At 43.1% G+C, this 114,593-nt stretch carries 116 protein-coding genes and 1 rRNA gene (1 of these 117 running past the window's edge); 69 read left to right on the forward strand and 48 right to left on the reverse strand.

Annotation, left to right across the window (positions count from 1 at the left end):
* A 5S ribosomal RNA gene (rrf, locus tag FTT75_RS00005) occupies window positions 1–108 on the forward strand; the annotation flags it as partial.
* A gap of 293 nt (window positions 109–401) precedes the next feature.
* Here rrf and FTT75_RS00010 read toward each other — a convergent pair.
* The 5 genes from FTT75_RS00010 to rplM form a co-directional block, all read right to left on the reverse strand.
* On the reverse strand, window positions 402–1,049 hold the full coding sequence (locus FTT75_RS00010) for a hypothetical protein (RefSeq protein WP_180185749.1): 648 nt from the start codon (window positions 1,047–1,049) through the stop codon (window positions 402–404).
* Between the two features lie 19 nt (window positions 1,050–1,068).
* Window positions 1,069–1,497 carry a ClpXP protease specificity-enhancing factor gene (locus tag FTT75_RS00015; protein ID WP_005098047.1) on the reverse strand — a complete coding sequence of 143 codons (429 nt, stop codon included), beginning with the start codon at window positions 1,495–1,497 and terminating at the stop codon, window positions 1,069–1,071.
* A 9-nt stretch (window positions 1,498–1,506) separates the two neighbouring features.
* The gene (locus tag FTT75_RS00020; RefSeq protein WP_180185750.1) at window positions 1,507–2,160 is read right to left on the reverse strand and encodes a glutathione S-transferase N-terminal domain-containing protein; all 654 of its coding nucleotides are present in this window, start codon (window positions 2,158–2,160) and stop codon (window positions 1,507–1,509) included.
* A gap of 336 nt (window positions 2,161–2,496) precedes the next feature.
* Window positions 2,497–2,883 (reverse strand): 30S ribosomal protein S9, encoded by a 387-nt coding sequence (gene rpsI / locus FTT75_RS00025; protein ID WP_005007735.1) that lies wholly within the window; start codon window positions 2,881–2,883, stop codon window positions 2,497–2,499.
* Window positions 2,884–2,896: 13 nt separating this feature from the next.
* Window positions 2,897–3,325, reverse strand: coding sequence for a 50S ribosomal protein L13 (rplM, locus tag FTT75_RS00030; protein WP_004281682.1), 429 nt, complete (start codon window positions 3,323–3,325; stop codon window positions 2,897–2,899).
* Between the two features lie 305 nt (window positions 3,326–3,630).
* Here rplM and pdxA point away from each other — a divergent pair, with 305 nt between their 5' ends.
* The 3 genes from pdxA to FTT75_RS00045 are packed head-to-tail and all read left to right on the forward strand — an operon-like array spanning window position 3,631 to window position 6,297.
* Window positions 3,631–4,599 (forward strand): 4-hydroxythreonine-4-phosphate dehydrogenase PdxA, encoded by a 969-nt coding sequence (pdxA, locus tag FTT75_RS00035; RefSeq protein WP_005098039.1) that lies wholly within the window; start codon window positions 3,631–3,633, stop codon window positions 4,597–4,599.
* Between the two features lie 33 nt (window positions 4,600–4,632).
* The gene (gene rsmA, locus FTT75_RS00040) at window positions 4,633–5,445 is read left to right on the forward strand and encodes a 16S rRNA (adenine(1518)-N(6)/adenine(1519)-N(6))-dimethyltransferase RsmA (protein WP_005169455.1); all 813 of its coding nucleotides are present in this window, start codon (window positions 4,633–4,635) and stop codon (window positions 5,443–5,445) included.
* Between the two features lie 6 nt (window positions 5,446–5,451).
* Entirely contained in the window at window positions 5,452–6,297 is an 846-nt protein-coding gene (locus tag FTT75_RS00045; protein ID WP_005169457.1) for a symmetrical bis(5'-nucleosyl)-tetraphosphatase, read from the forward strand.
* 52 nt (window positions 6,298–6,349) lie between these two features.
* Here FTT75_RS00045 and FTT75_RS00050 read toward each other — a convergent pair whose 3' ends face one another.
* The 8 genes from FTT75_RS00050 to FTT75_RS15755 all read right to left on the reverse strand — a co-directional run bounded on the left by FTT75_RS00050 (window position 6,350) and on the right by FTT75_RS15755 (window position 11,262).
* Window positions 6,350–6,796, reverse strand: a complete 447-nt coding sequence (locus FTT75_RS00050; RefSeq protein WP_005098035.1) for a DUF2147 domain-containing protein — start codon at window positions 6,794–6,796, stop codon at window positions 6,350–6,352.
* Between the two features lie 148 nt (window positions 6,797–6,944).
* The gene (locus FTT75_RS00055) at window positions 6,945–7,394 is read right to left on the reverse strand and encodes a DUF2147 domain-containing protein (protein WP_005098033.1); all 450 of its coding nucleotides are present in this window, start codon (window positions 7,392–7,394) and stop codon (window positions 6,945–6,947) included.
* 61 nt (window positions 7,395–7,455) lie between these two features.
* The gene (locus FTT75_RS00060) at window positions 7,456–7,905 is read right to left on the reverse strand and encodes a DUF2147 domain-containing protein (RefSeq protein ID WP_005098031.1); all 450 of its coding nucleotides are present in this window, start codon (window positions 7,903–7,905) and stop codon (window positions 7,456–7,458) included.
* Window positions 7,906–8,088: 183 nt separating this feature from the next.
* Window positions 8,089–8,535: a DUF2147 domain-containing protein gene (locus FTT75_RS00065; RefSeq protein WP_180185751.1), complete on the reverse strand. Its 447-nt coding sequence runs from the start codon at window positions 8,533–8,535 to the stop codon at window positions 8,089–8,091.
* An 86-nt stretch (window positions 8,536–8,621) separates the two neighbouring features.
* Window positions 8,622–9,296, reverse strand: coding sequence for an LrgB family protein (locus FTT75_RS00070; protein ID WP_005098028.1), 675 nt, complete (start codon window positions 9,294–9,296; stop codon window positions 8,622–8,624).
* A gap of 9 nt (window positions 9,297–9,305) precedes the next feature.
* Window positions 9,306–9,677, reverse strand: a complete 372-nt coding sequence (locus tag FTT75_RS00075; protein ID WP_005098027.1) for a hypothetical protein — start codon at window positions 9,675–9,677, stop codon at window positions 9,306–9,308.
* A gap of 35 nt (window positions 9,678–9,712) precedes the next feature.
* Window positions 9,713–11,053, reverse strand: coding sequence for a ribosome rescue GTPase HflX (gene hflX, locus FTT75_RS00080; protein ID WP_180185752.1), 1,341 nt, complete (start codon window positions 11,051–11,053; stop codon window positions 9,713–9,715).
* Between the two features lie 77 nt (window positions 11,054–11,130).
* Complete coding sequence (locus FTT75_RS15755; protein ID WP_005098021.1) at window positions 11,131–11,262, reverse strand: hypothetical protein; 132 nt, start codon at window positions 11,260–11,262, stop codon at window positions 11,131–11,133.
* A gap of 189 nt (window positions 11,263–11,451) precedes the next feature.
* Here FTT75_RS15755 and FTT75_RS00085 point away from each other — a divergent pair, with 189 nt between their 5' ends.
* Window positions 11,452–12,258, forward strand: coding sequence for a 1-acyl-sn-glycerol-3-phosphate acyltransferase (locus FTT75_RS00085; RefSeq protein WP_005169470.1), 807 nt, complete (start codon window positions 11,452–11,454; stop codon window positions 12,256–12,258).
* A gap of 295 nt (window positions 12,259–12,553) precedes the next feature.
* Here the strand turns inward: FTT75_RS00085 and FTT75_RS00090 are convergent, their stop codons facing one another.
* On the reverse strand, window positions 12,554–14,188 hold the full coding sequence (locus tag FTT75_RS00090) for a phospholipase D family protein (RefSeq protein WP_180185753.1): 1,635 nt from the start codon (window positions 14,186–14,188) through the stop codon (window positions 12,554–12,556).
* A gap of 101 nt (window positions 14,189–14,289) precedes the next feature.
* On the opposite strand from FTT75_RS00090, the gene FTT75_RS00095 reads away from it, so the two are divergent.
* Window positions 14,290–15,300 carry a metallophosphoesterase gene (locus FTT75_RS00095; protein ID WP_074383501.1) on the forward strand — a complete coding sequence of 337 codons (1,011 nt, stop codon included), beginning with the start codon at window positions 14,290–14,292 and terminating at the stop codon, window positions 15,298–15,300.
* Between the two features lie 24 nt (window positions 15,301–15,324).
* On the opposite strand, the gene FTT75_RS00100 is transcribed toward FTT75_RS00095, so the two are convergent.
* The 3 genes from FTT75_RS00100 to FTT75_RS00110 all read right to left on the reverse strand — a co-directional run bounded on the left by FTT75_RS00100 (window position 15,325) and on the right by FTT75_RS00110 (window position 17,951).
* Entirely contained in the window at window positions 15,325–15,726 is a 402-nt protein-coding gene (locus FTT75_RS00100; protein WP_180185754.1) for a hypothetical protein, read from the reverse strand.
* A 130-nt stretch (window positions 15,727–15,856) separates the two neighbouring features.
* Window positions 15,857–17,164, reverse strand: coding sequence for an MFS transporter (locus tag FTT75_RS00105; protein ID WP_074383499.1), 1,308 nt, complete (start codon window positions 17,162–17,164; stop codon window positions 15,857–15,859).
* 142 nt (window positions 17,165–17,306) lie between these two features.
* Complete coding sequence (locus FTT75_RS00110; protein ID WP_074383498.1) at window positions 17,307–17,951, reverse strand: hemolysin III family protein; 645 nt, start codon at window positions 17,949–17,951, stop codon at window positions 17,307–17,309.
* A 103-nt stretch (window positions 17,952–18,054) separates the two neighbouring features.
* Between FTT75_RS00110 and FTT75_RS00115 the strand changes: the two genes are divergently transcribed.
* Window positions 18,055–19,278, forward strand: coding sequence for an SAM-dependent methyltransferase (locus FTT75_RS00115; protein WP_180185755.1), 1,224 nt, complete (start codon window positions 18,055–18,057; stop codon window positions 19,276–19,278).
* Window positions 19,272–19,703: a GNAT family N-acetyltransferase gene (locus FTT75_RS00120; RefSeq protein ID WP_100354772.1), complete on the forward strand. Its 432-nt coding sequence runs from the start codon at window positions 19,272–19,274 to the stop codon at window positions 19,701–19,703. The genes FTT75_RS00115 and FTT75_RS00120 overlap by 7 nt, the downstream gene beginning before the upstream one ends.
* Before the next feature lie 70 nt (window positions 19,704–19,773).
* On the opposite strand, the gene FTT75_RS00125 is transcribed toward FTT75_RS00120, so the two are convergent.
* From FTT75_RS00125 to FTT75_RS00140, 4 genes are all read right to left on the reverse strand, one after another.
* Window positions 19,774–20,115, reverse strand: a complete 342-nt coding sequence (locus FTT75_RS00125; RefSeq protein ID WP_034608399.1) for a hypothetical protein — start codon at window positions 20,113–20,115, stop codon at window positions 19,774–19,776.
* Window positions 20,116–20,275: 160 nt separating this feature from the next.
* Window positions 20,276–22,411 carry a 3-hydroxyacyl-CoA dehydrogenase NAD-binding domain-containing protein gene (locus FTT75_RS00130; protein ID WP_180185756.1) on the reverse strand — a complete coding sequence of 712 codons (2,136 nt, stop codon included), beginning with the start codon at window positions 22,409–22,411 and terminating at the stop codon, window positions 20,276–20,278.
* A 296-nt stretch (window positions 22,412–22,707) separates the two neighbouring features.
* Window positions 22,708–23,913 carry an acetyl-CoA C-acetyltransferase gene (locus tag FTT75_RS00135; RefSeq protein WP_180185757.1) on the reverse strand — a complete coding sequence of 402 codons (1,206 nt, stop codon included), beginning with the start codon at window positions 23,911–23,913 and terminating at the stop codon, window positions 22,708–22,710.
* A 170-nt stretch (window positions 23,914–24,083) separates the two neighbouring features.
* Window positions 24,084–25,094, reverse strand: a complete 1,011-nt coding sequence (locus tag FTT75_RS00140; RefSeq protein WP_005098008.1) for an AraC family transcriptional regulator — start codon at window positions 25,092–25,094, stop codon at window positions 24,084–24,086.
* 213 nt (window positions 25,095–25,307) lie between these two features.
* Between FTT75_RS00140 and FTT75_RS00145 the strand changes: the two genes are divergently transcribed.
* The 4 genes from FTT75_RS00145 (at window position 25,308) to FTT75_RS00160 (ending at window position 30,082) form a co-directional block, all read left to right on the forward strand.
* Complete coding sequence (locus FTT75_RS00145) at window positions 25,308–26,429, forward strand: CaiB/BaiF CoA-transferase family protein (RefSeq protein WP_100354973.1); 1,122 nt, start codon at window positions 25,308–25,310, stop codon at window positions 26,427–26,429.
* 257 nt (window positions 26,430–26,686) lie between these two features.
* The gene (locus FTT75_RS00150; RefSeq protein ID WP_005098006.1) at window positions 26,687–28,330 is read left to right on the forward strand and encodes a nitrite/sulfite reductase; all 1,644 of its coding nucleotides are present in this window, start codon (window positions 26,687–26,689) and stop codon (window positions 28,328–28,330) included.
* Entirely contained in the window at window positions 28,323–28,808 is a 486-nt protein-coding gene (locus tag FTT75_RS00155) for a DUF934 domain-containing protein (RefSeq protein ID WP_180185758.1), read from the forward strand. Before FTT75_RS00150 ends, FTT75_RS00155 begins: the two co-directional genes overlap by 8 nt.
* A gap of 287 nt (window positions 28,809–29,095) precedes the next feature.
* Window positions 29,096–30,082 (forward strand): diaminopimelate dehydrogenase, encoded by a 987-nt coding sequence (locus tag FTT75_RS00160; protein WP_180185759.1) that lies wholly within the window; start codon window positions 29,096–29,098, stop codon window positions 30,080–30,082.
* 175 nt (window positions 30,083–30,257) lie between these two features.
* Here the strand turns inward: FTT75_RS00160 and FTT75_RS00165 are convergent, their stop codons facing one another.
* Window positions 30,258–31,433 (reverse strand): thiolase family protein, encoded by a 1,176-nt coding sequence (locus tag FTT75_RS00165; RefSeq protein WP_159516686.1) that lies wholly within the window; start codon window positions 31,431–31,433, stop codon window positions 30,258–30,260.
* Between the two features lie 110 nt (window positions 31,434–31,543).
* Window positions 31,544–32,065, reverse strand: a complete 522-nt coding sequence (locus FTT75_RS00170) for a GspH/FimT family pseudopilin (protein WP_159138650.1) — start codon at window positions 32,063–32,065, stop codon at window positions 31,544–31,546.
* A 375-nt stretch (window positions 32,066–32,440) separates the two neighbouring features.
* On the opposite strand from FTT75_RS00170, the gene omp38 reads away from it, so the two are divergent.
* Together omp38 and FTT75_RS00180 are read left to right on the forward strand one after the other, a co-directional pair.
* Window positions 32,441–33,499: an outer membrane protein Omp38 gene (gene omp38 / locus FTT75_RS00175; protein WP_180185760.1), complete on the forward strand. Its 1,059-nt coding sequence runs from the start codon at window positions 32,441–32,443 to the stop codon at window positions 33,497–33,499.
* A gap of 100 nt (window positions 33,500–33,599) precedes the next feature.
* Window positions 33,600–34,133 carry a peptidase C39 gene (locus tag FTT75_RS00180; protein ID WP_180185761.1) on the forward strand — a complete coding sequence of 178 codons (534 nt, stop codon included), beginning with the start codon at window positions 33,600–33,602 and terminating at the stop codon, window positions 34,131–34,133.
* A 51-nt stretch (window positions 34,134–34,184) separates the two neighbouring features.
* On the opposite strand, the gene FTT75_RS00185 is transcribed toward FTT75_RS00180, so the two are convergent.
* From FTT75_RS00185 to FTT75_RS00195, 3 genes are all read right to left on the reverse strand, one after another.
* A complete protein-coding gene (locus FTT75_RS00185) occupies window positions 34,185–35,648 on the reverse strand; it encodes an amino acid permease (RefSeq protein WP_005097999.1) in 1,464 nt (487 codons plus the stop codon).
* Window positions 35,648–36,682, reverse strand: a complete 1,035-nt coding sequence (locus tag FTT75_RS00190; RefSeq protein ID WP_180185762.1) for a methyltransferase — start codon at window positions 36,680–36,682, stop codon at window positions 35,648–35,650. The genes FTT75_RS00185 and FTT75_RS00190 overlap by 1 nt, the downstream gene beginning before the upstream one ends.
* A gap of 66 nt (window positions 36,683–36,748) precedes the next feature.
* On the reverse strand, window positions 36,749–38,119 hold the full coding sequence (locus FTT75_RS00195; protein WP_005097996.1) for a uracil-xanthine permease family protein: 1,371 nt from the start codon (window positions 38,117–38,119) through the stop codon (window positions 36,749–36,751).
* Window positions 38,120–38,293: 174 nt separating this feature from the next.
* Between FTT75_RS00195 and typA the strand changes: the two genes are divergently transcribed.
* Window positions 38,294–40,132 (forward strand): translational GTPase TypA, encoded by a 1,839-nt coding sequence (typA, locus tag FTT75_RS00200; RefSeq protein WP_005097994.1) that lies wholly within the window; start codon window positions 38,294–38,296, stop codon window positions 40,130–40,132.
* Window positions 40,133–40,314: 182 nt separating this feature from the next.
* Window positions 40,315–40,755, forward strand: a complete 441-nt coding sequence (mscL, locus tag FTT75_RS00205) for a large conductance mechanosensitive channel protein MscL (protein WP_074383487.1) — start codon at window positions 40,315–40,317, stop codon at window positions 40,753–40,755.
* A 100-nt stretch (window positions 40,756–40,855) separates the two neighbouring features.
* Here mscL and FTT75_RS00210 read toward each other — a convergent pair whose 3' ends face one another.
* Both FTT75_RS00210 and mutM read right to left on the reverse strand, forming a co-directional pair.
* Window positions 40,856–41,140 carry a peptidylprolyl isomerase gene (locus tag FTT75_RS00210; RefSeq protein ID WP_004281718.1) on the reverse strand — a complete coding sequence of 95 codons (285 nt, stop codon included), beginning with the start codon at window positions 41,138–41,140 and terminating at the stop codon, window positions 40,856–40,858.
* On the reverse strand, window positions 41,137–41,997 hold the full coding sequence (gene mutM, locus FTT75_RS00215; protein WP_159516689.1) for a bifunctional DNA-formamidopyrimidine glycosylase/DNA-(apurinic or apyrimidinic site) lyase: 861 nt from the start codon (window positions 41,995–41,997) through the stop codon (window positions 41,137–41,139). The genes FTT75_RS00210 and mutM overlap by 4 nt, the downstream gene beginning before the upstream one ends.
* 397 nt (window positions 41,998–42,394) lie before the next feature.
* Here mutM and FTT75_RS00220 point away from each other — a divergent pair, with 397 nt between their 5' ends.
* The 3 genes from FTT75_RS00220 to FTT75_RS00230 all read left to right on the forward strand — a co-directional run bounded on the left by FTT75_RS00220 (window position 42,395) and on the right by FTT75_RS00230 (window position 45,852).
* Entirely contained in the window at window positions 42,395–43,660 is a 1,266-nt protein-coding gene (locus tag FTT75_RS00220) for a carbohydrate porin (RefSeq protein WP_180185763.1), read from the forward strand.
* Between the two features lie 93 nt (window positions 43,661–43,753).
* Window positions 43,754–44,863: an NADH:flavin oxidoreductase/NADH oxidase gene (locus FTT75_RS00225; protein ID WP_180049530.1), complete on the forward strand. Its 1,110-nt coding sequence runs from the start codon at window positions 43,754–43,756 to the stop codon at window positions 44,861–44,863.
* A gap of 62 nt (window positions 44,864–44,925) precedes the next feature.
* Window positions 44,926–45,852 (forward strand): AEC family transporter, encoded by a 927-nt coding sequence (locus FTT75_RS00230; protein ID WP_005097988.1) that lies wholly within the window; start codon window positions 44,926–44,928, stop codon window positions 45,850–45,852.
* Window positions 45,853–46,111: 259 nt separating this feature from the next.
* Here the strand turns inward: FTT75_RS00230 and FTT75_RS00235 are convergent, their stop codons facing one another.
* A complete protein-coding gene (locus FTT75_RS00235) occupies window positions 46,112–46,909 on the reverse strand; it encodes a tetratricopeptide repeat protein (RefSeq protein WP_005097985.1) in 798 nt (265 codons plus the stop codon).
* Between the two features lie 427 nt (window positions 46,910–47,336).
* On the opposite strand from FTT75_RS00235, the gene FTT75_RS00240 reads away from it, so the two are divergent.
* The gene (locus FTT75_RS00240) at window positions 47,337–47,582 is read left to right on the forward strand and encodes a hypothetical protein (protein WP_005097984.1); all 246 of its coding nucleotides are present in this window, start codon (window positions 47,337–47,339) and stop codon (window positions 47,580–47,582) included.
* A 51-nt stretch (window positions 47,583–47,633) separates the two neighbouring features.
* Here the strand turns inward: FTT75_RS00240 and FTT75_RS00245 are convergent, their stop codons facing one another.
* Together FTT75_RS00245 and FTT75_RS00250 are read right to left on the reverse strand one after the other, a co-directional pair.
* Window positions 47,634–48,359, reverse strand: coding sequence for a folate-binding protein YgfZ (locus FTT75_RS00245; protein ID WP_100329167.1), 726 nt, complete (start codon window positions 48,357–48,359; stop codon window positions 47,634–47,636).
* A gap of 116 nt (window positions 48,360–48,475) precedes the next feature.
* Window positions 48,476–50,593, reverse strand: coding sequence for a multicopper oxidase family protein (locus FTT75_RS00250; RefSeq protein ID WP_180185764.1), 2,118 nt, complete (start codon window positions 50,591–50,593; stop codon window positions 48,476–48,478).
* Window positions 50,594–51,372: 779 nt separating this feature from the next.
* Here FTT75_RS00250 and acnD point away from each other — a divergent pair.
* From acnD to FTT75_RS00335, 17 genes are all read left to right on the forward strand, one after another.
* Entirely contained in the window at window positions 51,373–53,991 is a 2,619-nt protein-coding gene (acnD, locus tag FTT75_RS00255) for a Fe/S-dependent 2-methylisocitrate dehydratase AcnD (protein WP_180185765.1), read from the forward strand.
* A gap of 76 nt (window positions 53,992–54,067) precedes the next feature.
* Window positions 54,068–55,195: a hypothetical protein gene (locus FTT75_RS15760; RefSeq protein ID WP_252357266.1), complete on the forward strand. Its 1,128-nt coding sequence runs from the start codon at window positions 54,068–54,070 to the stop codon at window positions 55,193–55,195.
* A gap of 135 nt (window positions 55,196–55,330) precedes the next feature.
* Entirely contained in the window at window positions 55,331–55,474 is a 144-nt protein-coding gene (locus tag FTT75_RS00265; protein ID WP_004645925.1) for a zinc ribbon-containing protein, read from the forward strand.
* Between the two features lie 272 nt (window positions 55,475–55,746).
* Complete coding sequence (locus FTT75_RS00270; protein ID WP_005169548.1) at window positions 55,747–56,124, forward strand: hypothetical protein; 378 nt, start codon at window positions 55,747–55,749, stop codon at window positions 56,122–56,124.
* Window positions 56,125–56,273: 149 nt separating this feature from the next.
* The gene (locus tag FTT75_RS00275) at window positions 56,274–56,495 is read left to right on the forward strand and encodes a hypothetical protein (protein ID WP_005097977.1); all 222 of its coding nucleotides are present in this window, start codon (window positions 56,274–56,276) and stop codon (window positions 56,493–56,495) included.
* Between the two features lie 113 nt (window positions 56,496–56,608).
* Window positions 56,609–56,872 (forward strand): hypothetical protein, encoded by a 264-nt coding sequence (locus FTT75_RS00280; RefSeq protein ID WP_100357956.1) that lies wholly within the window; start codon window positions 56,609–56,611, stop codon window positions 56,870–56,872.
* Between the two features lie 531 nt (window positions 56,873–57,403).
* Window positions 57,404–57,652: a DUF6868 family protein gene (locus FTT75_RS00285; RefSeq protein ID WP_180185766.1), complete on the forward strand. Its 249-nt coding sequence runs from the start codon at window positions 57,404–57,406 to the stop codon at window positions 57,650–57,652.
* Between the two features lie 97 nt (window positions 57,653–57,749).
* Entirely contained in the window at window positions 57,750–58,463 is a 714-nt protein-coding gene (locus FTT75_RS00290) for an SIMPL domain-containing protein (RefSeq protein WP_005169559.1), read from the forward strand.
* An 83-nt stretch (window positions 58,464–58,546) separates the two neighbouring features.
* On the forward strand, window positions 58,547–59,212 hold the full coding sequence (locus FTT75_RS00295; protein WP_005169561.1) for a pseudouridine synthase: 666 nt from the start codon (window positions 58,547–58,549) through the stop codon (window positions 59,210–59,212).
* Window positions 59,213–59,797: 585 nt separating this feature from the next.
* A complete protein-coding gene (locus FTT75_RS00300; RefSeq protein WP_180185767.1) occupies window positions 59,798–60,730 on the forward strand; it encodes a DUF4041 domain-containing protein in 933 nt (310 codons plus the stop codon).
* 259 nt (window positions 60,731–60,989) lie between these two features.
* On the forward strand, window positions 60,990–61,379 hold the full coding sequence (locus tag FTT75_RS00305) for a ribonuclease E inhibitor RraB (protein ID WP_005097967.1): 390 nt from the start codon (window positions 60,990–60,992) through the stop codon (window positions 61,377–61,379).
* 234 nt (window positions 61,380–61,613) lie between these two features.
* A complete protein-coding gene (locus tag FTT75_RS00310) occupies window positions 61,614–62,060 on the forward strand; it encodes an SRPBCC domain-containing protein (protein ID WP_005169565.1) in 447 nt (148 codons plus the stop codon).
* 122 nt (window positions 62,061–62,182) lie between these two features.
* Entirely contained in the window at window positions 62,183–62,521 is a 339-nt protein-coding gene (locus tag FTT75_RS00315) for a zinc ribbon domain-containing protein YjdM (protein WP_005097964.1), read from the forward strand.
* 124 nt (window positions 62,522–62,645) lie between these two features.
* On the forward strand, window positions 62,646–63,011 hold the full coding sequence (locus tag FTT75_RS00320; protein WP_180185768.1) for a 5-carboxymethyl-2-hydroxymuconate Delta-isomerase: 366 nt from the start codon (window positions 62,646–62,648) through the stop codon (window positions 63,009–63,011).
* 486 nt (window positions 63,012–63,497) lie between these two features.
* A complete protein-coding gene (locus tag FTT75_RS00325; RefSeq protein WP_180185769.1) occupies window positions 63,498–63,938 on the forward strand; it encodes a nuclear transport factor 2 family protein in 441 nt (146 codons plus the stop codon).
* 50 nt (window positions 63,939–63,988) lie between these two features.
* The gene (locus FTT75_RS00330; RefSeq protein ID WP_257230311.1) at window positions 63,989–64,318 is read left to right on the forward strand and encodes a hypothetical protein; all 330 of its coding nucleotides are present in this window, start codon (window positions 63,989–63,991) and stop codon (window positions 64,316–64,318) included.
* A 3-nt stretch (window positions 64,319–64,321) separates the two neighbouring features.
* Window positions 64,322–65,377: a DUF1176 domain-containing protein gene (locus tag FTT75_RS00335; protein ID WP_180185770.1), complete on the forward strand. Its 1,056-nt coding sequence runs from the start codon at window positions 64,322–64,324 to the stop codon at window positions 65,375–65,377.
* Between the two features lie 74 nt (window positions 65,378–65,451).
* Here the strand turns inward: FTT75_RS00335 and FTT75_RS00340 are convergent, their stop codons facing one another.
* A complete protein-coding gene (locus FTT75_RS00340; RefSeq protein ID WP_100357951.1) occupies window positions 65,452–66,219 on the reverse strand; it encodes a hydroxymethylpyrimidine/phosphomethylpyrimidine kinase in 768 nt (255 codons plus the stop codon).
* 98 nt (window positions 66,220–66,317) lie between these two features.
* Between FTT75_RS00340 and FTT75_RS00345 the strand changes: the two genes are divergently transcribed.
* The 4 genes from FTT75_RS00345 (at window position 66,318) to FTT75_RS00360 (ending at window position 71,554) form a co-directional block, all read left to right on the forward strand.
* On the forward strand, window positions 66,318–66,965 hold the full coding sequence (locus FTT75_RS00345; protein ID WP_005169586.1) for an HAD family hydrolase: 648 nt from the start codon (window positions 66,318–66,320) through the stop codon (window positions 66,963–66,965).
* Window positions 66,966–67,926: 961 nt separating this feature from the next.
* Window positions 67,927–70,056 carry a TonB-dependent receptor gene (locus tag FTT75_RS00350; RefSeq protein WP_180185771.1) on the forward strand — a complete coding sequence of 710 codons (2,130 nt, stop codon included), beginning with the start codon at window positions 67,927–67,929 and terminating at the stop codon, window positions 70,054–70,056.
* Between the two features lie 304 nt (window positions 70,057–70,360).
* Window positions 70,361–70,951 (forward strand): DUF4142 domain-containing protein, encoded by a 591-nt coding sequence (locus FTT75_RS00355; RefSeq protein WP_180185772.1) that lies wholly within the window; start codon window positions 70,361–70,363, stop codon window positions 70,949–70,951.
* Window positions 70,952–71,140: 189 nt separating this feature from the next.
* Window positions 71,141–71,554, forward strand: a complete 414-nt coding sequence (locus FTT75_RS00360; protein WP_005169598.1) for a TM2 domain-containing protein — start codon at window positions 71,141–71,143, stop codon at window positions 71,552–71,554.
* 47 nt (window positions 71,555–71,601) lie between these two features.
* Here FTT75_RS00360 and FTT75_RS00365 read toward each other — a convergent pair whose 3' ends face one another.
* From FTT75_RS00365 to FTT75_RS00380, 5 genes are all read right to left on the reverse strand, one after another.
* On the reverse strand, window positions 71,602–72,210 hold the full coding sequence (locus FTT75_RS00365) for a DUF805 domain-containing protein (protein WP_005169600.1): 609 nt from the start codon (window positions 72,208–72,210) through the stop codon (window positions 71,602–71,604).
* 201 nt (window positions 72,211–72,411) lie between these two features.
* Window positions 72,412–73,695, reverse strand: coding sequence for a ribonucleotide-diphosphate reductase subunit beta (locus FTT75_RS00370; protein WP_004645882.1), 1,284 nt, complete (start codon window positions 73,693–73,695; stop codon window positions 72,412–72,414).
* Window positions 73,696–73,835: 140 nt separating this feature from the next.
* Window positions 73,836–73,964: a hypothetical protein gene (locus tag FTT75_RS15765; protein ID WP_257230312.1), complete on the reverse strand. Its 129-nt coding sequence runs from the start codon at window positions 73,962–73,964 to the stop codon at window positions 73,836–73,838.
* Window positions 73,965–73,993: 29 nt separating this feature from the next.
* Window positions 73,994–74,311: a hypothetical protein gene (locus tag FTT75_RS00375; protein WP_180185773.1), complete on the reverse strand. Its 318-nt coding sequence runs from the start codon at window positions 74,309–74,311 to the stop codon at window positions 73,994–73,996.
* Between the two features lie 107 nt (window positions 74,312–74,418).
* Entirely contained in the window at window positions 74,419–77,256 is a 2,838-nt protein-coding gene (locus tag FTT75_RS00380) for a ribonucleoside-diphosphate reductase subunit alpha (RefSeq protein ID WP_180185774.1), read from the reverse strand.
* Between the two features lie 566 nt (window positions 77,257–77,822).
* Here FTT75_RS00380 and bfmR point away from each other — a divergent pair.
* Window positions 77,823–78,539: a response regulator transcription factor BfmR gene (bfmR, locus tag FTT75_RS00385; RefSeq protein WP_005097931.1), complete on the forward strand. Its 717-nt coding sequence runs from the start codon at window positions 77,823–77,825 to the stop codon at window positions 78,537–78,539.
* A 42-nt stretch (window positions 78,540–78,581) separates the two neighbouring features.
* A complete protein-coding gene (bfmS, locus tag FTT75_RS00390; RefSeq protein WP_005097929.1) occupies window positions 78,582–80,249 on the forward strand; it encodes a sensor histidine kinase BfmS in 1,668 nt (555 codons plus the stop codon).
* A gap of 70 nt (window positions 80,250–80,319) precedes the next feature.
* On the opposite strand, the gene FTT75_RS00395 is transcribed toward bfmS, so the two are convergent.
* Complete coding sequence (locus FTT75_RS00395) at window positions 80,320–80,676, reverse strand: hypothetical protein (RefSeq protein WP_100329152.1); 357 nt, start codon at window positions 80,674–80,676, stop codon at window positions 80,320–80,322.
* A gap of 572 nt (window positions 80,677–81,248) precedes the next feature.
* On the opposite strand from FTT75_RS00395, the gene ndhC reads away from it, so the two are divergent.
* The 17 genes from ndhC (at window position 81,249) to FTT75_RS00480 (ending at window position 98,925) form a co-directional block, all read left to right on the forward strand.
* Window positions 81,249–81,794 carry an NADH-quinone oxidoreductase subunit A gene (gene ndhC, locus FTT75_RS00400; protein ID WP_005097926.1) on the forward strand — a complete coding sequence of 182 codons (546 nt, stop codon included), beginning with the start codon at window positions 81,249–81,251 and terminating at the stop codon, window positions 81,792–81,794.
* 6 nt (window positions 81,795–81,800) lie between these two features.
* Window positions 81,801–82,481 (forward strand): NADH-quinone oxidoreductase subunit B family protein, encoded by a 681-nt coding sequence (locus tag FTT75_RS00405; protein WP_005097925.1) that lies wholly within the window; start codon window positions 81,801–81,803, stop codon window positions 82,479–82,481.
* A gap of 90 nt (window positions 82,482–82,571) precedes the next feature.
* The gene (gene nuoC / locus FTT75_RS00410) at window positions 82,572–84,359 is read left to right on the forward strand and encodes an NADH-quinone oxidoreductase subunit C/D (protein WP_005097924.1); all 1,788 of its coding nucleotides are present in this window, start codon (window positions 82,572–82,574) and stop codon (window positions 84,357–84,359) included.
* A 14-nt stretch (window positions 84,360–84,373) separates the two neighbouring features.
* Entirely contained in the window at window positions 84,374–84,883 is a 510-nt protein-coding gene (gene nuoE, locus FTT75_RS00415) for an NADH-quinone oxidoreductase subunit NuoE (protein WP_100358017.1), read from the forward strand.
* A complete protein-coding gene (gene nuoF, locus FTT75_RS00420; RefSeq protein WP_005097923.1) occupies window positions 84,880–86,211 on the forward strand; it encodes an NADH-quinone oxidoreductase subunit NuoF in 1,332 nt (443 codons plus the stop codon). The genes nuoE and nuoF overlap by 4 nt, the downstream gene beginning before the upstream one ends.
* A gap of 11 nt (window positions 86,212–86,222) precedes the next feature.
* Entirely contained in the window at window positions 86,223–88,901 is a 2,679-nt protein-coding gene (gene nuoG / locus FTT75_RS00425; protein ID WP_159516143.1) for an NADH-quinone oxidoreductase subunit NuoG, read from the forward strand.
* 3 nt (window positions 88,902–88,904) lie between these two features.
* A complete protein-coding gene (gene nuoH / locus FTT75_RS00430; RefSeq protein ID WP_005097920.1) occupies window positions 88,905–89,912 on the forward strand; it encodes an NADH-quinone oxidoreductase subunit NuoH in 1,008 nt (335 codons plus the stop codon).
* Between the two features lie 16 nt (window positions 89,913–89,928).
* Complete coding sequence (nuoI, locus tag FTT75_RS00435) at window positions 89,929–90,471, forward strand: NADH-quinone oxidoreductase subunit NuoI (RefSeq protein ID WP_005097919.1); 543 nt, start codon at window positions 89,929–89,931, stop codon at window positions 90,469–90,471.
* Window positions 90,471–90,989 carry an NADH-quinone oxidoreductase subunit J gene (gene nuoJ / locus FTT75_RS00440; protein WP_171063341.1) on the forward strand — a complete coding sequence of 173 codons (519 nt, stop codon included), beginning with the start codon at window positions 90,471–90,473 and terminating at the stop codon, window positions 90,987–90,989. Before nuoI ends, nuoJ begins: the two co-directional genes overlap by 1 nt.
* Window positions 90,989–91,297 carry an NADH-quinone oxidoreductase subunit NuoK gene (gene nuoK / locus FTT75_RS00445; RefSeq protein ID WP_004280769.1) on the forward strand — a complete coding sequence of 103 codons (309 nt, stop codon included), beginning with the start codon at window positions 90,989–90,991 and terminating at the stop codon, window positions 91,295–91,297. The genes nuoJ and nuoK overlap by 1 nt, the downstream gene beginning before the upstream one ends.
* Window positions 91,294–93,189 (forward strand): NADH-quinone oxidoreductase subunit L, encoded by a 1,896-nt coding sequence (nuoL, locus tag FTT75_RS00450; protein WP_005097915.1) that lies wholly within the window; start codon window positions 91,294–91,296, stop codon window positions 93,187–93,189. The genes nuoK and nuoL overlap by 4 nt, the downstream gene beginning before the upstream one ends.
* Before the next feature lies 1 nt (window position 93,190).
* Window positions 93,191–94,804 carry an NADH-quinone oxidoreductase subunit M gene (nuoM, locus tag FTT75_RS00455; protein ID WP_100329150.1) on the forward strand — a complete coding sequence of 538 codons (1,614 nt, stop codon included), beginning with the start codon at window positions 93,191–93,193 and terminating at the stop codon, window positions 94,802–94,804.
* A 3-nt stretch (window positions 94,805–94,807) separates the two neighbouring features.
* Window positions 94,808–96,352 (forward strand): NADH-quinone oxidoreductase subunit NuoN, encoded by a 1,545-nt coding sequence (nuoN, locus tag FTT75_RS00460; protein ID WP_074383461.1) that lies wholly within the window; start codon window positions 94,808–94,810, stop codon window positions 96,350–96,352.
* A 123-nt stretch (window positions 96,353–96,475) separates the two neighbouring features.
* Complete coding sequence (gene upp / locus FTT75_RS00465) at window positions 96,476–97,111, forward strand: uracil phosphoribosyltransferase (protein WP_004280765.1); 636 nt, start codon at window positions 96,476–96,478, stop codon at window positions 97,109–97,111.
* Between the two features lie 84 nt (window positions 97,112–97,195).
* Entirely contained in the window at window positions 97,196–97,489 is a 294-nt protein-coding gene (locus FTT75_RS00470) for a cold shock domain-containing protein (protein ID WP_004732065.1), read from the forward strand.
* A gap of 192 nt (window positions 97,490–97,681) precedes the next feature.
* The gene (locus FTT75_RS00475; protein WP_180185775.1) at window positions 97,682–98,041 is read left to right on the forward strand and encodes a hypothetical protein; all 360 of its coding nucleotides are present in this window, start codon (window positions 97,682–97,684) and stop codon (window positions 98,039–98,041) included.
* Between the two features lie 161 nt (window positions 98,042–98,202).
* Window positions 98,203–98,925: a cold shock domain-containing protein gene (locus FTT75_RS00480; protein ID WP_180185776.1), complete on the forward strand. Its 723-nt coding sequence runs from the start codon at window positions 98,203–98,205 to the stop codon at window positions 98,923–98,925.
* Window positions 98,926–98,973: 48 nt separating this feature from the next.
* On the opposite strand, the gene gigC is transcribed toward FTT75_RS00480, so the two are convergent.
* Window positions 98,974–99,852 carry a LysR family transcriptional regulator GigC gene (gigC, locus tag FTT75_RS00485; RefSeq protein ID WP_005169640.1) on the reverse strand — a complete coding sequence of 293 codons (879 nt, stop codon included), beginning with the start codon at window positions 99,850–99,852 and terminating at the stop codon, window positions 98,974–98,976.
* A gap of 85 nt (window positions 99,853–99,937) precedes the next feature.
* On the opposite strand from gigC, the gene FTT75_RS00490 reads away from it, so the two are divergent.
* The gene (locus FTT75_RS00490) at window positions 99,938–100,699 is read left to right on the forward strand and encodes a ferredoxin--NADP reductase (RefSeq protein ID WP_180185777.1); all 762 of its coding nucleotides are present in this window, start codon (window positions 99,938–99,940) and stop codon (window positions 100,697–100,699) included.
* 69 nt (window positions 100,700–100,768) lie between these two features.
* On the opposite strand, the gene FTT75_RS00495 is transcribed toward FTT75_RS00490, so the two are convergent.
* From FTT75_RS00495 to FTT75_RS00515, 5 genes are all read right to left on the reverse strand, one after another.
* Entirely contained in the window at window positions 100,769–101,494 is a 726-nt protein-coding gene (locus FTT75_RS00495; protein WP_180185842.1) for an amino acid ABC transporter ATP-binding protein, read from the reverse strand.
* A gap of 14 nt (window positions 101,495–101,508) precedes the next feature.
* On the reverse strand, window positions 101,509–102,192 hold the full coding sequence (locus tag FTT75_RS00500) for an ABC transporter permease subunit (RefSeq protein ID WP_074383458.1): 684 nt from the start codon (window positions 102,190–102,192) through the stop codon (window positions 101,509–101,511).
* Window positions 102,192–102,935 (reverse strand): amino acid ABC transporter permease, encoded by a 744-nt coding sequence (locus FTT75_RS00505; RefSeq protein WP_074383457.1) that lies wholly within the window; start codon window positions 102,933–102,935, stop codon window positions 102,192–102,194. Before FTT75_RS00505 ends, FTT75_RS00500 begins: the two co-directional genes overlap by 1 nt.
* Before the next feature lie 59 nt (window positions 102,936–102,994).
* Window positions 102,995–103,927, reverse strand: a complete 933-nt coding sequence (locus tag FTT75_RS00510; protein WP_005169644.1) for a transporter substrate-binding domain-containing protein — start codon at window positions 103,925–103,927, stop codon at window positions 102,995–102,997.
* 293 nt (window positions 103,928–104,220) lie between these two features.
* The gene (locus FTT75_RS00515; protein ID WP_100534919.1) at window positions 104,221–104,643 is read right to left on the reverse strand and encodes a hypothetical protein; all 423 of its coding nucleotides are present in this window, start codon (window positions 104,641–104,643) and stop codon (window positions 104,221–104,223) included.
* A 567-nt stretch (window positions 104,644–105,210) separates the two neighbouring features.
* Here FTT75_RS00515 and FTT75_RS00520 point away from each other — a divergent pair.
* The 4 genes from FTT75_RS00520 to FTT75_RS00535 all read left to right on the forward strand — a co-directional run bounded on the left by FTT75_RS00520 (window position 105,211) and on the right by FTT75_RS00535 (window position 108,182).
* Window positions 105,211–105,516: a hypothetical protein gene (locus tag FTT75_RS00520; protein ID WP_005097890.1), complete on the forward strand. Its 306-nt coding sequence runs from the start codon at window positions 105,211–105,213 to the stop codon at window positions 105,514–105,516.
* Between the two features lie 203 nt (window positions 105,517–105,719).
* The gene (locus tag FTT75_RS00525; RefSeq protein WP_074383455.1) at window positions 105,720–107,669 is read left to right on the forward strand and encodes a mechanosensitive ion channel; all 1,950 of its coding nucleotides are present in this window, start codon (window positions 105,720–105,722) and stop codon (window positions 107,667–107,669) included.
* Window positions 107,670–107,737: 68 nt separating this feature from the next.
* Window positions 107,738–107,905, forward strand: a complete 168-nt coding sequence (locus tag FTT75_RS00530; RefSeq protein ID WP_005097883.1) for a hypothetical protein — start codon at window positions 107,738–107,740, stop codon at window positions 107,903–107,905.
* Between the two features lie 124 nt (window positions 107,906–108,029).
* Window positions 108,030–108,182 (forward strand): hypothetical protein, encoded by a 153-nt coding sequence (locus FTT75_RS00535; RefSeq protein ID WP_180001524.1) that lies wholly within the window; start codon window positions 108,030–108,032, stop codon window positions 108,180–108,182.
* 29 nt (window positions 108,183–108,211) lie between these two features.
* Here FTT75_RS00535 and FTT75_RS00540 read toward each other — a convergent pair whose 3' ends face one another.
* Window positions 108,212–109,411 carry an NAD(P)/FAD-dependent oxidoreductase gene (locus tag FTT75_RS00540; protein ID WP_180185778.1) on the reverse strand — a complete coding sequence of 400 codons (1,200 nt, stop codon included), beginning with the start codon at window positions 109,409–109,411 and terminating at the stop codon, window positions 108,212–108,214.
* Between the two features lie 191 nt (window positions 109,412–109,602).
* Here FTT75_RS00540 and FTT75_RS00545 point away from each other — a divergent pair, with 191 nt between their 5' ends.
* Window positions 109,603–109,926 (forward strand): hypothetical protein, encoded by a 324-nt coding sequence (locus FTT75_RS00545; RefSeq protein WP_005169649.1) that lies wholly within the window; start codon window positions 109,603–109,605, stop codon window positions 109,924–109,926.
* Here the strand turns inward: FTT75_RS00545 and FTT75_RS00550 are convergent.
* Window positions 109,923–110,804, reverse strand: a complete 882-nt coding sequence (locus tag FTT75_RS00550) for a 1-aminocyclopropane-1-carboxylate deaminase/D-cysteine desulfhydrase (protein WP_180185779.1) — start codon at window positions 110,802–110,804, stop codon at window positions 109,923–109,925. The two genes, FTT75_RS00545 and FTT75_RS00550, sit on opposite strands and share 4 nt — an antisense overlap.
* A gap of 178 nt (window positions 110,805–110,982) precedes the next feature.
* Here FTT75_RS00550 and FTT75_RS00555 point away from each other — a divergent pair, with 178 nt between their 5' ends.
* Together FTT75_RS00555 and FTT75_RS00560 are read left to right on the forward strand one after the other, a co-directional pair.
* Window positions 110,983–111,165 (forward strand): NF038215 family lipoprotein, encoded by a 183-nt coding sequence (locus tag FTT75_RS00555; RefSeq protein ID WP_005169654.1) that lies wholly within the window; start codon window positions 110,983–110,985, stop codon window positions 111,163–111,165.
* A gap of 103 nt (window positions 111,166–111,268) precedes the next feature.
* The gene (locus FTT75_RS00560) at window positions 111,269–111,892 is read left to right on the forward strand and encodes a LysE family translocator (protein WP_100329141.1); all 624 of its coding nucleotides are present in this window, start codon (window positions 111,269–111,271) and stop codon (window positions 111,890–111,892) included.
* 77 nt (window positions 111,893–111,969) lie between these two features.
* Here FTT75_RS00560 and FTT75_RS00565 read toward each other — a convergent pair whose 3' ends face one another.
* Window positions 111,970–112,950, reverse strand: coding sequence for an MBL fold metallo-hydrolase (locus FTT75_RS00565; protein ID WP_180185780.1), 981 nt, complete (start codon window positions 112,948–112,950; stop codon window positions 111,970–111,972).
* A gap of 269 nt (window positions 112,951–113,219) precedes the next feature.
* Between FTT75_RS00565 and FTT75_RS16005 the strand changes: the two genes are divergently transcribed.
* Window positions 113,220–113,336: a hypothetical protein gene (locus tag FTT75_RS16005; RefSeq protein ID WP_005169658.1), complete on the forward strand. Its 117-nt coding sequence runs from the start codon at window positions 113,220–113,222 to the stop codon at window positions 113,334–113,336.
* 632 nt (window positions 113,337–113,968) lie between these two features.
* On the opposite strand, the gene FTT75_RS00570 is transcribed toward FTT75_RS16005, so the two are convergent.
* Window positions 113,969–114,593: the 3' portion of an IS5 family transposase gene (locus tag FTT75_RS00570; protein WP_180185781.1), read on the reverse strand. 140 nt of this gene lie beyond the right edge of the window; only the last 625 of its 765 coding nucleotides appear in the window; its start codon lies off the right edge, out of view — the gene reads right to left on this strand; it ends in the stop codon at window positions 113,969–113,971.

Here is a 114,593-nt window from a genome sequence, read left to right on the forward strand (position 1 = left end):
ACAATAGCAAGAGTGAACCACCTGATCCCTTCCCGAACTCAGAAGTGAAACCTCTTTGCGCTGATGGTAGTGTGGGGTTACCCATGTGAGAGTAAGTCATCGCCAGCTCATTATTCGAAACACCCCCCTGCATAAGCAGGGGGGGTGTTTTTTTGTGTGCGGGATTTTTAAGAACTTTTAATAAGCAATATTGAAACTACTAGAGCTTCTCAAACTTATTGAAGTGCTTAAATATATTTATATTTCAAAGCTGATCAAAACTTTCTTAGGAGGGTTGTTCTTATAGGAGTGATAGGAGATCTTGAATCTTGGGTTTGCTCTAAAATAATTGATAGGCCGATCTTATAAATCTTGGCAAATAAAAAAACCAGCAAAATGCTGGTTTTTGATTGCAGTTCATTTTAACCAAATACGCGCATTACGGCTGCGATTAATACCCAAAGAATTGCAATGGCAATGATGGGTTCAACAATCTTTGCCCATGTTGGGGTTTCTACAAGAACGACGTCTTCAACATCTTGATGTTGATGATTCTGGCTTACCATTTGATTAAACTCCTTCATTGATGCCTCCAATGATAGCTCTTCTTGTACAATTGGTTTAGAGCCTTTGAGTTCTGTTAGGTTGTTTGTTGTCCAAACCCAATCATCTGCTTGACCGGATAAATGTTCAATCTGGCCGGTGAGTAGTTCTTGAATGCTGTTGATATTGTGATTGCCGGTATCATGTAGCTGTTTTAATTCAGTGAGCTGTAAATGGAAAATTTCCGAGGTGCTTTGTTCTAGTTGAGTTCGATCCAGAGCTGACTGGTTTTCCGAATGGGTGGCCAGATGACGCACGACTTCCAGTATATATAATTCATCAGGATGATTAATTTCGTTATAAATTTTTTGTGGATTGTTGCGCCACTCGGTAATCAGTTTGCCTAAAGTTAAGGCATTAATTTCAGTTATATATTTTCGTCTTTCTTCTTTCGTATGGTCTTTTAGAAGCTCAGGCTTTTGAGTTTCTATCTGTTCAACAAAATATTGTACTAAATCAAAAGCCATTCACTTGCTCCATTATTTTTTAATCTAATAACCTTAAAGTTGGTTTTTTCTTTGGCTGTTCAGGTTTTTCTTCAGTGCTTGATTTTAAAGCATCTTCATCGGTTTGTGTATGTTCATATTCACTTGGATCAAAGAATAAACCTTGGCCGTTTTCACGTGCGTAAATACCGAGTACGGCTGCCATAGGGACATAGATATCACGAGAGACACCACCAAAGCGAGCAGAGAAGCTAATTGCATCATTGCTCATATGTAGCGCATGTACCGCATGAGGCACAATATTCAGCACAATCTGCCCATCTTTAATAAACTGCTCAGGAACCATGGTATTTGGACGTGTCGCATCGACCAGCAAGTAGGGCGTCATATTGTTATCGCAAACCCACTCATAGATTGCGCGTGCCATATAGGGACGAGTAGGGCTAAGGTTGAATTCTTGTTCGGACATGATGTTTCTCTACAGGTTCTTGATTTGTGCTGAATAACGGTTTTTTTCCTGCAATGTCATAGATTTTACAAAGGCAGGACGACTGAAAATTCGCTGGCAATATAAATAAAATGGACGGCATTGCTGCTGCGGTAATTCTATGCCCATCTGTTTCAGGCGGATAAAAATTGGCGCCAACATGCAATCCAGAATACTGAATTGTTCAGACATAAAATAGGGAAAATGCTGGAATAGTGGCATCAATGAGGTCAGGATATCTTGTAACTGCTTCTGTGCCTGGTTTTTGGCTTTTTTATCTAGGGTGTCTGGATGACGTAACATGATATCGGCCAGTTGTAGCCAGTCATTTTCAAAGCGCCAGATGTATTGACGTTGCTCCGCGCGCGACATCGGCGCATCGGCATACAGTTTATTCTGACGATAGCGATCATCTACATATTCAGAAATAATTGAAGTATTGAATAATTTGAGTTCATTTTCGATCAGCATCGGCAACTGATTATAAGGATTGAGACTGGCCAGATCCTCGTCATCTGTATCTACCAGAATCAGGTTGTATTTAATTTGCTTCTCGGCAAGCACATAGCGAATCCAATGGGAACGGAAGTCATCGGCATGACTATATAAGGTAATTCCTTGAAGAGGCGCGCTTTCGACTGACATAAATCCTGATGAAGTTCTAATGAATAGACTAGGATACTAAAATTCAACCTAAAAAGCACCAAGCATCAAAGATCAATCGGCTTGAGCCAAGGTAGATTATAAGAAAAATATCTGGAGAAAAACAGCATGCTTATTAAACTGCTCATCATCCTGCTATTTATTGTTATTGGCGTAGCAAATTATTATCTGAGTAAATCATTTTGGTGCCATGACGGAGTCTGGGGTAAAGATATACATGAACAATAACCGCAGAAATATCCTTCAATATTGAAAATGAATACTTATAAAAAAAGCCTTGGAATAATCCAAGGCTTTTTGTCCGGTTCGGTAAACGAATTAACGTTTAGAGAACTGAGGACGTTTACGAGCTTTACGTAAACCAAGTTTCTTACGTTCAACTTCACGAGCATCACGAGTAACGAAACCAGCTTGACGAAGAGCAGGTTTTAAAGTCTCGTCAGAAGCGATCAATGCACGAGTAATACCGTGACGGATTGCGCCTGCTTGACCACCGATACCACCACCAGCAACAGTGATGTAAAGGTCATATTTCTCAGTTGCTTCAAGCAGCTCAAGAGGTTGGTTAACCACCATACGAGCAGTTTCACGACCGAAATACTGTTCAAGAGTACGGTTGTTAATTACGAGTTTACCAGTACCAGCTGATAGGAAAACACGTGCAGTTGCGGTCTTACGGCGACCTGTACCATAATTAGTAGCCATGTGCTGTTATCCCTTAGATGTCCAAAACTTGTGGCTGTTGAGCAGCGTGTGGATGCTCAGTACCTGCATACACTTTCATTTTCTTGATCATTGCATAACCAAGAGGACCTTTAGGTAACATACCTTTAACAGCTTTTTCTAGAACTGCTTCTGGTTTGTGAGCGATTAACTTTTCAAAGTTAGTCTCACGGATACCACCAGGGAAACCAGTGTGGCGATAGTATTTCTTATCTTGTGACTTTTTACCAGTCACAGTGATTTCTTCAGCATTGATTACAACGATATAATCGCCAGTGTCAACGTGAGGAGTATAAGAAGTCTTGTGCTTACCGCGTAAACGACGAGCGATTTCAGTCGCAAGGCGACCTAAAGTTTTGCCAGAAGCATCAACAACGTACCAGTCGTGTTGAACCTCAGCTGGCTTAGCGCTGAGAGTTTTCATTAAACCACTACCTATTATAGTTGGTTTGGACTATGGAATCTGTCCAAACTAAAGGAGACGCGATTCTAAACGAATACGTGAAGAATCACAAATGAAAATTGAAATTTCAAGCGCTGTATTTTATCTAATCTCCTGAAATAAGGAAAGGCATAAACCTGGATATCTCGCAAAAACGATGACTATATTTGTAACTATCCCTTCAATCGTATCAAAATATTGATTTATAAGGACGCTTTGCAATGATCGCTGCAGCCTGGATATGATCGGGTTATAATATTTCTCAGCTTTGCCAAATTGAGAAGATGATGCTGCCTTTATATGTCACCAGCGGGGAACCTGCCGGAATTGGTCCCGATATTTGCCTGAGTCTGGCAGAACGTGTGGATGAACGTCCGATTGTAGTATTAGCCGATCTGAATATGCTGAAAGCCCGTGCAGATCAATTGAAATTGTCTGTGGCGTTGATTGAATATACCGGACAGGACGCATCTTCAAAAAAAGGTCAGCTGTATGTTGAACATGTGCCACTCAATCAGCCTGTGGTATTAGGTGAATTGAACCCAAACAATGCCGCTTATGTATTAGAACAACTGCGACGATCTGCGGACTATGCCATGTCAGCTAAAAGTGTCGGCGTGGCAACTGCACCGGTGCAAAAGTCTGTGATGAATGAAGCTGGCATCCATTTCAGCGGTCATACCGAATATTATCAAGAATTTGCAGGCGTTGAGCGGGTGGTGATGATGCTGGCGACCAAGACTTTACGTGTGGCTTTAGCAACGACGCATCTTCCTTTACGTGCCGTTGCCGATGCGATTAGCAAAGAGCGTTTGCATCAAGTCATCGATATCCTGATTCACGATCTGAAATCCAAATTTAAGATTGAACATCCGCATATTTTGGTTTGCGGTCTCAATCCGCATGCAGGCGAGGGTGGCTATTTGGGCATGGAAGAAATTGAAGTGATTAATCCGGTACTCGAAAGCTACCGTGCTCAAGGCATCAATATGAGTTTAAGCTTGCCCGCAGATACGTTATTTACCCCGGAAAACTTAAAAGATGCCGATGCGGTTCTGGCGATGTATCACGATCAGGGTTTACCTGTGTTAAAATCACAGGGCTTTGGTGAAGCCATTAATATTACCCTCGGCTTACCCTTTATTCGTACATCTGTAGATCATGGCACAGCACTCTCCCTTGCGGGTACGGGACTTGCGAAAAGTTCCAGCCTGCACGTTGCTGTCGATTTAGCCCTCGATCTGGCGCGCCACTGATTATTGTTCATCACTCACGTTGGAAATGTTTTTATGTATCAAATTAATGCCTTAAACCCAAAAGAAGAAGGGCATCAGGCTCGAAAACGATTTGGTCAAAACTTCTTACATGACCAACGTGTCATTGCCAAAATTGTGCGCTCAGTCAATCCACGTCCAGGTCAGAACATTCTGGAAATTGGGCCGGGTCTGGCCGCATTGACCTCACCTTTGATTGGTGAATGTGATGCATTGACTGTGGTCGAACTTGACCGTGATTTGGCTGCGGGCCTGCCGGGTCGTGTACCACATCCAGAACGTTTAACCATTATTGAAGCCGATGCACTGCGCTTTGATTATTCAACATTATTTGAAGAAGGCCGTCCGCTGCGCGTGGTTGGTAACTTGCCCTATAATATTTCTACTCCCCTGCTTTTTCATCTTTTGGAATTTGGTGGCAAAGTGCAGGACATGCACTTCATGCTGCAAAAAGAAGTGGTTGATCGGATTACCGCATTACCAAATACTAAGGAATATGGCCGTTTGTCAGTCATGATCCAGTATTTCTGCAAACCGACTTTCCTGTTTGAAGTACCACCGGGATCTTTCAATCCGCCACCAAAAGTGACCTCGGCGGTATTTCGTTTAGAGCCTTATGCAGACAAGCCGATTGTGGCCAAAAATGAAAAAGCGCTGGCACGTCTGGTATCTCATGTCTTTACCCAGCGTCGTAAAACCTTGCGCAATAGCTTAAAAGGCATGCTGGTTGAAGATGGTTTTGAAAAAGCGGGTGTTGACCCGATGGCACGTCCAGAAACTCTGACCCTTGAACAGTTTGTTGCACTTTCAGATCAAATGGTGGCTTAAATAACGATGAACCGCACTGTTCGATATAATTATGTAATTGGCGATGTGCAAGGCTGTTTTGAGGCCTTGAAAGCTCTGCTCAAAGAAATCCGCTTCGATGCAGATCAGGACTTTATCTGGTTTGCTGGAGACTTGGTGGCACGAGGTGAAAACTCAATTGCTGCACTGCGGTTTATCAAGAAGCTGGCCGAACAGGGATCGGCTGCAACAGTCTTGGGTAATCATGATTTGACTTTATTGGCCTATGCCCGCGGCATCAAGCCGATTAAAGAAAAAGACAATGTTCGTGATGTGATTGATGCCATCGACAGCGATGACCTGATTGACTGGCTGCGTAAACAGCCGCTGTGTCTATTTCCAAATGAGCAGACTATTCTGACCCATGCAGGGATTCCGAATATCTGGAATGCAGAAAAAACTGCTCAATTGGCACAAGAAGTTGAAGCCATCATTTCTAATGATGACTTCGATGTGCTGGATGATTTTTTGAAAGAGATGTTTGGGAAAGAACCCGCACTGTGGTCAGACCAGCTAAAGGGCCATGAGCGTATTCGCTGTATCGTGAATTATTTGACCCGGATGCGTCTCACTGATGCAGAGGGGCGTCTGGAATACAGCTTTAAAGATGCGCTAGATGATCCAATGCCGGAAGGCTTTAAACCCTGGTTTGAATTTGAGTCATTAGCAGCGCAAAGCCATCAGATTCTGTTTGGTCACTGGGCTGCCTTAAATGGTAAAACTATTTCGGACCGAATTCAAAATGTCGATGGTGGCTGTGTCTGGGGCAATCAACTCATGGCATTCCGTCTGGAAGATCAGCAGATGTTCGCGGTTGATAATCCGGTGATCTAAGTAAATCCAATAAAAAAAGCCACGTGATCACGTGGCTTTTTTAAACTATCTATTAGTCTGCACGTATCCAGGTCTGGTTACGACCAAGTACTGAAACACCTACACTGGCGCGCAGGGTTAAACGTTTGCCAGTGTTGTTTAAACGCATTTTTGCGTCATAAATTTTACCTGCCAAAGGATCAATCACTTTACCTTTTTCATAGTTATTGGTGCCTTTAACATGTTTTAAGCCCTTGATAATTGTCATACCTAAAATGGGCTGATTGGTATAGGGAGCAGGGCAGGCATTACATTTTTCACGTGGTGTATAGCCCGGACGAGGGGTAACTTTCACAATTTTAGCAGAGTAAGTGTCGTTAGGCTCTTGGCTAATTACGATAATCGCTTTGGCAGCTCCCGTTTTATCATCAATTTGTTGCCAAGTTCCAGTAATATCTTCCGCCCAAAGGGTCATGCTAAACCCTGTGGTCAATGCGGCAAGTAATATTTTTTTTAACATAGAGAGTCATTCCAGAGAGTTTTTTGTCATCGCGCCCTCATGTTAGGAATTATGATTAAATAGTCAATAATTATCTGAATACTATAGAGTTAATGTACTAAAAAAAGCTGCCAAGTTGGCAGCTTTTATTAATATTGAGAATTGGATACTAATCCTGACGAATCCAGGTCTGGCTGCGGCCTAAAGCAGAAACGCCGACATAACCACGCAAGGTTAAACGTTTACCATTGGCATTCAGACGTACTCTGGCATCGTAAATTTTACCCGCCAACGGGTCGATCACACGGCCTTTTTCATAGTTATTGGTGCCTTCCACATGTTTTAAGCCAGTCAGTACATCCATGCCCAGAATAGGTTGATTGGTATAGGGAGCAGGACATTTATTACAGGTTTTCTGTGGGGTATAGCCCGGACGTGGCGTAACTTTGATAATTTTTCCGGCAAACGTACCGTTATCATTTTGGCGAATTTCAATCACTGCTTTTGGTGAACCGGTTTTGTCATCAATTTGTTGCCAGGTGCCTGTTAAGTCCTGTGCATACGCAGTGCCAGTCATCATGGCAGCGATGAATATTAATCCTAATTTAGATTGTTTCATTATATTTATCCCTTTTTTTATAGATGAAATAAAATATCTCCAACACAAATGTGCTGCTTTATTAATCCTGGCGAATCCAGGTTTGTGTACGGCCGATGGCAGATATCCCAATGTATCCACGTAGAGTCAGTCGTTTCCCATTGGCAGAAATCCGCCCTTTTAAATCATAAATTTTGCCAGTTAAAGGGTCGAGTATTTGACCATGTCCATAGTTATTCTTGCTGGTTGGTTTCAGCCCTTTAATGATCTCTAGTCCTAAAATCGGTTTGTCTGTATATGGGGGTGGGCACTTTATACATTTTTCCCGTGGCGTATAGCCTGGTCGCGGTGTAACTTTGTGAATGTTCCCAGTATAAGAACCATCTGCCTGAGTTTTCATTTCAATCAGTGCTTTAGGTGAGCCGGTTTTATCGTCAATCTGTTGCCAGAAACCCGATAACTCCTGCGCAAATGCCATGGAGCAGGTGACTATAGAGGCTGTAAATACACCTAAAATTGCAATTTTCTGCATACGATATCCTTATGACAACGCATCAAATTCCATTTGATACATATTATGTAAATTCTACTTATTATACTTTCATAATCCATGAGAAAAGCATATGTTCAATATTCATACAACTTAATGTATGAAAATGCAAGCTTCTCTCTGCTAAATTTTAAACTCATCACATTTTATTCAATAGAGTATGAATTAATCCTGTTTAATCCAGGTCTGGCTGCGACCCAGGGCCGAAACGCCTACATAGCCGCGTAAAGTCAGACGTTTACCATTACTGCTTAATTTTGCCTTGGTGCTATACACATTCCCGGATAATGGATCGAGTAGTTTGCCTTGAGCAAAGTTATTATTGCCGGTGTGCTTCAGGCCTGTCAGTACATCCAGTCCAAGAATCGGTTTATTGGTATAAGGTGCAGGACAAGAGACACAATTTTCTTTTGGGGTATAGTCCGGGCGCGGCGTGATTTTGGTAATTTTGGCCGCGTAAGTGCCTGTAGCTGTTTCGCGAATTTCCAGGAATGCTTTAGGTGAACCGGTTTTATCATCGATATTGCGCCATGTCCCTGACAGATCCGAAGCTAAGGCCAGATGGCTGAAAGAGGTTAAAAGTAAAGCCGAGAATAATTGAACCTTTTTCATATTTCTGTTCCTTGAATAAAATTGTTTTATGTTTGTATATTAGGAACGATTAAAGTACAAAACAAACAATTAAAATGATTCACTAGTCACATTTTTTGCAAATAAAGTATAAAAGTAGGCAGCCAGATGGCAGTAAACACCGCATTGACTGCCATACCGAAAGCGGCATAACGTCCTGCAACACTGCCACGCTGCCAGGCCTGAGCTGTACCAATCGCATGTGCTGCCAATCCTAAGGCCAGTCCGGAAGCACGTTCATCATTGATATGCCGCAGGATAAACGGTGAAAATGCTGCGCCAATCACTCCGGAAAGAATCACAATCAGAATCACCATACTGATTGGAGCATCCAGCAAGGTGGCGATATTAATCGCAATGGGTGTCGTCACCGCCCGAGTCGCGAAAGCCATAATATCTGCGGAAGACATATGCAGCAGATATGCCAGTCCCATTGGTAGGGCGACAGCACTGATACTGGCAAAAACCAAGATACCGATAATCGCTTTTAGTGGTAAGTCATCATAGCGCATTGCAGCCAGTGGAATGGCCAGGGCGACGGTCACATAGCCAAGTAAATGATTGAAGAGCGGATTCACTTGATCCATGTAATTTTGATAAGGAATCCCGAGCACAAATAAAATTGCAAGCACAAAGAACATGCTAAATACGATGACAGGAATTTGCGGGATGATCCGGTTACAGGGTTTGGCAATCAGATAGGCCATCAGCGTGACCGCAAAGCCATATAAAATAGATAACATGCGGTACTCCTATAACCAGCGCTTGGCCATTTTGGCGTAAATCCATAAAGGAATCAGGGTGCTGAAAAACATGATGAACAAAAATGCCGGAATTTTCTGGCCCATATGGACCAGCATCATCAGTGCACCTGCACTGACAGGCAGGAAAGCAAAGGCGCTTTCCTTCATCAGCTTGTTATTGGTGTCTACGAGACGAGCGGGAAGTTTACCGAAATAGCGCCAGGTAAAAAGGGCAATCAATAAGCTGAGTAACCCTACCAGATTGCCCAATTCAGGATGATCCAGCTGGGTCATGAGCCAGACGGATGCTTCCCGAAAGACAATAATAAGTAACAGGGTGCCGATCCATGCTGGCCAGTCTATTCGTTTTATCCAGTTCATTCGTATGATCAATTATTAAGTTTACTTATCAAGTTTTACTCGATCTTTGACCGGATTTCAAACGCTTCCAGTGGACGTTGAAACTGCTGTGCCTGTTTTCCCAAAATTTCATCTAAAGGTAAATGCGCCTGTTTAATCAGCTGCTCCAGTTTTTGTGCTGCAATCCGAATATGTAAATGCAGCTGACCTTCATCATCATAATGTTCTGACTGGATTACATTTAAACCATAAAGCTGGTTGCGCAGCTTGCCGTAGGCGGGTTTCAGAATCAGGTCAAAGGATTGCAATTGTCCCATCAGGGCTTCATGTACCGCTTTACGCAGCAGGTCGATCCCTTCGCCACTATGTGCTGAAACATAGACACGTTCTGGCTCGCCCGGGCGTCGATAAATAATTTTGGCCTCATCGCCGCTACAGTCAATTTTATTGTAAACCTGCAGGATCGGAACATTGGCACCAATTTCTTTCAGGACTTTTTCAACCGCTTCAATCTGCTCCAGCATTTCTGGACTACTTGAATCGATGACATGCAGCAACAGGGTAGCTTCTACGGTTTCTTCCAGGGTCGCCTTAAAGGATTCAACCAGCGAGTGGGAAAGATTGCGAACAAAACCCACCGTATCTGCCAGTACCAGATTACCGATGCCATCCCATTCCAGACGTCTTAAAGTCGGGTCCAAGGTGGCAAAAAGCTGATCGGCTGCATAGACATCACTCTTGGCCAGCAGGTTAAACAGGGTCGATTTGCCGGCATTGGTATAACCGACCAAAGACACAGTTGGGACAGCTGCTTTTTGACGGGCAATACGACCTTGCATTCGGGTCTGGCGGACTTTATCAATTTTGGCTTTCAGTTGTCCCATGCGAATACGCAGTAAACGACGGTCAGTTTCAAGCAGGGTTTCACCCGGGCCACGCAAGCCAATGCCGCCTTTTTGGCTGTCGAGATTGCCACGGCTGCGAATTAAGCGGGATGATAAATGTTGCAGTTGTGCCAGTTCGACTTGCAGCTTGCCTTCATAGGTACGGGCACGCTGGGCGAAAATATCTAAAATCAGTTCGGTACGATCGACCACACGGCACTTGATGACCTGTTCCAGATTACGGGCCTGGGCCGGTGTCAGGGCATGATCAACAATGACCAGATTGGCGTCCAGTTCTTCTACGCGTTCGGCGATTTCTTCTGCTTTGCCTGAACCGATAAAAAATTTGGCATCCGGTTTGACGCGTTGAGCATGAATATGTTCCAGAATTTCGGCATCTGCAGATTGCGCCAGCAGATTAAACTCTTCAGCATCAAGGTCATCCAGCATTTGTACGCTGACACTCACCAGAATGACGCGTTCTTTCCCCCGACGTTGTTCTAAATATTCCACTCAGGCCAATCTCCACTTGAAAACTTTAGTGTAGTTGAAAAAGAGCGAGGCAGATACTGAATTAGCGCGGCTTTGGTTTAAAGTGCGGTGACAAACAGTTGTGCAAGTGTTACCAGTACAGCGGCATAGATACAGGTACCACCCAAAATATATTTGAGCACTTGTAAAGGCTGAAGCTTTTCATTCGCAGGCTGGGTTTGATCTGGCATGGCAGCGATCCTTTTTGATCCAATATTCCGATGATTTTATTCTAAATTATTCATTAATCCAATTAAAATTGAAGATATAGATCTTATTGGTCGGTTTTTATTATCAATGCATGTTGCGAATGAACAGTATAGAATGAGTTTAATTCGTGGATATTCCCTGTATCTAGCTTAGGATTTAGTGACGTTTTTATGAACCCAACTGTACAAGATCAAACATCTCACCGACATGGCTTGGCAAAATTCTGGCTTTATATGCGAAAAGTAACAGCTTCACTGGCTGTTATCAGTGAAGGGTTCTATTTGGTTTTCCGTCACGGTTTATACAAAAATCCGAACAATCCAACCAATACTCGTTATGTGCAACATTTTTGTCGACAGTTGTGCAAAGTATTCAACATAGAAGTCCAGGTGCACGGTGAAATTCCGCGCGAACCCGCTTTATGGGTGAGTAACCATGTGTCCTGGCTCGATATTGCAGTTTTAGGTTCAGGGGCACGCGTATTTTTTCTGGCCAAAGCAGAAATTGAAAACTGGCCAATTCTGGGTAAATTGGCCAAAGGTGGCGGCACTTTATTTATCAAACGTGGTTCTGGTGATTCGGTGCGTATCCGCGAACAGATTACCGGATTTTTAAAACAGAATATTCCCGTATTATTTTTTCCTGAAGCCACCACTTCAGATGGGCGAGCCATTAAAAAAGTACACGGCCGGATTTTGGGTGCTGCGATTGAGGCACAGCGTCCTGTGCAAATTTGCCTGATTTGTTATGTGAATCAGCAGGGCGACCTCGATGTGGTTGCGCCGTTTATCAATGACATCAGTTTTGCAGCCCATGTCAAAAAAGTACTGGAAATGCCACAAGTGATTGCACATTTAGTGGCTTTACCTGCAATCGCGACTGAGGGGCACACTGTTGAAAGCCTGACCCGTGTGGTACAGCAAACCATGCAGGCTGGCTTGGTGGAGTTGCAATCGCGTGTACTAGAAAAGACTTAATAAAAAACAACTGGATGAGAAATTTAGGCATTTGATATCTATTCTTGGGAATAGACGTGTATAGCCTCATCTTTGCTTTAAACATTTAAATGGCTTTGTGTTGGCAAAACTCTACTTTTGACAGACCCAAAGTAGGCAAAAGTCTTTATTAGCCATACACGACGTCCTGTCGTGATGGATAATGTGTGGCATCCTTGCCACACTCATATCTCTGAAACTTGAGGTAAATCCACTAGAAGCAGGCAGCGTTAAAGAAGAGGCTATTTTAAATAGTTCAACTCAAGCTGTTTGTCACTTACATAAACCCTTCGATTGGTAACCATGACACCAGTTTGAGTCCAGCTTTTTGGTACCATTTTATTCCGGGTTCTTTGGTGAAGGTTTTAACCTCTCCATTGGCTTTCTTGATTTTCCAGTTAATATTCTGGTTGGCATCCAGCACCAGTTTATAGGCATATTTACTTAAGTTCTGATCCATGGTTTGGTGCACTGCCTGTGCTAAAGAGGGACTATTCAGTAAGACACCAATTTCAGTGTTGAGATAGGCAGAACGTGGATCAAAGTTAAAAGAACCAATAAACACCTGTTTTTGATCGATTGCCATTAGCTTGGCATGCAGGCTGGAGCGGCTTAAACCTTTCAGGCTGACTTTGGCTTTTTTGGAAATTTCCGCTGTATTGGCATTGAGATGATCGGCATCTGGCGCTGCAAGAAACTCATACAGCTGCACATCATTTTCTAATAAATCCTGACGATATTTGGCATAAAAGGCATGTACCACGGCAACATCATTGGCTTTAAACGAATTGGTCAAGACACGGACCTCGATATTTTCATCCGCCAGTTTTTTTAAACGATCTGCGCCAATTTTTTCCGGAACAAAATAGGCAGAGACAATATCAACACTTTGTTCAGGTTTTTCCAGATGTTGTAATAACTGGAAGTTGAGATGTTCTTCGGCTTTGGCCTTGGCCTTGATTTTGCTTGGAGGATCTTTGACCACTTCGGCTTCGACCCAATCCAGTTGAATGTTTTGTTCCAGCCATTGGTCAAATGCTCTGGAACGATTGGCCAGATCCAGATAATTCTGTGTGGCCTGATCCTGACTGTGCTTTTCCAGTTGTTGTTTCAGGCTTGGAAAGCGTAAGCCATGATGGCGCGGATTGACAATCTGTTGCACCGGATAGGCATAATCATCATTCCAGTATTCATCGAAGGAATGAATGATTTCATCCGATGCTGCACCGACCAGCATCACATCGACATCGGAAAACTGATAAATTTCACTGACATTATAATACTGGTTACTCATATTGCGTCCACCAATCAGGGCAATCTGGTTGTCGGCAATAAAACTTTTATTATGCATGCGGCGATTAATACGCTTTAAATCCAGCACCATGTCCATGGCACGATATTTTCGAAAACGGTAGGGATTATACAGTTTGACATCGATATTCTGATGCTGGTTTAAGGCCAGATAAATGCCTTCCATTTTCTTGGCATTATTGTCATCCATTAACAGACGCACTTTTACGCCACGATCTGCCGCCTGAATAATCGCATGCAGGGCAAGGGTGCCAATCCGGTCGTTGTCCCAAATATAATACTGTAGATCCAGACTACGCTCGGCCTTGTTAATCAGCTGGATACGCGCACCCAGTGCTTCGAGTGGGTCATAGAGCACACGATAACCGGTCAGGCCGATGTTCTGTTCACGTAAAGGTTCAACAATTTGCGCCAAACTGGTTTGTGAGGTATCTGTTTCAAATGCCATCTGGCTAGGCTGCTCAGTTTGCTTGGGCAAAGTACTGCATGCAGGAAGACCCAAGATCATGCTACAGCTCAGTAAAATTCCAGCTTTATAGCGGTAAATTGATGAAAAGCAGGAAAATTTTGAATGAGCTTGAGCGAGGGAAGCAGTGGCCATATAAGTCGAAGAATGAAAAATTAGAATTGAGTATAATTGCCAGCTATGAAAAGATAAATATAAAGCCAGTAATCAGCTTCTCGACTCGACAAGGCAAATCTATGTGGGATACCAGTTCCGTACTTTTTTATTTTTATTTAGGCATGGCCATTCTGGCCATCTGGGCTGTGTACCAGGCATGGTCGAGTCAATCTCGTACCGAGACTATTCATCCATTTAAAGCATTTTGTCATTTGTTGGCTTTTTACCTGTCCTATTTACTGGTTCCACTGGTGTTCTTCAGTATTTATGCCGGATGGAGCGGTTATTATTCCTTGCATGAAGCTGTTTTTGTATTTTTGATCAGCGCCGTCTTGAGTTATGCACGCTTTATCGAGCCGCATTTAATTCAAGTGAAAACGACACAATATCAGATCAATGCGGATAAACGCTTAAAGCAACCCGTCCGGATTGCCCTGATTGCAGATTTACATATCGGTCTGTTTTCTGGTCATGAACGGCAGTTGCGACAAATTGTGCATAAGTTAAATCATGTTCAACCCGATTTGGTGGTGGTGGCCGGAGACTGGACTTATGAGCCGGAAAATAAACTGGCACAAGAACTGGCAGTTTTAAAAGAAATTCATGCCCCAGTCTATTCCGTCAATGGCAATCATGACGAGCAATATCCGGGACCACCGATTCAGGAACTGCTGCGTTATGCACTGCAAGTCAATCAGGTCATGGATATTGAAGGGCAAATTGTCGAATTTGATGAATTTCGGCTCTTGGGTGTGGGCGATCTCTGGGCGGGTAAAGCCGATATGCGCAGTCTGCCAGATTTACCTCAGGACAAGCCTTGGGTCATTTTGTCGCATAATCCCGATACGGTGGATATGATTCCCAAATTGCCGACACGTCCTCTCATGCTGGCTGGACATACCCACGGCGGACAGGTGGAATTGCCTTGGCTGACCGATTATGTCATGAAAAAAGTGTCAATTTTGGGGCATAAGAAGGGCATGTACCGTCATGAACATGCAGATGTGTTTGTCACGGTTGGCACCGGTTTGGTCGGCGTACCTTTTCGTTTTAGAGTACCACCCACCATTGATATTATTGAACTGATCTAAATGGAGATATTGTCCTGTTCAGCTTTAACTGATGATCCAGATCAGGATCAATAACAGCACTGCAATGGCTGCCAGAATCCAGATTTTATTTTCAATTTTTCGGGTTGGGACGTCTTCGCGTAATTGTCGTGTGGTGATTTCAGCTTCTGTGGGGGTATTCAGGCTCGGATGGGTCGGAATTTCAAGGGGAGGCGTTACCAAGTCAATCTCACCCGCATCATCACTAAAGCGCGGTCCTGTGCTTTCAGTTTTCATGACCACATCGTGCTCACGGACAATCTCTTCAATCACTTGCAGCGCCTGGATTTCATTCAAAGTCGTATGCTCGGTGATATAGCGAACGGCCTCTATTTTTTTATCATCTTCCAGCAAAATGATAATATTGACCAACTGTTCCTGGGTTAGGGATTCAATAAGCTCCTGCATTGCCTTGTCTCATTGTCTGGTTGAGTCCATTTGATTGTTGAGCAAATTTAACGAGATAAGTAGCAGAGTTTTGTTGTGAAATCATAAAAAAGCCAGCATCGAATGCTGGCTTTTAAATCAAACTAAGACTTTAAATTTGATTATTTACATCATCATTCTTGGTTTCACGAATCAACAGAAATGCAATCAGTGACAGGATTGATGCTGCGGTCAGGTAATAACCGACTGCAGACAGACCGTAAGTTGTTGCCAGTTTGGTGGCAATCAGTGGAGCAAAGGATGCACCAAAGATGCCTGCCAGGTTAAAGGTCAATGCAGAACCGGTATAACGTACTGAAGTCGGGAAGATTTCAGACAATACAGTACCGATTGGCCCATAGGTTAAGCCCATGATCGCCAGACCAATACACAAGAACAAGAATACCACCAGCGTGCTGCCAGATTCCAGCATATCTGCAAAGAAAATCCCGAAGATGGCAGAGATAACACAGACTGCAATCGAGGTGGTTTTACGGCCAAATTTCTCGGCCAATACTGCAGAAAGTGGAATAAAGGCAGCAAAACATAGGGTTGCAACCAACTGCAATTGCAGGAATTCTTCACGAGAATAACCTAGCTGTTTAGTACCCCATTGCAATGCAAATACTGTGGTGAGGTAGAACACCACGAAGGTACAAATTGCAGCGATGGTGCCGAGTACCAGCATGCGAGAATGTTTTTTGAAGACTTGAACAAATGGAATGTTCACTTCTTTTTGTTTATCTAGCACCTTTTGGAATGCCGGGGTTTCATGCAGTTTTAAACGAATCCATAAACCGACAATCACCAGCAAGGCACTTGAGATAAATGGAATACGCCAGCCCCAAGCCATAAAGTCAGCCTCAGACATGAAAGCGCCCAACGTCAGGAAAGAACCTGTTGCCAGAATAAAGCCGATTGGAGCACCCAGTTGCGGGAACATGCCATACCAGGCACGTTTACCTTCAGGTGCATTCTCGGTGGCAAGAAGTACGGCACCTGACCATTCACCACCCAGCCCCAAGCCCTGACCTAAACGACAGAGTGCAAGCAAGAGTGGTGCAGCAATCCCGATTTGCGCATAAGTGGGCAAGAGGCCAATCGCAACGGTGGAAATACCCATGGTCAGCAAGGCAGCGACCAATGTGGCTTTTCGCCCGATCCGGTCACCCAAATGACCAAAGAGTGCCGCACCAATCGGGCGGGCAATAAAGGCAATGGCGAAAGTGGCAAGCGACTGAATGGTGGCAGTCATCGGATCTGTACTTGCAGGGAAGAACAGATATGGAAAAATAATGACAGCAGCAGTGGCATAGATATAAAAATCGAAGAACTCGATTGTAGTACCGACCAAGCTCGCGGTTAAAACGCGAAATTTTGAATTTTGTGCTGGCTGAGCAGCAGAATTAGACGACGCCATGGAGAACCTTACACTTACTAAAAATAAAAAAGCTTAGTTTTAAAAGCGTAATCTTTTTAAAAAAGGCGTAATTTTTTAAAAAAACAACTGCAATCTTCTCGCTTTAACTCGCTCAGGGTCACTGAAATGAAAAAGAAGATGATTAAATCACGTAAAGATAGATAGACAGAAAATGTGATCCTGCGCCTATCAATACAAATATGTGCCAGATAGCGTGGGTATATCTTACTCTTTTTAAAGCGTAAAACAATGCACCTACGGTATAAGCCAATCCGCCAATGATCAGAAAGGTCAAAGATTGAGCACTAAGATATTGTTGCATATCATCCATCACCAGCAGCGCCAGCCAGCCCATGACCAGATAAGCCGCCAAAGAAATTTTCTGGAAACGATGAATGAAAACGAACTTGAACAGTGTACCAATGAGGGCGATCACCCAGAGTGCAATCAATAAATACTGGGCTTTGGCTGTTGGAATGGCAATTGACAGGAAAGGCGTATAGGTTCCGGCGATTAAATAATAAATTGCAGTATGATCAACTTTTTTATAAAAATAACGACGGTCTGCTGCGGTGGCCATGTGATAGAGCATGGACGCAGAGAAGAGCAAGATCATGCTCAGCGCGTAGACCCAAAGTCCAATCCATTGTCCAGTACTGAGATAAGACCCTTTAATAATCAAAAGAATACCAGCAATTACCGATAGTCCAGCACCCACAGCATGACTGATATAATTAATTCGTTCCTCAGTGTGATCATAATCTGGAACCAGCGGCGCATTCTGCATGATTGTCATTCTTCTTTAAAATATACATTTGTATAGTAATTCAATTTTGCTTTTAGGTTAAGAAGATTTAAACTTGAGGGGCAATTCATTTCAGGTTTTATCTATGTCAACGTTGGCAACTCTCTCAGACCAAGAACAGCAGTTTTTAGATGTATTTCAGCAAGCTGTTGAAAGTGATCAATTTGATCGTCTGATCTTAAGCCAGTATAAAGGTGAACTGCAGGGTTTAGAGAAAATGACCTTGCGAGTCATTTCATTAAATGGGCAAAAAGTAATGAGCTGTCTGTATCGCCATAAAACTCAGGATGTCACCAAAAACTATCCTCTAGCGGATGCACTGGCGCAGGTGACGGCATTATTAGCATGTTGCAAGCAAGCCAATTTGCTGACGCTAGATGAAGAGTTACAGCTAAAAAAAAACAAGAAAAAAGCCATGTTGACCCGTACTAAAAACAAAAACTCGACGCTTCAGGCCAAGTCCGCTGAACAGGGTCATGACCGGATTAAACAACGTCATGTTGATCAGGACAGCATCTTTTTACAGCATCTCGGCATTAGCGATCATAATGCGCAGATCATTCCGAGCATGGCGCGTAAATGGAAACAGATTAATAAATTTGTCGAGATTTTTTCGGGTGCATTGGCGCAGCTCAAGCCACAAGTCGAAGGTCTGCGTGTGGTGGATTTTGGCTCCGGTAAAGGCTATCTGACCTGTGCTTTATATGACTATATGCAAAAACATGGTGAGACGCCGTGGGTTACAGGGGTGGAACTGAATCCGAAAATGGTCGAGTTCTGCCAAAAGGTCGCGCAACAATCTGGCTTTGATCAGCTCGACTTTTTTCAGGGCGATGTGCGTACTTATGCACCGAAACGCCTGGATGTAATGATCGCTTTGCATGCCTGTGATGTGGAAACGGATTTTGCGATTCACAGCGGTATTCGCCTGAATGCACAGATGATCATGTGTGCGCCATGTTGCCATAAGGAATTGCGCCCACAGTTACAGGCGCCAAAAGTGCTGAGTCCGATGCTGCAATTTGGTATTCATGCCGGTCAACAGGCAGAAATGCTGACCGATACCATTCGTGCGTTATTGCTGAAAGCCTATGGTTATGAAACCAAAGTTTTTGAGTTTGTGGCACTGGAACATACCAGTAAAAATAAAATGATTCTGGCGACGAAACGCAAAGATTACCAACAACCCGATCAGGAGGTCTTGAAACAGATTCAGGACTTGAAAGAAATGTACGCTATCCAAAAACATTCACTGGAATTGTTATTGAATAATCAGTGGAATCAGCAGGGGATTGGTTCTAAATGCTAAAGGATTCAGAGCTTAAAATTGTTTCGGGTGGTTGGGAGGATTTAGCGAAGCATGCCAAAACCATTCGCGAAGCCGTGTTTATTCAAGAACAGAATATTGCCGCTGAAGAGGAATGGGATGAGCAAGATGCCATTTCCATCCATTTTGTGGTCTATGAAAAGGGTCATGTGATAGCCACTGCAAGATTGCTGGCGAATAACAGTGTAGGTCGTGTTGCAGTATTAAAGTCACATCGTGGTTTGAAGATTGGGCAGCAATTGATGCAGGCCATTATCGATTATGCCAAAGCAGATCATCGAAAAGATTTAAAACTGTCTTCGCAAGTACATGCCATCGGTTTTTATCAGGCATTGGGTTTTAAGGTTCAGGGCGAAGACTATCTGGATTGCGGCATCCCGCATATTGATATGTATTTAAAGCTTTAATTTTTTAGTTATTGAGATACAAAAAAGCGAGGCATTGACCTCGCTTTTTTACGCCCTTACTGAATCAAGATCAGTGGCCATGCGCTGAGCTATGCTCGGCACTCTCCATGTTGGCATGTTCTTCAGTTGACATATTATGTTCATTCGCTGTTGTATCGGAATGAGCCGTATTGGCAGTCGCACGTGCCTCACGATCTGCTTGAGCCTTCGCAATTGCTTCAGGAGACATGGTCGGTGCATTTTTAAAAGCATGCTGCTGGGTCGTCTGTTTATTTTGCTGGCTTGGCATGTAATCCGGTTCATTCGTCACCGCAAGCCAAAAAATAAACATGAATAATCCACCTAAAATACAGAAGATAATAAGTGCTTTCCAACCCCAAGGGGATTTTTCAGGTGAACTGTGATCAGTCATAGGTCTTACCCACGTGGATATCAAACTTATGTAACTTTATAACATAAATTGATCAAAAAGCAGATCAAAATCTGTCATTAGACGAGTGTATCCACTGATTCAGCCAGATCCGGAAAATAAAAAGAGCAACTCAGTTCCTCTTTTTATTTAGAGCTCAAAATTATTGAATCGGCTGGCCTTCTGCTGCCCGGTCTTTCAGGAGTTGCGGTGCTTTGAAGCGTTCACCATACTTGTTTTCGAGTACCTTGGCACGGGTCAGCGCCTTGGCCAGACCATACTGATTTAAAAATTGCACCGCGCCACCCGTCCAGGCTGCAAAGCCAATGCCAAAAATGGAACCGACATTGGCATCGACCACAGACTCCAGCACGCCTTCTTCCAGACAGCGCACGGTATCCAGTGCCTGCACAAACAGGAAACGATCCATCATTTCCTGTTCAGAAAGATCAACCTCTTTTTTCCAGTGGTTGAGACCCGTCCAGAGCTGCTTTTTACCATTTTCTGGATAATCATAAAAACCTGCACCGGCAGCCTTACCTTTGCGGTTAAACTCATGAATCATGCTGTGAATGACTTCATCTGCGGGTGATTTGGAGATGGTCTGACCTTGTGCTTCTAAGGCTTTGTATCTTTCATTGGCCACATGTTCGGAGAGGGTCAAGGACACTTCATCCTGAATGGCCAAAGGCCCGACTGGCATACCGGCTTTGAGTGCGGCCATTTCAATCCGTGCCGGATGCACGCCTTCTGCCAGCAGGCGCAAACCTTCTTGAACGAACGTACCAAAGACACGACTGGTAAAGAAGCCACGGCTGTCATTTACCACAATCGGTAATTTGCCAATCTGCTGGACAAAGTCAAAGGCTTTGGCCAGTGTTTCTGCTGAAGTATTTTGCCCCTTGATGATTTCGACCAGCTGCATTTTATCGACCGGACTAAAGAAATGCAGACCGATAAAGTTCTGATCATTTTTTGAAGCCTGGGCTAACTCTATAATAGGCAGGGTCGAAGTATTCGATGCCATCACGCCATGACTGGCAAGATACTGTTCTGCTTCTTGTGTGACTTGAGCTTTCAGTGCGGGATTTTCAAACACCGCTTCAATGATCAGGTCACAACCGGCCAGATCTTGATTGGATGCAGTCGCTTGAATCAGGCTTAAAACCTGATCTCGTTGATCAGCAGATAAACGTCCTTGAGCTACTTTTTTATCCAGCAGTTTCTGGCTATAAGCTTTACCTTTTTCAGCCGCTTCAATCGAAATGTCTTTTAAAATAACCTGAATGCCTTTGCTGGCAGTCACATAAGCAATGCCTGCACCCATCATGCCTGCGCCCAGAATGCCAACTTTAGTGGCTTTCCATTTCGCAACCTTTTGGGGACGGCTGGCACCGGATTTGATCGCATTCAATCCATGCCAAAAAGTAGCGATCATATTTTTAGAAATCTGACCGGTGGCCAGATAAGTAAAGTAACGCGATTCAATGGTCAGCGCCGTATCGACATCGACCTGAGCACCTTCTACCGCTGCCGACATGATTGCTTCAGGTGCAGGATAGCAACCTTTGGTTTTATCACGCAGCATCGCTGGGGCAATCGCCAGCATCTGTGCAACTGCTGGCGTTGAAGGGCTACCACCCGGAATTTTGTAGCCTTTTACATCAAAAGGCTGTTGTGACTTCGGATTGGCTTTGATCCAGACAATGGCTTTGTCTAAGAGTTCATCGGTATTGTCTGCAATATCGTGAATCAGCCCTAAAGATCGGGCTTTCTCTATACCCAACTGTTTGCCTTCCATCAACAAGGGAAAAGCATTTTGCAGACCGAGCAGGCGCACGCTACGGACAATACCACCGCCACCGGGTAGTAAACCCAGTGTGACTTCAGGCAGGCCAAACTTGCTTTTAGGGTCATTCAAGGCAATACGATGATGGGCACACAGAGCAATCTCCCAGCCACCGCCCAGTGCTGTGCCATTTAGTGCAGCCACAACCGGAATGCCGCGGGTTTCGATATAACGTATCTGTGCTTTCATCTCTTCAATCATGTTGAAGAATTCAGTCGCATGTTCAGGTGTAGCTTGAATCAGTTCATCCAGATCGCCACCGGCAAAGAAGGTTTTTTTCGCAGACCGGAAAATGATGCCAGTAATATTTTCATCAGCTTTGAGTTTTTCTACGGTTTCAGCCAAAGCGCTACGAAAATCTGCATTCATGGTATTGGCAGACTGGTTTGGAGAATCAAAGATCAGAATGACGATATTATCTTCAGTTTTTTGATATTGAATTGCGCTCATAAATTTTTATCCAGATCATAATGGGATGAATTTGGAATTAATATCCTGATTAGATTTTAGAAATTTTCCTTATTCCGGAGCCTTTCCAAATTCATCTAAATTCTTGGTTTAAGCTTCAGTTCGACCTGCCTTACGAAATGTATTTCTCATTTAGCAAAAGTAGGCAAAACCATTGTCATACGCAAAATCTATTAATTTTGTAAAACAATGATCTTGCGCTAAAACCAAAGCAGTGCTTTGGTTTTGCTCAGGTTGCATATGACTAAAACGTGAATCAAACACTTTAAATATTTGAGTTAAACCAATTCAATAATGGTGGCGATGCCCATACCGCCACCGACACACAGTGTGGCTAGTCCACGTTTTTTGCCCTGGCGTTCTAACTCGTCCAGTAATGTCCCTAAAATCATCGCACCAGTCGCACCGAGTGGATGTCCCATGGCAATTGCACCGCCGTTGACATTCACCTTGGCAGGATCAATCTTCATTTCATTGATAAAGCGCATCACCACGGCAGCAAAAGCTTCATTGACTTCAAACAGGTCAATATCATCAATGGTTAAACCCGCCTTAGCCAAAGCTTTACGTGCTGCCGGGGCAGGGCCGGTCAGCATAATGGTAGGATCAGCCCCGACCAGCGCCGTGGCCAGTACTTTGGCACGCGGTTTTAAACCTTGTTCTTTGACCGCTTGTTCCGATGCGATGAGAACCACGGCAGCACCATCGACGATTCCGGAAGAATTCCCGGCATGATGCACATGATTCACCGTGCCAACTTCAGGATATTTTTGTAGGGCGATGGCATCAAAGCCCATCTGTCCCATGGTCGCGAAACTAGGATTGAGTTTGCCTAAGCCTTCAGCAGTTGTGGTCGGTTTGATAAATTCGTCTTTGTCCAGAATCACCACACCGGCCTTGTCTTTGACCGGGATAACAGAAGCGTTGAAATAACCATTGGCTTGTGCGGCAGCGGCTTTCTTCTGGGATTGCTCGGCAAACTGGTCTACGTCGGTGCGGCTATAACCGTCAATCGTGGCAATCAAGTCCGCGCCAATACCTTGCGGAATAAAATCACAGGCCATATTGGTTTCAGGATCCAGTGCCCAAGGACCGCCATCGGAACCCATCGCTACGCGGGACATGGATTCGACGCCGCCTGCAACGACCAGATCTTCCCAGCCAGAACGGATTTTTTGTGCAGCCAGATTGACAGCTTCCAGACCGGAAGCACAGAAACGGTTGATTTGTACACCGGCGACATCATTGTCCCAACCCGCTGCGATCGCCGCGGTTTTGGCAATATCGGCGCCTTGATCACCAATCGGAGTGACACAACCCAGCACAATATCATCGACTTTTGATGTATCAAATTGATGACGTGCCTGAAGTTCGTTAAGTAAGCCAGTCAGTAATGAAATGGGTTTGACTTGATGTAAAGATCCATCTTTTTTACCTTTTCCGCGTGGCGTGCGAATGGCGTCGATAATATATGCCTCGCTCATAGCATGTCCCTTTTATTAATTTGCTGAAAATTATTCTAATGACTCGAGTGTAATACTTAAATTTTGAAGTGCAATGACGAGAACGGACCAGATCATTTGACGATTTTTGCCAATAAAAAAAGCCCAGGTCTGGAAGCCTGGGCTGGAGAAGAGGATATCGAGAATTTTAATTAATGATAACCATGCAACTGGCGATATAGACCTGGGGTTACACCGGTCCATTTCTTGAAGGCACGATGGAAGGTACTGGTTTCACTGAAACCGACCTGCTGCGCGACATCTTCGAGGGTTAGATCTGGATTCAATAACAGATGAATCGCGGCATCACGGCGCAAGGCATCTTTCACACCTTGATAGCTTTTACCTTCGGCTGCCAGACGGCGGCGCAAGGTTTGAGGAGATAAATACAGCATTGACGCGACATCATTCAATGTCGGCATTTCTTCGCCAATCTGGCTCTTCAATACATCACGGATTCTTGAGGTCAGCGAGTTGGTATTTTTAAACTTCACTAGGAGCTGAGCAGGCGCAGCTTTTAAGAATTCCTCTAAGGTTTCTTCATTCTGACGGATCGGCAGGTCCAGATAGTCCGCAGCAAAGGTGATTTCGGTACGTGGCATGTCGAACTGCATTACCGGCGCAAAGAACAGGGCATCATATTCATCGGCATGGACTGGACGTGGATAGCTAAAATGCACACGTTCCAGCGGTAAACGACGTTCAATCAGCCAAGATGCCAGACCATGCCAGATCATCAGCATGCTTTCGGTAATAAAATGATCCGGATCCATCGCATTTGGAATGAGGGGCACCAGACGTGCTTCGTGTTTGTCACGTTCCAGGGTCACCGACCAGTCATCACCGAAGAGTTTATAGAACTGCGAGGAAAGTTCCAGTGCATCACCTAAGGTTTTGGCATGAATGATGAGCTGACACATGATGGCAAAAGTGCCTAACCGGCGTTGCTGTTTGTCAAAGCCGACATGCTCGTCCTGGGTCACCATCCATAACATTTTAATAAAGCGGGTATATTGTTCAGGTGAAATACGGGCTTTGGGTTGATGCAGCAGTTCTGCTTCAATTCCGACGTGAGACAATAAAGTATCGACATCCATGCCTAAGCGCTTGACGCCAGATAAGGCTGCATTGACGAAATGGATACTGATCGTATCACGACTCATGTTTAATCCTTCAGTCTCTTTAATGTTCACTAATATTTGACCTAAATGACGAAAAATAATAAAGCAATGGCAATTTACAAGAACACCTTTGCCATTTTCTTACATATTAGATTGCCGAAACTATCAAGGTAAATGGCTGAACATGACATTGTTTTTATGCATTTATGTTTCTATGATGCTGAAAAAAGCAATATAAGTAGAGTAAATACTCCAATGTCATATACCTTAAAAGGATTGAAAATTCTAGACTTTTCTACATTATTACCAGGCCCATTCGCGACATTATATCTGGCTGATCTCGGCGCCGAGGTTGTGCATATTGAATCACCGACCCGCCCGGACCTGTTGCGATTAATGCCCCCCTTTGCCAATGGACAGGCCACTTCACAGAGTTATCTGAACCGAAACAAGCAATCGGTAGCACTGGATTTGAAAGATCCGACCAATATCGAACTGGTCAAATCCAAGGTTGCAGATTATGACATTGTGATTGAGCAATTCCGTCCCGGCGTGATGCAAAGGCTTGGGCTGGACTACTCAACCTTAAGCGAAATTAACCCCAAATTAATTTACTGTTCCATCACTGGCTATGGCCAAACCGGTACTTACAAAGCGAAAGCAGGACATGATATTAACTATCTGGCCTTGTCCGGTATTGCTGGACACAGTGGCCGGATCGAAAGTGGGCCACCTGCTTTAGGCATTCAGGTTGCCGATGTAGCCGGTGGTTCTATGCATGCCGTGATTGCAATTCTGGCGGCAGTGATCGAACGCCAGCGCAGCGGTAAAGGTCAATATATTGATATTTCCATGACCGATTGTGTGGTCACCATGAATAATCTGGCCGCATCCGCCAGTCTGGCTGGCAATCAGCATCAACGACCTGAGTCGGGCTATCTGAATGGCGGGACTTTCTATGACTATTATGCAACACAGGATGGACGTTATCTGTCGATTGGCAGTCTGGAACCTCAATTTATGCAGGGATTGGCACAGGCTTTAGAACTGCCGATTATTCTAGAAAAAGGCAATTCTTTTGCTCCAGAAGATCGTGCTGCGGTGAAACAGGCAATTCAAAATAGAATAAAGTCAAAACCATTAGCGGAATGGCAAACACTATTCGCAGCGCTGGATGTCTGTGTCGAGCCGGTGCTAAAACTTGAAGAAGCTTTACATTCTGATTTAGCGCAACAGCGAGAATGGCTAGTACAGGTTCCATTAAAACCCGATAGTCAGCAGACCGAAGCACAACTGGCCTGTCCGATTAAATTTTCACGTTCAAAGATACGTTATGATTTTGTCGGTCAGTTTTTGGGTGAGAGTGAAAAATGGTAATATTTTTAATTATTTAAAAGACAAAAAAGGGTAAAAGATTGAAATATCACTATATGAAGATAACTGCTAACGATTGATGAATTAAAGCGTTATTGCTTTAAAACTACACTAAATGCGCTAAACCGTGATATCAGTGAAACTTTGGCAGGCTTATCAATAAAACAGCTATGAAATATGTATAAAAAGCATTTTATTGATAGGTTTAATCTCGCTATCCTTGCGATCGATATAATAGAAACTACTAGCAGCTGTACGCCATGTATTTATATACTGATTTCGATCAGCAACTGATTAATGAACGTGTTGCACAGTTCCGTGACCAAACGGAACGTTATTTAGCCGGCAAACTCACCGAAGATGAGTATCGTCCGCTTCGTCTGCAAAATGGTCTGTATGTGCAGCGTTATGCGCCGATGTTACGTATTGCAGTGCCTTATGGTTTGATGAACTCAAAGCAACTGCGTAAAGTGGCTGATTTGGCTAAAGAATATGACCGTGGTTACGCGCATATTTCGACCCGTCAAAACATTCAGTTTAACTGGCCGGCACTGGAAAACGTACCTGATATGCTGGCTGAACTGGCGACCGTGCAAATGCATGCGATTCAGACTTCAGGCAACTGTATCCGTAATACCACGACGGATCAGTATGCCGGTGTGGTGGCTGGTGAAATTGCCGATCCGCGTCCGACCTGTGAGTTGATCCGTCAATGGTCAACTTTCCATCCGGAATTTGCCTTCTTGCCACGTAAGTTCAAGATTGCAGTCTCTGCGCTTGAAGAAACCGACCGTGCAGCCACTGCATTTCACGATATCGGTGTATATATTGTGCGTAATGAAGCCGGCGAAATGGGCTATAAAATCAAAGTGGGTGGTGGTCTTGGCCGTACTCCAGTGATTGGCAGCTTTATCCGTGAGTTCCTGCCACGTGAAGACTTGATTGCTTATCTTGAAGCAGTGCTTCGTGTGTATAACTTGCATGGTCGTCGCGACAACAAATATAAAGCCCGTATCAAAATTTTGGTCAAAGCTTTAACGCCAGCGGTATTTGCTGAGAAAGTTGAAGCTGAATTTGCGCATACTGTTAAGACTTTGAAAATCGATGCAGACACCTTGGCAAAAATGGATGAAAACTTCACCCCATTTGATTATCAAGATTATGCAGATGAAGATTTTACTGAATTGTTTGCGCAATATCCAAAATTCAAACAGTGGTTCAATATCAATACCAATGCCCATAAAGTGAAAGGTTATCGTATTGTGACGATTTCACTGAAACGTGCCGGCATTGCACCGGGTGATGTCAGCACTGAAGAAATGAACCTGATTGCAGACCTTGCCGATCAGTACACTTTCGGTGAATTACGTACCACGCATGAACAAAATATCTCGCTGGTCGATGTGCCGCAAAAAGATTTGTTTGCTGTATGGCAAACCCTTGAACAAAACAATCTGGCACGCGCGCATATCGGTTTCTTGACCGACATCATCTGCTGCCCGGGCGGTGATTTCTGTTCATTGGCCAATGCAAAATCGATTCCGATTTCTGAAGCGATTTCACGCCGTTTTGATGATCTGGATACCATTTACAACTTGGGTAAACTGGACTTGAACATCTCAGGTTGTATGAATGCCTGTGGTCATCATCATGTCGGTAATATCGGGATCTTGGGTGTTGATAAAAAAGGCGCTGAATTCTACCAGATCACGCTTGGCGGTAATGCAGACCATGATGCCTCAATTGGCGATATTCTTGGGCCGTCATTTGCAGCAGATGTGGTGCCGGATATTGTAGAAGAAATTCTAAATACCTATCTTGATCTACGTCAGGACGCTGAAGAGTTTATCGATACTTATCGCCGTGTTGGCATCCAACCATTCAAGGAGCGTGCATATGCTTAATACCGCACTCGCAGTGCTCTCTAAAGATGGCACAGTGACAGAAAATACTTACCAGCTCATCGGTGAAGAGGGTGTTTTACCACAAGGTGATGTGGTTCTGACGGTAGATCAGTTAGATCAGCTTCGCCATGTTTCAGGTAAAAAAGCATTGTACTTAACCGTTGATGCTTCACCTGAAAGCAATGAATTTCCGCTAGCTCAATTAGATGCAATCTTTATTGAATTCGCCGGTTTTAATGATGGCCGTGGCTATTCATTTGCGGCACTTTTACGCCGTCAAGGTTTCCAAGGCGAACTTCGTGCCACTGGTGATGTATTCAAAGATGTGTTGAACTACATGAAGCGTTCTGGTTTCGATACTTTCGCGATTAAAGAAGGTAAAGACATTCAGGAGGCGGCTGCCGGTTTAAATGATTTTAAAAATCCGTACCAGGCATCGACCGCGGTGAATCAGGCAAATTATCAAACAGGTGCCTAACCTGAGAGTTAAAAAGCTTGTCTGTAAATAAGTCTGTTTTTCTTATAAACAAAAAGCCTGCAATGCAGGCTTTTTGTTTGCTTTGGACGATAGATATGATTGTTTCTATACTATCCTGAATGCTTTAAATTGCTGCGAATTGCTGTAGCATAAGTATCTTTATGCTGAGAGTAACGCGAGCAGAGCGCTAATTTTCGAGTATGCAAAATCAATCAAGAGGGCGATTTTAATGGGATCGTCATCTGATTTATTTTTTTAATTTTTTCATGATGAAGTGACTTGTCTTTATGCAAAATTCTATCCGTATTGGTATTGCTGGTTATGGCAACTTGGGTCGTGGCGTTGAAACCGCCATTCAAAAGAATCCAGATTTACAACTTGTGGGTATTTTTACCCGTCGTGCGCCTGAAACGGTATCTCCTTGCTTCGCAGCAACCCAAGTGTTCCATATGGACTCACTGACAGATTTCCAAGATAAAATTGATGTGCTGATTTTATGTGGCGGTTCAAAAGACGACTTACCGCAACAAGGTCCGATCTTGGCCAGCCAGTTTAATATTGTCGATAGTTTTGACACCCACGCACGTATTCCTGAATATTATGCAGCGGTCGATGCACCTGCAACAGCCAGCAAGAAAACTGCGATGATCTCTATTGGTTGGGATCCAGGCATGTTCTCGATCAATCGCTTATTTGGTGAAGCTTTACTGCCAGACGGTGAAACCTATACTTTCTGGGGCAAAGGCTTAAGCCAGGGTCATTCAGATGCCATTCGTCGTGTAGAAGGTGTGAAAGCAGGGGTGCAATATACCATTCCTTCAACAGAAGCAATTGAGAAAGTACGTAGTGGTGTTCGTCCAGTATTAACGACCAAAGAAAAACATACCCGTGAGTGTTATGTGGTGCTTGCAGAGGGTGCAGATGCCGAAGCAGTGAAGCAAGCGATTGTGACCATGCCGGATTATTTTGCCGACTATGACACGACTGTGAATTTCATTGATGAAACAACTTTAGCACAAGATCACCAGCGTATGCCGCATGGTGGTTTTGTGATTCGTAGTGGAAACACCAGTGATGCACATAAACAAGTGCTTGAGTTTTCATTAAAACTAGAAAGTAATCCAGAATTTACAGCCAGCGTTTTAGTTGCTTATGCACGTGCAACTTATCGTTTAAATCAAATGCAGCAGTATGGTGCAAAAACAGCATTTGATGTGGCACCGGGCTTGTTGTCAATGAAATCACCTGAGCAACTTCGTAAAGAAATTCTTTAAGTCTTATCATTTAAAGTACAGCTTTGAATATTTGACGATAAAAAGCCTCCAATCGGAGGCTTTTTGATTTCTAAAATTCCCCCCTCCTTTATTAAAGGATGAGGAACGATGTTCCGCAAGAGGGGAGGATTTCTAAAATCCCTCTAAATCTCTCTTTTAAAAGGGAGACTTTTAATTAAAGCAACTCAATCGCCACAGCAGTCGCTTCACCGCCACCGATACAAAGTGCAGCAATACCACGTTTACCACCGGTACGTTTCAGCGCATGAATCAAAGTCAGGATAATACGTGAACCGGTTGAACCGACAGGATGACCGAGGGCACAGGCACCGCCATTAATATTGACTTTTTCAGGATCAAGCTTGAATTCATCCATTGGACACATGGTCACCATGGCAAAGGCTTCATTGATTTCCCAGAGGTCGACATCTTGAGCATTCCAGCCTGCTTTATCGAGAACCTTTTGAATTGCACCCACTGGCGCTATGGTAAATTCAGAAGGATGCTGTGAATTTGAAGCATAGGCAACAATTTTGGCCAAAGGATTTAAACCTTTTGCTGCGGCATGATCCGCTGAGCTAATCACCAGAGCTGATGCACCATCAGAAATTGAGCTGGCATTGGCAGCGGTAATGGTGCCGTCTTTGGCAAAGGCTGGACGCAGGGTTGGAATTTTATCAATATTGGCATTGAAGGGTTGTTCATCTTTATCAACAACCACATCACCTTTACGTGTTTTTACCGTAACTGCTACGATTTCATCAGAAAAATAGCCTTCATTCACAGCAGTTTGTGCACGTTTCAATGAGCGAATGGCGAAATCATCCATCTGTTCGCGAGTATAGCCTTTGGTATTTGCCATATCTTGGGCAAATGAACCCATCAAACGACCAGTCTCGGCATCTTCAAGACCATCAAGGAACATATGGTCTTTGATTTCACCATGCCCCATACGGAACCCGCCACGTGCCTTAGGCAGCACATAAGGTGCATTGGTCATTGATTCCATACCCCCTGCCACAACAATATGTGCAGAGCCGGCTTTAATCATATCGGCTGCTTGCATCACTGCTTTCATGCCAGAACCACATAGCTTATTAATGGTGACAGCCCCAGTCGAATCCGGCAGACCTGCCTGACGCATTGCTTGACGTGCAGGCCCCTGTTTTAAACCTGCAGGAAGAACACAACCCATAATGACTTCTTCAATATCTGCGGGTTGTAAACCTGCACGAGCAATTGCTTCTTTAATTGAAGCGGCACCAAGTTCAGGAGCAGTTACACTGGCAAGGCTGCCTTGAAAGCCACCCATGGCTGTACGTGCACCATTGACAATCACGATGTCGGTCATTGTTATATCTCCGTATAAGTTTTAATTAATTTCTCAAACATAAGCAGTATATTGAAAAAAAACTAGGATTGAAGGGTTAATCGCAGTCAATCTTAAACTGGATAGTTCTGTTAGCATGAGGAGAGGCTTTCTACCCGGATATGCCCCATTTTACTCAGTACAATACGCTGCTGGCTGGAAAGTTGAGCAGAACAATAATAGAAACTACCATTCGAACCAATCGGAAGGGCGGTATGTGCCTGATAAGTGACACTTGGTGAACTTAATGCGCCTCGCCAACTCAGGTTGCCATATTTAAGATTTAGAGCATCAATGTGTAAAATTTGTTCGCCTGCATCGACTTGCCGGTTTTTATTTTTATCAATAAAGACCAGTATATTTTTATTCCATTGATTGGGGTGACAGCTGAGTGAATCCTGACTGGGACAGATCACAATATTTTGGTGAAACACGGCAGCCTGACTACGTGCATAACGGTTAACCGCAGATAATTTGATAGGAATCTGTTTGGCTTCCTGTCTGGACTGATATTCATGAAAGTAAGGCAGGGCAATACTGGCCAAAATTGCAAGCACTGCAACACAGATAATCAATTCAACAATAGTGAACGCTCTTGTTATTTTTCTATACATAGAGTTACCTGATTTATATATTATTTTTATAGGAAACATGTTATTAATTATGCGTTTTTTATGCTTTGTTGAGCGTGTAATTTAGCTGTTACTCAAAATTCAAGAAAGCGATTAAAAAATAATTGGCAATCACAATAGGTCATTCAGAATAAAAAATTGAGTAAAAAATTACTGAATTACAACGGAAATTGTAAGTAATTTTGTCAATAATTTACTTGATTAAATTAATCAAGCACTTGGAAAAATAATAAAGTGTTTGTATGATGCCATGTGAATAGCTTAAGAATAAAACTGGGGTAATAAAAAGCCTATCTCAGGATGGCCTATTACGGGCTTGAGCTTGAACAACAATTGTTATCTCTGGAGGATAAATCCATGAAAATGAGTCGTATTGCTTTAGCTATGCTTGTAGCTGCACCTTTTGCTGCTGCAAATGCAGGCGTAACTGTTACTCCGTTGATGTTAGGTTATACATTCCAAGACACCCAGCACAACAATGGCGGTAATGATGGTGAGTTATTAGTTTCTAATCAAGGTGAAATGCAAGACGATTTATTCGTTGGTGCTGCGATTGGTGTAGAACTTACTCCTTGGTTAGGTTTTGAAGCTGAATATAGCCAAGTAAAGGGCGATGTTGACGGTGCTGCTGAAGGTGCAGAATACAAAGGCCAAAATATTGCAGGTAACTTCTACGCAACTTCTGACGTATTTACTGGTAACTATGACAGCAAAGTGAAGCCATACATGCTTCTAGGTGCGGGTCACTACAAATACGAATTTGAAGGTGTGCCACGCGGTACTCGTGGTAATGAAGAAGAAGGTACTCTAGGTAACGCAGGTGTCGGTGCATTCTGGCACATCAACGATGCCTTGGCACTACGTACTGAAGCTCGTGGTACTTACCACTTTGACGAAAAATTCTGGAACTATACAGCACTTGCTGGCCTTAACGTAGTTCTAGGTGGCCGTCTGAAGCCAGCTGCTCCAGTAGTAGAAGTTGCTCCAGTTGAGCCTGTAACTCCGGTTGCTCCAGCTCCACAAGAGTTGACTGAAGACCTGAACATGGAACTTCGTGTGTTCTTTGATACCAACAAATCAAACATCAAAGATCAATACAAACCAGAAATCGCGAAAGTTGCTGAGAAGCTAGTTGAATATCCAAACGCTACTGCTCGCATCGAAGGTCACACTGACAACACTGGTCCACGTGCACTAAACGAACGTTTATCTCTGGCTCGTGCTAACTCTGTTAAATCTTCACTTGTGAATGAATACAACGTAGATGCATCTCGCTTGTCTACTCAAGGTTTCGCTTGGGATCAACCGATTGCTGACAACAACACTAAAGAAGGTCGTGCTATGAACCGTCGTGTATTCGCGACAATCACTGGTAGCCGTACTGTACTAGTTGAAGGTCAACAACAAGCTCAATAATTAATTATTGAATTGTTAAAAAAGCGGCTCCTATGAGCCGCTTTTTTTATATCTGAATTTTGACTACACTGAGTCATTAAAGATGTAATTGAGTGATAACATGGGTGTTGAAATTCCTGAAGATTTACAAAATCTGGAAGCCAATAGCGGAATTTTCTCGATCTGGATGATTTTCCATCATTATGGAATTGACCTGCATATTCCGGACTTGGTTCAGCTCTGTCGTCACAATCCGGAAATGGGAACTTCAACTATTGCCCTTGCAGTGGCTTTGCAGACGCTGGGACTGGATGTTGCTTTTTTTAGCAAATATGATGTAGATAAACAGCCAGTCGAGCTTGATTTTTATCAACAAGCACAGACACTTAAAATACCTGTTAAAGAGCGTGTGATCTCTTATGCAGAAATCCAGCAGCAGGTGGAAGCAGGCCGTTTCGTGATTGTTTTCTACGATACCTTAGAAGGGGTCGGTAATCATTCATTGATCTATGCAATAGATGAACATGAGATCAGTTTCTTTGACAGTTTTGATGCGATGCCGGCAGATGTATTCGAGCAGCAGCGTCAGGCAGAGGGGATCTGTCAGCAAGTGATTGTGATCGATGACCGTAATTTTGTCATGCGGCATAACTAATCTAAGAAATTAAAAATCAGCCCGTAGGCTGATTTTTTAATTTATGATGGTTTATTCCTGATCAAGTTTCATGGGTTGTACATCCATCTCTTGATAAGACACCAGTTTGGATTTTTTCTTCCATTTGTATCCGAACCAGATTGCCAAGAACAATGGAATACTGATATAGGTCGAGAGAACCCCCATCCATTGACCTGCCAGAACATCCTGATAGTTTTGACCAAGGACGACAATCGCACAGAGAATAAAAGCAAACCAAGGAGCAAAGGGGAAGAACTTGGCGCGATAAGCCAGATCTTCCAGTTTGTAGCCTTGAGCCAAGTAACCTTTGCGGAAGCGATAGTGTGAAATCGCAATCCCGAGCCAGACAATAAAGCCGCACATGCCCGACATATTGAGTAGCCAGTTAAAGACTTCCTGTTCACCGAAGAAGGTGGTCAGGAAACACAGTGCTGCGATTGCAGTGGTGGCATACAGGGCATTCATCGGTACACCACGTGGATCCAGACGGCCAAACAGTTTTGGCGCACTACCTTTACGTGCCATATCAAATAGCATGCGCGTAGAGGAATACATGCCTGAGTTACCCGCAGACAGAATGGCTGTCAAAATCACCGCATTCATAATGCTCGCAGCAAAGGCAAAGCCGGCCTTTTCATAGAGCAGGGTAAAAGGAGAAAGCGCAATATTGTCGGTCGCAGCCGCCTGTAATAAGCGTGGGTCATTGTAGGCAATCAATGTGCCGATAATGAAAATACACACGATATAAAACAACAGGATACGCCAGAAAATCTGCTTGATTGCCACCGGAATGGTTTTCTTTGGATCTTTCGATTCGCCCGCAGCCACCCCGACCATTTCGGTTCCCTGAAAGGAGAATCCTGCAATCATCGCCACGCCAATTAAGGCTTGGAAACCACCGACAAAAGGTGCGTCACCAATACTCCAGTTGGCAAATGCTTCTGCGCCTGGGGTCAGCATAATCTTCACGATCATCCAGATACCGATAATGATAAAGGCAATAATCGCGACAACTTTCACCAGAGAGAAGAAGAATTCAGATTCACCAAAGCCTTTAACTGTCAGGGCATTAATCCCAAAAATAATGGCCAGGAAAATTGCACTCCAATAAACACCAGGAATATCGGGAAACCAGAATTTCATGATGAACTGAACGGCAACCAGCTCAAAAGCTACGGTAATGGCCCAGTTGTACCAGTAGTTCCAGCCCAAAGCGAAACCAAAACCGCCCTCGACATATTTAGTGCCATAAGTGAAAAATGCACCCGAGGTAGGATTATGCGTAGCGAGTTCGCCCAAACTGGTCATCAAGAAATAAATCATGACACCAATCAGTGCATAAGCAAGTAGTGCTCCGCCTGGCCCGGCATTGGCAATGGTCGCACCCGAGGCCAGGAATAGACCTGTACCGATGGATCCGCCAATGGCGATCATATTCAGATGACGAGCACCCAGCTTACGCTGCAGCTGCATCGTATTTTGCGTTTCGCTCATCACGATTCCTTAACATTTTTTTGTGTGCTAGCGAACAGCACTTTAAAGCCTTGTTGATCCGCTTTCACTGTGCAGCGACCAAAGTTTTGTTCAATCAGGGTCGGGTAGTTTAAGAAACGGTTGGCCACGATCCAAAGCTCGCCACCTGATTTTAAATGACGACGCGAAGTTTTACACAAGGTTTCGCTGGCCGTGTAATCGGTCTCGATTCCCATATGAAAAGGCGGATTACTGACAATGGCATGCAAGAACAAGGGTGCATCAGCAATGCCAGTGACCGCTTTAATTTCAATCTGTTCAGGGCTAAGCTGGTTTTCATCAAAGGTCATTTGGGTGGAGGCCAGCGCAAAGGCATCCACATCCATGGCAAAAATCCGGTTTTTCGGATTCAACTTTGCCAGATACGCACTAATCACACCTGCGCCACAACCAAAGTCAGCGATTTTACCCGAGGTAACTTGTGACAAATAAGGTAATAAGGTGGCAGTCCCAATATCTAAACGGTTTTGACTAAACACGCCCGGCAGGGCACAAATATTCAGGTCACCATTCGGGGTCGGGACGCTATAACGCTGTGCCCAGTCTGCAAGTGATTTTTTCTCGACCGTGTGGTCTAGAACCAGTTGCCAAAGCTGGCAATGACGTGCGCTATCCAGTTTGAGGGTTTTACCATAAGGCTGCAACTGTTTGGCTGCACGTTCTATTCCGCCTTTCTTTTCACCGACCAGGAAAATACTGCTGCCCGGTTTAAGTTGTGCTGCCACATTATGCAGTAAATAATTGAGCAGTTCTTTAGACTTGGGTACAAAAATAACCGCCTGATCAAACTCAGCTTCAGGCATCTCTGCGCCAAAGTGGACATCTGCTTGTTGCGACTGGAAATAGTGAAAATCATTAAAATTCCATGTCCAGACAGCGGGATTGATAGAGGCATCGAATTCAGCGAGTAGATCATCTGTCGGTGCATTAATGAGTAAGATGCGACCCGACAAAAAATCATATTGTCTTAATAAAACTTCGCTTTTAGGATCCATAGGTATCTCTCCAATATAAAGAACACTGCCTAAGTCTGACCTAGACAGTGTTCTTTGGACATGAAATTACTTCTTTGTTTCAGGAAGTACAACATTCAGAATAAGGGCAGCAATACCGCCAGTGGCAACGCCTGAGCTAAAGATATTACGGAATAACTCAGGAAGATGCTCAAGAATTTGTGGAACTTGTGCAACACCTAAACCCAGTGCCAGTGAAATCGCAATAATCAGCAGGGCACGGCGGTCTAGATGTACGCCAGACAGAATATTAATGCCGGAAGCTGCTACTGCACCAAACATCACCATCACTGCACCACCCAGTACCGCTTGCGGAACCGCCTGGATAATCCCGGCAACCGCAGGCAGCAAACCCAGAATGATCAGTAAAGCAGCAATCCAGATGCCGACATAACGGCTCGCTACACCCGTCAACTGAATCACACCGTTATTTTGTGCAAATACCGAACTTGGGAAGGTGTTAAAAATACCGGCAAGGAATGAATTGGCGCCATTGACCAGTACACCGCCTTTAATGCGCTGCATCCATTTTGGCCCATCGACTGGCTGGTTAGAAAGCTTTGAGGTCGCCGTGATATCGCCAATCGCTTCTAAAGAGGTCACCAGATAAATGAATGCCATCGGAATAAACAGGCTCCAGGAGAAGCTTAAACCGAAATGCATTGGAGTTGGAATCTGTACCAGTGGGGCATCTTTTAAGCCGGAAAAATCCAGATGGCCCATAAAGCCGGCCAGGATATAACCACAAACCAAAGCAATCAAAATGGCAGAACTTTTTACCCAGGTAATCCGGATACGGTTCAGGATAATGATCAGCGCCAAGACTGTGCAGGACATGATTAGGTTGTCTGCATTGGCAAAAGTTTTATCGCTCATGGCCTGATAACCACCGCCCATACTGATTAGACCTTCTTTAATTAAGGTTAAACCAATCAGAAGGACGACAATCCCGGTCACCAAAGGGGTAATCAGTTTTTTTATCCAAGGCAGAATCTGGGACACGCCCATTTCAATAAATGCACCTGCAATCACCACACCAAAAATTGCTGCCATGACTGACTCAACTGGCGTACCGGCAGCAACCATGGCTGAACCAATACCAATAATTGGGCCGATAAAGTTAAAGCTGGTTCCCTGAACAATCAACAGACCGGCACCAAAAGGTCCGACTTTTTTAGACTGTAAAAAAGTCGCGATACCTGAGATCACCAGGGACATGGATAAAATCATGTTGGTGTCTTCTTTGGATACCCCAAGTGCCAGACAAATTAGCAAGCCAGGGGTCACGATCGGGACAATAATTGCCAATAAATGTTGGAATGCAGCTAAAAAAGCAATAAATGGTTTTGGACGATCATCCAGACCATATACCAGGTCGAGTTGATCTTTAGGAGGAGGAGATTGATTAAAATCAGACATGTGTCAATGCAAATTAAGGCAGGGTGGCGCTATTCTAATCGAGTTACACGCCTTTACAAAATCAAAAAAAGCCCATCTCCTTAAAAAAAGTTGAGGAGTGTGGTAACAGTGACTATAAAAGTTTTGTATTTTTCTGTATAATTTGCCCTCAAATTACATACGCATTGAATTTACATGTCAGATATTAAAACTCTCCGTAACATCGCCATTATTGCGCACGTCGATCATGGTAAAACCACTCTTGTAGACAAACTTTTGCAACAATCAGGTGCTCTCGGTGATCGCGCGGGTGAGATTGAGCGTGTCATGGATTCTGGCGCTATCGAAAGTGAACGTGGTATTACCATTCTTGCAAAAAACACTGCAATTAAATGGACGGATGCACGTACCAATACTGAATATCGCATTAACATCGTGGACACCCCGGGACACGCCGACTTCGGTGGTGAAGTTGAACGTGTAATGTCGATGGTTGACTGCGTACTTCTTCTTGTCGATTCACAAGAAGGCCCGATGCCACAAACACGTTTCGTAACGCAAAAAGCGTTCGCACGTGGTTTGAAGCCAATCGTAATTATTAACAAAGTTGATAAGCCAAGCGCACGTCCAGACTGGGTGATTGACCAGGTATTCGATTTGTTCGATAACTTGGGTGGTTCTGACGAACAGTTAGACTTCCCGGTCGTTTATGCATCTGGTCTTCGTGGTGTGGCGGGTCCTTCTCCAGAAGAACTTGCTGACGACATGACACCATTGTTCCAAACAATCGTAGACATCGTTGAACCGCCAGCAGTTGACGTTGATGGTCCATTCCAAATGCAAGTGTCTTCACTTGACTATAACAGCTTCGTAGGCGTTATCGGGGTTGGTCGTATTCAACGTGGTTCAGTTAAATTGAACACGCAAGTGACTGTAATCGACAAAGAAGGCAAAACACGTAACGGTCGTATCTTAAAAATCATGGGTTATCATGGTTTAGATCGTGTGGACATCGAAGAAGCCAACGCAGGTGATATCGTTTGCGTAACGGGTATCGATGCATTGAACATTTCTGACACGATTTGTGATCCGAAAGCTGTTGAAGCGCTTCCACCGCTTTCTGTAGATGAACCTACAGTCACAATGACATTCCAGGTAAACAACTCACCGTTTGCTGGTAAAGAAGGTAAATTCGTAACTTCACGTAACATTCGTGAGCGTCTAGATCGTGAATTGATCCACAACGTCGCATTACGTGTTGAAGACACTGACAGTCCTGACCGTTTCAAAGTGTCTGGCCGTGGTGAACTTCACCTTTCAGTTTTAATTGAGAACATGCGCCGTGAAGGCTTCGAGATGGGTGTATCTCGTCCGCAAGTCATCTTGAAAGAAATTGACGGTCAAATGCAAGAACCGTACGAAAACGTGACGTTTGACGTTGAAGAACAGCACCAAGGTTCTGTAATGGAGCAAATGGGCAGCCGTAAAGGCGAGATGACCAATATGGAAGTTGACGGTAAAGGCCGTATCCGTATTGAAGCAACTGTTCCTTCACGTGGCTTGATCGGTTTCCGTTCTGAATTCATGACGATGACTTCAGGTACGGGTATCATGACATCAAGCTTCTCGCATTATGGTCCAATGAAACAAGGCCAAGTTGCGAAACGTCAAAACGGTGTGTTGATCTCTATGGTTCAAGGTACTTGCCTGGGCTATGCATTGTTCACATTACAAGACCGTGGTCGTCTATTCGCTAAGCCTCAGTTAGAAGTTTACGAAGGTATGATTATTGGTATTAACTCACGTTCTGACGACATGACTGTGAACCCGACTAAGGCAAAACAGTTAACCAACGTACGTGCATCTGGTACTGATGAAGCATTAACACTTGTTCCTGCAGTTGAATATACGCTTGAACAAGCGCTTGAATTCATTGAAGATGACGAACTAGTTGAAGTAACACCGAAGTCAATCCGTATCCGTAAGCGTTATTTGACTGAAAACGAACGTAAACGTAACCGTTCAGGTAAATAATCTGTAGATTATTGATCTAAGATTCCTAAAGCCGCAATCTTTTCAAAGGTTGCGGTTTTTTGTATTAAAATTTTAACTAGAACCATAAAACTTATAAAAAACATCACCTTATATGAAAATGAAATCACTTATAATTAATGTATAATTCATCACAAACTTTAAAATGAATTATTGGAGAAAAAATGAGTATTATTCAAGAATTTAAAGAGTTTGCTGTCAAAGGCAATGTGATGGACCTCGCGGTCGGTGTCATTATTGGTGGAGCATTTGGTAAAATTATTGATTCTTTTGTAAAAGATATCATCATGCCAATCGTTAGCTGGATTTTAGGTGGTGATGTTGACTATTCTAACTGGTTCCTGGTACTGGGTGATAATCCTAATAATGTCACTTCTTTGACAAATGCACAGGCTGAAGGTCTGAATGTATTTGCTTATGGTAACTTCCTAACGATTCTGATTAATTTCCTGTTGTTGGCATGGGTGGTATTCTTACTGGTGAAAATGATGAATAAACTTCGTCGTAAACAGGCAGAAGAAGCACCTGCACCTGAAGCCACCCCTGAAGATATCGAATTATTGCGTGAAATTCGTGATGAATTGAAAAAACGTCCTGAAGCATAAGCGTTCTGACACAAATAAAAAACGGCGCCTCTTGTGCCGTTTTTTTAATCCTCCTAAATCCCCCCTTTTGTTAAAGGGAGGTGGGGAGAGATTTATAAGATTAAAAATCCATCCGGAACTTAATTTCTACCAAATGAAAACCAAACTGGCTTTTGACCGGACCATGTAAGACCCGTTCAGCAGCCGTAAACACCAGCTTATCAATGACAGGCACCAGTTGGCCTTTTTTTACTTCGCCCAGTTCTCCGCCACGCTTGGCAGAATTACAGGTTGAATATTGTTTGGCGATTTTATTAAAGTCAGCGCCACTCAAAATCTTCTTTTTAAGCTGCTCGGCAGTTTCTTTATCTTTAACCAGAATATGACGCACAATGGCTGTTTTCATGACTTTTCCCCTCGTACAGTTGCCAGTTTTTTGACAGGGAGTTGCATCTTTTTCAAAGGCTGACATTCTGGACAGAACACAGAAGCACGTTGTCCCAGTTTAATATTTTCAAGCGTGGTCTCACAGTTCACGCACATTTCCCCGGCACGACCATAGGCCAGCAGCGTTTGCTGAAAATAGCCATTTTCCCCCATGGCGTTGGTGTAATCCCGTAATGTCGACCCGCCTAAATCAATGGCCTGTTTTAATATGCGCTTGATTTCCAGCACTAATTTTTCGATCTGTGCCAAGCTTAAAGTCGAGGCGGGTTGTGCTGGATGAATGCCCATATTGAACAGACTTTCGGTTGCATAAATATTGCCGACACCTACCACCACATGGTTATCCATAATCGCAACTTTGGTGCCAACATTTTTATTTTTCAATTTTTCAAATAAATACTGAGAATTAAAATTTTCACTCAGGGGTTCTGGTCCCAGCGTATCAATCAGTTTGCTTTGTGACTGCGCATCCAGCCATAAAATACAGCCAAAACGACGCGGATCATGATAACGCAGTTCAATATCATCAAACTGAATAATCAGATGATCATGTTTGCGTAATTCTTCAGTTGTTTCACACAAACGAAAGCTGCCAGACATGCCTAAATGCCAGAGCATGGTGTCGTGCTCAAACTCAGCCAGAATATATTTGGAACGGCGCGACAGGTTGAGTAATTTCTGCCCGACCAGCTTTTGTATATTTTCGGGAATGGGCCAGCGCAAACTTGACTGACGGATTTCAACCCGTTTTACACGTTGTTCTAATAAGGGTAATAAACTGGTTTTGGTGGTTTCTACTTCTGGTAATTCAGGCATAACACATCAGAGGCGAGGGAGATGCAGCTAATATTGGGCGAATTTACGGAGATTACAAGTCTTAATGGGGATGCAACCATTAGAAAATGACTGGGGATTTCATGTTTATTGGAGGTGTAAGAGCTTAAAGAATAAGCTGTTTTTTTGCATGTTTAGACCAAAAATTAAAGAAATAAAAGGAATGCAAAAATAAATAAATCCTAAGTTTTTGAAAAACATATAAATAATTTAACTATTTTGAAATAAAATTATATTTTTTGTATTAAGGCATAACTAAAAGTTTAATCAATAATAAAAAAAATAATAAGAATTTATAGGAAAAGTTATGTAAATTCATGCACCTAATAGCAATTTTAAAAACCTTGCTTGTTTTTCTCTCCGAATGTTTAGGTTTTACATGAAATATTTAGGTTTCGCTTTATTGTCATTAATGGCTGCCATGACAACCGCGCAGGCAGAATCTGCATTTGATCCGCAAGGTCAATATTTACTGGGGGACTGGAATGGTCAACGTACAGAACTGGCTCAGCAAGGAATTAAATTTGAAGCCAATCTGCTAACTGATACAGCCTATCTTGCGGATGGTGGCCGGAATGCAGGCGCAGATCCATTAACTTCTGCCCAGTTATGGCTGGGTACTCAACTGGATATGGAAAAGCTGGCAGGATGGAATGGCGTCACCGTACGTGCCGCGATGACTGCACGTCAGGGTCAAAGTACCTCTGTCCGTGACTTGCAGGATCTTAATGCACCACAGCTGGCCAATGCACAAGGTACGTTTGGGCGTGGCAATCAGGATAGCCGTCTGAGTGAACTTTCGATTGAAAAGAATTATAAAGAACAAGGACTGAGTATTAAGGCTGGCCGTTTGGGGCTGGGCATGGACTTTAATGTGATGGCCTGTGATTTTGCCAGTACAGCATTTTGTGCTGCGCAGATGGGTAAATGGCAAGGCAATATCTGGATGAATACGCCTGTAGCACAATGGGGTGCGCGTATAAAGCAGCAGCTAAACCCTGAACTTGCAGTACAAGTCGGTGTTTATGAGTTTAATCCGGACAATGGCAATGGGGCTAAAGAAGATCAAGGCTGGAGTTTGGATACTGAGCATGCCGATGGCGTGACCATTCCAGCAGAAATTGTATGGACACCCAAATCACTCATCAATAACTTGCCGGGTAGCTACCGTGTGGGTGGAATGTACAATACTGCGGATGATCCAATCAATCAAAAAGATATTGTCACTGGTCAAGCTGAAGATCGTACCTTTGCAGGCTGGTTGGCCATCGAACAGCAATTAACTTCAACAGGTCAGGGGCGTCAGGGCCTGCATTCATTTGCCAATTTCACCTGGCATGACCGTGTAACCAATAAAGTCGATCATTCACAACAGCTTGGGGTGAAATATATTGGCCTGCTCGACAGTCAACCGAATGATATTTTGGGTCTGGCAGTTAACCGTGTGCACGTGAATAATCGCTTTGCAGATTCGCGTCCAGCATTCAATGCCGATGCAGAATACAATATCGAACTTAACTATAGCTATAATGCAACAAAGTGGCTGATGCTACGTCCAAACCTGCAATATGTAGTCAATCCAGGGGCAACCAACAACGTAGATAATGCACTGCTACTTGGTTTAACCAGCCGCATCATCTTCTAAAAAGTGATCGTTCACGTTATAACTAAACAGGCTTTTTAAAGCCTGTTTTTTATTGCCCGATCATACTTCACATGAATAAAGAGGGATTGCCACGTGACATTATTATTTCAACCGCTAAAGTTTGGTTCATTATCACTCAGCAATAAAATTATTATTGCACCCATGTGTCAATATTCAGCCACAGATGAGGGTGAAATCACGTATTGGCATGAGCAGCAATGGGCGAATTATGCGCTCTCTGGCGCCGGACTCTGTATTGTCGAGGCGACTGCTGTACAACCAGAAGGTCGTATCAGTTATGCAGACCTGGGATTGTGGAATGATCAGCAAGCTGCCCAGATCAAAGCATTATTGGCCAAAGTTAAATCTATATCGCCAATGCCATTTGCTATCCAGCTTGCACATGCCGGACGTAAAGCCTCTACAGATAAACCATGGGCAGGTAGAGGCCAGTTTAAACCGGATGAGGCACATGGCTGGCAAACTGTTTCTGCCAGTGATCTTCCTTTTCAGGCAGACGAACATCCTCCTAAAGCGCTGAATCAGGCAGAGATTGATCAGGTCATTGCAAACTTTGCAGAAAGTGCCAAACGCGCAGTTGATGCAGGCTTTGACCTGATTGAACTACATGCAGCACATGGTTATCTGTTACATCAGTTTATGTCGCCACTTTCCAATAAACGTGAGGATAAATATGGCGGTTCACTGGAAAACCGGATTCGCCTGACGCTGGAAGTATTGCAAGCCATGCAGGCAGCAGTTCCGGAAGATTATCCAATCGGAGTGCGTATTTCAGCGAGTGACTGGATGGAGCATGAGGATAGCTGGAATATTGATTCTTCGGTTGAACTCTCTAAAGCCCTCGAAGCGATGGGCGCAGCTTATATTCATATTTCCAGTGCCGGTTTACATGTCAAACAGAACATTGATGTGAAACCGAACTATCAAGTACCTTTTGCAGATATCATCAAAAAAGCCGTCAATATTCCGGTAATTGCTGTAGGTTTAATTACCGAAGCAGAACAGGCAGAACATATTCTGCAAAAAGGGCAGGCCGATGCTATCGCTATTGCACGGGCGATTCTCTACGATCCACATTGGCCTTGGCATGCAGCTGCGGCACTTGAAGAAAAACTAAAGATTTCACCCCAATATCTTCGCAGTGCCCCGCATGGTCTAAACCATCTGTTTGAGCCTTTTTAACAATCTTTTCTAAGCAGGAAGGTCGTATAATAGTCACTCATTGCAAATGAGGACGCTGCATTATGATTTTTGCGGTCATTGTGCCCATTTTTTTATTGTTGGCACTGGGTTATCTGACTGTAAAAAGTCAAGTGTTAGACAAAGAGCAAGTGGGTACAGTCGGTGCTTTTGTCATTAAAGTGGCGTTGCCTCTGCTGTTTTTCCAGTCTCTCGCCTCTAAAGACCTGCATGAAATCTGGTATTTTGAATACTTTGCGGTGTATAGCAGCGTAACTTTACTGCTCTATGGTAGCGGTTTCTGGATGATGCGCCGTTATTTTCAGAATACGCATTCGCAGAGTGCAGTATTGTCACTGGGCGCCGCGATGTCGAATACCGGACTTATTGGTACGGCCGTGCTTAGTCTGTTAATCGGGCAGCAGGCCATGACTTATACTTCTCTGGTGGTCATCATTGAAAGTATGTTGCTGATTCCTTTGGTACTGGTCATGGCTGCGCTGGGAACACAGCATCAGGCAAATCTTGGCTCCATTTTTAAAAGTGTGGTGCTGACTTTAGTAACAAACCCCTTATTTATGGGGGTCGTACTGGGTATGGCCTGTGCGATTTTCCAGATTAAAATTCCGCTCTATATCGATCAGGTTTTTGCCTTGATCGGACAGACAGCATCGCCATTGGCCTTGTTTGCAATTGGTGGCGGTATTGTGGGAATGAGCCTGAAATACGTTAATCTGCAAAGTTTCTATCTGGTGTTTTCTAACAACATTATGATGCCGCTGCTGATGTATCTTGGCCTCAGTCAATTGACCAGTTTAAGTCAGGAAATGGTTCATGCGGGTACTTTGATTGCTGCCTTACCGATGCCAACAATCTTCGGTATGTTGGGACAGGCCTATGGTTTAAATGATCGAGCCTTAACACCACTGCTGATGAGCACCATCGCTGGTTTTATCGTGACCAGCGGCCTAATTGCCTTGTGGTGGGGATAGCTCATTCCAGGATTGATTCTCTCCTTATAAAAAGCCCCATATTGGCATTTTCTTTTTTAAATTCATGATTATATTTTACAGGTAAAAAAGTCAGCCGCAACTGTTTGAGGCATACGGTGTATTGTACCGCAAGATTAAAAATGATTGTTTTTGCGACAAATTTACCAGTGGATGCTGGCTGACGAGTTTTGCGATGAGAGTATGGCTCCGCAAGATGCCTTTCTTGCGAAGCTCCGCTTCTCATTGGGGCGAAACCAAATTAACTCTTTTTGGCAGGTATTTTTTTCTGCTCCGCCATCATTTTGTCTACTGCTGCCAAAGACTCTTTAGCCTGCGGAATATTTTGCTGTGCCAATGCAGCAAAGATTTTTTTCGCTTCAGGCAAGTTTTGCTGCACGATACTGCCATTGGCAAACATATTGCCGACTGCCATCAGGGCAGGGATATAGCCTTTTTTAGCCAGATCCTGAATACTGCTTAAACCTTGCTGAATCGGTTTTTCATCTTTGTTTTTAAAACCAGAGCTGATGTCATATAAGGCTTTGGCGTGAATCGCTTGCATATTACCTTTTGTGATTAATGGTTGCAGCTTTTGTAGTCCGATTTTATTTGAGGCAGGGGTATTTTCAGCAAATAACAGCACAGCCAGATCTACACTGGCATCATCAAAGTTGGCTGCTGAGGCACGTTCCAGATACTGTTTGGCTTTGCTTAAATCCTGCTTTAGTCCTAATGTACCCGCCGCATAATTTTTGCCCAGTACATAATTGGCCACAGGGTAACCTTTGCTGGCTGCCTGTTCATAAAGCTGGATGGCTTTTTTCTCGTCTTTGGCAGTGCCCTGGCCGGTCTGGGTTAAATAGCCTAAGTTATATATGGCTTGGGCATTTCCCTGACTAGCCAATTGATTTAAAGCGTCATAGGCGCCTTTGAAATTATTGGCTTTCACCATGGCTTCAATTTTTACAAACTGGGGGTCAGCCTGATCTTTTACAGTATTTGCCAGAGTGAATTGCGCAGAAACTGCAAGAACAGTAGCGAGTATTAACTTTTTCATGGTTCCTATAACCTTATTATTGCTGGCACCTAAGTCCTTGGTGCGGTTTTAATCATTTTCACTTACATCATAAAAGGATTTTGTGCTTTGTAAATATACAATTTGTCATTAGAGTTCTTTCATAAATCATTTTTTAATTATTATAAATGAAATTCTATCTTCTTGTCGGAGACTTGCGCAGCATGCTCCTCCTCCCGAAGGGAGAAGGAGCGTTCAACCTCTATTTAAATATGAATAAAATTATCATTTCTTGAGTTATGAAAGGGATTTAATCAAAATAAATCATCAAAGCAGGATATACCGATTTAACCAGATCACTGATCTGGATAACTTTCCTATCAATCATTCAGATATTGAAAGGATTACTTTGCTTAAAGGAACTTCTCTGGTTAAATCTCGGTTTAAATCAGCCTCCCAGGATTGAGCCATGTTTGTCAAAACGATTAAACGCCACTATGACAGAATTAACGTAGATGAAACGATTGCGGATGAAGACAAGATTGACGCACTGCTGATGAAGCTCGGTGCAGAATTTTTGATTAGTCAGGAAGACCGGGTCTACACCTTTCAAAAAGGTGAATTAACCACAAAATTTGATGCCAAACATGCTCGTGCTTATCACTTCAAAGATTATGTGGTGAAAGACATGAATAAGCTGTTTCATGGTTTCTAAAACAAAAAAGCCAAGAGTTAAGTCTTGGCTTTTTTAGGGCCTAAACCGGAATTATTGCGGACGTGCTACATCACCGCTCAAAGCTTCAGGAAGTTCCAGAACCTCTAGACCCAACTCGGCCAATGCTTCAGGTTTGGCTACGACCAAGGCTTTATAGCCATCCTTCAGACTGATGCTATTCACGACTTCAACATTGTTGTTGAGCTGAGTGCCGACTACAGGTGCTTCACCCGTCGCTTGAATCAGATGCAGCCAATGTTTTGGCTTGGCTTTAAACCATAAGCGTGCAATGACTTCCTGACCTAAATAACAACCTTTGTCATAGTGAATGCTTTCACGTTGATGTAAGCGCAATTCCTGTGGTTGAAACAGGGTCGCAGTGGCCGCCTGAATCCAGGCCTGACCTGATTCAATGGCTTGCTGCTCCCAGGTCGCCACATCGGTTTCAGTTGCAACAAAGTCAGTATGAATATCATTGATCACAGGATAAACCGCACCGACCAGTTCCAGTTTCATTTTTGAAAAGGCACCAAATTTTTTAATATGATTCGCCAGTTCAGTGGCCTGATCGTCAGTACTTACAATTTCAAAGCTTTCCGGACTGAGCTTTTTAAGCCATAAGCCAAATTGAATACGGCCTTTCAAGCTACAGATCGCGGTATAACGTGTCTGGTTTTTAGCCAATGTTTCAGTATTCAAAGTCACCTGACCTTGAAGGAATTTTTGTGCATCAACACCATTCAGACTAAACAATGTAAAAGCAGGAGACGTTGCCATGATAAGCCCCAGTTTGAATACTATAAATCAATGCAGTTATTGTGCAGCAAGCATCAAATAGAGGCAAACAAAAAAGCCAACAATCTAAATCATCGGCTTTTATGGAATGATAATATTTAGTGGTGATGGCTAGCCGGTAATGGCGAATCACAAGGGAATTTACCGCCACAAATCCGAACATATTCCATCATGCCCTGATCTTCATGATCGAGAATATGACAATGCTGTACAAAATCACCTTCAAATTTCTTGTAATGGCTGCGGACAATTACCTGATACCCCTGTTTAACAAAGATTGTATCTTTAAACTGTCCTTTTAAGCCGCGGTATTGAATATCTTCCAGATTAGGATTTGGATCTACTGCCAGCGGAATATCGCTGACATCCTTACCCGTTGGATCCAGTACTTTTACAATCTGGAAGGGGTTCACATGGATATGATAAGGATGATTCAGGTTATTACTGCTAAGAATCCATTCATCAATTTGCCCAAATTCCAGTTTCCGTACATATGCACCTTCTACTGCATCCGCGCCGGTAAAGAGGTCACCAAAACTATAGATTCCCTCAATATCACTGTAACGGTAGCCAAACTTACCATTTGGACCAAAGCTGGCATCGAAGGTTGAGCGTTGTGGTGGACGGTTCTTTAAGCGATTTTCAATTTCAGTGGTCATCAGCGATGGATGGTCGATAAAGGCAGAAAGTTTTAACTGTGAGAGCTGGGTCTGGATTTCTTTGTTTAAGCCAATTTTCTGTGCCTGAGCTTGTAAAAACTGGGCTGGCGTTTGCACTTTTAATTTACTCGCTTTGACATTCACCCATCCCAGTAGTTGGGCATTTAACGTATTACCCGGAGCGAGTTGAGGGGTAATTTGTCCGGATGTAGGGATGGCATTGATTTCATCATCAATGTTCAAGTTGGTGTCAAAAATACAGTATCTATTCGTGCTTGGAAAGGCGACCATCGCATCGTGACGGTAACCGGGTTGAAATATCGAGATTCTACGTGTCTGCACATGATCCATGGTTAAACCATCCTGAGCAATGGTATAGACCGGCAAGCTGGTGAGCTGATCAAAATCTGCTTTTTTGTCTTCTTCCTGAAATTCAGAACAAGCTTTAATGGTTTGTTCAGCGGTAAATTTTTGTGATTTTGGCAGTTCCTTAATAATAAGACCAAGGGTGTCGCGAACACCACCATGAATCATACGCCAGCGCTTAAACTGGTTTTGCTCAACTTGAATCTCGCCATGTACTTTGCCATTAATCGAGGTGTAATAATGATTTGCTCCCCATGAATTAAAGGCATTCAGGCCTTGATAATCTTCCAGCATACCGACTTCACCAGCATCACAATTATTGAGATTGGTTGTACCTGCCGGGTGAGTGCATCGATACTGAATTTGCTGAAACAGGAGGATATTTTCATTAGAATAGCTGTTCTTGCCTTTATCTTTCCACAGAATATCCATGTCTCCCGTCGATGTGATTTTGCCATTCCTGACTTGAGGAATACGGTTGCCTTCTACGATTAATGGGCCAGCCATGCCACTAGAGACCTGAATAGCCGTTGAACCATGTAGATGAGCGTGATACCAGTAAGTACCCGCAGGATGATTTGGTTCCATTTTGAATTGATAGTCAAATTTTTCCTGTGGTTTGAACTTCAGGAAAACATTGTCGCTATTGCCTTGCGGGCTGACCCAGAGGCCATGAGTGTGCAGATTGGTGGTATTAAAACAATGTGGGTCATTCGCATCGAGAATATGTTCTGGGCAGGTTGCTGTGGACTCCGTGGGCAGTTGGTTATTCAAATGCACAGAAAAGGTTTCTCCCTGTTTGACCCGAATCTGGGGCCCGACCAGCCGGTCTTCGACATATTCACCTGCTTTTTTCTTATTAAATAAACTGGGCTTGGTCACATAGCCACGGAGCACCAGTTGATCCCATGTTCCTTTTCTGGGGTTATACAACTTATCCGTTTTATACGCGATGATCAGTTCGTATTTGCCTTTGGCATTTTTCTGTAGCAATGGCGGATTACTGATCAGAGAATCCGGTGCAGTTGGAGCAGGTGGTGGCTGAGTCGGGTTGTTTGGGTTACTTGGATTTGACGGATTATTTGGATTTGAAGGGTTATAGGGGTTAGGAGGATTTTTAGCTCCATTCCAGTTTGATGCCAGTACGGCTATGACCGCTGCTATGACACCGATAATCGCAAGCTGTAACATCGTAATCACCTTTATCTACTTTTGTGATGAGTATTGTTGTTGTGAAGTAATTACTGTTTAGATTTACTTAATTGAGAGAAAAACTGTTATCACCAAATTAGGGGGAGGCAGATAAACGGTATGTCTAAAGTATTTTTTCTTTGGTGTTGAATGTGCTAATTTTTATGTAAATCTTTAATTATTCGATAATATTTATACATATTAAAATAGTTGTAAAATTTGTAAGAAAGTCTTACGAAAATTATGGAATTGAATCAGGACACAGCTTTTAAATGGTTCTATCGCTGAAATACGATGATTTTCGGAATTATTGTATAAGGATGTTTTGAAGATATTCTTAATATCCAGTTTTTATCAACAAGCCGCTTGCATATAAAGACCTAAATGTAAGAGAAGAGACTTATTTGGCTTTTAATAGTTGGCTTTTAATCAGGGTCTATTCGCTGCTTAAAATACAGCTCATAAAAGTTGCATGAATATGAAATAAAGCCTGTTTATTGCGCCTATATGTTGATTGTTTTTTATGCTGTTGTGAGTGTCTCATACTAAAGAATGAGATGAATTTTCTACGATTTTTCAAAAAAATAGAAGTTTAGAGCCAAAATTCTAAAGGCCAGATAACAAATTTATTAAAATAAGCCGATTTATATAATTAAACTATTGAAAATTATAAGATTTGGGAAATGGACTTTCGGCAGCGTACAATGCCTTTATTAAAAAACAAGTCATCAATAAATTTTGATGTGCAAAAAAGAGTAATAAACGAGGGCAGGCAAGCTATGAACAACAACTACCGTAAACCGCTGCAATCCACCCAGCTGGAATATTATGACGTGCGTCAGGCCGTAGAAGATATTCAGCCAGGCGCATATGCCAAACTTCCTTATACCTCCAAAGTGCTTGCTGAGCAGCTGGTTCGTCGTTGTGATCCTGCCATTTTAGAACAGTCTTTGCGACAGCTGATTGAGCGTAAACAGGAACATGATTTTCCATGGTATCCGGCACGTGTGGTCTGTCACGACATCTTGGGACAAACGGCTTTGGTCGATCTTGCCGGCTTACGTGATGCAATTGCAGAACAGGGCGGTGACCCGGCTAAAGTCAATCCAGTGGTACCGACCCAGCTGATTGTCGATCATTCATTGGCAGTGGAATTTGGTGGTTTTGATCCGGATGCTTTTGAGAAAAACCGCGCGATTGAAGACCGTCGTAATGAAGACCGTTTTCATTTTATTGAATGGACCAAAACCGCGTTTGAAAATGTCGATGTGATTCCTGCCGGTAATGGCATCATGCACCAGATCAACCTGGAGAAAATGTCTCCGGTGATTCAAAACCGTGATGGCCTGGCATTCCCGGACACCTGTGTCGGTACAGATTCACATACCCCACATACTGATGCGCTTGGCGTGATCTCGATTGGTGTTGGCGGCTTGGAAGCGGAAAATGTGATGCTGGGCCGTGCGTCTTGGATGCGTCTGCCGGATATTATTGGGGTGGAATTCGTTGGTCAGCGTCAGCCGGGCATTACCGCAACCGATATTGTGTTGGCACTGACAGAATTCCTGCGTAAAGAACGTGTGGTCGGGGCATACTTAGAATTTTTCGGTGAAGGTGCCGACAGCATGTCAGTGGGTGATCGTGCCACGATTTCCAACATGACTCCGGAATACGGTGCAACCGCTGCGATGTTCTATATCGATCAGAACACCATTGATTATCTGACTTTGACTGGTCGTGAAGCAGAGCAAGTCAAACTGGTTGAAACTTATGCCAAAGAGATTGGTCTGTGGGCATCGGATATGACTCAGGCAGAATATCCACGTGTATTGCGTTTTGATCTTTCAACAGTAACCCGTAACATTGCTGGCCCATCCAATCCGCATGCTCGTGTCTCGACATCTGACTTAAAAGAAAAAGGCATTGCAGGTAATCTAGAGGCTGCACGTGCGCAAGAAGCTGAAGGTTTAATGCCAGATGGCGCGGTGATTATCGCGGCGATTACGTCTTGTACCAATACCTCAAACCCGCGAAATACCGTGGCGGCAGGTTTGCTGGCGCGTAAGGCCAATGAATTGGGCTTGATCCGTAAACCTTGGGTGAAATCATCTTTTGCACCAGGTTCTAAAGCAGCAGCGTTATATCTTGAAGAAGCTGGCGTACTCAAAGATTTAGAAAAACTGGGCTTTGGTATCGTGGCTTATGCCTGCACCACTTGTAACGGCATGTCGGGCGCACTAGATCCAAAAATTCAGCAAGAAATTATTGACCGTGACCTGTATGCCACAGCGGTATTGTCGGGCAACCGTAACTTCGATGGCCGTATCCATCCTTATGCGAAGCAGGCTTTTCTGGCATCTCCACCACTGGTGGTGGCGTATGCGATTGCCGGTACGATTCGTTTTGATATCGAAACGGATTCACTTGGTAATGACAAAGATGGCAACCCGATTTATCTAAAAGACATCTGGCCATCGGATGAAGAAATTGATGCACTGGTGAAAGAAGCAGTGAAGCCGGAACAGTTCCGTCAAATCTATATTCCGATGTTTGATTTGGGTGTGAATGAAAAGGCAGCAAGCCCGCTATATGACTGGCGTCCGCAAAGTACCTATATCCGCCGTCCGCCGTATTGGGAAGGTGCCCTCGCTGCACCACGTACCTTAGCCAATATGCGTCCACTGGCGATCTTGGGTGATAACATCACCACCGATCATTTGTCACCATCCAATGCGATTGTGCTCGACAGTGCTTCAGGCGAATACCTGAAAAAAATGGGCGTGCCTGAGGAAGACTTTAACTCTTATGCAACGCATCGTGGTGATCACCTGACCACACAACGTGCAACATTTGCCAACCCGAAACTGTTTAATGAAATGGTGGTGCGTTCAGACGGCAGCATCAAGCAGGGTTCGAAAGCACGTGTGGAGCCTGAAGGCGAAGTGATGCGGATGTGGGAAGCGATTGAAACCTACATGAACCGTAAACAGCCGTTGATCATTATTGCAGGTAAAGACTATGGTCAGGGTTCGAGTCGTGACTGGGCGGCGAAAGGTGTGCGTCTGGCGGGTGTAGAAGCGATTGTCGCAGAAGGTTTTGAGCGTATCCACCGTACCAACTTGGTCGGTATGGGGGTATTGCCGCTTGAGTTTAAGCCGGGTACGGATCGTAAGACTTTAGGTCTTGATGGTACTGAGCTGTATAGCGTGATTGGTAATATTGCGCCACGTTCGACGTTGACTTTAGTAATTGAGCGTTCAACCGATGATGGTAAGAACCAGATTATTGAAGTACCTGTGACTTGTCGTCTGGATACTGAAGAAGAAGTGTATGTGTATGAGGCGGGTGGGGTATTACAGCGCTTTGCACAGGATTTCTTGGAAGGGAATGTGGCTTGATGATTTCAATTGGTCTTATTTGATTTTAATATATAAAAAACCTACATTTATGTAGGTTTTTTATTTGTGAAATTTTATGTACGTTCAACCAGAAATACAGAATAGATTAGATATCTTGTTTAAAGATTTTACCTATGCAGATCCAATATCTGAAAATTTGATTGATGATAAATCTTATATTTCTATTTCTCGTGAGGACTTTCCTGTTGAAGCTATTTTACTGTTTACCTTACATAAAATATGTAAATTCAGTTCTATTTATAGATGGGATAAGATGCATTGGGGAATAGTTTTTAAATATAAAGGTATTGTGAATATGATAAGTTCACATAAATTTGGTTTGAGAATTTATAGTCAAAAAGTAGATGGAAGTACAAATCATAAAGAGGTCATAAATAAACTAAAGAAGAATATTAAGTTTATCGAGACAAAAATATTAGCTCAATATGCTGAAGAACAAATTAATTCAAGCAATTTTACGATTCAAAATAACTTTCATAAGTTAGATAATCAGTACATGTACTTTCGTTATGAAGCTCAAAAATTGTTCGCTAAAGAAATTACCAGGAAAGATAAAGATTTTACGAAAGTACTTTCAAATTATCTTAGGAAAAAAGATTTGGAAAGAGAAGCTGTATATAACGCACTTTCAATGATTGATTCATATTTTAGTAGATTAGAGCATGTATTGGTTTTAATACTTCCATTTGCAAAAAAAGATTCAAAATATGAAATTAAAAAAATCATTGGTCAATTTTGGTCTGAAAAATATATTGAAGTGTTAGGATGCAAAGGTTTATCCAAAAAGATTTATGACAATCTAATTCAAATAAAAGAAAAATATCGTAACACTTTTGCTCATGGTGGATTTGAAAAAAAGAGTCAATCATTTCACTTCCATTTAGAGGGATATGGAGCAGTTCCTGCAACAATGTCTGATTATAAAAATAGCGTCCACTTTACCTCAACTCCTTTAAATGAAGATAAGTTTATTGAAATTGTAAAGATTTTTGACGAGCTTGATAGGTATATCGAAGAAAACTTGGTAGCAGGGTGGAAGTTTTGTCAAAGCGGATTGGATTTGATAATGGATAGATCTTCGTTGAAGAATATGCTTGAAGTTTCTCAAGATCCAGATAATTTCGAGCATTGGCTACAAAATGAGAATGAGAGGTTATGTAATTATATCAATGCTGATTATTAGAACTAACTTAGTGACTAATAGCTAGTCTTCTAGTCTTCGCCCAAACGACACTATCATTTACAAAAATGGACAATAGACATTCATCACCAGAGGGTTATACTAGACGGACCATTTCTAAAACCATGGAGAACAAAGATGGTTACTGCTGGCGAAAAACCCGGAACAGGCTTCTATTTTTGTGTTCAATGCGGACACCGCACCTACTTAGAAATTGGTACTGATCGTTTACCACCGTGTACCAAATGCCAAGGCAATCAATTTAACAATAAGAATGCCTAAGCAAAACAACTCAAACAGTTACCCTCTGTTTTGAACGAAAGCCCTATTACTCGATAGGGCTTTTTGCTGTTTATTAGCTAACCTTTTAGGTAGCAATCAAAAGATCAGGGTGAAAAAGCCAATCATATATGTATAGAAACTTATTAATTTAAAGTAAAACCTAATAAATTCAAAAAATTATTTGAAATTTAAATATAAACGGTATAGCTTGTCTGCTTTAAAAATTAGCTAACCACTTTTAAATTAAGGTTAGATATTTCCGGGGTGAAACAATGAAAAAATTTGCAGCTTTAGTACTAGGCAGTGCAATCTTATTTACTTCAGGCTGTGCCACGATGTTTAATGGTTCAACTCAAACTGTGAATATCCGTAGTAATGATGAATTGGCTAAGTTATATGTCAATGAAGAATATATGGGACAGCGTAATACTGTCTATACTTTCAAAAAGAAAGAAAACTATGTGATTAAGGCAGAGAAGCAAGGCTGTCAAACCAACACCGTTATTCCACAGAAAACATTTGATCCAACAACTTTATTAGGTATTTTCCTGGATTGGGGACTTATTTCTATTCTGGTTGTAGATGGCGCTGCTACTGGAGCATGGCAAAAATTTAGCCAGACAAGTTATGTCGTTGATCCTAATTGCTAATTAATTCAATTAGATTGAAAAAAATATCCCATCATTGAGTGGGATATTTTTTTGTAAATTTACATCTTTTTGAACCTTGATTTTGATTGAAAATTAACCAAATCATCTCCATCTAAAAGCCTAGATTCACCGTATTTAAGGCTGCCGAATTGCAACATTATCTTGATCTTAATCACGACTCAGGTGTTGCCAATTATGAGATTGGTAACGAATTTATTCGGGTGCAATTTAAGAAAACCTCGAAAGTCTATACTTATAGTTATAGCAGTGCCGGTGATCAGCATGTCGAAAACATGAAACAGCTCGCCCGATATGGCGATGGCCTGAACGCCTATATCAACCAACATACCCGTCAGCTTTTTGTACACTAAAACTGGTCTGCTTCTTGCTTCAATCAAAGTCCTAATCGGCAAATATTTAATAACAGCGAAATATCTGCCTTGAAATAGTGCATGTGCACATATTGGAAAGAGGGCAAACACATATGGAAATCAGAGAGTACGCACCAGAATCAGGAAAATTAAGCAAGAAAGCCCACTTTTATTCCGCATGGCCATTAATTCTGATCCTGTTTGGGGGCGCAATTGGCTTGCTCTACGGCGTGATGGCATATTTACTGAATCTAAAAGTCTATAGCTCTGAACTGACGAGACTCAATAAAGTTCTGGCCAATCTGCTGTGCGGGATGTCGGCGATCAGTATCTGGTGGTTTAGCGCACAATGGATTCAGGCTGCTTTGTTTCAATAAATAGTCATCATGTCTTGAAGATAAATTGCAATAAAGGCCATTTTTACAGAATAAAAAAGCGTAAAAAATGAAGAATAGAATTTATTTCCCTAAATTTGGTTTAATAATGAAATAAATTTTCAAAAAATCTAAAAATTAAAAAAACATAGGAAATTAATCCCGTCCATCTTTGCCTAATATAGCTCTCAAGGGTGTGATGGGATCGGAAAGAGTAGCATGCTGTGAGCGGCGCAAAACGCGAGTGCAGTACGAACCCAAAAGGTCTCGATCCGGCTTAGGACGCTATAGACCACAAGTTTATAGGCTATAAGATCAAGTCTTACAAAGATTGATAGTTGAAGTAAACCATTAGACGTTTTCCCAACACCCTAAAAAATTCTCCAGCAGTGCAAATATGATAAATCATTAAAATAACAATAAATCAAAAGCTTAAAATAAATATTCATTCAAGCATGATACAAATCAGTTCTCATTCTCCCAGATCAAATTTGTTATTTTTAAAGCATCAGCTGCGCCCAGTGGGGAATTATGATGAATCTCGATATTTGGTGTCGTTTTCTACTATTTTCCTTAGTCATCAATTACACTATTCTCATGCTCTGGTTCACGGTTTTTGTATTTGCCCGAAACTGGATGAAACAATTGCATGGAAAATGGTTCCGGCTATCTGAAGCCAGCTTCGATGTGATTCATTATTCAGGTATGGTGTTGTATAAAATTGGGATTTTGCTGTTTAACTTGGCGCCTTTAATTGCAATCTATTTAATCAAGCAAAGTTAAGCGCTATGCTGAACTGAATATTTCAATGACAGAAAAATAGCTTCGGATCAGTAGGGTATATAAAAACTAAAACAGGATTTTAAAGGAGTTGAAACAGATGAATCAATTTAAACCGGCACTGATCTTGGGTGTCCTGATTGCTTTGGGGATGATAATTTCAGGATGGATTCTGGGCAATAGCGCCTTAAAAATCAAACAGTATGAACGTATTGTGTCGGTCAAAGGTTTGTCGGAACGCGAAGTCAAAGCTGATGTAGCAGTCTGGCCGATCCGTTTTAACGCAGGCAGTCAGGATCTGGCCCAGTTGTACGATACTATGCAAAACAATACCCAGGAAATTCAGACCTTTCTAAAAAATGAAGGTTTTAGTGCCGAAGAGATCACCAGTGCTTCACCGAGTATTACCGATAAATACGCCCAGCAATACGGCGGTGATGCCAATGTCGCACTGCGCTATACTGCCAGTCAGACCATTACCGTCTATACCCACAACATCGATGCAGTACGCAAGGCACAAAGCCGTCTGGTGGCTTTGGGTAGAAAAGGCATTGCCTTTGCTGGAGATGATTCCGGACAAAGAACCGAATATTTATTTACCAAGTTGAATGACATTAAGCCGGCGATGATTGAACAAGCCACCGAAAATGCCCGCAGTGTGGCAGAAAAATTTGCCGCAGATTCAAAAAGCAGTCTGGGGAAAATCAAGTCCGCCAATCAGGGCATGTTTAGTATCGAAGATCGCGACAGCAATACCCCCTATTTGAAGAAAGTCCGTGTAGTTTCGACGGTGGATTATTATCTGGCAGATTAATTTATCTGGCTATGCGCGGTGATTGACAGGTTAAATACAGCTTGTTATTTTGCGCGCATTGTTCCAGATGCTGTATTCCTAAAATGCCCATCAACCCCGACTTTGTCTATTGCCCACCGCAAGAACCGTTGCATATTGTTTATGAAGATGATGATCTGGTGGTGATTGAAAAGCCGGCCGGATTATTGTCGGTTCCCGGGCGTTTAGCTGAACATCATGACAGTGCTTATTTGCGGGTTCTGGACCAGTATCCGCAGGCTAAAATCACCCATCGTCTGGATATGGCCACTTCAGGTATTTTGATGTTTGCCAAACACCGTGATGCAGAAGTGGCGGTGAGTAAAATGTTTCAGGCACGTACCGTGCATAAAAATTATGTCGCACTGGTACAAGGCAAACTTGAAGGTCAGGGCAGCGTCGAAGTGCCTTTGATGACCGACTGGGAAAACCGTCCGCGTCAGATGGTGCATTATGAACTGGGCAAAACTGCCAAAACCTTATATCAGGCAATAGAATATTTGCCCCAGCAAGACATTAGTCGGGTTTTACTCACGCCCATCACAGGCCGTTCTCATCAGTTGCGAGTACATATGCTGTATCTGGGTCATCCCATTACTGGCGATAAAATCTATCATCCAGAACCACAGCGCAGTCCTTTAAATCGTATGGCTTTGCATGCCAATTATCTGGCTTTTAGCCAGCCGCTGAGTGGTGTTCCGGTTGAGATTGAAGTCGTAGTCCCGTTTTGATTTGGATTATGAAAACGATGGTATCCGGTCAAATTAGTTCTATTTTGTGTAATCATTCAAAATGGTATTTGCCATTTAAAATCGGCTACCTGAATTAAAAATTGTGAGAATTTATTTCAGTCAATGCTCTGAAAATTAATGGTTTTTCATGTTTTTTATTTGAAATCTAATACTTATGCATTGCCCAATCTTCTGTCGATGTAGAACATACCGGTGAATGCTGGCTGCATATCTTGATGATGAGTTTAGGAATTTTTATTGTCTTTATCTGCTGTTATAAGCTTGATATCTTTATTTCTATTGGTTTTTTAATTTTACTGTCATTAATTTTAAACTTTTAAATTATATCCTTTGATATAAAAAATACTGTTAGCTGTTTCAGGATCGTTTTGATTTAAGCTGCAAATCAATTCATGATGTATGACTTGCACATAAAAAATTATAGAAAAATAAAATGAATGAACGACTTAGTGGCGATTAATGGCTTTGATTATCTGGTCAAAGTGATGCAAAATTAACCAGTACTTTATAATAAATTTTTAATTTGATGTTTTAGGGCAATGCCCGGGGTTAAAGGACAGAACAATGCTCAGTATGGCTTTTTTCGTTCTCGCGAGTATTTTATTATGTGCCTTGCTCTGGAGCTTGAAGATCCAGGCTTCATTACGCAGCAATATCCGGTTTTTACAGGAAAATCTGGATCATTCACGCAGCAGACTGGCAGATTATGACGCTCAAGTCGATGAACTGAATTATGACGTGACCCAACTGCGGGTACAGCATGGCAGTTTAACGACTGCGCTGAATAAATATAAAAAATATCAGGATATCTGTGATATCGAACAATATATTATCAACCGGACTTTGCAGGCCGAAAATTTTGTTGAAGTGACCAAACTGGATGCTTCGATCATGATTGATGATCTCAAGGCTTATATTGAAAGCGTGAAAGATTATATCGCCCAGTTTCAGGCAAAAGCCTTGGTCGAAGTTGAACAGCAGGCCAGAAAAACTTTGCAGGGTTATTATGAACAGGCCAGGCAACAGCAGCACTTAGAGGACGTAGTGAATGCCCTGGAACATAAAATCCAGGCCAAGCATTACGGTTTATGTCTGCCAGTACCGCAACTTTTACAACAGCTGATCGCAGGATATAGTGAAACGGATGCGGCTCGGCATCTGCTCGATGTACGTGAAAAAATTCAGCAGGCCATAGCAACACAGCAGATCGCCAGTTGTAATTATATCGATGACAGCCGCCGTAGAAGTATCATTGAAATCTTTAGTTTGGCCTTTAATAGCAAGGCAGATTTATATCTTGCTCAATTAAACAGAGAAAATTTGGGACAGATGTTGCAAGCCTTAAGGGATGATTATGTCCTGCTGAATTATACCGGACAGCAACTGAGTCAGGCCACGATTCAGTCATCCTATCTGGATTTACGTTTAGAGGAATTAAAGTTTGCTGCGCTGGTTGTGCACATGAAGCAAGAAGGCCGGCATCCAGAGACCGTATAGTTTTGATAGGCATCAAGCGCACTAAGTCTTGATGGTAGCTGATAACGAATAGGGTTTTAGCGAAAGATCGATATTCCCGGACGTGATAGGCTGTAAATATTTAAGAAATACCCATTTGACAGATAATTTTTATATTTATAAAAATCATATGTTTATTTATGGTTAAAAGATAATATTTTTTGTCCGGATCTCGATAATTGTCTAAAAATCAGCTAATCTTAGATGCAGAATAAAACAGCATCATAATAAGGATACTTCTATGTCACGTGATTACAATCAATTCCCTGACGATGAAAATGGCAATGTACTGTGGCAAATGCATCAGGATGGCGACGACCTGCAAGAAGCACATGAAATCGAATTTTCGCTGGTGTTTAGTGATGAAGAGCAGGCAGATCGTTGTGCCTTGTATCTCTTAAAGGAAGAACAAAAAATCAGCCTGTTTCAGGATGAAGAAAGCGCGACCCTGGAATGGATTATCACGATTTATGTCTATATGGAACCAACCTACGAGGATATTGTGGATCTGGAACAGTGGTTCAGCAAAATCGCTGCAGAATTTCAGGGTGAATATGATGGTTGGGGCTGCATGGCCTATGTCTATGATGATGAGCTGGATGAAGAAGAAAGCAGTCTACGTAATAGCTGATTGTGCCTGTATTTAAATAAAAAAACCCCGGTGCTGCCGGGTTTTTTTATCCTTTATATTTAGTTATATCGGAATGTCAGGGCTTTAATACAGATACATAGTCATTATATATACCAAATTGAGGATTGCGTAAAATCAGTTCTATGGACGCTCAGCTTGGTCTGGTCAGTCTATACAAGAGAAGGGCAATATCCCTCAATAAAAATATATAATAACAATAAGGGACAAGACAAAATGAGTTACACCCTAAAAATGCATCGAGTGTTTAGTGCACCTCCGGAGCGGGTGTATCGTGCTTTTGTTCATCCGGATGCACTGGCAAAATGGTTGGCACCACATGGTTTTATTGCCAAGGTAGAACATGCGGAAGTCAAACCCGGCGGCAGCTATAAAACCACCTTTACCAATTTTTCCACCGGTACCCAGCACCATTTTCATGGGATTTATCATGAGGTGATTCCCAATCAGTTACTGCGTTATACCGATCAGTTTTCGACGCCAGATCTGCAAGGTGAAATAGAAGTCACTGTGATCTTTGAAAAGGTTTCAGTCGGTACAGGCCTGCATATTATTCAGGTCGGCTATCCCGATTTAGTGCCGCCTGCGGTATGTCACTTAAGTTGGCAGGAATCATTCCAGCTACTTTCCTTGCTGGTGAATCCGCATATCCCGGATAATTAATGCTTGATGATTATGAGCTGGCCTTCAACGAAACTCCTGTTCAAAAGCGCATCTCTGCAAAGATGCTATACTGTGATCTTATTTGTTTCATTTATTTAATTTTTCTCTTTTTCGAGGTTCTTATGGGTCTGCCAAACTGTCCAAAATGCCAATCTGAATATACCTATGCAGATGGCGATCTACTGATCTGCCCTGAATGTGCACATGAGTGGAAAGAAGGCGAAATTACTGAAGAACAAGTGATCATTAAGGATGCTCATGGCAATGTGCTGGCGGACGGCGATAGCGTGACGGTGATTAAAGACCTGAAAATCAAAGGTTCATCTTCAGTGGTGAAAGTGGGTACCAAAGTCAAAAGTATTCGCCTATTGCCGGATGCTGCCGATGGGCATGATATCGATTGTAAAATCGAGGGAATGGGCCCGATGAAGTTAAAATCTGAATATGTCAAGAAAGCTTAAATCTGGCATCAGACTAGAATTTTAACTGGATATGAGACGGTGAATAAATCGTCTCATTGCTAAAATTCAGCGTTTATTTTTTATGTAGTCCCAATCCTCACGTTTTTGATCCGAGATCACTCGTATGCCACATCTGCATCTGGAATATTCTGACAATCTTCAACATCTGATTCAAACTCAGCCGCTCTTGCTGGCCATGCATCAGGCATTGTTCAATGCCGGCTATGTCACCGATCCCGATGATTTAAAAAGTCGTGCAATTATGCAGCAGGATTATGTCATTGGACTGAGTCCACGGACAGATCAGGCCTATGCACATGCCAAAGTCTCACTATTGAGTGGACGTAGTGTCGAAGTGCGTCAGGCGATTTCTGCATTGGTGCTTGAGGTGATGCAGCAATCTATTGCTCCACAGCCCGAATTAAAAATTCAGCTCTGTGTCGAAATTATTGAAATGCCAAAGCAGACCTATAGCAAAGCCACGATTTAAATCCTAGCTTTTAGCTGTGTGGCATCGCGACAGCTTAAGAGTTGTACTTAAACTCTTTACAATTGCTCAGTCTAAAATAAATCAGACGACCGAACATGAATACTATTCCTAAATTCATTTCATCTTATTAAAATATAAACATATTTTTTTATAAATGACATTTTTGGTCATTTACAAAAATACCGCAGAAGTCTTAAAGTGGGTTCAGATAACTCTCTATTCCTGATTTAAATAAAAATAAAGATTGATAGGGCTGTAATGTGGCATGTCTATGCAGATTGCATGAAGTTTTGGACTTAACTTAAAGATTGAAATCAAAATAATATTTTAAATAATATTCAGATGAATTGCAGTGAATAACACAAAGGGGATAGCCAAGCAATTATAGTGCTTGAGCATAATCAAAATAAGAAAAGCAAAAGACCAGAAATTTGGGACAATTTTAATTCCGATTTTAGGTCTGAATACCTGATTGAGGGGGACTTTATGCAGGTTTTTGGGGATGAACAACTGAGTCAGGAAGTCGTGGCATTTCTTCAGCAATGGGACCATGCCATATGTAGTCTGGAGATCCAGGATATTATTCAATTATGCCGGCCAGATATCCGTCTGGTCGATGTCAGTACTGAAATAAAAGGCATAGATGCCTATCAGGCGCTCTGGCTGCAATATCGGCCTTTTATACCTGAAGGAATCCGGATAGAGCGTCAAGAGGTCAATATTCATGTGAGCACTGATTTAGCCTTGGTCGATGGCTATGTTCGGGTGAATTATGCGGTAATTGAGCCGATTTTTCAGTTGGGTTGGTGCCGGGTCAGTATGTGTCTCAGCAAGCAGCAGGGACGATGGCAATTGTTGCATCAACATACCTCAGTACCGGTACAGCTAGAAACCCGTAAGATGCGCAGGATCAAAAGCGTCAGTTAAGTCATAAGCTTAAAAAATTAAGTGCAATATCTTGATAAATGATTACAGGCATGCTTTATCAGGACACCATTCAGCAAAAACTGAATATACTCAAAGACTATCGTCAGGGAGCCGGGATGTGGGACGGTGCAATTCAGACCTTTGACAGGCTAGAAAATTCGATCGATACCCCGAAGCAGGAAGCGAGGAATCCAAATGTGCAGAATGTCAAAGTGGTCGGCCTGGAACCTTCGAGTGAAGAAGCCGCACTGGATTGGCTGAATACAATTCTGAATCCACTGGCCATGATCGGGATTGTGTTTTTGTTCATGGTGCTGATTTTACTGAATGGTAAAGAGATGCAGCCAGCCACCTCGGCAAGCATTTTAAATAAGGACTAAATGATGAAACAACAATGGAAATACAGCATCAAAACCATGAGTGTCGCATTTGGTCTGGCCAGTATCAGCTCATTAAGTCTTGCTGCCATTCAGGGGCTGCATTTTTCACATAAAGATTGGGAAATGGCCTGCGACAATACCGGCACCTGCCGCGCTTCAGGTTATCAGTCGGATCAGGAGATTGATCGACCAGTTTCGGTTTTATTAACACGCGCAGCAGGAACGACCAGTGCGGTACAAGCAAAAGTCCAAATTTTACCCCTGCAAGCTGCAACATCGACAGCTCAGCTTCAGTTACAAATCGCGGGCAAGCCCTATGGTGTTATTCGTTTAGATCAGCAAGGGATAGGTCAATTGAGTCGTACACAAACACAAGCCTTATTAAAAGCAGTTCAAGGCACGGATCCAGTGATATTTAAGAATGCACAATCACGCTGGACTTTGTCAACAGCCGGAGCCAGTGCCGTTTTGCTGAAGATGGATGAATTTCAGCGCCGCCTCTCTACGCCCTCAGCCTTGATCAAGCCTGGGAAAAAATCCAGTCAAGCGGTACTCAAAGCCGCAGCGATACCGCAAATTGTGATACCCAAATATCAGTCAGGCAAGATTACTCAAGCGAAACTGAATACGGCAGCGAGTCAGCAGATGATTCGGAAACTGCAAGCGAGCACTAACGAAGATCAATGCGATTTGCTGTTTAGCCAACATTTTATGCCGGATGATGTCATGATGATTTATCCCATCAATGCTCAAAATCAGCTGATTCAGATCCCTTGCTGGCGTGGAGCCTATAATATGGGCAGCGGTTTTTGGCTGATAGATCAAAACAAGCAACCGAGACAACTGGTGACCACCTCCGGAGAAACCTTTAGCCAAGGCCAGATATTTTCCGGGCATAAAGTACGTGGTTTGGGTGATTGTCTGAGTCAGGACGAATGGGCATGGGATGGTAAAACATTTGTCAAAAGTTTCAGTAGCCTGACCGTACAATGCAAGGGCTTTGCTGGCGGTGCCTGGGATTTGCCGACCTATGTAAGCACAGTCATTCAGGGTAAATAGAAATACCCTCGAAAAATAGAAGTGATAAAAAAAGCCTGAATCATTCAGGCTTTTGAATTTAAAAAAATATTATCTTAGAAGCGCTTTGGAATTCTCTGACCATTCGGAACAGGGATGTCGGCAATTTTTAATACCCCAAACAACCAGGTTTCTGCATGCTGTACCGCCGTTTTGAGTTGATCGCCCATGGCCAGACGCCCGGCGATAAAGCTGGCCAGTGAACAACCCGAACCATGATATTCACCCTCCAGACGTGGACAGCGGGTCTCATTAATCAACTTGCCCGCGATATACAGACTGTTCTGAATATAATCCGGCGTATCTTCATGACCGCCTTTAACCAGAACTGCTTGTGCACCCATATCAAATAGTTTTTGAGTGGCCAGCTGTAGGTCTTCTTCACCTGTTAAAGCACGCAGTTCAACCGTATTCGGAGTTAGAAGGGTAGCCAATGGAATTAGTTGGGTAAATGCTTTGACCAGTGTCGCCTGATTGCCCAATGAACCGCCACTATTTGCCACCAGAACCGGATCGAGTACATACAGATAGTCCGAATGTGCAGTCAAAAACTCCGCCAGTGCTGCGATATTCTCTGTGGTGCCTAACATGCCAGATTTAATACAGCGAATTGGCAGGTCATTCACCACGGCATTGGCCTGAGCCAGCAGCAGCTCTTTAGATGTCGCTTCAAAACCAAAAACCTGCTGTGAATTTTGAATGGTGAGGGCTGTGCAGGCAATTGCTGCATGTGCACCACTTTGACCAATGGCTTCAATATCTGCCTGAAGACCGGCTCCACCTGAAGGGTCTAAACCGGAAAAGCAAAGTACGGTAGGGCGCAAAATGATGTCCTTCATTCACTAAAATTACATTAGTATAGGCAAATTTGAATGAACTCTCGATATTAATTTATATCGGTGCTGATGAGAGGGGATGGGCTGTGATTAAGAATATTTTAATTGATCTGGATGGGACATTAACTGATCCTAAAGTGGGGATCACCACGTCTGCGCGTTACGGTCTGGAAAAGGTGGGTCATCCGATTAGCGATGAGATCAATATCGACTGGATTATCGGTCCTCCCTTAAAAGCCTCGCTGGCCAAACTTTTAAATATCGAGACCGATCATATTCTGGCTGAGCAGGCGTTGATGGCTTATCGCGAACGTTTTGCAGTGAAAGGCCTATATGAAAATCACGTTTTCGAGGGTGTGGCAGAAACGTTGGCAGAACTGAAACGCCGTGGTTATCGTTTGTTTGTCGCTACGGCAAAACCGACGGTTTATGCCAAACAGATTTTAGAGCATTTTGATCTGGCTCAGTATTTTACTGAAATTTATGGCAGCGAACTCAATGGTGACAGAACCAATAAAGGTGAGCTGATTCAGTATATTTTAGAACAGCAACATTTAAAGGCCGAAGGCTGCATCATGGTCGGTGACCGTGAATACGATATTTTGGGTGCACGCCGCAATGGAATCAAATCTATTGCAGTTACATATGGCTATGGCAGTGCAAATGAATTACAACGTGCACAACCTGAATATAAAATAGAAAACTTTGATGACTTGTTAGATTATTTAAAATAAATATTTATTTTTGTGGTTAAATTTATTTTAAACCCCTTAAAAAATTATTTTTTGAGGGGTTTTTTAATTGAATTTGTTAATAACTAGATCGCTTTCATAAACCAGAAAACGACTACTTTTTTGATTGATATTTGTACTCTAATTTTCTTGGCATTCATGCATTATCTGCGGATGAAGTACCTCGACTCCAAGAAGCTTTCGGAACCAAAGTGTAAATGCTAGCGAGATTTCATCGAGTGGTTAAGCAGCAAGGAACGCATTCTAACTCGATGTAGACTACTCAGATAAAGTCATTTTTTGTCTGACTATTGGCGCGAATACCAAACTTTATTTCACGTTGCTACGAATGATAGGATTTTAGAGCCCAGAGCCTCAGGAATTGTACGTTATGCTGAAGACTGTCTGATTCAGTCCTGTCTTTTTCATTTACCGAAGAATTTGCCCGAGGGTGCAGACATAAACTGATCTAATATATAAATCTGATATTTTTCTTCTTTGGTAAGATGAGTGTAATTCATGATGCAATTTTGACTTTGGTCAGTCGGAAACAGCATGCTAGCTCATCTTGCATCTTTCAATGATTTAATCTCTGTTGCACTTCATTTGAGATTCTAAGTTGTTTATGTTTGTTCAGAAAATACAGCAGAACAAGGTTCTGTAGAAATGCTGTTGATTTGTTTCCTAAGCTTATAAATATCTTTATAACTCTCTAGAATGCTAGAGAAATATGTATACAGCACAATATTGAAAAATTCAAAGAAAGACTTTTATAAATTGCTTTGATGTCAAAAAACACCTGATCACGCGGCTTAAGAAGAAAATTTCTATTCATATTCTGATAAAGAAAATTTGAATTTACGGGTCATTAAAGATCAATCCGGTTTAAAGAATAAATAACCTGATTTGCTCCAGCAGTATATAGATTTTTCTGAGTCATATCGAAAAACAGGAACCAAAAATTATGCAGCATCGACTTCAATATTTTCCTATAAAAATCGCATTATCCTGTCTAATCGCTTGTCTGACTCAGATGCTTTATGCCGAAAATGCGGTAACAGAAGTACAAAAACTTGCACCGATTATTGTGCAGGCGACCCGTACTGACCGGGAGCGTTTAAGCACACCCGCTTCAGTGTATTATCTCAATCAGGAACAACAGAACAGCCTGAATGTGAATCTTTCGGAAACCTTAAAGGGTGTTCCAGGGCTACAGCTCAATAATCGTGAAAACTATGCCCAAGATTTGCAAATTTCAATGCGTGGCTTTGGTGCCCGTTCCAGTTTTGGGGTACGCGGCGTGCGTTTATATGTCGATGGAATTCCGGCGACCATGCCGGATGGGCAGGGGCAAACCTCGAATATTGATTTGAACAGTCTGGAGCATATTGAAGTTTTAGGCGGTGCATTTTCATCGCTATATGGTAATTCTTCCGGAGGGACAATTTTAACCACCACACGGGAAGGGCAAGGTGCTGATTCGATCGAACTGGGTCATTCTGCCGGCAGTCAACATAAAGGTCAGACCAAGCTGGTTTTGCAGGGCGGTTCAGAAAATGCCAATGAGCCGAGCTATATGATCAGTTCATCCTATTTTGATACTGACGGTTTTCGGGATCATAGCGGTGCGCATAAAGTTCTGAGTAATGCCAAGCTGACTTGGGATCTGGAGGACGGCTCTAAAATTAACTGGATTAATAATTACGTTAAAATTGCTGCGGATGATCCCGGTGGTTTAACTCGCGAACAGTGGCAAGCCAATCCTAAACAGGTCGCTGAGAATGTCCTTTTATATAATGCACGTAAGGAAACTGAACAGCTGCAAACCGGGATAACCTGGAATAAACCGATCAATGATCAGCATGAACTCTACGGGATGGCCTATTGGGGACAACGGGCAGTGACCCAGTACCAGTCGATTCCTCGTACAGCGCAAGGTGGAGTCAATCATGCCGGTGGCGTGATTGATTTTGACCGTCATTTCTACGGCACTGACCTGCGCTGGACAGGTAAAGATATTTTTCCAAATACTAAACTGATTTCTGGTATTGCCGTGGATGCCATGAGCGAAGAGCGCAAAGGCTACCAAAACTTTGTCGGTGATACCTTGGGGGTAAAAGGTGAACTACGCCGGGATGAAGACAATCGCTTGTGGAATCTTGATCCTTATTTACAAGCATCCTATGCATTCTTGCCAAACGGGACATTCGATGCTGGTTTGCGTTATAGCAATGTGCATTTTAAATCTAAAGATAAATTCCTGTCCAATGGCGATAATTCCGGTAAAACCGATTATCAAAAGTTATTGCCCTCTTTAGCTTTAAGCTGGCAGCCCTTACCCGAATTGATGGCTTATGCCAGTTATGCCCAAGGTTTTGAAACCCCCACATTTACCGAAATGTCTTATCCGGCAAATACTGCTGAAAACCGCAGCTTGAGTTTAAAAGCAGCAGAAAGTGAAAGCTATGAAGTGGGTTTGAAATCTGCTAATGCTTGGGGGGATTTCACCGTAGCCGCCTTTCGGACCAGAACCGAAAATGATATTGTTTCTGCGGGAAATGAGGGTGGGCGCGCTACCTTCCGTAATGCAGATAAAACCTTAAGAGAAGGTGTAGAACTTTCCTGGAACAAAAACCTGTGGCGAGATCTGACAGCACAAGCCAGCTATAGCTATATTGATGCCACTTTTGATGCAGATATTCCTGAACTTCGGAATGATGAAGGAGAGGTTGTAGTATCTAGAGTAGCATCGGGGAACTATATTCCGGGGATTGCCAAAAATCAGGCATTTTTCAGTCTGGGCTGGAAGCCTGAAAAAGGCTTACATGCAGGACTCGATGTGCGTTACTCCGACAAGATTTATGTGAATGACTTAAATTCTGATACTGCACCAAGCTACACAGTCGCTGGTACAAATATTGGCTATCACTGGAAAATGCAGGATTGGGCAGTGAATACTTTTGCGCGTGTCGATAACCTGTTTGATAAAGATTATTCCGGTTCGGTGATTGTCAATGAAAGTAATGGTCGTTTCTATGAACCGGCAGAAGGGCGTCATTGGAGTGCGGGGGTGAGTATGACAAAAGTATTTTAATTCAAAGCATTAAAAGTTACTTTATTTTTATGTGTCTAGAAAATAAAAAAACGACAGGTGATTGGTATATTTTGAAATCTGGGTCAAAATATATAAAACTTGCCATTCGCATATTGATTATTTTAATAAGTCCATTTTTTACTGACCTGAAATAAATAAACTAATCACTAACAGTCTTTGCTTAACTTAATAAACGCTTTATATATTGCTTAAAAAAACAACTCAAACATTACACTGTTTTTAATCTAATTCACCTATTTTATAAAGGCAAAATTAATCAATAAAACCTTAAAAGGATGCCATTATGAAAGCTATTTTAATGAAGAAGATGATTCAGTGTGCTGCAGTCAGTGGTGTATTGGTTTTTGCTGCAGGCCAAACTATGGCAATGAATCAACAATCTAAGAATACTGCTCAACAGCATTCCCAAGTGTCGAATGACAGTCGTGTGACTTTAACTGACAGTCAGGTGATTAAGGTATTAAGTACAGCGAACAACGGTGAGATTAAGCAGGCAAAAACAGCCCTGCCTAAACTGAAGACAGATGAAGCCCGCAAGTATGCCCAAATGATGATTAATGATCATTCAGCAAATGAGAAAAAAGCTCAAGCCTTGGCAAATCGTTTAAATTTAACGCCACAAACCAGCACTCTCAGTACTGGATTGCAAAATGATAGTGATAAGGTGGTGGCCAAACTGAGTCAGTCATCCGTAATAGATAAGGACTATATGATGAGTCAAGTTGAAGTCCATCGTAAAGTGGTGACAATGCTCGACAAGCAGTTGATTTCAAATGCTAAAAATATAGAGTTAAAGAATATGCTGACGCAAACCCGTACTGCGGTTGCTGCACATTTGAAGAAAGCTGAACAAATCGTTGAAAAGATGAAATAATTTAATAATCATTCAATAAAAAAACCGCCATTAATGGCGGTTTTTTTATTCATAATATTTAATTAAAGTAGAGAAGAAGTAAGTAAATAGAAAATCTTTTTATTTCAATAGTAATTTGAAATATAGTATTTTTTCTATAGTGGAATGCTTATAATTTAACATGTAAATAACACGTAAAAAGAGATAATAATGCAAGGATCTATTTTAGATTATTCAGTGCAGCATAATACCGGTATTATTAGTGGGGATGATCAGAATCGTTATCAATTTACTGGTAGTGAATGGAGAGGCCAAGCGCTACCAGCACGTGGACAACGTGTAGATTTTGAGGTGTTAGGGCAGGGACAAGCCAAAGACGTTTATTTAGTATCGGCTCCTAATCCCTTTACCAATCAAGTCGGGCAAAAAAATCGAATTGTTGCGGCATTGCTCGCATTTTTCTTGGGTGGATTTGGTATACATAAGTTTTATCTAGGTCGTATCGGTTGGGGAATTGTCTATCTAATTTTCTTCTGGACATTTATTCCGGCAATCATTGCATTTATTGAGTTTATTATGTACCTATGTACTTCCGATGAAGATTTTGCACGAAAGTATGGTTAAGTTTTCATTGAGAGAAAGGGCGATATCGCCCTTTCTTTTTGGTCAAGTTATTTGGCAGGCTGCCCCCATTCATTGGTTTCTTGTTTGGTCTCTGTTGCTAGCCAGATAATTAATAAAATACTGCCAATAAGCGGGATAAGTGCAATTAAAAGCCACCAACCGGATTTATTAATATCATGTAAACGACGTATCGTTACTGCTAAGCCTGGAATAAATAACGCTAAAACTACTAAGGCATAAAGTACAAACTCAGTTCCAATGACTGCATCAATAATTTGAGCAATAATTAATAAAATAAATTGGACTAAGGTAAAAAACCAGAATTCTTTACGACGAGCACGCCCTATAAACGTCGCATAATTTTTTAAACACTTTACAAACCAATCAATCATATTGAATTGTTCTTCAGCTTTATTCTGATCAGAAATTTTGTCTAATTGCTTGGAAATATTTTGTACAGGATTGCTGTGACCTAATGCTGTAAAAATTTGAATGGCATTCCCTGTAGGATCGATATCGAAATCCACTTGATCTCCACGAGCAGGCGGGTGCTGTCCACGCCATTCTGCACCGGTGAAATTGTACCGATTTTGGTCGTCGCCACTAATCACACCAGCATTATGCTGCACTGAATAATCTAAAATAACCCCTTTCATTTTCACCCTCTTTCTTTGTGTTTAAATTTATAAATTGTTTTTAAATTCATGTGGATAATATCATAATAGTATATTTAGGCACTTATTTTTTATAATATTTTTAATGTAGATGGTCGGTTTTTTTATGCATTGAATAGGCTATATTTCATATAAAAAATCCCGCTACTGGGGCGGGATTTCACTAAACTTTTTCTTTTTGACTTACCAGCTTAAAGCACCGCCGGTCTGATAATCCGTAACACGCGTCTCAAAGAAATTCTTCTCTTTACGCAAGTCCATCATCTCCGACATCCACTGGAACGGGTTATTCACACCAGCGAACTGTTCAGGCAAACCCAACTGCGCTAGACGACGGTTGGCAATAAACTTCAGATATTCTTCCATCATGCCCGCATTCATACCCAATACACCACGTGGCATCGTGTCACGTGCATATTCGATTTCCAGCATTGTGCCTTCAAGAATCATCTGAATGATTTCTTCCTGGAACTCGGTTGTCCATAGACCCGGGTTTTCGATCTTGATCTGGTTAATCATATCAATACCGAAGTTCAGGTGCATGGATTCATCACGCAAAATGTACTGGAATTGCTCGGCAACACCATTCATCTTGTTACGACGGCCCATCGACAGGATCTGGCTGAAACCGCAGTAGAAGAAAATCCCTTCAAGTACACAGTAGAACGCGATCAGGTTGCGCAGCAGGATCTGGTCATTTTCAGGTGTGCCGGTTTTAAAAGTAGGATCACTTAAAGACTGGGTATATTTCAGACCCCACGCTGCTTTACGTGCCACTGACGGAACTTCGCGGTACATGTTGAAGACTTCGCCTTCATCCATACCGAGCGATTCGATACAATACTGGTAAGCATGTGTATGAATCGCTTCTTCAAATGCCTGACGCAAGATGTATTGACGGCATTCAGGGTTGGTAATGTGACGGTAAATCGCCAATACCAAGTTGTTTGCAACCAGTGAATCGGCAGTCGAGAAGAAACCGAGTGAACGCATGACAATGGTACGTTCATCTTCAGTCAGGCCGTTTTCAGATTTCCAAAGTGCGATGTCATGGTTCATGTTGACTTCTTGCGGCATCCAGTGGTTGGCACAACCGTCTAGATATTTTTGCCAAGCCCATTCGTATTTGAATGGTACCAGCTGGTTCAAGTCGGCACGACAGTTGATCATCGCCTTGTCATCAACCTGTACACGCTGCGCACCCATTTCAAGCTCTTCCAGACCTGGAGCAACATCAAGTTGTTCTAGGGAAGCAGATGCTCTTGCCAGCGAATCGGTTGGATTTGATCCTCGGTTTTGAGTGGCTCTAAGGGGTTGTGCAGCTGCCACATCCGGCGATGCGTTGCCTGCATCAGATACCATCTGTGAATTAGTCGCTTTTTGCGGCTCGACGGGCGCAGGCTGCTGTTCAGGAGCAGCCGGTTTTTGCGAATCATCTTCGAAATCGTCCCAACTTAGGATAGACATATCAATTCTCTCTACGTTGCTTTATATCTTTTATGAGACATTCAGCTTGGCTGAGATGTCTTACTATACGCTCAATTTGTTTAAGCAAAATTAAGTTTTGTCGATGAGTGTTGTGAATTTAGACACAAGCACAATCCCCACTACTTATTTTGCTTACGCTGCTGGCGAACTTTGAACCAGAAATAAGCAATCGGTGCGTAAAAGGTAATACCAAAGGAAATCAGCAATGCCGCAAGTCCTAACATGTAGTTGTGGGTCATATGGGGCATTGATGTTTCCTTTTTTAATAAATGGCTTCTTAGTAAAAGAAGCCATTTGGTAAAGCATGAAAACTGAATTGATAACTTATTAATTGATAAACAATGGGGGTTAACATAAACCACCAAAATTTGGTTATCAATCTAGAAGCAAATTCAAACAGCTTTTGCCTAGTTTGCTGTGTAGGGAATACTATGTTTCCCAATACAGCTAAAAATCTATCGAAACCACTGAGAAGTCTTAGGAATTGAGTCCAATATAGAGAAACTGTTTCAAACTTCTCCATGCGACTTTTGTGATCCCTTTTTTCCTGTTTGGTTAGCTTAAGCTTTTTACCAAAGACATCTTTCTTCTTCATAAATCCTCTTTCAAGAAAATCTATGCTACATGTAGCCCATGTTTTGAAGATTTATCAGTTAGGGCTACAGAGGTAGCCTTTATTCTGATGTAGATACCTTTAGTTAATTACTGACAAGCCTCACAATCAGGATTGTCAATTGAACATGCCATTGGCACTGGCGCTGCTTGCGCAAAACCTTCTTCCTCTGCAGGAGCTTCAGGTTTTTTCGCTTCAACCACCGGAGCGGTTGCTGCAACAGGTGCTGCAGTTGCAGTCGCTTTAACCGCATTTAGTGCGCCAGTGTTAATGGTCGATTTCTCAGCAGAAGTCGCACCCAATGCACGTAGGTAATAAGTCGTCTTAAGACCACGTAACCAAGCCATCTTGTAAGTGATGTCCAGTTTTTTACCATTTGCACCAGCGATGTAAAGGTTCAGAGACTGAGCCTGATCAATCCATTTTTGACGGCGTGATGCAGCATCTACGATCCAACGTGTATCTACTTCAAATGCAGTCGCGAAGATGGCTTTAAGCTCTTCAGGAATACGGGAAATCTTCTGTACAGAGCCTTCGAAATGTTTCAGGTCGTTGACCATTACTGCATCCCAAAGGTCACGTTCTTTCAACGCACGTACCAGGTACGGGTTAATCACGGTGAACTCGCCAGACAGATTCGATTTCACATACAAGTTCTGGAAAGTAGGCTCAATCGATTGAGACACGCCACAAATGTTAGAAATCGTTGCAGTTGGCGCAATCGCCATCACGTTTGAGTTACGCATACCGTCTTTTTGAACTTTGGCACGTAAAGTGTCCCAATCCAAACGTTGAGTGCGGTCAACTTCGAACATACGTTCAGGACGTGTTTTTGCAACCAGATCCAGTGAGTCGATTGGTAAAATACCTTGATCCCACAATGAACCTTTAAATGTCTCATAGGTACCACGTTCAACAGCCAAATCACTTGAAGTTGAAATCGCGTAGTACGAAATCACTTCCATTGATTCATCAGCAAACTCAACAGCAGCATCAGAACCATACGCCAGGTTCATTTCGTATAAAGCATCCTGGAAGCCCATGATACCCATACCGACTGGACGATGTTTCAGGTTTGAATTACGTGCTTGTGGAACAGCGTAGTAGTTGATGTCAATCACGTTATCGAGCATACGCACAGCAGTTTTTACTGTACGTGCCAGTTTTTCGCGATCCAGTACACCGCCTTGCACGTGTTGAACCAGGTTGATCGAACCTAAGTTACATACCGCGATTTCTTCTTTGCTGGTGTTCAACGTAATTTCGGTACACAGGTTAGAAGAGTGCACTACACCAACGTGTTGCTGTGGTGAACGTAAGTTACATACGTCTTTGAAGGTGATCCACGGGTGACCAGTTTCAAATAACATCGACAGCATTTTGCGCCACAAATCTTTTGCACGGATTTTCTTGTGCAGCATGTTTGTTTCTTTGGCAATACCTTCGTAGTAAGCATAACGCTCAGCGAATTCTGCACCGGTCAAATCATGTAGATCTGGGGTTTCAGAAGGTGTGAACAATGTCCATTCCGCATCTTCGAATACACGTTGCATGAACAGGTCAGGAACCCAGTTCGCTGTGTTCATGTCGTGGGTACGACGACGGTCATCACCGGTGTTTTTACGAAGTTCCAGGAATTCTTCAATGTCCAGGTGCCAGGTTTCAAGATATGCACAAACTGCACCTTTACGCTTGCCACCTTGGTTGACCGCAACAGCCGTATCGTTCGCGACTTTCAGGAACGGAACTACACCTTGCGACTTACCATTGGTGCCTTTGATGTAAGAGTTTAAAGCACGCACTGGTGTCCAGTCGTTACCCAAACCGCCTGCCCATTTAGACAGCATGGCGTTATCACGCATTGCGCCATAAATATCATACAGGTCATCATCAATGGTGGTTAAGTAGCAGCTCGACAATTGTGGACGAAGCGTACCTGAGTTAAACAGGGTAGGCGTCGATGCCATATAGTCGAAGCTAGACAACAAGTTATAGAACTCGATGGCACGTTCTTCACGGTTTTCTTCATTGAGCGACAAGCCCATAGAAACACGCATAAAGAACAATTGCGGCAATTCGAAACGTACGCCATCGGAATGGATGAAGTAGCGGTCAAATAAAGTCTGTAGACCTAGGTAGGTAAACTGGTTTGAGCGTTCTGGTTGAATCGCCGCTGCCAGTTTCGCCAGATCAAAGTTAAGCAGTTCTGGTGAAATAAGCTCAAGCTCAATCCCTTTTTTCAGGAAAGTTTCAAGTGCTTCACCTTCATGCGTATCCGTAGGCAGACCCAGGAATTTCAAACCAGTCGCCACCAGATCATCACGCAACAAACGTGCAGTCACATAGGTGTAGTTCGGCTCTTGCTCGATCCGGGTACGGGTGGCCATCATCATGGTGGTGGAGATGTCAGATTCTTTTACACCGTTGTACAGGTTTTTCACGGTCTCATCGACAATGGCTTGTACATCAATTCCTTCAAGGCCTTCTGCTGCTTTAGTAACATGCGCAGTTAAAGCACTTAAATCAAGTGGCTTAAGTTGGCCTTCAGCATCGGTAATTTGCAGGGTCGGGTGATGGTGTGCACCTAACTGTTTACGTGCTTCAGAACGTTGTTCACGGTAAATGACATAAGAGCGTGCAACTTTCTGTTCGCCCGTACGCATTAGCGCAAGTTCAACTTGGTCTTGAATTTCTTCGATATGAATCGTTCCGCCAGAAGGTAAACGGCGTTTAAAGGTATTCAGTACCATTTCCGTCAGTTGCTCGATACGATCATGGATCCGGCTCGAGTCAGCGCTTTGCTGGCCTTCAACCGCCAAAAACGCTTTACCAATTGCGACAGAAATTTTTTCTGCATCAAAAGCGGCAACATCACCGGTGCGTTTAATCACCTGAAGTTGACCAGGAGTTGAAGTGATTACGCTCATGTTAGCATAGCTCCATTGTCATCTATTTTTATGTTTATGGACCGTTTGAACTGGGCAAGTTTCATGCACAGTGTTTGAGGAATAAACACAAGACCTAGTGGTTTTAAAATTAATTGAACACAAGATACGGGAAAATTTAGGGTAGATCAATATTGACATTTAGCTAAATATTTTTCTTAAGTTTTGCTTTAATCCTTGTAAAAATATCGCTATTTTTATTGATTTTTGTATAAGCCTTATCAGGCAAGGCATAGCATAACAAAGTCCCGAGAAAGTGCTTATAGATAACATTGTGGATAACTAAAAAGTGCTGAATCAAGCAGTCATATTTTGTTCATGTAATAGTTGTGTAAATCACAAATCAGATCTAAATCACTGTTTCAAGCATAGTTGCCCAAAAAATGCACGATAAAATATTACAAAATGCTATCTTGATGTATCAGTTTGGTGAACGCTATCTTGTTTACAATGTAAACGTGTGTATATTGCAAGCATATTAAAAACGTATCTATTGGATTTCAAAAGGATACGCCTATAGCGTAGATCCACCAAATAAGGGGCAATACATGAGCCAAGAAGAAAAGTTACCCAAGATTTTAATTGTTGAAGATGATGAGCGTCTTGCTCGTTTAACGCAAGAATACCTCATTCGTAATGGACTTGAGGTTGGGGTGGAGCCGGATGGTAACCGTGCCATTCGCCGGATTATCGCTGAGCAGCCAGATATGGTGGTGCTGGATGTGATGTTACCAGGAGCGGATGGTTTGACCATTTGTCGTGAAGTGCGCCCGCATTATCATCAACCGATCTTGATGTTGACTGCGCGTACTGAGGACATGGATCAGGTCTTGGGTCTGGAAATGGGTGCCGATGACTATGTCGCTAAACCGGTACAACCACGTGTATTGCTGGCACGTATTCGTGCATTACTGCGTCGTACGGACAAGGTGCCTGAAGATGAAGTGGCACAGCGTATCGAATTTGATGATCTGGTCATCGACAATGGTGGTCGTTCAGTTACTTTAAATGGTGATCTGGTTGATTTTACCAGTGCGGAATATGACCTGTTGTGGTTGCTTGCATCAAATGCTGGCCGTATTCTTTCCCGCGAAGATATTTTCGAGCGTTTACGTGGCATCGAATATGATGGTCAGGATCGTTCAATCGATGTGCGTATTTCGCGTATCCGTCCAAAAATTGGTGACGATCCAGAGAATCCGAAGCGTATTAAAACCGTGCGTAGTAAAGGTTATCTATTCGTTAAAGAAACTAATGGTATTTAAGCAAATGTACGTTGTTGCTTGAACGAGCGGGATAAACTATAGGTGTTTAAACACAGTATATTTTTGCGTATATACGCAGGACTCGTCATCCTTGTCGTGTTGGTGGCTGTGTTCGGCTATCTGTTGGTACAGATTATCAACTATCAGCGTGCGCAAGAATATCGTGAGTCTCTGACTGATGGTATGGCCTATATCATCAGTGAGGGTGTCGCGCGCCAGCCAAATCTTCAGCAAAAGATGGATTGGGTTTCCGATGCTTCTGATTTGCTGGAATTGCCAATTCACTATGTAGAAGCCAGTAAGGTGGATATCACCCGTGCTGAAGGTCGCCGTATTGCAGATCGTAAAGCCGTGGTGCGCTGGGATGCCAAAACCGGCATTGCCTATATTGTGGTGGGGCTGCGCGATGACCCGAATCATTACCTGTATATAAAGGCCGACAGTATTACCGAGCGCCAGATGAAGGCGCTGCCGGTCTTTATTCTGGATTATCTGGTCTATTATCCGGGTCAGGAAAAAGAATATCTGTCCGCTATTCAGGATCATTTTTCTTATCCGGTATCGATTGAAAACGTACAGAGCTTACCTTTAGATTCCGAGCAGATCGGGCGCTTGCGTCTTGATCACAGTATTATCCTGTATCGGGATAGTGCCTCAATCCGTGGCACCACCATTTCAATTATTTCGCCAATTCCAGGTTCGACCTCACAAGTCTTGGTGATGGGGCCGGTGCCATTGTTTAACTGGATGCCATTCCAGTTGGCCACCGGTATTACTTTATTGAGCCTGTTTGTGCTAAGTCTGGGGGTGTATGGTTTGCTGGTGCCGATGCAGCGCAAGTTGCGTGAAGTCAGCTATGCCTTAAACAAAATGAAAACCGGTAATATGTCATTGCGTCTTCCTGTAGAAGGAAGTGACGAAATGGCAACGCTGGCCTCTAGCTTTAACAATATGTCTGATCATATTCAGCGACTGATTGAAGCCCAGCGTGAATTGATGCGTGCGGTGTCGCATGAACTTCGTACACCAGTGGCGCGGATTCGTTTTGGTGTGGAAATGATGGCAGATGAAGATGATTACGATTATCGTCTGCAACAGGTCGAACAGATTGATAAAGATATTGAGGCGCTGAATACCCTGATTGACGAGATCATGACCTATGCCAAGCTAGAACAGGGCATGCCTTCGATCGAGTTTGAAAAGGTCAATTTGTTTGAAGTGCTGAATCAGGTAGCTCTGGAAACTGAAGCATTAAAAACCCAGAAAATCATTGAGCTACATTCAATGCCTGATGTGGTGGTTGAGGCAGAGCGCCGTTATCTGCATCGCGTAATTCAGAATCTGGTCGGCAATGCGGTGCGTTATTGCGACAATAAGGTGCTGATCAGTGGTGGTCTGGATCAGGATGGTCAGGCTTATGTCTCTGTTGAAGATGATGGCCCGGGAATTCCGGAAGTGGATCGTGCCCGGGTCTTTGAAGCCTTTGCCCGACTGGATGACAGCCGTACCCGTGCTTCGGGTGGTTATGGTTTGGGTTTATCCATTGTTAGCCGGATTGCGTACTGGTTTGGTGGCAAGATTCATGTGGATCAAAGTCCGAGCTTGGGGGGTGCGCGCTTTATCATGAGCTGGCCTGCACAGCGTTATGTAAAGAAGAGCAAGCGCAAGTTGGCAGAAAAGACTGAGGAAATCAGTGATCATTCAGCTTGATGTTATATAAATGCTTTTGAGTTATAAAAAAACGATGCCTGAGCATCGTTTTTTTTATTGGGGAAGAATTTTATTCCTGAATGGTGGCATCCGGCTCAATCAATGGTTTGCCTTCTTTTAGGCCATGCAGGGCTTCAGGATTGAAGTCGATCATTAGCTTGGTATTTTTTCCATCAATGCTATAGCGCTGGATCAGCCTCTGATCACCAGATAAAGTTTCGACTTTGTATTCATCGGCAATATTCATGATGCCATCCAGATTAATGCTGGAAGAGGCATGATCCTCTTGAAACAGTGCATGGATATCGCGCAAGTCAAAAGCGACCTGACTTATATTGGGGTGTTTCTGAACATAATCTTGGATATGTCGCACCAGTAACTGGGCAAATAAAAAATAATTTGGCTTATGCGAGAAGCGTAGAGACATGCAAGGACTCCTTATTGTTACTTTATTAATGTCATTATGTGGCTTAGAAATACAAATAACATATTCTGAATCAGTCTGTTGGGTGTGTTGCAAAAAGATACAATTGCTTGCCTTGAGTGAGGCTGGGCTTAAAGTGCTTTAATCCAAGTTAAAATGTGAAAATCATGTTAAATATCAAATTAAATCAAAAGCTTTATCCGCTGAAAGTTATGGATAGAATAAGTTTTTGTCTGATTTTTCTTTGCTTTGGTCGTGAAAGGGGCTATATCTAAGCCAGAGGCCAAGCAAGAATGATCTGAAATGGATTTATTTTTCAGGAATACTGTTTATAGAAAAATTAATAGAAAATTAAAACTTAATCCAATAAAACGATTAAATCGGATGTTGAGAGATCAAACGCAAATTAAATGCTGAAATACCTAAAAAATCATCCCAAAGACTAAGGCTTATAAACTAGCAAGTGAAATCCAAAATCAGGTACAATTGGCGGGATTAATTTTGTGTTTGGTGTATTTGAAGGCCAATACATACATTCTTTGTTAACAAATAGGCCTGCCAGGAGTTATCCCCGCATGAGTGCTATTACTCCATACGAATGGGCAATTATTGCCTTCGTGATCGGCGTTACATTTTTATGCGTCTTTATGCTGACCGTCCCATTACTCCTCGGGGGTAAATCATGGGGCCGTGCCAAGCAGGAGCAGTTTGAGTCAGGTGTTGTTGGTGCAGGTGGGGCTCGTATCCGCTTGTCTGCAAAGTTCTATTTAGTTGCAATTTTCTTCGTGGTGTTTGATTTAGAAGCACTTTATCTATATGCATGGGCGGTTTCTGTTCGTGAAGTAGGTTGGATTGGTTTTGCAACTGCAGCTATCTTTATTTTAGTTTTACTTGTTGGTTTGGTTTACGAATTATCCACAGGCGCACTCAACTGGGCACCTTCAGACAAACGTAAAGCCGCAGGAATTAAAGCTAAGATTGGTTCGCCAAATATGGATCTAGCAGAAATTACGCGCTTTAACTCAATTGAAGAATTGGTAATCGACCCTACAGGTCAAATCCCAGCTCAATCCTCTGGTCGTGTGAAAAGCTCACCGGCTAAATCATCTGATAAGGAGTAAGACGGGATGAAATATACATTAACCCGTGCGAATCCGGATGCTGATCAATATCCACTTCAAGAGCGTATCCTTGTAGAAGATCCGTTACTTGAAGAAGAAGTGAATAAGAATGTATTCATGACTCGTTTAGAGGATGTGGTACATACAGCAGTCAACTGGGGTCGTAAAAACTCAGTTTGGCCGTTTAACTTTGGTACATCATGCTGCTATGTAGAGTATGCGACGACCTTAACCGGTGTGCATGACTTGTCACGTTTTGGTGCCGAGGTGATTCGTGCTTCACCGCGTCAGGCGGATTTAATGATTGTGGCGGGTACCTGCTTTGTGAAAATGGCGCCTGTCATTCAACGTTTGTATGAACAGATGCTTGAACCGAAATGGGTCATTTCAATGGGTGCATGTGCCAACTCAGGTGGGATGTACGACATTTATTCAGTGGTACAAGGTGTGGATAAAATCATCCCGGTCGATGTTTATGTTCCCGGCTGCCCACCACGTCCTGAAGCTTTGATTCAGGCATTAATGCTGTTGCAAGACCAGATTCAACTCGAGCGTCGTCCGCTTTCTGCGGTGATCGGTGATGATCTTAAGCCAGTGTATAAGCCAAAGATGATGCCGGAACGTGACCGTAAGAAAGATCAGCGTGTTGCTGTGAAGAACTTGCGCTCTATGGATGAAATTAAATAATTTAAACGACTGGTCTTTTTTGCTGCACCCGCTATGGGTGTAATTGTCGTTTAGGTTGACTGAATTTGTATTAAATAGGAAGCCAAGCCAATGGCTGAAACTGACATTGCTATGCCAGAATCAACACCAGTTGATTCACGCCCAGCATTTGCCATCATTGAAGAACTCAAAACCAAATTTGGTGAGAACTTCTATGTGCAAACGACTTTCGAGGATTTCCCGACAGTCTGGGTTGAGCGCGCACGTGTACAAGAAGTTTTAATGTTCTTGCGTACAGTATCACGTCCTTACGTGATGTTGTTCGACTTGTCTGCGGTAGATGAGCGTCTGCGTACGCACCGCGACGGTTTACCTGCGTCTGACTTCACAGTGTTCTACCACTTGTTGTCGCTCGAGCGTAATACTGACATTCGTATTAAGGTTGCCTTAGCTGAAAGTGATCTGAATCTTCCGACGGCAACCAACATCTGGCCAAATGCCAACTGGTACGAACGTGAAGCTTACGATATGTTTGGGATCAATTTCGAAGGGCATCCAATGCTCCGTCGTATCTTGTTGCCAACCTATTGGGAAGGTCATCCGCTACGTAAAGAATATTCTGCACGTGCGACTGAATATACCCCGTATTTGCAAGACAAGGCCAAGCAGGACTACGAACAGGAACATCTGCGTTTCGTGCCTGAAGATTGGGGTATGAAGCGCGGTAATGCCGATGAAGACTTCATGTTCCTGAACTTGGGGCCTAACCATCCATCTGCGCACGGTGCATTCCGTGTGATTTTGCAGCTGGACGGCGAAGAAGTGAAAGACTGTGTGCCTGATATCGGTTATCACCACCGTGGTGTGGAAAAGATGGCTGAACGTCAAACCTGGCATTCATTCATTCCGTATACAGACCGTGTCGACTACTTGGGTGGTTGTGCACAAAACATGCCTTATGTGATGGGCGTGGAGCAAATGGCGGGCATTACTGTACCGGACCGTGCGCAATGTATCCGTGTGATGATGTCGGAATTGTTCCGTATCAATAACCACTTGTTGTTTATTGGTACTGCAATTCAGGATGCCGGCGGTATGACCCCAGTATTCTATATGTTCGCTGACCGTCAAAAGATTTATGACGCGATTGAAGCGATCACGGGTTACCGTATGCACCCAGCTTGGTTCCGTATTGGCGGTACTGCGCACGACCTTCCAAACAACTGGCAGCACCTCATTCGCGAAATCCTCGACTGGATGCCGAAGCGTATGAATGAATACTACACAGCTGCATTACGCAACTCTGTATTCATGGGTCGTACCCAAGGTGTAGCGCAATATGACGCTAAATCTGCATTGGCTTGGGGTGTAACCGGTACTGGTCTTCGTGCAACAGGTATTGACTTTGACGTTCGTAAATATCGTCCGTATAGCGGCTACGAAAATTACGATTTCGAGGTTCCTTTAGAGTACGAAGGCGATGCTTATGCACGTGTCATGGTTCACTTCCGTGAAATCGAAGAATCACTGAAAATCGTCAAGCAATGTCTAGACAACATGCCGTCTGGTGCGTACAAAGCAGACCATCCACTGGCTGTTCCACCACCAAAAGACAAGACATTACAAGATATTGAAACCTTGATTACGCACTTCTTAAGCGTATCTTGGGGTCCTGTAATGCCGGCGGGTGAAGCATCTGTGATGGCGGAAGTGGTGAAAGGTGCGTCGAACTACTACTTGACTTCAGACAAGTCAACCATGAGTTACCGTACCCGTATTCGTACACCAACCTTCACGCATTTACAGCAAATGCCTTCTGTGATTAACGGCAGCCTCATGTCTGACTTAATCATTTATTTAGCGACCATTGACGTCGTAATGGCTGACGTGGATCGCTAAGGGGTAAACGCATTATGATGATTTTGACTGATAAAAAGCCACGTGTGAACGTTGAAGGAATTTTGACTGCGGACGAAATTCACGATATCGAACATCACATGGGGCACTATCCATACCCACGTGCGGCGTGTCTGGACGCGCTAAAGTGTGTACAACGCCGTAATGGCTGGGTAGATGATGCGCAAATGAATGCCATCGCGCAAATGCTGAACATGAGCGTTGCAGATCTGGAAGGTGTGGCAACCTTCTATAACCGTATTTACCGTCAGCCAGTCGGGCGTCACGTAATTTTGTTATGTGATTCGATTGCGTGCTTCTTGATGGGTGCGGAAACTTTGGCAGAAGCATTCCAGCGCGAATTAGGCATTCAGTTTGGTCAAACGACTGCAGATGGTCGCTTTACCTTGCTGCCAATTTGCTGCCTGGGCAACTGTGACAAAGGCCCAACCTTAATGATTGATGAAGACACGCACGGTCTGGTTGAAGTGACTTCGGTGAAACAGCTGTTGGAGAAGTATGTATGAATACTGAACCAAAACCAATTTATGGCGACGGTAACCCGGAAACGCATCCACTCACATGGCGTTTAAGCAAACAAGCGAACGTACGTAATGCAGATGATTACGAAGCGCTCGAAGGTTATGCAGGCTTTAAAAAAGCCCTGTCGATGTCGCCTAAAGATGTATTGGACGTGGTGAAAGCGGCGACTGTTAAAGGTCGTGGTGGTGCAGGCTTCCCGGCAGGCATCAAATGGTCACTAATGGCGCCAAATGACAATTCAGGTCCACGTTACCTGATTTGTAATGCCGATGAGATGGAACCAGGTACCTTCAAAGACCGTTTGTTGATGGAAGATCTTCCACATCAACTGATCGAAGGGATGCTGATCGCGGGTTATACGCTTGAAGCAACCCATGGTTATATCTTTATCCGTGGCGAGTACATCGAAGCGGCTCAGTACTTAAATGAAGCGCTTGAGCAAGTTCGTGCCAAAGGTTACTTAGGGGATAACATCCTGGGTACCGGCTGGAACTTCGAGTTACACGTGCATACCGGTGCAGGTCGTTATATCTGTGGTGAAGAAACTGCATTGATTAACTCGCTTGAAGGCCGTCGTGCCAACCCGCGTACCAAACCGCCATTCCCGCAAGTTGCAGGTGCTTGGGGTCGTCCTACGATTGTCAACAACGTAGAGACCTACAACAACTTACCCGCCATCATGCTGCGTGGCCCTGAATGGTATATCGGCTTGTCTGCGGGCAAATCGAAAGATCCAGGTACGAAAATCTATGGTGCATCAGGTAAAGTGAAATTCCCGGGTCTATGGGAATTGCCTTTTGGTACGACTGCGCGTGAAGTGATTGAAGATCACGCGGGTGGTATGCGCGATGGTTTAACGCTGAAAGCATGGTTACCGGGTGGTGCATCAACGGACTTCCTGGCGGCCGAGCATATCGATCTTCCGATGGATGCGGAAAGCATCATGAAAGCAGGTTCTCGTTTGGGAACATGTCTGCTCATGGTGGTTGATGAAACCCAATGTATGGTTTCAGCAACACGTAACCTAGAAGAATTCTTTGCACGCGAATCATGTGGTTTCTGTACCCCTTGCCGTGATGGCTTGCCTTGGGCAGTGAAAGCGTTAAAAGCGCTGGAAAATGGCACAGGTAAACAGGAAGATATCGATCACTTACAAGAGTTAACGCGTAAGCTTTGGATCGGTAAAACTTTCTGTGCCCACGCACCGGGTGCAATGGAACCGCTCATGGGCGCACTCAAACATTTCCGTGGCGAATTTGAAGCGAAGGTGGTGAATGCCGCTGCTCAAGTTAGCTCCGTAGAACAAGCTTAAGGAATTCGACTATGGCTACAATTCATGTCGATGGCAAATCGTATGAAGTCAACGGCTCGGAAAACTTGCTACAAGCATGTTTGAGTCTTGGCATTGATATCCCATACTTTTGTTGGCATCCGTCCTTAGGTTCTGTCGGTTCTTGCCGTCAATGTGCCGTGACTCAATACGCGAATCCGGAAGATACCCGTGGTCGTTTGGTCATGTCATGTATGACGCCTGCATCTGACAATACCTACATTTCGATTGAAGACAAAGAAGCAAAAGATTTCCGTGCTTCGATTGTTGAATTCTTGATGACCAACCACCCGCACGACTGTCCGGTCTGTGAAGAGGGTGGTCACTGTCATTTACAAGATATGACCGTAATGACGCAGCATGACCGTCGTCGCTACCGTTTCACCAAACGTACCCATTACAACCAAGAGCTTGGCTCATTCATTTCTCACGAAATGAACCGTTGTATCGCCTGTTACCGTTGTGTGCGTTATTACAAAGACTATGCAGGTGGTACGGACTTCGGCGTGTATGCCAACGCATCACGTGTGTATTTCGGTCGTCCGGAATCAGGCACTTTAGAATCTGAATTCTCGGGTAACCTGACTGAAGTTTGTCCAACAGGTGTATTTACCGATAAAACTCATTCGGCACGTTATAACCGTAAATGGGACATGCAATATGCGCCAAGCGTATGCCAAGGCTGTTCTTCAGGTTGTAACATCTCTCCGGGTGAGCGTTATGGTGAACTTCGCCGTGTCGAAAACCGTTTCAATGGTGAAGTTAACCAATACTTCCTATGCGATAAAGGCCGTTTCGGTACAGGTTATGTGAACCGCGAAGACCGTCCGCGTCAGCCACAATTCCGTAAAGGTGCGACTGTAGAAACTGTTTCAGTAGATGCAGCACTTGATACGGTCATTGCAAATATCCAGGACAAAAAAGTTTTGGGGATTGGTTCACCGCGTGCATCACTTGAATCAAACTTCGCGCTGCGTGAGTTGGTGGGTCAAGAGAACTTCTCAACAGGTTTATCTCAAAAAGAGCAAAATCTGGTTGAACTTGCAGCTTCAATCATGCAAACCGAGGGTGTTTACAACCCGAATATGCGTGAAATTGAAAGCTATGATGCAGTTCTGATCTTAGGTGAAGATTTAACCCAAACTGCGCCTCGTATGGCTTTATCTGTTCGCCAAGCTGCGAAAAATAAAGGCAAAGAGATGGCAGCGGAACGTCGTACCCAGGAATGGCTGGCTGAGCCGGTACAACGTATTGCTCAAGATGCGAAATCTCCGATTTACATCCTGGCTGCGACACAAACCCGTTTGTCTGACGTAGCGGAAGGCGAAGTGGTTGCTTCTCCAAACGACATCGCGCGTTTAGGTTTTGCTGTTGCTGCGGGCGTGAAGGGTGAAGCAATTCTCGGTTTAGATGACGATGCGAAAGCATTTGCACAAACGATTGCCGACACCTTAAAAGCTGCGAAAAAACCATTGATCATCTCGGGTACCAGCTTACAAGATGCATCAATCATGGAAGCTGCTGCACAAGTTGCACAAAATCTGGGTAATGCAGGCTTGACCTTGACAGTTCCTGAAGTGAACTCGATGGGTATGGCAATCTTCGGTGGTCAAAGCTTAGAGCAAGCCTTTGCACAAGATTATGATGCAGTGATCGTGGTTGAAAACGATCTGTATCGTCGTCTACCTGCTGCACAAGTGGATGCTGCACTTTCAGGCAAAGACGTGATTGTTTTAGATCACTCTGAAACTGAAACAGTGAAAAAAGCCGACATCGTGCTTTCTGCTGCAAGCTTTGCTGAAGGTGATGGTACGGTGGTATCGCAAGAAGGCCGTGCACAACGTTTCTACCAAGTGTATGACCCGAGCTACTACAATCCTGAATTGGCAATCAAAGAATCTTGGCGCTGGTTACACGCTCTGGAAACAGGCGTGAAAGGCAAAGCGATTTCTTGGACGTTGCTGGATGATGTGATCGAGTCAGTTGCGAAAAATGTACCTGCTTTAGACGGTATTTTGGATGTAGCACCAGATGCGGGCTTCCGTGTCCATGGTCTTAAAGTAGCACGTGAACCACGTCGTTACTCAGGTCGTACTTCGATGCGCGCGCCATTGTCTGTCCATGAGCCAAAACAGCCAGTGGACAAAGACTCTGCATTAACCTTCTCGATGGAAGGTTATGTCGGAACTCAAACACCTTCAGCACTGGTACCATTTGCATGGTCTGCCGGCTGGAACTCGCCGCAAGCCTGGAACAAATTCCAGGACAATGTCGGTGGTCATTTGAAAGGTGGTGATTCAGGCGTTCGTTTATTCGACCGTTTGGCAAAACTTCCGGCACGTACCTTTGTTGCACCGGCACCTGTTTTGGTTAATGCTGAAAGCTTCCGCCTAGTTCCAATGCACCATATTTTTGGTTCAGGTGAATTCACCGTAAAAACACCAGCAATGGAAACACGTATTCCTGAAGCGGTATTTGCAGTGGGTGAGCAGGATGCAGCACGCTTAAATGTTCAAGATGGTCAGACAATCACGGTGAAAGCAGGTGAGACGTCAATCGTTCTTCCAGTTCAAGTGATTGAATATTTACCGACAGGTTATATTGGCTACCCAATCGGTCTGGCACCGACGGTATCTCTTGCAGAGCCTGTTTCAGTCGCGGTAGGAGTGTAATTCATGGAACAAGAATTAATCCGTCAAACGCCGCTGTGGGCTGAAAACTGGCCAATTGCCTATTCAGTCATTCAAGCGATTGTGATCTTGCTGGTTGTAGTACTGATCGCTGCGTTGATGTCTTTTATTGAACGTCGTTTACTCGGCTTGTGGCAAGACCGTTACGGTCCGAACCGTGTCGGTCCGGGCGGTATGTTCCAGATTGTTGCCGACATGCTGAAAATCATGTTCAAGGAAGACTGGACACCAAAATTTGCTGACAAACTGACTTTCCGTATGGCGCCAGCAGTTGCGATGGCAACTGCTGTGCTGTCGTTCATGGTTATTCCTGTTTCACCTTATCTAGGTGTGGCAGACATGAGCATCGGCCTGTTGTTCTTTATGGCAATGGCAGGTATTGCAGTCTATGCAGTACTGTTCGGTGGCTGGTCATCCAACAACAAATACGCCTTACTCGGTGGTTTACGTTCTGCGGCTCAGACCATTTCTTATGAAGTGTTCCTGGGGATCTCGCTGATGGGTGTGGTGGCAATTGCCGGCTCATTCAACATGCGTGAAATCGTTGAAGCACAACGTGATGTCTGGTTCGTGGTGCCTCAGTTCCTTGGCTTCCTGATCTTCGTGGTTGCGGGTGTTGCGGTGACGCATCGTCATCCATTTGACCAACCAGAAGCAGAACAAGAACTGGCTGAAGGTTATCATGTCGAATACGGCGGCATGAAGTGGGGGATGTTCTTCGTTGCGGAATACGTCAACGTAGTACTGATCTCTGCTTTAATCGTGACGTTATTCTTCGGTGGCTGGCTCGCGCCATTCAACCTTGAAATTCCGTTCCTTCCAGCAGCATTCTGGTTCATTATCAAAACAGCATTCTTTGTAATGATGTTCGTGTTGGCACGTGGTTCATTAATGCGTCCACGTTATGACCAGGTAATGAACTTTGGTTGGAAAATTTGCTTGCCATTAGCTCTAGTCAACCTGTTGGTGACTGGTGCCGTGATCTTGTGGTAAGGGCAGGGAGAACAAAATGTTTAAATTTCTAGCTGGATTTGGATCGATTGTTCGTTCGCTTTGGATGGTGTTTAGCCATGTAACGCGTAAACGTGACACGATTTTATATCCAGAAGTGCCGGCCGAAGAAATCGTGCCACCACGTTTCCGTGGTCGTATTGTATTAACGCGTGACCCTGATGGCGAAGAGCGTTGTGTTGCATGTAACCTGTGTGCGGTTGCCTGTCCGGTAGGCTGTATCTCATTACAAAAAGCAGAACGTGAAGATGGTCGCTGGTATCCGGAGTTTTTCCGTATCAACTTCTCACGTTGTATTTTCTGCGGTATGTGTGAAGAAGCCTGTCCAACCACAGCCATTCAAATGACCCCGGATTTCGAACTCGGTGAATATGTTCGTCAAGACCTGGTCTATGAAAAAGAACACTTGCTGATTTCTGGTCCTGGTAAATATCCTGACTATAACTTCTACCGTGTCACCGGTATGGCAGTTGCAGGCAAGGACAAAGGTCAAGCACAGCGTGAAAGTGCACCTGTTGATGTACGGAGTCTATTACCATGATGTGGCCATTTTATTTAATGGCCCTTGTGGCCATTGTCTCTACGGTTCGCGTGGTGACTAACGCGAATCCGGTACATGCTTTATTAAGCCTGATCGTATCCTTGCTTGCTGTTGCAGGCATGTTCATGATCGTTGGTGCGCCGTTCGCGGCTGCCCTCGAAATTATTGTCTATGCTGGCGCGATCATGGTGTTGTTCGTGTTCGTGGTGATGATGCTGAATCTGGGTGAACAAACCGTTGAACAAGAACGTAAATGGTTAACTTCATCGGCTTGGGCTTATCCGGCGCTGATGAGCTTCCTGATCGGTCTGGTACTGGTATGGGTATTAAACTCTGATTACGCACAGCCTTCACTGGTAATGGGTGTGGAAATGGTGGGCCCGAAAGCCGTGGGTCAAGCACTCTTTACGCAGTACTTGTTGTTGGTTGAAGTTGCCGCGATGTTATTGCTTGCTGCATTAGTAGCTGCATTCCATTTGGGTAAACGTGAGCCAGATGCAGAAGAGGAAAAAGAATAATGGGCAACATCCCTTTAGAGCATGGTTTGATCGTTGCATCTATTCTCTTTGCACTGGGTTTTTACGGTGTAATGGTGCGACGCAACCTACTATTTATTTTAATGAGCCTTGAAATCATGATGAACGCTGCTGCTTTGGCGTTCGTCCTGGCGGGCAGTGCATGGGCACAGCCAGATGGTCAGATCATGTTTATCCTGATCCTGACGCTTGCTGCGGCAGAGGCTTGTATTGGTCTTGCGATCGTCCTTCAGTTCTATCATCGCTTCCATCACCTGGATGTGGATGCTGCTAGTGAGATGCGCGGATGAGTTATTTATATCTAACAATTTTATTTCCGCTCATTGGTTTTGTCCTGTTAGCGGCGGGGCGCAACAAGCTTCCTGAAAATGTTGCAGCGATAATTGGTGTCGGTGCTGTTGGTTTATCGGCACTGTTTGCACTGATTGCAGGTCTGGACTTTGTTAACAATGGTAAAGAACTCTATGTTCAGCACCTGTGGACCTGGTTCAATGTCGGTGGTTTTGCACCGGGCATCAGCTTGCAGCTCGACGGTTTGTCTTTACTAATGCTGGGCATGGTGACAGGTGTGGGTTTCTTAATTCACATCTTTGCATCATGGTACATGCGCGGTGAAGAAGACTTTGCACGTTTCTTCTCTTACTTCAACCTGTTCGTTGCAAGCATGTTGCTTCTCGTGCTTGGCGATAACTTGGCGTTATTGTTCTTAGGTTGGGAAGGTGTAGGTCTGTGTTCATACCTGCTGATTGGTTATTACTACCAGAACCCTGCAAATGGTCTGGCGGCAATCAAGGCGTTTACTGTTACCCGTATCGGTGACGTATTCCTGCTGATTGCCATGTTCCTGATCTTCCAGCAATTCGGTACTTTGAACATTCAGTACATCGTTGAAAATGCAGCGACTGTAATGACGCAAAGTTCTTCGCTGACCATCTGGACAGCATTGTTATTGTTCTTGGGTGCGGCAGGTAAATCTGCACAGATCCCATTACAAACATGGTTGGCCGATGCAATGGCAGGTCCAACACCTGTTTCTGCATTGATCCATGCTGCAACCATGGTAACGGCGGGTGTTTACCTGTGCTGCCGTCTGTTTGCAGTCTTTGAACTTGCGCCAGAAGTGATGGTGTTTATTTCGATCACAGGTGCGGTGACCTTGCTTGTAGCTGGTTTTGCTGCATTGGTTCAGACCGACATTAAACGTATTCTGGCTTACTCAACCATGAGTCAGCTCGGTTATATGTTTATGGCAGTAGGTGCTGAAGCATACCAGGCGGGTCTATTCCACATGCTGACTCACGCATTCTTCAAGGCACTCTTGTTCTTGTCGTCTGGTGCGGTGATTTTGGCTTACCATCACGAACAAAACATCTTCAAGATGGGCGGTTTGTTCTACAAGAACAAATTCCTGTTTGCATGTTTCGCGATTGGTGGCGGTGCCTTGGCAGCGATTCCATTCCTGACCATTGGTTTCTTCTCAAAAGACGCAATTCTTGCTGCAGTCTGGACGCAAAGTCATATTGCTGGTTTACCAGTGTATAACACGCTGTACTGGGTCGGTGTTGCAGGTGCTTTCTTAACCTCGATTTATACATTCCGTCTAATCTGGGTGGTATTCTTCGGCAAAGAAAACACGCCTTATCATGAAATCAAAGGTGCAACTTACTGGGCGCCACTGGCGATTCTTGCTGTCCTTTCGACAGGTCTGGCAATCGTACTGAAAGCACCCGTGATGAGCATTCTAGATGCAGCCCAAATTCCAGCCTTCATTATTCCTGAAGCGCTTGAAGCAGGTGCACATGGTGCTGAATACATCGCCATTGCTGTTGCATTGACGGGTCTTGTGGTCGGTGTGGTGCTGTTCGCTTTTGCTTACAATGCAGTCAAACGTTTTGCTGCCACTTCTGTGGGTGCGGGTCTGGTCAATATCTGCCGTAATGCATTAGGTTTCGACAAGCTTTATGACCTGATTTTCGTCAAGCCATATTTGCTGTTCGCTAAATTGTTCGGTCGTGATCCAATTGATGGCTTATGGCTAGTACTTCCTGCACTGGTCAAAAGTGGTCACAGCTTTACAAGTTCACGTCAAACCGGTTCACTGCGTGAATATGCATCTAGTATGGGGCTCGGTGTCGTTGTCCTACTGATGATCTTGATCGTGATTCAGGTCGTGGGGAAATAAAATGGAAGCTCCAAACAATATTATTTTGCCGGCTCTGATCCTCATTCCGTTCATTGCAGGTTTCATATGCTGGTTGGTCGATAAACTCGACCAACACTTGCCGCGTTATATCGCGCTAATCGGTATGCTGGTGACTTTGGTTTTGACCATCGTCCTTTGGCAGACTGGTACCTATAACTATGAATTAGGCGCTGCGACACCTTCGTGGGCTGCCGAATTCAAACTGCCTTGGATTCAGACCCTTGGCATTAACATTCACTTAGCCGTGGATGGTTTATCACTTCTTATGGTTGGTTTGACTGCACTCCTGGGTGTGCTGGCAGTCGGCTGTTCATGGGGTGAGATTCAAAAGAACGTTGGTTTCTTCCACTTGAACCTTTTATGGTCTTTGGGTGGTGTGATCGGTGTATTCCTGGCGATTGACCTGTTCCTGTTCTTCTTCTTCTGGGAGATGATGCTGGTGCCGATCTACTTCCTGATTGCCCTTTGGGGTCATAAAGGGGCAGAAGGCAAGTCACGTGTTTATGCAGCAAACAAGTTCTTCATTTACACGCAGGTTGCCGGTTTGGTGATGCTGATTGGTATCCTGGGTCTGGTGACTGTAGGCTATACCATGACTGGCGAAATCCGTTTCGACTACAACTATTTATTAGGTGTGGCGAATACGCTTGACGCTCAGGTTCCAGCGCTTGCTTATGCATTCATGATCTGTTTATTCATCGGTTTTGCGGTAAAACTTCCAGTTTTCCCATTACACGGCTGGTTACCAGATGCGCATGCGCAAGCACCAACCGCGGGTTCTGTTGACCTTGCAGGTATCTTGATTAAAACTGCGGCGTACGGTTTATTGCGTTTCGTGATTCCGTTCTTCCCGGCAGCTTCGGCTCAGTTTGCAGATATCGCGATCATTCTGGGTTTAATCGGTATCTTCTACGGTGCCTGGTGTGCTTTCCAGCAAACCGACATGAAACGCTTACTGGCGTACACATCTATTTCCCACATGGGCTTTGTTTTACTTGCGATTTACGCAGGTAACATCCTGACCTTCCAGGGTCTGATGATCATGATGTTGGCACATGGTATTTCCTCTGCTGCACTGTTCATTATGTGTGGTCAGGTATATGAGCGTGTGCATACGCGTGACATGCGTTTGATGGGGGGGATGCGTGGTCAGTTCCCGTATCTTGCATTCTTCCTGATGTTCTTTGTTGCGGCGCTTGTCGGTATTCCAGGTCTGGGTAACTTCATTGGTGAGTTCCTGATCTTGATGGGTGCTTATGCACAATTCCCGGCGTTCACTATTCTTGCGGCAATCAGTCTGGTCTTTGCAGGTCTGTATGGTCTGATCCTGATTCACAAAGCCCTGTTTGGTGTGCCAAACGAAGCGCAAAAACAGCACTATACACATCCGTTAAAAGATCTGAATGCACGTGAAATCGCGTTATTGTTGATCTGCGCGTTTGGTCTACTTTGGCTTGGTCTATACCCACAAAGCTTCCTTGATGTGTCTAACTCAAGCATGGCGTGGTTAGCGAATAGCTACATTCCAGTTCAAGAAGTGGTTGAAGTTGCTGATCAGGTAACGACTCAACTTGAAAATGTGGAGATCCAATAAGCCATGAACTTCACAATGTCTTTTTCTGAGCTTATGCCGCTCGCACCTGTGATGATCGTGTCGTTAACTGCGATCGTCGTGATGTTGCTGACGGCAATCAAGCGTAACCATAATCTTGTTGCGACGACGACTGTTGTTGGTCTGAACTTAGCAGCGTTCTATATCATTTTCGTTCTGTTGGCAGGCACATTTGCACCTGCCAATGTGATGAATCTGTTCATCGTAGATCCATTTACGATGTTGTACCAGTTTGTGATTCTGATTGCTGCACTTGCCTGTAGTACCTTGTCACACGCGTATATCGAAACTTATAAAGATAATCGTGAAGAGCTGTATATCTTGATGTTGATATCCGTCGCGGGTGCAATGTTAATGGTGGCAAGCTCGCACTATGCATCATTCTTTATTAGCCTTGAGTTGATGTCGATTCCTGTATACGGCCTGTTGGCATATACACATCAACGTTCTCAATCGCTTGAAGCAGGTGTGAAATATCTGGTGCTTTCAGCAACTGCGTCTGCAATGCTGCTGATGGGTATGGCATATATTTATGCCTATACCGGTACTTTAAGTTTCGTTGCTGAACCGGGCAAACTGTTTACTGTATTCAGTCAGCCAGCTGTGATAATTGGTCTGGCCTTAATTGTATTTGCTGTGGCATTTAAATTATCGCTGGCACCATTCCACAAATGGACACCAGACGTCTACGCAGGTGCACCAGCACCAATCGCGACTTTCCTTGCGACTGTGGCAAAAGTGGCGATGATTGGTCTGTTTGTTCGTTATGTTTTGTCTTCAGGTTTGATCCTGGCAGACAGCTTCGTAACGATCATTTCGATTATTGCAGTATTGTCGATTCTTGCAGGTAACTTGCTGGCTGTTCGCCAAGTGAACCTGAAACGTATTCTGGCATACTCTTCAATTGCGCACTTTGGTTATTTGCTGGTTGCCATCGTCAGTTCACGTAATACCGATTTCTTACAGGTTCAAGGTTTTGCGACTTTTGAAAGTGTAAACGTGTATGTGATTACTTATGTATTAACCACGATTGGTGCTTTCGGTGTTGTGACGCTGATGTCGAGTCCGTATAACAATACGGATGAAGCGGGTAGTCTGGCTGAATACCGTGGTCTGTTCTGGCGCCGTCCAGTCCTGACTGCTGTATTAACCGTAATGATGCTGTCTCTTGCAGGTATTCCTTTAACTGCCGGCTTTATCGGTAAGTTCCTGGTGATTAAAACCGCAGTTGCAGGCGAAGCCTGGTTCCTGACTGCAATGGTTATTCTGGGTTCAGGTATTGGTTTGTATTACTACCTGCGCGTGATGGTCGTGCTGTACATGACACCACCTGAAACACCACGTCTAGATGCGGTGAATCATTGGGGTCAAAAAGTCGGCGGTATCATGGTATTACTTGCTGCACTTGCGGTACTTGTGATTGGTGTTTATCCAGATCCAGTGATTGCGATTTCTAAATATGCGTTCTTCGCAATATCACCTGAATTACAGCAATTCATTTTCACTTTGGTTCAAAGTGGTTTTAACTAATATCTGCGAAGATTGACGTTATTACAAAAAAGCCTCCATGATTGGGGGCTTTTTTATTTATACAAATCAATAAAAGCCTTTATAATAGCGGAAATTTATCTTTAACCTTTTAGGTGTTCTCCTGTGGCAATCCATGAAATCCGTCATCCGCTCATTCGACATAAGCTTGGTTTACTCCGTCGTGCAGATATCAGTACCAAGAATTTTCGTGAGTTAGCTCAAGAAGTGACCATGCTTCTAACTTATGAAGCAACCAAAGACCTGCCAATGGTTGAACATGATATTGATGGCTGGAATGGTGCTGTTACAGTTGACCGTATTGCGGGTAAAAAAATCACTGTTGTACCAATTCTACGTGCCGGTATTGGCATGCTTGACGGTTTCCTGAACCTGATTCCAAGTGCAAAAGTATCGGTACTTGGTTTAGAGCGTGATGAAGAAACTCTGGAAGCACGTACCTATTATAAAAAACTGGTTCCAGACGTACAAAACCGTATCGCGATGATCATTGATCCAATGTTGGCGACAGGTTCTTCTTTAGTGGCTGCAATTGATGTATTGAAAGCCAGCGGCTGTAAAGACATTCGTGTGATGGTTCTGGTTGCTGCACCAGAAGGCATTAAGCGTGTAGAAGCTACGCATCCGGATGTTGTGATTTTTACTGCTTCTATCGATAATGGCTTAAATGAAAATGGTTATATCGTTCCAGGTCTTGGCGATGCTGGCGATAAAATCTTTGGTTCAGTTCAAAAAGACTAATTTTTGAATATGATGAAAAAAGGGGCTACTACAGCCTCTTTTTTATATAATGTAGACAGGGCATTTTCAGGATAGGACAATAGCATGAAAGATGAATTGTATCAGGGCAAAATTAAACAGTATGACCCTGCCAAAGGTTTCGGTTTTATTGGCTGCGCTGAGGGAGATGTATTCTTCCATATTTCAGACTTCCCTGCGGCAGAAGGCGAGCCAAAACGCAATGAACGCGTGAAATTTAATGTTGTTGAAAATGGCGATAAGTATAAAGCGATTAAGATTGAACGTGTCGAAGACAACTCAAAGAAAGCTAAAAAAACCAAAGTGGCAACACACAATAAATCAATTACATCGGCATTGTTAAACAACTTCCGTGGTTAATGGATTATTCTCATACTTAATAGTGTTTGGTTACATTCTAAAAGAGGCTTTCAAGCCTCTTTTTTTATAGCACCACCGCTTATATATTTAAAGAGACAGACAACACATAAAAAATCCACCAAACAGCAACAATGCTGAACATTTCCTTTGGCTTAGAATACAAATTAAATGAATTCTATAGAGATAAATGTCATGTTTACGGATGGAAAAATTAAAACTTACGATTCCGAACGTGGTATGGGTACTTTGGAGTTGATAGGGGAAGCTCAAGAGTTAAGTTTCAAGCTACAGGATTTACCTTCGCCTGAAATTGAGCCACAAATTGGAGAGCGGCTTAAATTTAGAATCATTTCCCAACAAGAAAGCATGACCTTAGACAACTTGGTACGCTTGGATATTAAAGTGCAGGATGAATTTGTGCCAGAAGTCGTCGCCTTGCAATCCTTGGCACCCACAGTCCCTGTTCCGGTACGTAATTCACTTTTCTTTAGTCCGACCCTATGGCTGGCATTGGTATCAGCTGTTGGGTTTATGATTTTTGGCGAAGTATAAATAAAAAAGAAATTTTAATTTTTTACTTTTAACTTGGGATCTCTTCTTTTTCTATAAGAGGCACTTCTAGTTTTTGTGTTTCTGCTTTAGAGAATTTTACAAAAGCTTTTCAGTCTCTTTTTGATTACAATCATAAAAAATATTAAAGATAAGAGCGAATTATGTTTCAAGAGGGGAAAATCAAAACCTATAACGAAGATCGTGGTTTTGGTTTTATTCAAATCGAAGGGGAATCTAAAGACTTATTTTTTCACATTAAAGACTTTCCCAATCAAAATATTCCACTAAAAATTGGGGAAAAATTAAAGTTTTTAATGGTTGAAGATAATGGAAAGTTTAAGGCAGACCATATTGTCCGGCTGGATATTAAATCAAAATTGGTTATTAAGCAGAATAATGATTTATATGAAGATCCTGAAGTACATGTTTCTTCACGTTATGAAAAGACAAAATCATCAACTCGATCCAAACTAATCACAATATCGGGACTAATTATTATTGCGATTCTTGTTGGGCTTGTTTATAACAAATACCAAAGCTACCAAGTTCAAAAACAGCAGAAGCTTGAACAACTGATGGTAGAGCAGCAACGAATCGTAGTTGAGCAGCGAGCGGCACAAGGTGATTTAGCTATGGAGGGATTATCTGAGCAGGGTAGGCAGAATCTAGAAAATCGTGGTGCTGAGTTACCAAGCCAAAGTTACTCTATTAATCCGAAAACTTCAGAGACGGCTTCGCAATCTATATCTCAATTTAAATGCGATGGTCGAGAACACTGTAGTCAGATGGGTTCTTACGAAGAGGCTTTATTTTTTATCCGGAACTGTCCAAATACTAAAATGGATGGTGACGGCGATGGCATCCCGTGTGAAAGCCAATTTTAAGATAGAATCAAAAAGCACCTTAAGGTGCTTTTTGATTGAAAAACAAATTTAAGCTTCACAGAAATTCATAAAGGCTCTCAGGCCTGGCCCCTGATATTTCTGGCGATGTACCAGCATAAACAATGGACGCGTTAGAGACCAGAACGGAGTATTGAGAATCACCAGTTGACCTTTCTCGCGTAAAGGCTCAATCGCAAGTTTGGAAATACAGGACATGCCGATTCCGCCTGCTACGATTTTCAAAATTGCTTCATTATGGCCAAGTGTCAGACGGATATTGGCATCCGGCACATCTTTCAAAATGGCATTATCAAAGACTTCGCGAGTACCTGAACCTTCTTCGCGCAGAATCCACTCTACAGATTTGAAATCTTCCGCGGTCAGCTCACGGTTCAATTGCGCTAGGGGATGATCCGGTGCACAGCACACCGCCAGCTCATCATCGCGCCAATGGATACATTGCAGTTGTGGCAGATGACAGGAGCCTTCGATCAAGGCCAGATCCAGCTGGAACTGATTCACCGCTTCAATCATTTGACGGGTATTACCAACTTGCAGCTGTAAATGCGCTTGAGGCTGAATTTTTAGAAAATCGGCCATCAGGTCAGGAATCAGGTAATCTGAAATGGTCAGGGTTGCACCTAAACGTAAATCGATACTTTGAAGCTCACCTTTCGCAACCTGTTCAAAAGATTCGCATCGACCTAAAATTTCCAGCGCTTGAGGGAGAAGAAAGCGCCCCAAGTCATTGAGCTGTAAACGTTTGCCTAGACGGTCAAATAATGGAGCACCCAGACCATCTTCCAGATCTGCTAAAGCCATACTAGCCGCACTTTGAGTAAGTTTGACGGCATCGCTAGCCTTCGTTACGGTACCCTCTTGTGCCACTGCTACAAAAACAGCCAATTGGCGTAAAGTCATGCGCATGAGTAGAGCCTTAACATTTAAAAAATATTAATAAATTATATTGCCATGCTACCATGAGCACAGTCTTTCATGCCACGTTGAAATCATGTCAATTGAAAAATTTAGCCTAGAAAAAGTTTTATCTGTACACCGCTGGACCAATACATTATTCAGTTTCACCATGACACGCCCGGCACACTTCAAATTCACTGCGGGGCAATTTGCGCGTATTGGCCTGCAGGTGGGAGATGAACTGGTGGTTCGTGCCTATTCGGTGGTGTCATCTCCTTTTGATGAAACTCTGGAGTTTTTTTCGATTGTGGTTCCAGAAGGTAAATTTACCTCCAATTTACAGCACCTTAAAGTAGGGGATGAGCTGTTTCTGGAAAAAATTCCCTATGGTTATCTGACGCTGGCCCGTTATCAGTTGCCCTTACCCAAAGACTTGTGGTTATTGGGCACTGGAACTGGTCTGGCACCGTTTCTGTGCATGTTGCAAGACTTTGAAACCTGGAGCAAATACGAAAAAATCAATCTGGTTTATAGTGTGCGCACCCGGGCTGAACTTGCTTATGTGGAACGGATTCAGGAAATTGCCGAAACCTTTGGCGAAGGACATAGCGGATTTAAATTTATTCCGATTATTACCCGTGAGCCTGATGCACCTTTGCACGATCGTTTACCGGTGCTGATTGCCAATGGTGAACTGGAAAAAGCCGCAGGTATGCAGCTCAATCCGCAAACCACCCATGTCATGCTTTGCGGTAACCCGGAAATGGTCGATGATACCAAAGAAGCCTTAAAAGCCCGTGGCCTGATCATGAACCGGCGTGGCGAAGGCAATATTGCAGTCGAGAATTATTGGTAAGTCTGAATTGCAGATAAAAAAGCTCATCCTTGGATGAGCTTTTTTATCTGCAAGGTGAATAATGACAGCTTAGTGCAGAATCTTGTTCAGGAATTGCTGGGCACGCTCACCACGCGCTGTATTAAAGAAATCATCTTTACTGCAATCTTCCACAATTTTTCCCTGATCCATAAAGATGACCCGGTTGGCAACCTGTCGGGCAAAGCCCATTTCGTGGGTGACACACATCATGGTCATGCCTTCTTTGGCCAGACCGACCATGACATCGAGCACCTCATTAATCATTTCAGGGTCAAGCGCAGAAGTTGGTTCATCAAACAACATGGCAATCGGATCCATGCTCAGCGCACGAGCAATCGCGACACGTTGCTGTTGTCCGCCAGAAAGTTGTGCCGGGAATTTATTGGCCTGTGCACTTAAGCCGACACGATCCAGATAAGCAAGTCCTTTCTGTTTGGCTTCGGCTTCAGAACGACCCAATACCTTGATCTGGGCAATGCTCAGATTTTCAGTAATACTGAGATGCGGGAACAATTCAAAATGCTGAAACACCATGCCCACGCGGCTTCTTAGTTTATTTAAATTGGTTTTCGGATCATTGATTTTAATTCCATCGACCAGAATACTGCCTTGCTGAACAGGTTCCAGACCGTTGACGGTTTTAATCAGGGTGGATTTTCCTGAACCGGAAGGACCACAAACCACAACCACTTCACCTTGCCGAATCTGGGTGGTGCAGTCGGTCAGTACCTGAAAATCTTTATACCATTTACTGATATGCTGGAGGTCAATCATGACTTTGGCTTCGTTCATACAGTTAACCTCTGCTGTAATTTTTTAACAATATAGGTGGCGATCATACTGATGGTGAAATAGACCAAACCGGCAAAAAGAATATATTGGGTGAGTAAGCCCATCAGGTCACCACGTACATAATTGCTGCGGAAAAAGTCCAACAGGCCAATTGCATACACCATGGTGGAATCCTGAAACAAAATAATGGTCTGTTGTAATAATAGCGGTGTCATTTTGCGAAAGGCCTGAGGCAGTACAATCAGGCGCATGGACTGGCCATAGCTCATGCCGAGGGCAGAGGCCGCATCTGTTTGTCCCTTAGGAATAGACTGGATTCCGGCACGGACAATTTCGGAAAAATAGGCGGCTTCAAACAGCATAAAAGCCACAATACTGGACACCAGTGCCGTATCCATGGTCAGATATTTTCCAGTCACCCCAGTATAGATAAAAGGCACAGCGAAGTAGAACCACATCAGTACCAGCAGAAGGGGAATCGAACGGAACAGATTGACATAACCCTTGGCAATCCAGTTCAACACCTTGATTGAAGACAGCCGCATCAATGCCAGTAAGGTGCCAATAAAGACCCCGCCAATGGTGGCAAAAAATAAGACTTTTAAAGTAATACTCAGACCATGCCATAGGGCAGGTGCGGATAATTGTAAATCCTGAAAAAATGCAGTGAACCATTCCATTATTTAGTCCCCGCAATCAGACCGGGCACCTGAAGGCGCTTTTCCAGAAAGTTCATCAAGCCAATCAGGCAGACATTGATCAGGATAAAAATCAGGGTGACATAGGTGTAAATCTCAATGGTATTTTGCGTATATTCGCTGATGGTTTTCATCTGGGAAATGAGTTCCGCAACCCCGACCAGTGAGGCCACCGAGGTGTTCTTGACACAGTTGGTCAGTTCAGAACTTAAGGGGGGTAAGATCATGCGAAAAGACTGCGGTAAAATCACATAGCGATATAATTGTGTGGTGCTAAACCCCATAGCATAGCCGGCATTGATCTGCCCGGGTGGAATGGCTTCAATCCCGGTACGCACCTGCTCACAAACCCGCGCTGCGGTAAACAGTCCCAAACCAATACTGGCTGAAATCAGCGCCGTGGTATTGGCTCCCAGATCATTGATCCACCAGCTTTGAATGCTGTTCGGCAGAAAATTCGGAACCACATAGAACCAGATAAATAACTGGATCAGTAAAGGCACATTCCGAAAAATGGTGACATAAGCGCTACCAATCGCCCGGGCCGTTGGGCTGGGCAAGGTGCGCATGATGCCCAGCAGGCTACCCAAGAGCATGGCAATCGACCAGGCTACAATCGCAATGACCGCTAACCAGCCGAGGCCAGTCATGATCCAGTTGAGATAGGTGCTATCACCAATCCCGGTCGGTTGTAATAAGACACCCCAATTCCAGCTGTAATTCATGATCACTCCAAAATGGGCTTAAACAGGTGATGCTTAAGCAGATGAATAAGATTCAGAATCTATTGATCGCGATCATGCGGGGTGCTGATCAGGGCCTTCAAGTCATCAGACATGGCAAAGTTCAGGTTGATATTTTTCGGTGGAATTGGCGACTGGAACCATTTCTGGTACATGCTATTGATTTCACCGGAGCTATATGTGGCTTTAATCGCGTCATCTACCACCTGCTTAAATTCGGGGTCTCCCTTACGTAACATACAGCCATAGATTTCATTGATGGGAGCTGTACCTACAATGTGCCATTGTTGCGGATTTTTAGCCTTGGATTTTTCTCCCGCCAGTAAAATGTCATCCATCATAAAGGCAGCAGCACGGCCACTTTGCAGCATTAAAAAGGATTCTGCATGGTCTTTGGTCGAAATAATTTCACCAATGCCCAATTCTTTTTCATGCTGACGAATATAGCGTTCCGATGTGGTGCCGGCAGTGGTCACCAGTTTTTTGCCTTTCAGATCGCTAAAATCTTGAATACCAGAATTGGTTGCGGTTAATAGACGGGAACCTACTTGAAAAAAGCCGACAGAGAAATCGACCTGTTGCTGGCGTTCCTTATTATTCGTCGTCGAGCCACATTCCAGATCAACCGTACCGTTGGAGACCAGTGGAATCCGGTTCTGGCTGGTCACCAGGTTGTAGCGGATTTTTAAATCAGGAAGATTCAGCTTTTGTTTGACGGCTTCGACCACTTTTAATTGCAGGTCATGGGCATAGCCGACTGGCTGATTCGGATTGTCAGCGATATAAGAAAATGGAATCGAGGAGTCACGATAACCTAATACAATCGTGCCGGACTGTTTGATCTTATTGAGCGTGCCAGAAGTATTCTCGCTGCCTTGCTGATTGCTTGGTGCCTGATTATCACTACAGGCACTCAGTCCCAAGGTCAGGGCACTGGCACACAGCAGCGTAGCGAATTGAGTCTTTGTTTTCATCGTGAAACTCCATTTTTCATTTTCAATTATTATGAGTACGCCCGTTTTCAGGCGCTGCTAAGACAATATTCTGATTATTGCTATAAAGTCTAAGTATTCGTTTATATTCATCTTAGTTGATGATTCAAGCATGACTCAAGCTGAATTTATTGCTGAAATGTTACTGAATCAGAAAAGGAAATCTGTGGGATGCTCAAAGGAATGCAAATAAATAAAGAGATTGAACTACAAGTATAAGAAAGAAAAAGTCACAAAAAAACCTCCAAACTGGAGGTTTTTTTATCGGTTCAAGCTTAATGCACAAACATATCCATCGATTCACGAATTTCTTGAATGGCCGTTTCGACATCGGCGCTGAGCCAGGTCGGTTCAAAGAATCCAGCGTAGTGCTCAAGACGATCCGCAGGGACGACTAAGCGTACCGGACAATCCTCTTCCAATAAACGCCATGGAATAATTGGCACTTCATTGTCGAGCCATGCTGTTACATCTCGGATATCGATAATCATTGCGTTGACACAGTCCGGGAAAGGCATCACGGAAAACTCTTCAGTACGACGACGGAAATACTCCAGGTCTTGCCAGCGCAGTGCAAAACTCGGTTTACTGAATTCGATAATCCCGATCAGATGCTGATCGCGAGTATGATGCAAAGTGCATTGGTGGGTGACATCAGTGTCAAGATCCAACGATACACTTTGTTGACGATACGCCATAGAGCTCGATGAAATAAAAAAATGAGGGACACATTATAGCCCATTTTATAGAAACTGAGCAGTGCTATTGTTTAGCGCAAATTTTAGTGTTGGTTCTGCCCTGAGGTCGCGTACTGAAGCTCTTGAATTTCAAAGGACTGCATACCACTCAGGCAACTCAAGCAAACTGGGATTGGAAAAGAATGGAGAAGCTAAACCTCATTATCAGATTGATTATAAAGCCTTTTTCTTTTCTGATACGCTTTATATCGCTCTATAAGAAGGTTTAAGCGAATAGTGTTGCAATTATTCAAGCGATTAGATGTGTTGATCTGCCAGTAATTTTCTATGTCATTCACATGAGGGGAAAATGAATAGCAGGATAATACTGAGTTAAACCCATTCACCATCAACCAGTAGCGATCAGTGAATTAAAAATGAGCACGATTGCTTAAAGATTATTCTAAATATTATTCATACATATAACTTACATCCCGTCACCATCTCACCATGTTTTGTCACAGAAGCTGTTTTAACTGCTTGTTATGCTAAAAATCTACTTATGAATAACAAAGAGTGAGGATGGTTATGGTCGATGATTTCAATAAAAAACCACCTTTAGATCATCAGACAGCAGTGACGCAAAAAAAGCGTATTCCTGTTTATATCTTGATTTTGGTAGGTATCTTTTTACTGGCATTACTGTTCTATATGTTTGCTGACATGAATCCAGACGCAAATGATGCACCTGCTGGACATCCGAACCCTAATGTGCAACCTGCGACACCAAACAATACGACTCCAGTCGGTGAACCTACAGAAGCTACTGCAACGCTAGGTGATGGAACAGAAGCAACAGCAACTGCGACAGATGATGCACAGGCGGCTCGATAACTCAGACATATATCAAAAGCTCTAGTGAAACCACTGGGGCTTTTTTGCAATATATTGTGATGTTTAAGCTAATGATAGCTAGCTGGCTCAAGTCTAAAAACATCAAATCTGAAGGTGAATCCGAAAGAAGAAGGGGCTGAATGTTTCAAGGATAGGCTCCCGATTTCAGATAAATAGCTTAATAACAAAGAGGGTAAAACAACATGAATGATTATATGAGAAGTCCGCGTGGCGGCTTCGACGCCATGTATTATTGGGATCAGTTTCATCCCATTCTGAGTGCAATTGCCATATTAGTCATTGGTTGGATCATTGCATTACTGGTTTCGGCAGCAGTCAAGAAAGTCTTGCAAAAACTTGGAACCAATACACACTTAAATACGGCGACAGGCCATCGCTCTAATATCGAAAGTATTATTGCCCGGGTGGTGTTCTGGATTATTCTGATTATTGCCGTAATTGGTTCACTGAATGTACTCAACCTGACCAGTATCAGTGGTCCTTTCAGTAATATGATTCAGCAATTCCTGTTATTTATCCCGCAGTTACTAGGTGCAATTGCAGTCGGATTCATAGGGTGGATTGTCGCCAACCTGGTGAAAATAGGGCTACAAAAGCTACTTGACCGAACCCAACTAGACGAAAAACTCAGTGCTGAAGTGGGTGTCAGTCCCATTAGTCAGAACATCAGTGAAATTGCTTACTGGTTAATTTTATTACTGTTCTTGCCAATCGTACTGTCTATTCTGGGACTCAACGGTCTGTTGTTACCAGTTCAGAATATGCTGACTGATGTCGTAAGCTACTTACCAAATATCTTTATTGCTGCAGTGATCATTTTTGTCGGTTATATTCTGGCAAAAATTGTTCGCGGTATTGTTGAAGGCCTATTAAACAGTCTGAATGTACAACAACAAGCTGAAAAAGTAGGTATTTTCAAAAATTCCAATGTGGCACAGGTGATTGGTTCATTCATCTTCGCTGTCGTGATCATTACTGCATTGATTATTGCTTTTGAAGCATTGGGTGTCGAAGCGATTTCTCAGCCTGCCACGGCGATGCTGTATGAAATCATGAATGCCATTCCGAATATTATTGCTGCTGCCTTAATTCTGATTCTGGCTTATGTGGTCTCTAAACTGGTCGCACGTCTGGTGGTTGAAGTGGTATCGGGTACAGGTGTTGATGAAATTCCTGCCAAACTGGATGTACAGCGTTTTTTAGGCACCACTAAACTTTCGAGTGTGGTCGGTTATCTGATCGTATTGTTCACCATGTTATTTGCAGTGTCCGAAGCAGCAGACCGTCTCGGCTTTGAACAGGTGAGCGGCCTGATTGCGATGTTTATTTACTTCGGCGCCAACATCTTGCTCGGTGCCGTGATTCTGGTGATCGGTTTCTGGCTGGCAAATATTGTCGCGAACATCGTACAACGCGGTGAATATAACAGCTCACGCTGGTTAGCGAATCTGGTGCGTGTCCTGATTATGGGCTTGGTCGTTGCCATGGGTCTACGTGCCATGGGTATTGCCGACTCGATTGTGAACCTGGCATTTGGTTTAACGCTGGGTGCTGTCGCAGTAGCATTTGCTCTGGCTTTTGGTCTGGGTGGTCGTCAGCCTGCGGAGCGAGTTTTAACAGATCTGATTGATAAAGCAAAACGCGAAGCCAAAGAACCGAATCCAGTCAAAGATCAAGCTGAAAACAGCATATTTTCAGGATTAGGTACTCAGAGTACTTCAAGTACAACGGACATGGCAGGCACGACAGGTGCAGCGATGGGGATGGGTTCTACAGATACATCAATGGGACAATACTCCGACCGTTCACAAAACATGACCGGTACTACTGATTCTTCAACCACTACGCCAGGAGCAGGTATTGTGCCAAATCAAGATTCAGACGCAGAGGGTACTACGCCAATGAGTACGGACTTATCGCATACCACACCGGCAATCCTCACCACTGCACCGCAGGATGATGAATCATTGGGTATTGATCCGGTCAATCCGGATGCGGATCAAGCCGTACCTGATTCAGTAAAAGTCGATCCGACTCATCCGCCAGTCAATAATCCATTTGGTTCAACCGGAGAAAAAGAACCAAATGTCGATATTGATCGTTCCACTCAGAAAAAAGATGACCTGAAATAACCTGTCATTTTTAACCAAAATCGGCCACGCTCATGTGGTCGATTTTTTTCAGTCACGAGGAAAAATAAATGAATAGCAAGAAACCCAACAAAGTTCTGGCTCCTTTGGTTATCGCGGGAATTACCATTGGCTTTTTTACCGCGGCCTATCGATTTATTTTTGTGAAGAGCAAACAGGACGAGCAGTCAGAGCGAGCGCTGGATAGGAAAATACCTGATACAGACGAATTTAACTGAAAGAATTCTGCTGAATAACAAACAATAGAATTTGGCCTTTAAGAAATATATAATATTCAGGTGAATACTAAAATGATTTTGGTATTCTTCTTGCATTAAAAATATAAAAAAGGAGATCAACATCATGTGGCAAACACTATCATATACATTCAAGAACACTTCAACAGATGAAGCACCGCCATATTTGCGAGAAGCCACTCGAAAAATGCAGCTGACGATTGACCGTTTAGGAAATACGGCCAATCTCAAGCTGTTTAAGACAGATTATCTGGAATGAACTAAATATCAGTCTTGATGATCTATTGATTAAATATATTCCGATGCGGCATGCGCGGATGACCATGCCCATTGGAAATTATAGCCGCCCAAATGTCCGGTAACATCCAGCACCTCACCAATAAAATATAGGCCTTTCTGCTTTTGACTTTCCATGGTTTTTGAAGAGACTTCGCTGGTATCCACACCACCCAAAGTCACTTCCGCAGTACGGTAGCCTTCTGTTCCGGATGGTTTCACTTCAAAACCATGCAGCCGTGTCGCAATCTGCTCCAGTTGATTATCACTGATATTGCCAATTGGGTTTTCTGCGACGTCAGTCCAGATTAGACCCTGTAATTCAGCCACGACACTTTTCGGTAAAAATTCATTGAGTAAAGTGCGCAATAACACTTTGGGCTGGCTTTGTTTTTTGGTTTTAAAGAAATCCAGCAAATCTACACTTGGTAAGAAATCGACTTGAAAGCTTTGACCGACATTCCAGTAATTGGACAATTGCAGGGAGCTTGGGCCACTTAAACCGCGATGGGTAAATAGCAGCGCTTCGGTAAAACTGTTGAGCTCATTGGAAAGGGTCGCTTCTACGGCATTCCCGCTTAAACGAGTGGTCACTTCCTTAAATCCATCAGAGAAAGTGAAGGGCACCAAACCGGCACGGGTCGGATAAACATGATGTCCAAACTGTTTTGCGATTTCATAGCCAATGCCCGAACCGCCCAGCGTCGGAATGGACAAGCCGCCGGATGCCACTACTACAGATTCAACCTCAAAATATCCAAGTGATGTAGCGACTTGAAAGCCTTGATCATCGACCGGATTGACTGCCTTTACTTCGCAGCTGGTTTTAAGATCGACCAGACCGGTCTTGTCACATTCTGCCAATAGCATTGACAGAATATCTTTTGCACCATTGAGGGTAAACAGTTGTCCATGTTTGCGCTCTTCATAAGCAATACCATATTCACAGACCAGGCCAATAAAGTCCCAATTGCTATAACGCGTTAATGCTGAAATCACGAAATGTGGATTATGCGAAATATAATGGCTTGGTTCGACCTCCAGATTGGTAAAATTACATTTACCGCCGCCAGACATCAGGATTTTTTTGCCAACTTTATTGGCTTTTTCCACCACTACGACTTTACGCCCACGTTGTGCAGCCATATACGCCGTCATTAAACCTGAAGCACCGGCACCTATGACGAGAACATCGTATTGCTTGGAAGACATAAAACACTCGAGGGAGAACAAAAGGAAAGCATTATAGACAATTTTATTTCCGCTTTCTCTATTCCTGAACAATCAACAGGCTGATTGCCGATTCGTATTAGAGTTTAAACATAAAATATTTGTAAGTCGGCTTAAAATCATGCATAGTTTTTGTACAGTTTTACAAAAATCACAATAATAAGGCAGGGCTTATGGCAACGTCAGAGGATCTAAAACAATACAACCTGATCAGTTATATTCTTTATATTCTGGGTTTTTTTCTGGGTGTGACCCCATTTATAGCCATTATCATGAACTATATTAAACGTGATGAAATGCGCGGCACCTGGCTGGAAAGTCATGTGGACTGGCAGATTAAAACCTTCTGGGTCAGTTTGCTGGGTTATATTGTTGGTGGCTTATTAACTATGATCTTGATCGGATTTCTAATCATCTTTCTGGTCTTTATCTGGCATATCTACCGCTTGGTCAAAGGGATGATTGCGCTGAATAATAATCAACCGATTCAGGCTTAAGCAATTGTAGAAATAGTATCAATATTACGGCCTTGCAACCCGCCGCTATGAATCACCAGCAGTCTAGATCCTGCTGGGAAATAATCTTTTTCAATCAAATCAAAGATGCCCATCAACATTTTAGCGGTATAGACCTGCTCTAGTGGAATTGCAAATTCGGTTTCAAAATCCCGAATAAACTGTATGAGGGCTGTGCTGGTTTTGGCATAGCCGCCACAGCAATAATCATCCAGAATAGTCCAGTTGGTTTTGCTGGTTAGTTGCGCGACTTCATCTTTTAAAAATGAGCCTTGCAGCGCTGAAAATCCTAAAACCTGCTGATGCGCCTGACTGGCTTCGATCAGACCAGTGATGGTTCCACCAGTGCCTACTGCGCAGCAAACCACATCAAATTGAGCATCTTGCGGGCTTAAAATTTCCTGACAGCCCTGAATGGCCAAAGCGTTGGTTCCACCTTCAGGAATGAGATAATGCTCAGGAAATTGTTGTGCGATTTCGGCCAGATACTCAGGCTGTTGCTTGCGACGATAGTGTTCACGACTGACAAAATGTAGCTGCATCCCCAACTGCCGTGCGGTGGCTAAAGTCGGATTGAGTGGCCGATGGGCCAGCTCCTCACCCCGAATAATCCCCACACTTTGAAAACCAAACTGCTGTGCGGCAAATGCAGTGGCCGCAATATGATTGGAATACGCACCACCAAAGCTGAGAATCTGCCGATAACCCTGTCTTTGTGCTTCCAGAAAATTGTATTTCAGTTTAAAAAACTTGTTGCCTGAAATTTGCGGATGTACCAGATCCAGACGACGTATTGTTAAAATAATATCGTGAAAATTAATCTGTTGATCGGGAATATTTTGGGCAATCTCTGCAAACATAAAACTTAACACAGTCAGTTATTCGGCCATTATAGCGAAAGCAGTAAAGATCAGGGATTGAGAATAAGTCATTTTCAGGCATGAGATAAAAATTGACGCAGAATGTCACAAATATTCTGCTGATTATTTAAGCAGGGATGCTAATCTAAATACAGGAAACCCTGAGGAGGGTAGAATAATGAAAATATTGTCCTATGCTGTTTTGGTTGGTGTAATGCTCAGTTTGTCGGGTTGTGATGATGCGATGAATAAACCTAAAACAGAGACCCGTACCATGATTATTGGTGGTGTACCGGTACATGATCAGGATTACCAACTGTTAGACACGCAATTCATTGCTCAGGATCAATTAAAACAGTAAGCCATTACAGTAACTAAAATTCCTGACCAATACTGAAATTTTTAAAGCAAATCATCCGGTTTTTGCTTAAAATAATCCTTCAATTTTTAAGTCAGGTTATCTCGTGGAATCATTCTGGATTTTAGGCTCAATTGCTGTTGCCCTGATGTTAGGTGCAATGAGTCCCGGGCCGACTTCTATTTATGTGGCAAAAAATTCAATTGCGATTTCACGTAAACATGGTTTATTTACTGCACTGGGAACTGGTCTAGGTGCAGCAATTTTCGGTTTGCTGGCAGTATTGGGTTTGCAGGCATTTTTGCTGGCTGTGCCTTCGGCTTATCTGGCCTTAAAAATTTGTGGGGGGCTATATTTACTTTGGCTGGCTTTTAAAATTATTAAGCATGCCAAAGATCCGATTGAGGCAGATTCGAGCATTACCAAACAGATGTCTTTACGTCGCGCTTTTACCACAGGTTTAATCACGCAGTTGTCGAATCCAAAAATTGCGATTGTGCTGGCCAGTATTTTTACCGCCTTATTACCAAAAGAAATTCCGAACTATTTCTACTTTGCTTTGCCCATTTTATGTTTTTTTATTGATGCTGGCTGGTGCTCACTGGTGGCCATTGCACTTTCTGCTGAAAAGCCGCGCCGTGTGTATTTAAAGTTTAAGGCATTGTTTGATCGGGCAGCAGGTGCGGTGATGACCGTGCTCGGATTAAAACTTATTTTCGGGATGAAATAGTTTCAACACTTGAAGTCATCATCCTTGGAAAGTGATCATTCTTACTAGCTTTCCAAGGGACAGCTGATCATTTGAACTTAATCTTTAAAATGCACGGGAATCCATTGATAGCTTTTAGCATCTTTAGAATAAACATGCCCAATTCCCGGAAATGGTAAATGTGGTGCTGCCACCGTCTGGCCATTCTTTGCATATTCCGCAAAATACTTTAAGCGGGTTTCAACCGCTTTTTTCGGATCGATATCAAAATCTATAGCGGTCTGTGGACGGTCAAACTGAATGGTATGGGAGTGTACAATATCCCCAATAAATATCATCTCCTGACCCTTGGATTTTAAGCTAAATCCAAAATGCCCCGGTGTATGCCCCGCTGAACTGATCACATCAAAACCATGGATTTTATCGCCAGCTTTAAAGGTCTTTAACTGACCTTTGGCCTGATAAGGTGCGATGGCTTTCTTGATTTTATCGACTGTACCCAAAAAACCGGCCTGTTTTGCTTTTGGTAATTTTTCTACACTTTTAGGATTCATCCAGAAATCCAGTTCGGCTCGCGATACATAAATATTTGCATTGGCAAAATTGGCGACGCCGTTATTACTGATGCCGCAAACATGATCAGGATGTAAATGCGTTAATAAGATCGTATTGACTTGCTCAGGCTTTTGTCCAGATGCCTGTAAATTTGAATAAATAGACCCAAAGTTTGGCCCATTACAGCTAGAAGCACCGCTATCCACCAAGACCAGTTCTTTGCCTGTATTTACCAGGAAAGCATTGACGGAGGTCTGGATGCCTTTGCTTTGGTCAACATAATATTTTTTTAAAATCTGATTCACTTCTGCTTCAGGAATATCCTTAAACAAGACTTTGGCTAAATAATTGGTGCCATCCAGCAGGGCAGTAATCTGGTAATCTCCAAAGCTGTATTGATAATATCCGGGAACCTGTTTTTGTTGTTCTAAAGTGGAAGGCGTTTGTGCGTGTGTTGGGGAAATACCTGCCAATGAACCTAAAGCAAGGAGTGATCCGACAAGATAAGAGCTGAGGTATTTCATGGCTATTCTTATGTAATTAAAGTCAACTCTATGTATTAGCATGGATGCCAGCAAAAAAGAATATGAATATATTTACCATTTTTTTTAAATCGAAATGGCGATTTAGCATCTGTACTAAAAATTCAATCTGAATCTGTATATTGATTTTTTGAAAGTAAAGAATGTGTTTTTTGTAAAAATATTATTATAAATAAAATGCTTAGATGTATTTCACTTTTTATTAAAAGCTCGTTAACATAGGGTATTACGAACAAGCTTTGGATGTCGCTATGAGTTTTTGGAAAAGAAAAAACAATGCCAGCTTTGTATTCTTCATCATTACCTTATATGCGCTGATTGGTTTTGGACTGGGTTATTTCATTTGGGAATTTGTGTTGCAAGGCTAAGTGACCCAGTAATAAAAAGCCTCTAGAGATAGAGGCTTTTTTTATGTATTGCTTAAGCCTTTAAACATGGATGGGTTTAAGTAGTTTGTATCATCGAGTAGGATGGTGATTTGGGTGTTGCCGATTTGGTGATGATAGTAGCCAGCGACTTGTTTTTTTAGGGGATTAATTCGGTTTCTTGAGCTTGGGGTAGAGCTATAAATAAGCTAAGCGTTAATGCTGTTATGACGATTTTTTGATTGAATATTTTCATCGTTATTTTTATCTATTATAAAGACGTGTTTTTTAGCATGCTTCGACTGGGTCTTATAGGCAATAAATAAAAAAATTCTCAATTTAATAATAGAGTGTATACATGAATATTTTTTTAAGAATTAGCATATCAGGACTTTACTCAGTGTTTTTATAATTATTTTATAGAAAAAATCCTGTTATTACCAAGTTTTACTCGGTTATACAGGTGTATTTATTGACTATAAAGAAGAGTAAAGTTAATTATTTAAATGAATAAAAATTATAAAAAAATATTGTTAATTTGTTTATTATGTGGAGATATTGTTTATTTATTGTTAAGATTATTTTGAATTAATAAAAATTTTTTTAAGTCACAAGGATTAGGGTCTGTTGACATTTCAAGTATAGAATTTACCCGATAAAGGTAGCCAAATAAATATACAAGCTAATACAACTGCCCCCTCATAGCTACACTTTAGCTTATCATATCGTGTTGCTATTCCTCTGAACTGCTTTAACCTACAAAATGCATTCTCAACTAAGTGTCTGATTTTATATAAATACCAATCCATATGATCATTATTTGACTGAGTATTTGATTTTCTTGGAATATTCGCTTTAGTTTTTTTCGCAGATATTTGTTCTCTTAATGATTCAGAGTCATATCCTTTGTCTGCACAACATACTTCCGTTTCACTCAAATCAAGTTTTTCAATCATTTTGGGAGCAATCTTGACATCATGTATCGTTCCATCGGAGATAATAATTTCGATTGGATTGCCATCCGCATCAACAGCTAAATGTATTTTAGAACTATTTCCACCAATGCTTTTAGAAATATCCTGATCTTTTATTCCAGCAGAATGTTGGTGTGCCCGAACATGACTACCATCAATAAAAACCCATTCCATATCAGTATTTGAAGAAATTAATTTAAATATTTTCATTAACTTATCATTTTTACACCAACGATTATATTTTTTAAAGATTGAGTTATACGAACCAAATTCTTTAGGCAAATCA

Origin of the sequence: Acinetobacter sp. YH01008, assembly GCF_013420435.1 — a bacterium.
Taxonomy (GTDB): domain Bacteria; phylum Pseudomonadota; class Gammaproteobacteria; order Pseudomonadales; family Moraxellaceae; genus Acinetobacter; species Acinetobacter pseudolwoffii.

What these genes read in the sequence shown, in the direction of transcription:
- FTT75_RS00050 (WP_005098035.1), bottom strand. Translation starts at nt 6,796, where the DNA reads ATGTTAAAAAAAATATTACTTGCCGCATTGACCACAGGGTTTAGCATG.
- FTT75_RS00015 (WP_005098047.1), bottom strand. Translation starts at nt 1,497, where the DNA reads ATGTCCGAACAAGAATTCAACCTTAGCCCTACTCGTCCCTATATGGCA.
- FTT75_RS00295 (WP_005169561.1), top strand. Translation starts at nt 58,547, where the DNA reads ATGCCCATCAACCCCGACTTTGTCTATTGCCCACCGCAAGAACCGTTG.
- FTT75_RS00525 (WP_074383455.1), top strand. Translation starts at nt 105,720, where the DNA reads ATGAATGATTATATGAGAAGTCCGCGTGGCGGCTTCGACGCCATGTAT.
- FTT75_RS00170 (WP_159138650.1), bottom strand. Translation starts at nt 32,065, where the DNA reads ATGTATAGAAAAATAACAAGAGCGTTCACTATTGTTGAATTGATTATC.
- FTT75_RS00335 (WP_180185770.1), top strand. Translation starts at nt 64,322, where the DNA reads ATGAAACAACAATGGAAATACAGCATCAAAACCATGAGTGTCGCATTT.
- bfmR (WP_005097931.1), top strand. Translation starts at nt 77,823, where the DNA reads ATGAGCCAAGAAGAAAAGTTACCCAAGATTTTAATTGTTGAAGATGAT.
- FTT75_RS15765 (WP_257230312.1), bottom strand. Translation starts at nt 73,964, where the DNA reads ATGCCCCATATGACCCACAACTACATGTTAGGACTTGCGGCATTGCTG.
- FTT75_RS00490 (WP_180185777.1), top strand. Translation starts at nt 99,938, where the DNA reads ATGTCAATTGAAAAATTTAGCCTAGAAAAAGTTTTATCTGTACACCGC.
- FTT75_RS00150 (WP_005098006.1), top strand. Translation starts at nt 26,687, where the DNA reads ATGTATTTATATACTGATTTCGATCAGCAACTGATTAATGAACGTGTT.
- FTT75_RS00290 (WP_005169559.1), top strand. Translation starts at nt 57,750, where the DNA reads ATGAATCAATTTAAACCGGCACTGATCTTGGGTGTCCTGATTGCTTTG.
- FTT75_RS00530 (WP_005097883.1), top strand. Translation starts at nt 107,738, where the DNA reads ATGAATAGCAAGAAACCCAACAAAGTTCTGGCTCCTTTGGTTATCGCG.
- FTT75_RS00495 (WP_180185842.1), bottom strand. Translation starts at nt 101,494, where the DNA reads ATGATTGACCTCCAGCATATCAGTAAATGGTATAAAGATTTTCAGGTA.
- FTT75_RS00470 (WP_004732065.1), top strand. Translation starts at nt 97,196, where the DNA reads ATGAAAGATGAATTGTATCAGGGCAAAATTAAACAGTATGACCCTGCC.
- FTT75_RS15755 (WP_005098021.1), bottom strand. Translation starts at nt 11,262, where the DNA reads ATGCCAGATCAAACCCAGCCTGCGAATGAAAAGCTTCAGCCTTTACAA.
- FTT75_RS00395 (WP_100329152.1), bottom strand. Translation starts at nt 80,676, where the DNA reads ATGTCTCTACGCTTCTCGCATAAGCCAAATTATTTTTTATTTGCCCAG.
- FTT75_RS00475 (WP_180185775.1), top strand. Translation starts at nt 97,682, where the DNA reads ATGTTTACGGATGGAAAAATTAAAACTTACGATTCCGAACGTGGTATG.
- FTT75_RS00515 (WP_100534919.1), bottom strand. Translation starts at nt 104,643, where the DNA reads ATGGCGTATCGTCAACAAAGTGTATCGTTGGATCTTGACACTGATGTC.
- FTT75_RS00370 (WP_004645882.1), bottom strand. Translation starts at nt 73,695, where the DNA reads ATGTCTATCCTAAGTTGGGACGATTTCGAAGATGATTCGCAAAAACCG.
- typA (WP_005097994.1), top strand. Translation starts at nt 38,294, where the DNA reads ATGTCAGATATTAAAACTCTCCGTAACATCGCCATTATTGCGCACGTC.
- FTT75_RS00100 (WP_180185754.1), bottom strand. Translation starts at nt 15,726, where the DNA reads ATGCAGGAGCTTATTGAATCCCTAACCCAGGAACAGTTGGTCAATATT.
- FTT75_RS00360 (WP_005169598.1), top strand. Translation starts at nt 71,141, where the DNA reads ATGCAAGGATCTATTTTAGATTATTCAGTGCAGCATAATACCGGTATT.
- FTT75_RS00550 (WP_180185779.1), bottom strand. Translation starts at nt 110,804, where the DNA reads ATGTTTGCAGAGATTGCCCAAAATATTCCCGATCAACAGATTAATTTT.
- FTT75_RS00090 (WP_180185753.1), bottom strand. Translation starts at nt 14,188, where the DNA reads ATGGCCACTGCTTCCCTCGCTCAAGCTCATTCAAAATTTTCCTGCTTT.
- FTT75_RS00270 (WP_005169548.1), top strand. Translation starts at nt 55,747, where the DNA reads ATGAAAAAATTTGCAGCTTTAGTACTAGGCAGTGCAATCTTATTTACT.
- FTT75_RS00510 (WP_005169644.1), bottom strand. Translation starts at nt 103,927, where the DNA reads ATGAAAACAAAGACTCAATTCGCTACGCTGCTGTGTGCCAGTGCCCTG.
- FTT75_RS00265 (WP_004645925.1), top strand. Translation starts at nt 55,331, where the DNA reads ATGGTTACTGCTGGCGAAAAACCCGGAACAGGCTTCTATTTTTGTGTT.
- nuoC (WP_005097924.1), top strand. Translation starts at nt 82,572, where the DNA reads ATGGCTGAAACTGACATTGCTATGCCAGAATCAACACCAGTTGATTCA.
- FTT75_RS00185 (WP_005097999.1), bottom strand. Translation starts at nt 35,648, where the DNA reads ATGAGCGAAACGCAAAATACGATGCAGCTGCAGCGTAAGCTGGGTGCT.
- FTT75_RS00065 (WP_180185751.1), bottom strand. Translation starts at nt 8,535, where the DNA reads ATGAAAAAGGTTCAATTATTCTCGGCTTTACTTTTAACCTCTTTCAGC.
- FTT75_RS00565 (WP_180185780.1), bottom strand. Translation starts at nt 112,950, where the DNA reads ATGAAATACCTCAGCTCTTATCTTGTCGGATCACTCCTTGCTTTAGGT.
- mutM (WP_159516689.1), bottom strand. Translation starts at nt 41,997, where the DNA reads ATGCCTGAATTACCAGAAGTAGAAACCACCAAAACCAGTTTATTACCC.
- FTT75_RS00020 (WP_180185750.1), bottom strand. Translation starts at nt 2,160, where the DNA reads ATGTCAGTCGAAAGCGCGCCTCTTCAAGGAATTACCTTATATAGTCAT.
- FTT75_RS00240 (WP_005097984.1), top strand. Translation starts at nt 47,337, where the DNA reads ATGTTTGTCAAAACGATTAAACGCCACTATGACAGAATTAACGTAGAT.
- FTT75_RS00235 (WP_005097985.1), bottom strand. Translation starts at nt 46,909, where the DNA reads ATGAAAAAGTTAATACTCGCTACTGTTCTTGCAGTTTCTGCGCAATTC.
- FTT75_RS00125 (WP_034608399.1), bottom strand. Translation starts at nt 20,115, where the DNA reads ATGACTGATCACAGTTCACCTGAAAAATCCCCTTGGGGTTGGAAAGCA.
- FTT75_RS00305 (WP_005097967.1), top strand. Translation starts at nt 60,990, where the DNA reads ATGTCACGTGATTACAATCAATTCCCTGACGATGAAAATGGCAATGTA.
- FTT75_RS00520 (WP_005097890.1), top strand. Translation starts at nt 105,211, where the DNA reads ATGGTCGATGATTTCAATAAAAAACCACCTTTAGATCATCAGACAGCA.
- acnD (WP_180185765.1), top strand. Translation starts at nt 51,373, where the DNA reads ATGAACAACAACTACCGTAAACCGCTGCAATCCACCCAGCTGGAATAT.
- nuoM (WP_100329150.1), top strand. Translation starts at nt 93,191, where the DNA reads ATGGAAGCTCCAAACAATATTATTTTGCCGGCTCTGATCCTCATTCCG.
- FTT75_RS00365 (WP_005169600.1), bottom strand. Translation starts at nt 72,210, where the DNA reads ATGAAAGGGGTTATTTTAGATTATTCAGTGCAGCATAATGCTGGTGTG.
- FTT75_RS00105 (WP_074383499.1), bottom strand. Translation starts at nt 17,164, where the DNA reads ATGGCGTCGTCTAATTCTGCTGCTCAGCCAGCACAAAATTCAAAATTT.
- FTT75_RS00325 (WP_180185769.1), top strand. Translation starts at nt 63,498, where the DNA reads ATGCAGGTTTTTGGGGATGAACAACTGAGTCAGGAAGTCGTGGCATTT.
- FTT75_RS00195 (WP_005097996.1), bottom strand. Translation starts at nt 38,119, where the DNA reads ATGTCTGATTTTAATCAATCTCCTCCTCCTAAAGATCAACTCGACCTG.
- rpsI (WP_005007735.1), bottom strand. Translation starts at nt 2,883, where the DNA reads ATGGCTACTAATTATGGTACAGGTCGCCGTAAGACCGCAACTGCACGT.
- FTT75_RS00055 (WP_005098033.1), bottom strand. Translation starts at nt 7,394, where the DNA reads ATGAAACAATCTAAATTAGGATTAATATTCATCGCTGCCATGATGACT.
- FTT75_RS00280 (WP_100357956.1), top strand. Translation starts at nt 56,609, where the DNA reads ATGGAAATCAGAGAGTACGCACCAGAATCAGGAAAATTAAGCAAGAAA.
- FTT75_RS00045 (WP_005169457.1), top strand. Translation starts at nt 5,452, where the DNA reads ATGAACCGCACTGTTCGATATAATTATGTAATTGGCGATGTGCAAGGC.
- FTT75_RS15760 (WP_252357266.1), top strand. Translation starts at nt 54,068, where the DNA reads ATGTACGTTCAACCAGAAATACAGAATAGATTAGATATCTTGTTTAAA.
- FTT75_RS00060 (WP_005098031.1), bottom strand. Translation starts at nt 7,905, where the DNA reads ATGCAGAAAATTGCAATTTTAGGTGTATTTACAGCCTCTATAGTCACC.
- FTT75_RS00155 (WP_180185758.1), top strand. Translation starts at nt 28,323, where the DNA reads ATGCTTAATACCGCACTCGCAGTGCTCTCTAAAGATGGCACAGTGACA.
- FTT75_RS00135 (WP_180185757.1), bottom strand. Translation starts at nt 23,913, where the DNA reads ATGAGCGAGGCATATATTATCGACGCCATTCGCACGCCACGCGGAAAA.
- FTT75_RS00220 (WP_180185763.1), top strand. Translation starts at nt 42,395, where the DNA reads ATGAAATATTTAGGTTTCGCTTTATTGTCATTAATGGCTGCCATGACA.
- FTT75_RS00190 (WP_180185762.1), bottom strand. Translation starts at nt 36,682, where the DNA reads ATGGATCCTAAAAGCGAAGTTTTATTAAGACAATATGATTTTTTGTCG.
- FTT75_RS00350 (WP_180185771.1), top strand. Translation starts at nt 67,927, where the DNA reads ATGCAGCATCGACTTCAATATTTTCCTATAAAAATCGCATTATCCTGT.
- nuoJ (WP_171063341.1), top strand. Translation starts at nt 90,471, where the DNA reads ATGTGGCCATTTTATTTAATGGCCCTTGTGGCCATTGTCTCTACGGTT.
- gigC (WP_005169640.1), bottom strand. Translation starts at nt 99,852, where the DNA reads ATGCGCATGACTTTACGCCAATTGGCTGTTTTTGTAGCAGTGGCACAA.
- FTT75_RS00540 (WP_180185778.1), bottom strand. Translation starts at nt 109,411, where the DNA reads ATGTCTTCCAAGCAATACGATGTTCTCGTCATAGGTGCCGGTGCTTCA.
- FTT75_RS00300 (WP_180185767.1), top strand. Translation starts at nt 59,798, where the DNA reads ATGCTCAGTATGGCTTTTTTCGTTCTCGCGAGTATTTTATTATGTGCC.
- FTT75_RS00375 (WP_180185773.1), bottom strand. Translation starts at nt 74,311, where the DNA reads ATGAAGAAGAAAGATGTCTTTGGTAAAAAGCTTAAGCTAACCAAACAG.
- FTT75_RS00120 (WP_100354772.1), top strand. Translation starts at nt 19,272, where the DNA reads ATGCTAAAGGATTCAGAGCTTAAAATTGTTTCGGGTGGTTGGGAGGAT.
- FTT75_RS00115 (WP_180185755.1), top strand. Translation starts at nt 18,055, where the DNA reads ATGTCAACGTTGGCAACTCTCTCAGACCAAGAACAGCAGTTTTTAGAT.
- FTT75_RS00330 (WP_257230311.1), top strand. Translation starts at nt 63,989, where the DNA reads ATGCTTTATCAGGACACCATTCAGCAAAAACTGAATATACTCAAAGAC.
- FTT75_RS00480 (WP_180185776.1), top strand. Translation starts at nt 98,203, where the DNA reads ATGTTTCAAGAGGGGAAAATCAAAACCTATAACGAAGATCGTGGTTTT.
- FTT75_RS00250 (WP_180185764.1), bottom strand. Translation starts at nt 50,593, where the DNA reads ATGTTACAGCTTGCGATTATCGGTGTCATAGCAGCGGTCATAGCCGTA.
- nuoK (WP_004280769.1), top strand. Translation starts at nt 90,989, where the DNA reads ATGGGCAACATCCCTTTAGAGCATGGTTTGATCGTTGCATCTATTCTC.
- FTT75_RS00285 (WP_180185766.1), top strand. Translation starts at nt 57,404, where the DNA reads ATGAATCTCGATATTTGGTGTCGTTTTCTACTATTTTCCTTAGTCATC.
- FTT75_RS00355 (WP_180185772.1), top strand. Translation starts at nt 70,361, where the DNA reads ATGAAAGCTATTTTAATGAAGAAGATGATTCAGTGTGCTGCAGTCAGT.
- nuoG (WP_159516143.1), top strand. Translation starts at nt 86,223, where the DNA reads ATGGCTACAATTCATGTCGATGGCAAATCGTATGAAGTCAACGGCTCG.
- FTT75_RS00210 (WP_004281718.1), bottom strand. Translation starts at nt 41,140, where the DNA reads ATGAAAACAGCCATTGTGCGTCATATTCTGGTTAAAGATAAAGAAACT.
- FTT75_RS00535 (WP_180001524.1), top strand. Translation starts at nt 108,030, where the DNA reads ATGTGGCAAACACTATCATATACATTCAAGAACACTTCAACAGATGAA.
- rplM (WP_004281682.1), bottom strand. Translation starts at nt 3,325, where the DNA reads ATGAAAACTCTCAGCGCTAAGCCAGCTGAGGTTCAACACGACTGGTAC.
- FTT75_RS16005 (WP_005169658.1), top strand. Translation starts at nt 113,220, where the DNA reads ATGAGTTTTTGGAAAAGAAAAAACAATGCCAGCTTTGTATTCTTCATC.
- nuoL (WP_005097915.1), top strand. Translation starts at nt 91,294, where the DNA reads ATGAGTTATTTATATCTAACAATTTTATTTCCGCTCATTGGTTTTGTC.
- nuoE (WP_100358017.1), top strand. Translation starts at nt 84,374, where the DNA reads ATGATGATTTTGACTGATAAAAAGCCACGTGTGAACGTTGAAGGAATT.
- FTT75_RS00555 (WP_005169654.1), top strand. Translation starts at nt 110,983, where the DNA reads ATGAAAATATTGTCCTATGCTGTTTTGGTTGGTGTAATGCTCAGTTTG.
- FTT75_RS00160 (WP_180185759.1), top strand. Translation starts at nt 29,096, where the DNA reads ATGCAAAATTCTATCCGTATTGGTATTGCTGGTTATGGCAACTTGGGT.
- FTT75_RS00075 (WP_005098027.1), bottom strand. Translation starts at nt 9,677, where the DNA reads ATGAACTGGATAAAACGAATAGACTGGCCAGCATGGATCGGCACCCTG.
- nuoI (WP_005097919.1), top strand. Translation starts at nt 89,929, where the DNA reads ATGTTTAAATTTCTAGCTGGATTTGGATCGATTGTTCGTTCGCTTTGG.
- FTT75_RS00070 (WP_005098028.1), bottom strand. Translation starts at nt 9,296, where the DNA reads ATGTTATCTATTTTATATGGCTTTGCGGTCACGCTGATGGCCTATCTG.
- FTT75_RS00500 (WP_074383458.1), bottom strand. Translation starts at nt 102,192, where the DNA reads ATGGAATGGTTCACTGCATTTTTTCAGGATTTACAATTATCCGCACCT.
- FTT75_RS00140 (WP_005098008.1), bottom strand. Translation starts at nt 25,094, where the DNA reads ATGAGTCGTGATACGATCAGTATCCATTTCGTCAATGCAGCCTTATCT.
- nuoN (WP_074383461.1), top strand. Translation starts at nt 94,808, where the DNA reads ATGAACTTCACAATGTCTTTTTCTGAGCTTATGCCGCTCGCACCTGTG.
- FTT75_RS00380 (WP_180185774.1), bottom strand. Translation starts at nt 77,256, where the DNA reads ATGAGCGTAATCACTTCAACTCCTGGTCAACTTCAGGTGATTAAACGC.
- nuoH (WP_005097920.1), top strand. Translation starts at nt 88,905, where the DNA reads ATGGAACAAGAATTAATCCGTCAAACGCCGCTGTGGGCTGAAAACTGG.
- FTT75_RS00405 (WP_005097925.1), top strand. Translation starts at nt 81,801, where the DNA reads ATGAAATATACATTAACCCGTGCGAATCCGGATGCTGATCAATATCCA.
- FTT75_RS00110 (WP_074383498.1), bottom strand. Translation starts at nt 17,951, where the DNA reads ATGCAGAATGCGCCGCTGGTTCCAGATTATGATCACACTGAGGAACGA.
- FTT75_RS00230 (WP_005097988.1), top strand. Translation starts at nt 44,926, where the DNA reads ATGATTTTTGCGGTCATTGTGCCCATTTTTTTATTGTTGGCACTGGGT.
- mscL (WP_074383487.1), top strand. Translation starts at nt 40,315, where the DNA reads ATGAGTATTATTCAAGAATTTAAAGAGTTTGCTGTCAAAGGCAATGTG.
- ndhC (WP_005097926.1), top strand. Translation starts at nt 81,249, where the DNA reads ATGAGTGCTATTACTCCATACGAATGGGCAATTATTGCCTTCGTGATC.
- FTT75_RS00085 (WP_005169470.1), top strand. Translation starts at nt 11,452, where the DNA reads ATGAACCCAACTGTACAAGATCAAACATCTCACCGACATGGCTTGGCA.
- FTT75_RS00320 (WP_180185768.1), top strand. Translation starts at nt 62,646, where the DNA reads ATGCCACATCTGCATCTGGAATATTCTGACAATCTTCAACATCTGATT.
- FTT75_RS00545 (WP_005169649.1), top strand. Translation starts at nt 109,603, where the DNA reads ATGGCAACGTCAGAGGATCTAAAACAATACAACCTGATCAGTTATATT.
- rsmA (WP_005169455.1), top strand. Translation starts at nt 4,633, where the DNA reads ATGTATCAAATTAATGCCTTAAACCCAAAAGAAGAAGGGCATCAGGCT.
- FTT75_RS00145 (WP_100354973.1), top strand. Translation starts at nt 25,308, where the DNA reads ATGTCATATACCTTAAAAGGATTGAAAATTCTAGACTTTTCTACATTA.
- FTT75_RS00310 (WP_005169565.1), top strand. Translation starts at nt 61,614, where the DNA reads ATGAGTTACACCCTAAAAATGCATCGAGTGTTTAGTGCACCTCCGGAG.
- FTT75_RS00130 (WP_180185756.1), bottom strand. Translation starts at nt 22,411, where the DNA reads ATGAGCGCAATTCAATATCAAAAAACTGAAGATAATATCGTCATTCTG.
- FTT75_RS00095 (WP_074383501.1), top strand. Translation starts at nt 14,290, where the DNA reads ATGTGGGATACCAGTTCCGTACTTTTTTATTTTTATTTAGGCATGGCC.
- FTT75_RS00165 (WP_159516686.1), bottom strand. Translation starts at nt 31,433, where the DNA reads ATGACCGACATCGTGATTGTCAATGGTGCACGTACAGCCATGGGTGGC.
- nuoF (WP_005097923.1), top strand. Translation starts at nt 84,880, where the DNA reads ATGAATACTGAACCAAAACCAATTTATGGCGACGGTAACCCGGAAACG.
- FTT75_RS00010 (WP_180185749.1), bottom strand. Translation starts at nt 1,049, where the DNA reads ATGGCTTTTGATTTAGTACAATATTTTGTTGAACAGATAGAAACTCAA.
- omp38 (WP_180185760.1), top strand. Translation starts at nt 32,441, where the DNA reads ATGAAAATGAGTCGTATTGCTTTAGCTATGCTTGTAGCTGCACCTTTT.
- FTT75_RS00315 (WP_005097964.1), top strand. Translation starts at nt 62,183, where the DNA reads ATGGGTCTGCCAAACTGTCCAAAATGCCAATCTGAATATACCTATGCA.
- FTT75_RS00245 (WP_100329167.1), bottom strand. Translation starts at nt 48,359, where the DNA reads ATGGCAACGTCTCCTGCTTTTACATTGTTTAGTCTGAATGGTGTTGAT.
- FTT75_RS00505 (WP_074383457.1), bottom strand. Translation starts at nt 102,935, where the DNA reads ATGAATTACAGCTGGAATTGGGGTGTCTTATTACAACCGACCGGGATT.
- FTT75_RS00180 (WP_180185761.1), top strand. Translation starts at nt 33,600, where the DNA reads ATGGGTGTTGAAATTCCTGAAGATTTACAAAATCTGGAAGCCAATAGC.
- pdxA (WP_005098039.1), top strand. Translation starts at nt 3,631, where the DNA reads ATGCTGCCTTTATATGTCACCAGCGGGGAACCTGCCGGAATTGGTCCC.